We start from the raw sequence: 115,343 nt of genomic DNA on the forward strand, positions 1-115,343 counted from the left end.
GAAAAAAGCTTTTTCGACAGAATGAAAGAATACTTTGAGTAAAACAGCTCAGAATCATTAAATAAAAAAACCGATGCTTTCACATCGGTTTTTTTATTTTCTCATATTGGCTACTAGCCATTTAATTTGGTTAATAAATTATCTTTATCAAATTCGGCAGTAATTTTATTATAACCTTTTATACCTGTTATTTTGTGTCGTTCTACTTTAGTAAAGTAACCTTTCGCTTCAAGATAATACTTTAAAGCAAGTTTATGGTCAACATCAAAATCAGAAATTAACTGAGGGAAAACGCTTAAAATACGTTCGTGTTTATTTTTCGAAATTTTCTCAATAGCATCACTTTTTAAAGTGAAAACCATTGCACCTTTTCCGTAATCGGCAATATAGTAGCCGCTGGCATTCATCATGCCCGAGGCAGTTAAGCCGATTAGGTGTAAATCAATATTAGAAGCTTCGAAGTGATCGATTTTTAAAAAGTCGATATTATTCTCTTCACCATATTTCTTAAGTTTAAAGGCATGTTCTAGAGAATCATTTGCCATTTCTGCCTGTGTATTTGCCCAGGCCCATAACCAGCTTTGCGATGAACGTGAGTAAGAACCTAAAATCTGAAACGGAAAGACTAAATCATCACCAAAATTAATTTCGCAATTAACCATATCAAGACTCCAGCTATTATCGCCAATAATTTGGGCAACATCAAGCTGCTTATCAAAAGCAATCCCTCCAAAACGTTCAATAAGCTCCTGTTCCGATTTACAGAACTGAGGATATTTCATTGAAACAACCTTTGCAGGCTTGGCTTCAACTTCCGGACGTGCGAAAAATTTCCTTAAAAAGTTCATTTTGGCCGGAATTACCTGGTTTACCAAGGCATTGTAGCCAACGCGTAGGTTATCAGTTTCTGTGTAACTCCCTGCTAAACTACTTTGATTAACATTTTTTACTTGTTGCAGCATATCCAATTAAATTAAAACAATGTTGAATATTACGAATCTATTTAAGTGTAATTTTTCCCGTTTAGCGAGCCATAGTTGCCAGTTAAAGGGAAATGAAAATAATTTTTAAATGATAAAATACAAAACCACAAGTATAAAAAGCTGACAAACAGCCTTTTACAAAAGAAAACAAATAATACAATTAACTTATAATCAACAAGTTAACTGTTTTTGAAGATTACTTTTATTACACGAAATATTTGGCTAAAAATTGAAGAATTTAATTTTTTAATATTTTTGCTGCTTCCTAAAGCACTCAAATACAAAAAGTTAAACGCTTCATAACTATAATATCCGAAGTGTGTAATTTGTTTTAAAATTCTCAAAATACCTGTTTTACTAATTCGCATGTAAAATCAGGATAAAATAAATTAATGGGATAAAATCATCTTTATTGTAACCTTTCGCTAATTTTCACGACTAATAAGCAACTAAAACTTTAACTATGCTCAGCGTAAAAAATATCGTAAAGCAATATGCCAATCATCGTGCGCTTGATGAGGTAAGTCTGGAAGTTGAAAAAGGTAAGATTTTTGGACTTTTAGGCCCTAATGGTGCAGGAAAAACATCATTAATCCGGATTATAACCCAAATTACAGCACCAGACAGTGGTGAGGTTACCTTTAACGGACAAAGGCTTAATTCAGAACATATCAATCAGATTGGTTATCTCCCCGAAGAACGTGGTCTGTATAAAAAAATGGAAATTGGCGAGCAGGTTTTGTACCTGTCGAAACTTAAAGGCTTAAGTACTACAGAAGCTACAAAACGCATTAAATTCTGGTTCGAAAAATTAGACATGGGTAGCTGGTGGAATAAGAAAGTTGAAGATTTAAGTAAAGGCATGCAGCAGAAAGTACAGTTTGTAGCAACCGTATTGCATAATCCAGAACTTATAATTCTTGATGAACCCTTCTCCGGCTTTGATCCTGTTAATGCCGACTTAATAAAAAACGAAATACTCGAATTAAATGCTCAAGGCACAACCTTCATTTTTTCCACGCATCGGATGGAAAGTGTTGAAGAACTTTGTGATAACATCGCATTAATTAACAAATCAAAAAAGATTTTAGATGGTGCTGTTGATGATATCAAAGCTTCCTATCGAAATAATACCTATCGCATAGAATATAACGGAAATGAGGATTTTGAAAATAATGCTTTATTCGATGTATTGGAAAAAGGTAAAACCAAAGATGGCCAAAGCCTTAAACTTAAGTTAAAGGAAAATTACACTGCGAATGATGTTTTAAGTTTAATGATACCAAGGGTGAGCATCCTTAATCTGGCTGAAGTAATTCCTAATATGAATGATATTTTTATTGAAAAGGTTAAAAACTAGACTATGAATAAGATTTTACTAATTATCAGAAGGGAATATTTATCACGGGTTAGAAAAAAGTCGTTCATTATCATGACTTTTTTAACCCCCTTGATTATTGCTGGTTTTTATGGCCTTATCATTTACTTTTCAATAAAAGGTATTAATGATAAAACAGATAAGGTTGCCGTTATAAACGATAACAAAACCTTAACAGAAAAACTGGCCTCGAATAAAAATGTAACTTACGAATACGTAGACAAATCATTTGAAACTTTAAAGAAAAACCTGAGCAAAAGCGGCTATGATTACATTTTGTACCTGCCCGATTTTAACATTGAAAACCCAAAGGGGATTGAGCTCATCGGAACTAAACAAGCCGGTTTAACTTTGGATGGCAGAATTTCCGATTCAATTGAAGACTTAATACGTGATTATAAATTGAAGCAATCCGGAATTTCGCAAACCGATTTAGATAACCTGAAGAGTAAAGTAAATATCAATACGAAGAAAATTGGCGACACCGGCGAAGAAGAAAACAGCAGTGCAGGTGCAAGCACAATTATTGCCTTTGTGGCCGGTGTGCTGATGTTCATGTTTATCATGCTTTATGGTGTACAGGTAATGCGGGGTGTAATCGAAGAAAAAACCAGTAGAATTATCGAAATCATGATTTCTTCCGTAAAGCCTTTTCAATTAATGATGGGTAAAATTATTGGTATTGCAATGGTTGGTTTAACACAATTCCTGCTTTGGATTGTGTTAACATTTTCGATATCGGCTTTGGCAGTAAGTGTCTTTATTAACAAAGATGATGCAAAGGAAATAGTTTCATCTAGTACGCAGCTTAAAGCAAAAACAACTGGCACACAACAAATACAGGCAGCAGCTGTTAACGAAAGCCCTATAGGTGATATACAAAAAAGCCTTCAAAACCTTGATTTGGGAAAAATCATTGTGGTATTTATATTCTATTTTTTAAGTGGATATCTTTTTTATAGTGCATTGTATGCTGCAATTGGATCAGCCGTAGATAGCGAAACCGAAACACAACAGTTTATGATGCCTGTAATGATGCCATTACTTTTGGGTTATGCACTTTCGCTAAGTGTGGTTACAAATGATCCTTATGGAAATGTAGCTTTCTGGCTTTCGATGATTCCCTTTACCTCTCCTATTGCCATGGTTGTACGCCTTCCCTATGGGGTACCAGGCTGGGAATTGGCGTTATCAATGGTAATTCTGATAGCCGGATTTATCGGAACCGTATGGTTTGCTGCCAGAATTTATCGGGTTGGTATTTTAATGTATGGCAAAAAAGCCAGTTTTAAAGAAATGGCCAAATGGTTCTGGCATAAAAACTAAGGTGCGACCAGCAAATAAAAACACATAAATCATTAATTATCAAAACGTTATTAAAACTGTTTTTGTAACTTAAATAAATATTTTTCAGCACAAAATTGAAAAAAGTAATTATTATTGGTGCCACCTCAGGTATGGGCAGATCAATGGCCGTTCAAATGTCGGCTAAGGGATATAAGGTTGGCATTACAGGTAAACGCCAGATTCTGATAAATGAAATTGAAAACCAAAATCCTGAGCATATTTTCGGCTCCTGTTTTGATGTTAACGACGAGGAAAACCTTATAGATAATTTAACCTCATTGATTGAACGATTAGGAGGTTATGACATTTTAGTATACAGTGCCGGCTATGGAGAGATTAATGAAAACCTTGATAATCAAATTGAGCAGGACACGATAAATACAAATGTTCGCTCTTTTACCAACGTTATTACCTGGACATTCGATTACTTTAAGAAACAAGGATATGGCCACATTGCCGCAATAACTTCTGTGGCGGGTTTACGCGGAAACGACATTTCTCCTGCCTACAGTGCTTCGAAAGCTTATCAGATTAATTACCTGGAAGGTCTGTCAAGAAAATCAGCAAAAAAGAAGCTTGGAATCAGTATTTTAGACATAAGACCAGGCTTTGTTGACACCTCGATGGCTAAAGGCGACCATTTATTTTGGGTTACACCCGTAAGAAAAGCGGCTAAACAAATTCTAATGGGCATCGAGCGTAATGATGAAGTAATTTACGTGAGTAAAAGATGGCGTTTATTTGCATGGACATCTAAAATTATACCCCGATATTTGCTTAAAAAAATTTAATATGCGCTTTGCCGTTATCGACTTAGGAACAAACACTTTTCACCTCATTATCGCCGAACAAACAGCTAATGATTTAAATATTATTTACAAAACCAATGTACCGGTTAAATTAGGTGAAGGGCGCATAAACGAAAACATTATCATTCCACAGGCTTTTGAAAGGGGAATTAACACCTTAAAAGACTTCAACAAAACAATTGAACAACATCAGGTAGATAAAGTTCGGGCAACTGCTACTTCAGCGGTAAGAAGTGCAGAAAACGGAAACGATTTCGTTTTGGCAGCAAAAGAGCAGGCAAATATCCAAATTGAAATTATATCTGGTGATGAGGAAGCTGAAACCATATATGAAGGTGTTAAGCTTAGTGGTGCTATTAAGGAGCGATCTTTAATTATGGATATTGGTGGAGGAAGTGTTGAATTCATCCTATGTGATCCACAAAAAATCCTTTGGAAGAAAAGCTATAATATTGGAGCAGCCAGATTAATGCAGCAGTTTTTTAAATCAGATCCCATTACAGATGAGGAGAAACAAGCCATTCTGGGTCATATTCAAAATCAGCTTACCGATTTATTCGAAATTTGCGAAAAACACCAACCAACTACATTAATTGGTTCAGCAGGTGCTTTCGAAACTTTTGCAGAATTAATTGTAAGAAAGCAAAACCAATCGGTTGATATTGCTACTGCAAAAACATATCGCTTTGATTATGATGACTATATCGATACTACCTTAAAACTGATTAATGCAAGTCACGACGAAAGGGCACAAATGCCCGGAATGATTCCATTACGGGTTGATATGATTGTTATCGCCGCACTTATTACAAATTATGTTTTGGGGAGATTAAAGATTAATAACCGAACCTTATCTACCTACGATTTAAAAATGGGCGTTTTGGCTGGATTAAGTAAGAAATAAAGTTTATAGGTTGTATCAAAAGAAGTTATAGAAAGCTTAAAAGTTCTTTATAAAGCTTTTCAGTTGGTAAGCCCATTACATTGGTATAGGAGCCATTTATTTTCTCTACAACTACAATTCCCCACCAATCCTGAACACCGTAGCTCCCAGCCTTATCGTAAGGTTTATAATTATCAATATAGAAATCTATTTCTTCATTGGTAACGGGTTTGCAGGTAACTTCAGTTACATCATAAAATGATCTGCTTGTATTGTTTTTCACAATAGTTACCCCGGTATAAACTTCATGTTTACTAGCCGATAGTTTCCTTAACATTTTCTGTGCATGGGTTCTGTCAACAGGTTTACCCAAAATCTCATCTTTTAAAGCAACAATAGTATCAGCTGTTATAATGATTTCGTTTTCGGCATGAAAGGCCTTGGCTTTTTTCTCAGAAATGTAGACCGCAATTTCCGCTGGGCTTAAACCTTCAGGGTAACTTTCATCAACATCTTTTAGTTCTACCTTAAAGTTTAGTCCCATCAGGTTTAAAAGCTCTTGTCGGCGGGGTGATTTCGAAGCAAGTATAATCGGTAAGTTTTGGATCATCTGAGTAATTTTTCGCTAAAATAACAAAAGCGACATAAAGCCGCTTTTGTTATTTTATTTATTTAAAAATGGATGTTATTGACCTCCGCCATTCATGCGGGCTTCCATTGCTTTTTTTCGTTCTTCTAATAAAGTTTTAAAAGCAGGTTTTTGTTCATCAGTTAAAACAGCCTCAATTTTAGTGTTTGTTTCACCCATCATTTTGGTCATTTTTTCTCTCATTCCCGACATGTCATCTCCAGCTGCTTCTCTTGCTTTAGCCATTTCTGCGTTCTGAGCAGTATAAATAGCCAAAACCTTAGTTTTCTGATCTTCAGTTAATTTTAATTTTTCAGCTAACTGATCAGTATTTCTTTTTGCCCGCTCTTCTGGAGTACCGCCCATACGTCCACCGCCTTGTTGCGCATTTGCATAAGTTATTACCGAGAATAACAATGCACAAATCATCATTAATTTTTTCATGTTTTTTGTTTTTAGTTGTTTCGAGCAATTTACTGCTCAATTTTTGGTTAAATTTTCAGTTTTATTTGAATCGTGAGAATCGCAAAAGTTTAAAGCCGATTTGTAACTTAAGTGTTGCAAAACAAAAATAGTTAAACGCTGATAAATTAACGTTAATCTTTCAGCAGTAGTACAGGCACATGTGATTTAATGGTGAGCTTTTGAGAAACACTTTCGTGCAGCAGACTTTGAAAAAAACTATAATTTTTGGGCAATGCAATTATTATATGGGCTTCTTCTTCTTTTGCAAACTTAACAATACCCTTTATCGTATCCGGATGTTCAGAGTAATGATAGGTAGGAGAAAAGTCTTTCAGCATATCATGCAGAAAATGTGCTTCTTTTGAATCAACCGTATGCCCTGAATTAATGTTTAAAACCAGTAGTTCAATAGCGTGTTTACTTAATATATCTTTTAAGGCCTGCATTGGAATCACCTCCCTGACTTTTTTAAAATCGCAGGCTAATACCGCCTTCCTGATCGACTGGTAATCGGCTTTAGGCGGAACAACCAATACCGGAACCGGACTTGCCTTTGAAATAATGATTGCATTTGAGCCAATATCGCTTTCATCTTTCGCTTTTTTACCATTACTGCCTATAATAATTAAATCGATTTCTTCTTTATTAATCCAGTCGATAATCGACCTTAAAACCGTTTCACGTGTTAAAGAAACTTCTATCTCCGCATCAGGATTAATTTCCAAAAGCTTTTCTTTTAATTTCTGCAAAGCAGCCAGTCGTTCCTTAACCTCGTCGGCAACCTGCTTATCTGTAGTAATAATCATGTCGGGTACCGAAAAAATGCTTTCGTAATCGGAAACATAATAGGCATTTAATAGGATTAGCTTAAAATTGCTTCTGGTACGGCTTAATTTTGCAGCGTATTTAGCCGCATGAATAGCTGTTTTAGAAAAATCGATTGGTATAAGGTAAGTGCTCATAAAACTAAATTTAACAAATTCTGTATTAAAATAATTAATCAATCGATTGATTAATTATTAGTTAAATTTCGCGTTTTATCTAGTTTATTGCAAATTTTAAATGTCTTTAAATTATAATCTTATTTACCGGAATCGGCAGCATTTGGGTTTTCATCATACCATTTCCCCTGAACTTTCATCACTTTTTCAATGATATCACGAACAGCAGTTTTCCCGCCCTGGTATGGCGATATGAAATTGGCTATTGCTTTGATTTCCTCAACGGCATCAGCCGGACAGGTAGCTAGACCTACTAGTTGCATTACCTTGAGGTCGGGTATGTCATCCCCCATGTAAAGTACTTCACCGGCGGTAATATTTTTAGCTGAAAGGTAGTTTTTAAAAATTTCCACCTTATCGCCTGCGGCAAGGAAAACATCTTTTATTCCGAGATTAAAAAATCTTTTTCCCATTGCAACACCATCACCACCAGAGATGATGCAAAGATTATAACCACGTTTTACTGCCAGTTGCATAGCATAGCCATCTTTTATGTTGAAGGTTCTAAGCGATTGGCCATTGTCGGTTACCTGAACCGAACCATCCGTTAAAACACCATCAACATCAAATACAAATGTTGTGATATCTTTTAGCTTCTGGAGAAACATAGAGGTTATATTTAGATGGCCTGAATTTTGGTACCTCAGGCCATCGAACAATGTTATATTTATTGATTATCCCGCCATTCGTAAACCCAGGCCGATTGAATTTGCTCTAAATGGCCTTCGTTACTTTCTTCGCGGGTGCCTTTAAAGTTAGGCAACTGTAAAACCCATTCTAATAAATCGGTAAAACGGATACGGTATATTTTAGTTTCCCCAAACTCATCACCAAATTTCTCATACAAAGACATTGCTATATCTTCGTAATCATTCCAGTAAAAGGGTAAAGCAAATTTATCGTTATTCATGTTTTGTTCTTGTTAAAATGTTGATTTGGTAAATTGTTAAATCGGATAAACAGTTTGGGATTTAATTAATGTGCTATATCGTATAGGCCTTAGTTAGAAACTTCAGACAATTTTAATGTCCCATGAAGCCTGATTGGTCAGGAATTGTTACTTCGATATCGCCGTTAATTACCACACACTGGCAGCCTAATCTCGAAGTAATCCTTGGACGAACTGCCCTATCGATAAAATCTTCTTCTTTATCGGAAATTTCTTCGATGTTATCCATGCCTTTGGTTACATACACATGGCATGTACTGCAGCCGCAAACACCACCGCAATTATGTTGTAATTCGATTCCGTTATCCAGACAAACATCTAAAACAGATTCTCCCGCCGCTATAGGTAATTCTATTGGTTCGTGATCTGCTTCTTCAAAATTTATTTTCAGTTTAAAAATGCTCATAATTATTTTGCAAAAGTAATAAGCAAAAGCCGCAATTATACTATTTATGTAGTAATTTAATGCTAGTGCTTAAGGTTTGATAAATTTCCTGCAGTTCAGGCAGGTCTGTCAGCATGGTTAAATGCTTATTTATAGTGCTTTCATCATTTCTTACCGCCGGACCAGTTTGTACGTTTTCAGGCAAATCAGTCATAGCCTTATCGGCAGTTTCAGCAATTAAAGGACGTATAATATCGAAATCCAAGTCATTTTTAGCTAAAATCTGGTTTGATAACGCATATAAATGATTGGTAAAATTACATGCAAAAACGGCCGCAAGGTGCAATACTTTTCTTTTCGCTCCATCTAGCTGATAAACTTTATCGCTTAACTTTTTAGCGAGCCGGCTTAATTGCCCAAGCTGAATAGCATCAGTTGCCTCTAAACAAAGTGGAATGTTTTTAAAATTAACTTCCTTTTGTTTAGAAAATGTTTGAAGCGGATAAAATACCCCCGCATTTTTTATCACTGAAGACAGTACTTTTATGTCTGTTGTACCAGAAGTATGTACAACCAGGCCTTTAACTGCTTTAAGATAATTCACTACATCTGCGATTGCATCATCTTTAACCGCAATAATATATAAATCAGCTTCAGGTGTAATTGCTGATGGATTATTTACCGGCTCTGCATTTACCTTTTCGGCAAGAACAGTTGCATGAGTTAAATCAGGGCTAAAAACCTGCACAATATCTTCGCCTGCAGTTTTTAATGCTAAGGCTAAATGTGTAGCAACATTTCCAGAACCTAATATAACAATATCCATTTCTATGCAGTTTTAGCTTCTTTTCGTCTTCTAAAAATCGACAATAAGAAACCAACAACCATTATAATTGTACCCGACCAGTAAAGGTTTATGTAAGGGAATTCAATAGCTTTAAATACAACCCAGTCTTTTGCTTGCTGTGGTTTTTCGAAAATCTGCAGCTCAACTTTCTTTTCATCAGGCAATACCCTTGAAAAACGGAATTTCAAATCGAGTTCATCTACCTTACGGGCAAAATCGAAAGTGTTATTTCCTTTGATTAAAAAGATTGGTTCTGTATTGTATATTTTACCACTAGCGTTAATTTCCAAAGGTAAACCTACAGCGAAATCGCCATTGGCAAGTGCTAAATCTTTAGCTGTTGGCTTGTTATTTAATGCTTTTACCGTTACAATACCGCTCGATGTATGAATGGTATCGCCAGCAGCAACCTTAATTATACGTGGGGCTTTATAATTCTCATCATCCGAGTGGCCTTCATGGTCGTCGTGAGCAGTTTTTTTAATCGCCGCACTTGTAATGTGTGTGTAAACATCATAAGTTAAGTAATGCTTCGTATCTGGTGAAGCAATTAAACCCATCTTCTCATTATCCTGAACATGCGGATGTAAGTTAAAGTCCTCTTTTAGCTTACCCTCATCGTCATAAACTTTAAAATTGAGTTCGTAAATGGTGTTAGGCAATTCCGTTGTATCGCTTACATAGGTAACCGTATACTTACCCATTTTTTTAGGCTCATTCTTGTATAACATAATGTTTTCACCAGGTTTTTCAGTTTTTTCGAAATCCTTAACCGGGATGAAATTATTTACGTTAATCGAAATTGGGTTATTGGTTGCAGCAGAAATCAATGCACCTAATATTAAGAAAGCGAAACCAATATGTGCAATTGCAGCACCTGCAAGCTTTGCTTTTCCGCCGAATGCCTGATATAAAATAGCTGCATTGGACAAGATAGCGAATAAACAACTGAACGTAATTAGTATGTACATGGTATTGGTATAAATACCTGCTATATATACCAGTCCTCCTGTTAAAACAACTGAAAATAAAATAGCCGAAACCAGGCTGCTGTAAAACTTACGTGGATCGGTCCTTTTGTATTTCAGGTATTGAGAAAAGCCTGAAATAAGCGTAATCAATACGGCAAAAGGTGCCTGCCATTGGTTGTAATACTTTACAGCATCGATAGGCGGCGAAAATTTTGTACCAAAAGCCTTGTTAAATACCGGCACTGAAGTTGAAAATATAACCTGAATACAGGCAATTGTAACCACTAAAGCGCCAATAAACATCCAGAATTCGCGTGAATAAGTTTCCTCATCCTTAGTGGTAATCGGTAACTCTTTCCAACGAACTACAATAAGGACTACCGCTAAAACGGCAAACACAACATTGTAAAGAATCAAGTGACCAAACATGCCCATATCGGTAAATGAGTGTACCGAAGTATCGCCCAGAATACCACTTCTGGTTAAAAATGATGCGTAAAGCACCAACAGGAAACTTAAAAAAACCAATGCAATTGCAGTGAAGTAAGCATGCCCGGTGTTTTTATAGGCAATCATTACGTGTACCGCACCGATAAGCGTTAACCATGGAATTAAAGAAGCATTTTCAACAGGATCCCATGCCCAGAAACCACCAAAATTTAGTGCTTCGTAAGCCCAGAAAGATCCCATGATAATACCTGTTCCCAACACCATCACCGCAAAAAGTGTCCATGGCATAGCAGGCTTAATCCATTCCTTATATCTTTTTTGCCAAAGTGCCGCGATTCCATAAGCAAAAGGAACCACCATACTCGCAAAACCTAAGAATAAGGTTGGTGGGTGAATAACCATCCAATAATTTTGCAATAATGGATTTAAACCTCTGCCATCAGTAATAAATTTCAAATAATTGGCGAAGTTTTCAGGATTTGCGAAAACTACAGGCGCCATCGATTTAAGGTCTAATGAATCTCTTAGCAGAATAAAAGGAGAACTTCCGATTCTTTCCCCGAAAATCTCTACACCGAGCATCATCGAGGTTAGAAATACCTGTGAAAAGGCAATAACGGTCATTACAGGTCTTTCCCAGGTTTTAGCCTTCCAGATTAAAAGCGCACCTAAAAAGGATTGCCAGAAAGCCCAAAGCCAGAAACTTCCCTCTTGTCCTTCCCAAAAAGCAGAAATAATATAGTAAATCGGCAATTCTTTTGATGAATGCCAGTAAACATAACTGTATTCATTATAATGACCTAAAACGAGATAAAAAAGGGTTACACCGATACCGATAATACTTGCCCAGTTTACCAGAAATCCAATCCTACCAAGGTTTCTCCAGGATTTATCTTCTAAATTTTTCTCGCGACTGGCATAAAAATATGCAATTGTTGATAATAACGATGCACTGAATGCCAACACAATAAAAAACTGTCCGATTTTACCCGGTAACAGGTTTTCGCCTACAAATTGAATGTCCATTAAATTGATTATATTTTTTTCTCGCCATATTTGCCAACTTCTTTAACCTTACCATCTTTATTGATTTCAACAAGGTTATCATTATATTTTGAAGGGCATTTCATTAAAATTTTTGAGGCATAGAATTTATCCTTATCCATTTTTCCGATAAGAACCAGTTTTTCGGATTTCTCAAAATCCTGAGGTTTTGTTCCGCTGTAGATTACTTCGCGAATTTCACCTTTTTCATCCTTCATGTGGAAAGAGAAATGATTGGCATCTTTAACTGCATCATAATAAGTGCCCTGAGATTTATCCCAATAACCCATAACATGCTCTTCCTTATTTGAGCTTGCCGCTTCGCTGAAATTAGAATAAGTATCTGTATTAGCATTTAAGCTAAATAAGATTCCAACTGAAATTGCGATGGTGATTAAACCGATTATTGCACTTTTTTTCATTTTATGTATACTTGTAAAAGCTGGCAACAAAGATAAAAAAATAGGCTTAGCGAACATTCATTTACATATTTCTTGTCTTTATACTGACAATTAGCTGATCATTTAAGCACTTTGAAATTGATTCAGCTTACTATTTATATCAGTTCTAAATATTTTCTATAAAATCAGTTACTCTTAGCATTAATTATTAAGTTTGAACATTCGGATCATGGTTTCTTTTCTCTCGTACAGATAATCTAATGTAACTCGCTATGAAGCTTAAACAATTCTACAAGTTTTTACTGTTTATTGCCTTAATTCCTACTTTAAGCTCGTGTTTTGAAGTAATTGAAGAAATTACAATGCGAAATGATGGGACAGGTGATGTTACATTAACCATTAATCTTAGCCAAAGCAAAACTAAAATCGCCTCAGTTATGCTTTTAGATAGCGTTCAGGGGTATAAAGTACCGAGTAAGCAGAAAATCCAGCAGGAATTAGGCGAGGCTGTAGCTTACCTGAAAAAATCAGAGGGGATTTCGAATGTTAAAAGCACTAGTGATTTTAACAATTACATTGCTACCATAAGCTTTAATTTTAAAGATGTTTCTAATATCAATAACATTACCAGGAACATTTTAGCACAACAGAAAATTAAAGCTACCAATACTTCATCATACAGTTTTAATAAAGCCACAAGAACTTTTGTGCGGAAATATCAGCCTGTTAGTACGGCTAAAACCGAATTCAATAAGTTAAAAAGTCAGGATAAGGCAGTATTTAATGGTGCCACCTACACCAGTATTTACCGTTTCGAATCGCTTGTAACAAACACCAGCAATCTGGCATCAAACATCTCAAAATCTAAAAAAGCCGTAATGCTTAAAAGCAGTATTATGGATTTAATCAACGGAAAAATAAACGTCTCCAATCAAATACAACTATCTAAATAAAATGAAAAAACTGCTAATCGTTATTACAATTTTACTGCTCGCCAAACTAAATTACGCTCAGGATTTAGTAAAGAAAATTCCGGCAAATGCCTTCACAGTTGCCACAATTAAAGGTGATAACGTTTTCAAACTAATGTTTGTAAACGATTTTAACGAATCATTTGTAGGAAAAAAGCTTCTTAGTGAAACGTCTAAATCGCTTGATAAAAATTTCACCAGTATTGAAGATTTCGGGATTAATCTGGAGAAAAACATGTACTATTTCAATCAACTAAGTGACAGCATTACTTATCACTGTTTTCTTATTCCGATTAAAGATGCATCGAAGTTTGAAAGTTTAATAAACAACAAAGAAAGTAAGGTGCAAGCGAATGGTGATATCAGAACATTGATTTTGCCCGACAGCACCAGTATTTTAAAATGGAATAACAGCATGATGTACTTTGTTACAGGAAGCATCAAAAGTTCGTTCTTTGCAGATTCTGTAAAATCTGCTAAATACGGTATTAAAGATATCAGATATCAAAACAAATACGAGGATCTTACAGATAGTGCAATGGTAGCTGTTGATTCTACTTACATTACTACTACAGCTCCAGTTATTGAAGAAACTATATCAGCACCAGTTGTAAAAAACACAATTCAGAAGAAAACAACTACGAAAAAAACAACTTCAACAAAAAGCGTCGGTAAAAAGAAATCGTCAAAAAATAAAGCTAAGGCTAAAGTAAAAAACAGAAAAAGCAACCCTAGCCATGAGGTTGAAGAAATTGTAGCTACAACGGTAGCAATTACGGATAGCATGGATGTAGATACGCCACCTCCTCCGGGCTATGAAGATGATCAATACGCGGCATATCAAAAAGAAAAAGCAGAACAAGATGCTAAAGCAAAACAATTGGCCTTTGTTTGGATGACTGAGCAATCCAATAAAATTTTCAATTCATCATACGAATCCATCGAAAAGAATAAGTCGTATACATCTAGCTTAAATGATAAAGCCATCGCCGAACTGTGGATTTCGAGCTTGCAGGATGTTTATAATACTATGGCCCCCGAGTTTGGCGCATATGGAAATGCAGGAGTATTGAAGGGCTATGGCAGTTTAAGTGCCAAACTTTATATGGATAAAAAGAGTTTCCGAATTAGTACTGGTGTTCAATTAGCTAAAGAACAGGCCGATTCGTATAAAAAAATAATGAACCGGAAATTGAATAAAAAATTCAAAAACTATGTAAACAGCGAAAAAGCAATCGGTTTTATGAGTTATTCCATGGATACCAAAGCTTATCTGGAAGAATTTCCAAAATATTTTGAACAAACTTACGGTTCGTTTTTAGGGGGAAATGTAAAAGACGAAATTGAACTGGGAGCTGATTTATTTTCACTTTTACTGGATGAGGAAGCTGTAAGTAACGTAATAAAAGGCGATGCCTTGTTTGTTATTAATGGATTGAAAAGTAAAGAAGTTACTTACACTTCTTATGAGTATGATGATGATTATAACCGTAAAGAAGTTACTAAAACCAAACAGGAAACCCTACCCGATTTTCTATTCATGTTTTCTTCTGAAGATAATCGTTTATTTAACAAACTTATCAAATACGGTGTTAAGAAAAACTACCTGAGTACAAACGATAATATTTATAAAATTGAGGAGAAAAAAAGTCCGGTCGACATTTATTTCATGATAAAGGATGGCATTGTTTTTTTCGGCAACTCCTTAACAGAGCTGCAAAGCATCAGCAATAATACCTTTAACTCGAAAATTAATAAAGCCCATAAAACCCTGCTTACAAAAAACAATTACAGTTTCTTATTTAACGCCAAAAATCTGGCTGGTAAAGTTCCTGTTGAAGAATTTGGCGGACAGGAAACCGCTAAAAAATTCAATGAAACCTTAGGGAAGATGGGTAACATATACATGAAATCTAACCCCATTAAAGGGAATCTCGTATCGGCTGAAATTAGTGCCGAAATACCTAACGGCCATGAAAATGCACTGAAATATTTATTTTCGTTAATTGAAAATGCTGCAAAATAACAAAGCTTGCAACACTCAATTAAAGTTAACCAGTTCATTATTTAAGACAGTTAACCCAATTGCATGAAGAAATTTTTAAAAATAACTGCAGTGATATTTTTATCGCTGCTTATTTTTTTTGTCGGAACCTTTAAATACAGGCAATACAATGCCAATCGGGTTAAACTACCTAAACAGATAACATCGCTTGTAAAAATCAATGTAGATGAGCTTTATAAAAGTTTAGCCGCCAACATCATTTCTAATCCGGCGTTCTATTTCAAATCGGATTTTAGCAAAAGAAAAGATTCAAAATTTTCTGGTTTCGAACATGGCTTAAAAATTCCGGCAAGCATTTATTTATACACGCTTGAAAACCAACCTAAATCGGCAATCTTCACACGACTGGAAATTAAAGACTATAACGATTTTGAAAACTTTTTAAAAACTGTTACCGGGTTGAGAATTGAGAAGAAAGCTGGACAGCTAAAATGTGCTAAATCCAAACCAGGAAATTTTAGTGTTTATTACAACAAACAGGTTGCTGCAATTGTGCTATCAAATGAAATAAATAACTACGATGCTATATTGGCGGATATCCTTATCCAAAAAGACTTTGAAGAAATCAATAAATACAAGTTTGGGAATCTGATTAATGCGCACAAACATATCTGTTACGAAATGGGTACCACCTATGCGGAACTGAACTTTGAAAATGGTAAGGTAAATTTCCTGAATACTTTTAATCAACCAGTTGGAACAATACTTAACAGTGGATTTCCGCATCCTGTAGCTGATAAAAACAGTACGGTAAGTTTTTGGTTAAATGCAGGTTTTGCTAAAGCTGAAAACAAAACCTATAAACTTAAAAATGTACATGTAGAACGCGATAGCCTGGCAAAATACTACAAGAACTCTTTAGCTTTCGAATGGACCAACACCATTCTACAAACCGATTCAATAATTACGTATGATTATAATGATGATTTTGAAAAAGTTGAAAAGGTAGCCCTGCAGAAAAAGGAAATCCCTGATTTCGTTGTCAATATAGCTGCCGATGTAAAGGGCCTGAAAAATTACCTTAGCCATCAAAACATTATTAATCCCGATGGTGGCACACTAAATAAAGCGGCATTTCCATTATACAAAGTGTTGGTTAGCAACACCGATAAAGAGCTTGTTCTAAGCACAAAACAACACCACAAAACAGCTACAAAAACAGCTAAAACCGATGACTTTTTTGCCTTGAATGTAAATTTTATTAAACTAAATAAACAGCTTAATCAACCCTTAACGACCCGCTATTTCAAAAATCTTACGCAATTAACCATGAGTGGAAAAGCAAGTAATACTGGCGAAATTAAAATTGAAGGCAAGTTAAGCATGGTAAATAGAGATATAAACTCATTATTCCAGCTATTAAACAGTTTGTAAATTATACTTAAAAGCTAAATTCGCCGATATATTCGTAAATTAACCGTAAAACATCTTTTAAATGCTGCATGACAATCTGATTCTCATTCTGGTTCTACTTTTGGGCGTAACCCTGCTGGTTATGGTTGGCCAGAAAATAAAAATTTCCTACCCGATTTTCCTGGTACTGGCCGGTTTGCTTATTGGTTTTATCCCCGGAATACCAAATATAAAAATAGACCCTGATATTGTTTTCCTCCTTTTTCTACCTCCCCTGCTTTACGAAGCAGCTTGGTTTACATCCTGGAAAGATTTCTGGGAATATAAAGGCGCCATTTTTTTAATGGCTGTAGGTTTGGTATTCATTACCTCGGTAGCCGTTGCCTATGCTTCTGTTGCCTTTATCCCAGGTTTTACACTGGCATTAGGCTTCTTACTAGGCGGCATTGTTTCTCCTCCCGATGCAGTAGCGGCCGCAGCTGTTTTAAAAGGCATGAAAATACCTAAAGTAGTCAGTTCGCTACTTGAGGGTGAAAGCCTGGTTAACGATGCTTCCAGTTTAATCGTATTTAAATTTGCTTTGGCAACCGTAGTTAGCGGAACATTTGTAATACAGGATGCCGCGGTAAGCTTTGTTACTGTTGCCGGCCTTGGCATTTTAATTGGTTTGGTTATCGGAGGCATTTTCTATCTAATTCACCGCTTTTTGCCTACAACTGATAACATTGATACCGTTTTAACGCTACTCACGCCATATTTCATGTACATAATTGCCGAACATTTTGAGGTTTCCGGTGTTATGGCTGTCGTTTCCGGAGGGTTATTACTCTCGAGCCAGTCTCACATAATTCTCACCTCAAATTCCAGGGTAAAAACAGTTAATGTTTGGTCGTCTTTAATATTTATGCTTAACGGTGTAGTATTTATATTAATTGGTTTGGCTTTACCAGATATTGTAAACGGGCTTGGTCCGGATTACCCTATAGGAAAAGCAATAGGTTATGGTTTTGGGATAAGTGTATTGGCACTTATTGTCCGCTCCCTGTGGTTGGTTTCAACGGCTCAGATTACACTACTCTTTAATAAAAAAACCAGAGTACGCTATCGCGATATGACCTGGCACTCATATGTAGTAATTATTTATGCGGGAATGAGGGGCGTTGTATCTTTAGCCGCAGCACTTTCTATTCCGGTAATGATTTCTGATTCGGTTGCTTTCCCTTTAAGAAACCTGATCTTGTTTATCACCTTTGTGGTCATCTTCATTACCTTGGTTCTACAAGGGCTAACCCTACCATTTGTAATTAAATTACTGAAAATTCCTGAAGCGAAAAGTAAACTGTCAGAACAAGAGCAGACTGATCAGATTAAGCTAAAATTAATCGATCTTTCATTAGACAAACTAAATGCCGATTACCAGCATCAATGCACACACAATGAATTGATGGTTAATTTAAAAGCCGAACTACATCATTCTTTAAAAGAGAAAAAAGATAATATTCAAGCTTTTAAAAGAGGTGAGATAAATAAGGAAGATTTAAAAGCCTATCAGGAAATTGTACTCACGCTAATTAAAATTCAACGTGATGAATTGCACCATTTAAAAAGCAATAAAAATTATGATGACGAAGTAATACGAAAAGAAGAATGGCGGCTTGACTTAGAAGAGCTCAGTGTTACTTCATCGTAATAAAAAATCCTTGCAAGTTAAACATCTGCAAGGATTTTTTGCTTTAAGCTTTAGCCTTTCAGCTTTTTATGGCCAAACACCTAAGTTCATATAAGAAACTGCAATTTTATCAATTGAATTAACGAAAGCAGCGGTTCTTAATGTCTGTGTACCAGGTTTAACCATCAGCGTTTCGCGAATTTCATGATATGAATGGATCATGGTATCTTCTAAACCAGAGTTTACTAGTTCCATTTCTGATGCACCTTTAACAATCATTAAGCGGTGCTCAGGAAGAATAGTTTTTCCTGTTAGGTTTTCTAAAGTAGCAATCAAATTTGCATTTGAGTTAGCAGCATAACGGTTTTCCATACGACCGAAAGCTACGTGAGAAAGGTTTTTCAACCACTCGAAGTATGATACAGTAACACCACCAGCATTGCAATACATATCTGGAATAATGATACCACCCATTTCTTTAAAGATAGCTTCTGCTTCAGGAGTAGTTGGCCCGTTAGCACCCTCAGCGATAATTCTTGCTTTAATGTTACGGATATTTGCTTCAGTAAACTGGTTTTCCAATGCCGCCGGAACGATGATATCGCAATCCTGCTCCAAGCCTTCCATTGAGTTTTTAAAATCGGTAGCACCTGGGAAGCCTAAAATTGAACCTGTATTTTTACGGTGGGCGAAAACTTCATCAACGTTTAAGCCATTCGGATTATAAATAGCGCCTTCAAATTCGCATAAACCAACAATAGTAGCACCAAATTCAGCTAAGAATTTAGCAGAGTGGTAACCAACATTACCCAAACCCTGAACAATTACTCTTTTATCACCCAAACCAGCTTTAAAACCAAGTTTAGCCATATCTTCAGCAACTTCTACACACTCGCGTACTGCATAAGCAACACCACGGCCAGTAGCCTCTTTACGTCCACGGATACCGTGTAATGCAATAGGTTTACCTGTTACACAGCCCAGGGCATCCAGCTGACCTGGATTCATAGTCATATAAGTATCCGCAATCCAGCTCATTTCGCGTTCACCAGATCCGTAATCCGGAGCAGGAACATCGATACCAGGGCCAATAAAATTCTTTTTGATTAATTCTGTGGTATAACGACGGGTAATGGTTTCTAACTCCGCTACACTATATTGTTTCGTATTGATTTTGATACCGCCTTTAGCACCGCCGAAAGGTACGTTTACGATAGCACATTTATAAGTCATCAAGGCTGCAAGTGCCATCACCTCATCTTCGTTAACCATTTCGCTGTAACGAATACCACCTTTTGTCGGGCTCATGTGATGCGAGTGTTCTACACGCCATGCATCGATAACTTCAAAACCGTTTCCTCTGCGAATAGGGAATTGGAAACGATACACACTATTACACGCTTTAATCTGGTTCAATAAACCTTCAGGATGATTGGTGAATTGAGCCGCACTGTCAAAGTTTTTGCATACGTCAGCAAAAAACTTGTTCTCGTCTGCTAGATTAGCCATTTTTTCTTTTTTATGAATTAAGTATGGCGCAAAATTGCCTAAAAAAACCGCATATCTCCAAATGAAAAAACACTTAGTGTAAAGCAAACACCAATTACTTTCGGTTCAAAAAACTGGTTTAAAACGTTTAAACTTAGTTTTTAGGTGAGTTTTCTTTTTCTATTTTTTTTAATCTTTTATCGATTGAGAAAAGATAGGCCAGTAAACCCAGTAAAATAATAACGATACAAGTTACCACAACGTAAATTTTACCGTCGCTACGCAGCTTATCGGCCATTTCCACGCCATTATCCTGAGCAAATAATTGTGCAGTTGCAAGCATTAATATAAGGGAGAATAATATTTTTTTCATTTCTTTTTTAATTTTTTGGTTGTTTAACCAATTGGTGTTGTGAGCGGGCTTTAAGTTCCGACGGTTAATTTTGTTGTTGTTTGGCTTCTATTGATCGGATCCGGAAACGGATGGTATACACCCAGTAACCGATTAAGATCCAACCCAAACATGCCGGATAAAACACCATACGCATTCGGCTATCCAAATCGTAACTGTTAAAGCCCGGGTTGCCTCCATTTCCAGGATGTAATGAGTCTTTTAAACGTGGTAAAACAAATAACAATACCACCATCATCGGGAAAGCGAAAATATTATAAATCGCAGAAATTTTAGCTCTTTTTTGCTCTTCGTCAATCGCGTTGCGAAGAATTAAATAGGCGAAATACAATAGAACAGAAATCGCTGCAAAGTTCTGTTTCGGATCGAAACTCCAGAATTGTCCCCAGGTATATTTTGCCCATACAGCACCGGTTACAAGCCCTAAAATACCGAAAATAATTCCCGCATTCACACTCTCAACAGCTTTCATATCATCGATTTCACTTTTGGTGCTTAATGTTTTAATGCTGTAAAAAACCGATATCGAAAAAAGCACAATCATGGCAAACCACATCGGTACGTGAAAATACAGGTTTCTGATTGATTCATTTAAAATAGCTAATCTAGGTACACCTAATAATAAACCTGCAATTGCAGTATAAACAACCAGTACCGACCCTAAAATTTTCCACCACGTTTTATTCATATATATTTAATTTTTGAATGATTCCATTCTACATCATCCATCTTACGTTTTTAGTCTCTCCAAAGGTAAGGAAATAACAATAAAGAGGTTGCTACCGTAAGCACGTTAACCAACAGCAACATGCCTATTTCATCGTAACTGTTTTCCCAGGGCAAACCATCTACAGCGTTTTTAGCCAGCTTAATCAAAAGTATCAATACGGGTATAATAATCGGAAAGCTTAAAATTGCCATAAGCATACCGCCATTACCTGCTTTACTGGCAATTGCAGAAACCATTGTAAATACCGTAGAAAAGCTAATACTCCCTAATATTACAGCAATATAATAAAGTGCTAAATCGGGTGGTGTAAATGAGTCGAAAACGAGTGTATAAAAGCCTAATGCAATTGTAGTGAGCACAAGCATTAATAAAATATTATAAACTGTTTTTGAGATGAGTACCGCAGCCGGGCTTGCCAAAATGTAGCTGTACAATTGCTGGCCTTTGGTTTCTTGTAAAAAGCTTTTAGAAACGCCATTTATAGAGGCAAAAAGAATAATGATCCAGAATAAGGCGTTCCATGCCAGCTTATCGCTTAAACTGACAAAAGATAGATAACAGGTAAAAATAGTTGAAACCACATATAGTAGTATACCATTAATGGTGTATTTGGAGCGCCACTCTAACAGTACTTCCTTGTGGATTAAGTATTTAACCTCTTTGGCCAGTTGCATAACCGCAAAGATACTTTTATTGTGAAATATTGCCAGCGGAAATTGTAGGTTTGTTGTAATATTGTTTAAAGCAATATCCACAGATTAGGTTACCACGGAAACACAAAAAAATGAACGCTTCTGTTCCGCGGTCTCCGTGTTTCCGTGGCAAAAAAACATGAAATACGCGTCAGTTATAACTTCGCCCATAGGTAATATCATCATCCTTGCTGAGGATGACTTTGTTTATGCTGTTACTTTTGCAGAAAAGGATATTGATGGTTTACCTGAAAATGAATTGACCAAAAATGTAGCCCGGCAGCTGGAAGCTTATTTTAAAGGCGATTTAAAAGAGTTCGATTTCCCCATGAAACAGAAAGGAACTGATTTCCAGCAGGAAGTATGGCGAAACCTACTCAGCATTCCTTACGGAGAAACAACTTCCTATGCAAAGTTTTCGGCACATAAACCACTCGCTATTAGAGCCATCGCCGCAGCAAATGGTAAAAACAACATTGCCATTGTGGTTCCTTGCCACAGAGTAATTGGCAGCAACGGCAAATTAGTGGGCTATGCCGGCGGCTTATGGCGAAAGCAATGGCTTCTACAACATGAACGGGAAATTGCCCAAAAAGGACAAACTACATTAAAATTTTAAGATGAATACCAATCCAGAACAAGCCGGTACACCAGATTATTTAAAAGCGATACGTTTAATTAACATTGAAGCGGATAAATGTGATTTCGAAATAGGAAAGCTCAATATCCGACAACATGTTAATGCCACTCATTTTTTCGCCCAAACAGATACCTCCTTACAATATGCATCGCACCCGGCGCCTCGCAGGCAGTTTGTAATTACACTAAAAGGGAAACTAAAATTTACTGTTACCAGTGGAAAAACGTTTATTCTTGAGCCAGGCATTGTATTAATTGCTAACGATACAAAAGGAACTGGCCATACCTGGGAAATTATTGATGGTACTGAATGGGAAAGGATTTATATTCCTCTGGATGAGGAAACTGAAGATTATTTTATTGCAGACTAATCATTTAAAAACCGATTGCAACTAAATTGCGTAAATAACATTAAATCTTCAATGTTATGAAATTCGTTTGCGCCGTTTTACTCCTGTTATTAAATTTTTCAGCAGCAGAAAAAAATACAGCGATTGATAAGCTGGACCTGAAAAAATATTCAGGAACCTGGTATTCGCTTTATTCCATTCCAACCATATTCGACAGAGGAAGTAGGGAAACCACAACGAAATACACCCTAAATAAAGATGGTTTTTATAATGTTTTAACCACCTATAAAAAGCCTAACGACGAAAAAGTATACTCCAGGAATTCGAAAATGTTTCCATCAGAAGAAGGAAAAGATGGAGCGCTGCAAGCACAATTTGTCTGGCCGATTAAAGTAGATTATTGGATTATAGAACTTGCCGATGATTACTCTTATGTGGTAGTAGGCCACCCCGACCATAAGTTTTTATTCATCATGAGCCGTAATCAGGCTATGCTTAAGAAAACTCATGATGAAATTGTTGCCCGCTGCAAAGCGAAGGGTTATGAAGTTGAAAAACTGACTTCGCAGTTTAAAGATTAGTTTGCGGTGTAAGCTTTTCTCCTCGTTTAGTACTGAAAAGCATAAAAATAACACCAACAAGAAATACAATCCATCCCCATTGAAAATGAACAACTTTTCCGATTAACTTGTTGGCAAAGCCGTATTTTGTGTAGTTGTGCGCTGTAAAATACACAGCTACAACTGCTAAAACATACCAAATGGCCATCACGACACCCATAAACTTAAATGCGCCTACTTTCCGAATAAACAAAAAGAATACCGATAAGGCAATAATGGCAAACGTGATAAAAAATAACCTGGCATCTGATTGATACAAGTTCCAGTTCCCTTTAATAGGAACTTTTAACATCGGGCAAAATGCTGCAATTACACATAATAATATCCCTAGCCAGGCCCTGAATTTATTTAAAACCAACATCGTTCGAAATTTATTAATTGTTTGAATTGGTTAACTGAACATGAAACTATTGCCCTTCGATAATACCCATCTTATCGGCGAAATGCGCACAATAATCACGCAAATCTTCAACAATTAAAGTTTCGTTGGTTGCTTTTAAAAAACTATCACCCATGGTTTGTAAGGTTTCATAGAAGAAACGTTTCATTTCATCAACAGGCATATCTTTAGTCCAAAGATCGATTTTCAAGGTATTTTTATAGTTATGATCCCAAACGGATAAGAACATGGCCTTTGCCGGAACTTTATCTGAGTTTACGGAATCTGAACTTTCCCAAAGAATATTATCAGGGTTATTGCCCTCGTCTAATTCAACTGTTAATTTTATTTCTGCTGTTTTCATTTTAATTTTTTACGGTTGCAAAGATGCTTATTTTAGTAAAGACTTCATGTTTATCTTATGTTACTTTTTGTAATATTACCATCAACACTAGGGTAATAATAATAAAAGCAGATTCCACAATCCAGATCCTTTTTAAATCTTTTAAGGTAAAACGAAAAATCAAATCGGTAATAAAAGTTACCAGAATTAAACAACCCAGAATAAGCAAGTAAAAACCGCTTAAATCAATATGTCCGGGTGTGATAGCTTTAGCAGAAAATAAATTTACGGCTACTAAACCCAAACTAACAGCGCCAACTATATTTAATGGTGTAATCCTTAACTTCATTTATTTCTTCTTATCAAACCGTTTACCTTTTTTGAAAGATTTAACCTGTTTACCAGCTTTTGCTTTAGCCTTATCTCTTGCCTTTTGCTCAATCACTTTTGCATTTTTCTTCTCATGGAAAGCACCTTTAAAGTCAGGATCTTCTTTCCGTTTCTGCATATCAATTTCACGGGCAATATGCTGGCGCTCTTCATAAGGAGTTTCATCGATGTAAACACCCTCAGGAATTTCAGCTACCGGAATATACTGCCGAATGAGCTTCTCAATCTTCCGGATATAATATTTCTCGGCGTCTGTTGCAAAAGTTATGGCATCACCTTTTGCAAAAGCCCTTCCCGTACGTCCGATTCTGTGTACGTAATCTTCGATAATAATCGGCACGTCGAAATTAATAACATGGCTTACATCACTCACGTCAATTCCTCGGCTTGCCACATCAGTGGCTACCAACACGCGAATGTTTCCTTCTTTAAAACTGTTAATGGAATTTATTCGAGTGTTCTGTCCTTTATTAGCATGAATTACCCGAACATTTTCGGCACCGTACCTGCGTTCAATAAAGCTAAAAATATTATCGGCTACCGTTTTTGTTTTACAGAAAATAATCAGACGGGTAAAAGCCTCATCATTCTTTAAAAGATGCTGTAAGAGATTGATTTTAGTCTTAAAATTCGGAACGTAATACAAAGTCTGTGCTACATTGGCGGCAGGCGTTGCCTGTTCAGAAGTTTCGATGATGGTTGGATTCTTCAGGAAATCACCGGCGATTTTTTGTACCAGTTCACTCATCGTTGCCGAAAACAGCAAATTTTGTCGCTTGCGGGGCACAATCTCCAAAATACGGTGTATTGAGCCAATAAAGCCCATGTCCATCATTTTATCTGCCTCATCAAGTACCAGAAATTTCAGGCTTTGGGTATTAATGTCACCCGACAAGTATAAATCAAGGAAACGCCCAGGCGTAGCAATTAAAATATCTACTCCTTTTGCAATTTGCTCCTTCTGCGCTTTCGGACCTATACCGCCAAATACCACTACTGATCTTAAATCTGTATAGGTTGAAAACAATTTCACTTGCTCTGCAATTTGCATGGCCAGTTCTCGCGTTGGCGACAAAATTAAAGCCCTTGGATTTTCGCCTTGTGCATATTTCAACTGCATTAAAATGGGCAACACAAAAGCCGCCGTTTTACCTGTCCCCGTTTCAGCAATACCAAAAATATCCTGCCCTGATAAAACCGGAGCAATTGCTTTTTCCTGTATTGGCGTAGCAACGGTGTAGCCTGCATCGGCAATTGCATTTAAAATCTGCCTGTTTAACTTAAATTCTTCGAACGATTTTGCCATAGCGCACAAAGATAGTGATTAAGGTTGATGGTTTGAAGGTGGATGGTTAAAACCTAATCCTGAACTTAATACAAATTACCACCTTTCATCCACCCAATCTTGATACCCGATACTTTCTACTTGATACTAATTTACTACCTTTGAAACCATGAATACTTACCTGATAAAAGCTGCTACCATTGTAAATGAAGGGCAAAAAATTGTTGCTGATGTATTAGTTAAAGATGGATTTATTGCCAAAATAGGCCAGAATCTATCTGCTCCGGAAGCGCAGGAAATTAATGCCGAAGGAAAATATCTTTTACCAGGAATGATTGATGATCAGGTGCATTTCCGTGAACCGGGTTTAACGCATAAAGCCGATATTTTTACTGAAAGTATGGCGGCTGTAGCCGGTGGAATCACTTCCTTTATGGAAATGCCGAATACTGTACCGAATACCTTAACACAGGAACTACTTGCAGATAAGTATAACATTGCCGCTGAAACTTCTTTAGCCAACTATTCGTTTTACATGGGCGCCAGCAATGATAATATTGAAGAAGTTTTAAAAACCGACCCTAGGAATGTATGCGGCATCAAGGTTTTCATGGGTTCATCAACCGGAAATATGCTGGTTGATAATGAAAAAACCTTAGAAAATATTTTTAGTAAAGCACCCATATTAGTGGCAACGCATTGCGAAGATGAAGCAACGATACGCCATAACCTGGCAGAATTTAAGGCTAAATATGATGATCACTTAACCATAGATATGCACCCTTTGATTCGTAGTGCAGAAGCTTGTTATAAATCATCATCACTGGCAGTTGAGTTGGCAAAACAATACCAAACCCGTTTACACATACTCCACATATCAACAGCAAAAGAAATTGCCTTATTTGATAATACCATTCCTTTAAAAGATAAAAAAATCACTGCAGAGGCTTGCGTTCATCATCTGTGGTTTAATGATCAGGACTATGCAACAAAAGGAAATTTCATTAAATGGAACCCTGCTGTTAAAACTGTAGAAGACCAGCAAGGAATTTTAGCAGGCGTTTTAAATGACAACATCGATGTTATTGCGACCGACCATGCTCCCCATACATTGGAAGAAAAGCAACAACCCTATGCGCAGGCTCCTTCTGGTGGACCATTGGTTCAACATGCTTTGCCGGCACTATTGGAAATGCATTTACAGGGTAAAATATCATTAGAAAAGATTGTTGAGAAAACAGCTCATAACCTGGCTATTTGTTTTGATATTGAAAAACGTGGCTTTATCCGCGAAGGTTACTGGGCCGATTTAGTTTTGGTCGACTTAAACGATTCCTGGACAGTAACCAAACTCAATAACTTCTATAAATGCGGATGGAGCCCTTTCGATGGCGACACTTTCCAGGCCAGCATTACACATACTTTTGTTTCTGGGAATCTTGCTTATGTAAAAGGCAGGTTCACTACCGATCAGATTGGCAAGCGGCTAAGTTTTACAAGATAGATTTGTTATATTTGATAAAGTAAAATGATTAAAAATGTCTGATTTTGAATTATATTCCGAAATATCTTCACTTCCTTCTGATTTGAAAAAGGAAGTATCAGACTTTGTTGCATTTTTGAAACAGAAAGAAAAAAAGAAAAAAAAATCACAGGAAAAGTTGAATCAGTTAAAAGAACCTTTAGTTCATTACGGCGCTAAATTTTCAGAATTTCTTTTAAAAGGCCCTGTTTTTTCAGACGCACAAATTCAAAAAATTGATGAGACAAGAAAATCAATTAATGAATGGCGGACGAGATAATAATGATCGACACTTCAATCCTAATAGATTATTTTCGAAAAAAAGACAAATCGAAAACCAGGCTATTCAAGCTTTCACAACAATTTCAGAAGCTATGCATCTCCACCATTACCGAATTTGAAATATATACCGGAGCTACAGGTAATCAGCTTGATTTCTGGAAAACAATGTTATCAAGCTTTATCATTTTCCCTTTTGATAGTAATGCTGCTATCATTGCCGTGGAAATTAAGAGCAAATTAAAAAAATTAAGACATTCTATTGATACGGCTGATTTATTTATTGCAGCAACTGCAATTTCAAACAAATTAATGTTCGACACACTGAATCAAAAACATTTCAGCGCTATTGAAGATATAGAACTGCTAAATAGTATTTAGTTATGTTCTCAATAAATTTAATCGGCAAAAGATTTTTTATAACATTTGGCTTATTTGCCTTAATCTACATTTTTGGTCTTTTTCCTAACCTTGTCCAAAAATGTTACTCAACAGGCATCTATCCTTACATTTCTTCAGTATTAAGATTCATTTCTTCGATATTTCCTTTCGCCATTGGCGATATCGTTTATTCCTTATTAATTGGCTTTGTACTTTACAGGATTTTCAGATTTTACAAAAGAAGGAAAACACTAAAAAAAACCGATCGGATTCGGGTTCCCTTACAGGTTTTAAACTTCTTTTTGTTACTCTATATTCTTTTCAAAATAGTTTGGGGGCTGAATTACAGTCGCCCGAGCGTTAGCGAGGCTTTAGGGATAGGAAATGAAAAATATAGCGTGAAGGAATTAATTACACTGGGAGATTACTTTATAAAAAAGACTAACAACTTAAAACAGCTCAAAACCCCTGTTTATAAAATCGATGAGCTTGAAACTAGCTCAGCAAAGGCTTACGATTTAATGGCAAAGAAAAACAATGTATTTCAGTATACCAATCCCTGCCTCAAATCGGTCTTAAATTCATGGCTGATTAGTAAAGTTGGGATTGAGGGCTATTACGCTCCATTAACCGGCGAGGCCAATATGAATATGAACCTGCCCGATTTTGTAAAACCTTACGTTTCATGCCACGAAATAGCCCATCAATTAGGTATAGCCTACGAAGATGAAGCTAATCTTTTAGGCTATTTAACCGCTTCAAACAGCCCCGATATTTATTACCAATATTCAGCTAACTATGAAATGTTGAGGTACATTTTATTTGAAATCAGGATGAAATCGCCCGAAGATTATAAGAAACTATATACTGAACTATCACCAGGCGTTTTGGCCGATTTCAAAGCCGAGAAAGAATTCTGGCGTAAATATAACGGTGAGATGTTCGGTTACATGGATGCTGCTTTCGATAGCTTTTTAAAGCTCAACAACCAACCCAAAGGCATCGATAGTTACCAGGATATTGTAATTTGGTTATGGAATATACATAAGTCTGAAATTAAGGAATAACTAATTCTCATCCATCTTACATCTTACATCATCCATCTTACATCTCACATCACACATCATCCACCTTACATCTCCCATCTTACATCATACATCTCCCCTCATTTATCCGTGTATCGCTTCTTTAGTTCCGAAACTTTGAATCAGTTCTCCTTCAAACTCCAGCCATTCTTTCCAGCGTTTTTCAACATCAACATCTGTACTGTATTTCCGGGCGAAGTTTAAAAAAGTAGTGTAATGACCAGCTTCTGATACCATTAGTTCATGGTAAAATTTAGCCAATGCTTCGTCTTTAATGTTTTGGGAAAGCACGCGGAAACGCTCACAGCTTCTGGCTTCAATCATTGCGGCAAATAAAAGTCTGTCGATAAAAGCCTGGTTACGGCTACCATCTTTTTTACTGAATTTTACCAGGCGCCCTACATAATCATCTTTGCGCTCACGACTCAAAGTATAACCACGTTCTTTGATAATATCGATTACCATTTTAAAATGCTGCATTTCCTCAATGGCAATGGCAGTAAGCTCATCCACTAAATCCTGGTGTTCTGAATTTTGCGTGATTAAGGTAATTGCATTCGATGCTGCTTTTTGTTCGCACCAGGCATGGTCAGATAAAATTTCTTCTAAATTCGATTCCGCAATATTCGCCCAACGTGGGTCTGTCAACAACTTTAATCCAAGCATCTGGTATAACTAATTAAGCTGCAAAATTAAGAATATTTAACATACGATTAATAAGTCCTGCATATTTAGAAGATCTGGCAAAATATAATTTTAATCTGCTTAAATTACATTTATCTGCGGGAGACAAAAAAAAGCACTTATTTTGTAGTTTAACGAATATGAACGAAAAAAAATTATTGATCATTGGATTAGTCTGGCCTGAACCTACCTCCTCTGCGGCAGGAACCAGAATGATTCAACTCGTCGATTTATTTCTTCGCAAAGGTTATGCGATTACTTTTGCATCAGCTGCCTCAAAAAGTGATTTTAGTTATGATTTCACTCATACAATCGTTAACGAGCAGCAAATAAAACTCAACGATGCAAGCTTCAACTCATTTTTAAAGCAATTAAGTCCTGATATCGTCATGTTCGACAGGTTTATGGTGGAGGAACAATACGGCTGGCGGGTACAACAGGAATGCCCGGATGCTTTACGAATATTAGATACCGAAGATTTACATTTTTTAAGAAGTGCCAGGCAGCAAAGCGATAAAAAGCAAAACCAGGTTGATTTATTTTCTGATACAGCTAAAAGAGAAATTGCGGCGATTTTACGTTGCGATTTATCCTTAATTATTTCGGAAGTGGAAATGGATATGCTGCAGGAAACATTTAAACTTGATCCCTCATTACTTTATTACCTGCCGTTTCTGGAAAATAAAATAACAACTGAAATTTCGCAAAACTGGATACCTTATGAAGAAAGGGCCGATTTTATGTTTATCGGGAATTTTCTTCATGAACCCAACTGGAACACCGTTCAGGTATTAAAAACTAAAATATGGCCAACCTTAAGAAAGAAATTGCCGGGAGTAAACCTGAATATATATGGTGCCTACCCTTCGCAAAAGGTTTTACAACTGGAGAATAAGAGCGAAAAGTTTTTTATTCGCGGAAGAGCAAATCATGCACAGGAAACGATAGCAGCACACAGAATCCTATTGGCTCCCATTCAGTTTGGAGCCGGTGTAAAAGGCAAATTCATAGATGCCATGCAGGTTGGCACACCATCGGTAACAACTTCAATAGGTGCTGAGGCCATGAAAGGCGAATTAAAATGGAACGGTTTTATTGAAGATGATTTAACGTTTTTTATTGATAAAGCTGTTGAATTATATCAGGATAAGTCAGCTTGGCTGGAAGCTCAGCAAAACGGAATCGAAATTATTAATAAGCGGTATTCATTTTCACATTTTGCTGATGATTTCATTAACACAATTAAAGAAATAGATTTAACAAAGCATCGTCAACAGAACTTCATGGGCCAGATTTTAAATCATCATACTACCCAAAGCACAAAATACATGTCGCTGTGGATTGAGGAGAAAAACAAAAAATAGTCAGGATTTTCTTCCGTTTCGGAGGATGTGACGTGTTTAGAACACTTTACCAAAAGCAGCTCCTTTTTTTATAAACCTGATAGCAACGGAAATACTTTTAAATAGCAAGAGTGCTGAATAAACTGTCATGCTGAGGAACGAAGCACCTGCAAGCTATAAAAACAGATGCTTCGTGCCTCAGCATGACAGCATTTTCTAAACGATTTGGGTAAATAGCAGTTTTGTATTCTGCAAAGAATTACCAGATTCAACTTTTCAAATCACCAATCTTTACAACATTAAAACATTTCGACCTTAAAACATTGCAACAATCTCTGTAAATTCGCCCCATGGCAAAAATATCAATTAACCTTGCTACAGGTTCGTTTCAAAAGGAAGAAATTATCGTCGGTATTGACTTGGGCACAACCAATAGTCTGGTTGCTTTCATCAATCCCGATAAAAATCCACAGGTAATTAACGATGCCGGTAAAGGTTTATTAGTGCCATCTGTTGTTTATTTCAACAATCAGAATGAAGCTATTGTAGGTAATGAGGCCAAAGAATTTTTAACGAGTGACCCTGCAAATACCATTTTTTCGGTAAAACGCTTATTGGGCCGTTCATACAAGGATGTGGCTGAACATGCAGCTATTTTTTCTTACAAAATTATCGATGATGATAGTGATGCTTTGGTAAAAATCCAGGCAGGAAACCGCTTCTATACCCCGATTGAGTTATCGGCAGAGATTTTAAAAGAATTAAAAGCCAGAGCAGAACATGCTTTAAAAACGCCGGTAAACCGGGCAGTAATTACCGTACCGGCATATTTTAACGACAGCCAACGCCAGGCCACACGCGATGCGGGTAAACTTGCAGGTTTAGATGTGATGCGCATTGTAAACGAACCAACTGCTGCAAGTTTAGCATACGGAATCGGTTTAAATCCTACAGAGCAGAAAACCATTGCAGTTTATGACCTGGGTGGTGGTACTTTCGATGTGTCCATCCTTCAGATTCAAAATGGTATTTTCGAAGTGCTGGCTACAAATGGTAATACGTATTTAGGTGGCGATGATTTCGATAACGCTATTTTAAACTACTGGCTGGAGAAAAACAACCTTGATTTAGTTACTGTTGCGCAGGATAACATTTTGATGCAAACCCTTCGCTTACAAGCCGAAGCTGCAAAAAAAGCCTTATCTTCTCAAAACTTATATAATGAAAAGGTTGGTGATATTTGGTGTACATTAGATAAACAAACTTTTGAGCAGCTGATTGCAGCGAAAGTTGATGAAACCATTACGGCCTGTAAAAATGCATTGAAAGATGCTGATTTAGTGGCTTCGGATATTGATGAGGTGATTTTAGTTGGCGGTTCTACCCGTACACCTTTTGTAAAACAAGCCGTTGAGAATTTCTTTGGCAAAAGACCGCAGGATAATATAAATCCCGATGAGGTTGTTGCGCTAGGCGCAGCCATTCAAGCTGATGTTTTAGCAGGAAACCGTTCAGATATTTTATTGCTTGATGTTACGCCACTATCCCTAGGAATAGAAACCATGGGTGGTTTAATGGATGTAATTATTGCACGAAACAGCAAAGTTCCAACGAAAGCCGGCCGTCAATATACCACTTCAGTTGATGGACAGATAAACATGAAAATTTCTGTTTTTCAGGGCGAACGCGATTTGGTTAAAGAGAACCGCAAACTTGCTGAATTTGATTTAAAAGGAATTCCGGCCATGCCTGCAGGCTTACCAAAAGTGGATATTAACTTCTTGCTGAATGCTGATGGCATTTTAACTGTGCAAGCCATTGAATTACGCTCAGGTGTAAAACAAGAAGTTGAAATTACACCAAGTTATGGTTTAAGTGATGATACCGTTGAAAAAATGTTACTAGACAGTATCGAACATGCGCAAAGCGACGTACAGCAACGTATGCTAATCGAAGCCCGCAGCGAAGGCGAACAACTGCTTTATACTGCAGAACGTTTCATCGAAAAACATACTGAACATTTAACTGAAGTAGAAATTACGGAAACAAAAACTCACATTGAAGCTTTAAGAAACGCTCTTACTTCTCAGGATAAGGATACAATTTTGAAGAAAGCCGACGATCTAAATGAGTTTACACGTCCCTTTGCTGAGCGTGTAATGGATGCCGCCATTTCTACCGCAATGAAAGGTAAAAAGATAGAGTAATATTAACAATTCGTCATTCTGACATTGTTTCAGAACCTGTTACAAAAATCTCCATATAAGAAATTTAAGAATGTAAGACAATACACCTATATGAACTTCAATTTCTTATATGGTTAACAATCTTTTCTTACCATACATCAAAAATTCTCTGCGCCTAACCTGTTAAATTTGCTTCATAAATTATAGCAATTATGGAATTAGGTATCGGTATGTTTGGCGATTTGCAGTTCAGTGCAAATGGAGAAATTCAACCTGCGCAGCAAAGGCTTCAGGAAATTATTGAAGAAATTAAATTAATGGACGAAGTAGGACTTGATTTCTACGGCATTGGCGAACACCATCGTCCGGATTATGCCGTTTCGAGCCCTGAAATTATATTAGCCGCTGCCGCTACGGTTACCAAAAACATTAAGTTAAGCAGTGCCGTTTCTGTTTTAAGTTCTTCCGATCCGGTAAAGCTATATCAAAACTTCGCGACGGTTGATTTAATTTCCAATGGCCGTGCCGAATTAATGGCTGGTCGAGGAAGCTTTATTGAGTCTTTTCCTTTATTTGGCTATAACCTTCAGGACTACGACGAACTTTACGAAGAAAAATTAGACCTCCTTTTAAAAATCAATAAAGAGCCAAAAATAACCTGGAAAGGCAAGTTTCGTCCAGAACTTAAAGATCAGGAAGTTTTACCACGTGCGGTAAATAATAATTTAAAAATCTGGGTTGCCGTTGGCGGAACACCTGAATCAGTTGAAAGAGCGGGCAGATTGGGTTTACCGGTGATGTTTGCAATTATAGGCGGACAGCCGGCACAATTTAAACCACTCTTCGATTATTATAAAAAAGTTTATCAGGCATACGGGCACGACATGGATAAATTCCAGGTCGGTGTTCACATGCATTCGTTATTTGGAGAAAACAGTCAGGATATCTCTGATTATTATTTCCCACTTTATTCAGCACAAATGAACAGGATTGGTCGTACACGAGGCTGGGCACCATTTCAAAGAAACCAGTTCGAAGCCGGAAGAAGTGCTAATGGGGCATTAATTATCGGTGATGCAAATGAATCTGTTGATAAAATTCTGGCAATGGAAGAAACATTTGACCTGACCCGTTTCTCCGCTCACATGGATGTTGGTGGCCCATCTCACGCTGCAATGATGAAGTCGATAGAAATTTTCGGAACTAAGATCGCTCCACAGGTTAGAGATGCACTGAAAAAGTAATTTATTTCCCGCAGATTAAAAGCCTCGCGTTAAAATCGGCGTCAATCTGCGGGAAAACATTATGCAATTGACAACAATCATAGCACATCTTCGGGCAAAATTGTAAATCTAAAAACACACTATCCTTTACCCTTCAACATACTCAAAAGCGTATAAACATAACACCCCACGCAAATCCCCATCAAACTTTCCAGCAATGCAAAAACAATCATTACTGAAGTAAGTACCAACGATGCGGTAAGAAAATTAAATAGAAATGTTGCGGTAATCAGCAGGCAAAAAGCAAAGCCCATGGTTGCCGCAAACTTTTTTGGAGCCAAATCTGTCATTTTTATTGGCAGATTAAAAGCAATATTAAGCTTAAAGGAAAAAGACCTCAAAATACTCCATTTGCCAGAAGTGAAAGCACGCAGGCCAAAATCGAATATCAAAAACAATATCGCCCAGTAATTTTCTGTAAAAACACATGTAATTGCAATAGCTGCAACAATAAGAGCAACAACTCGAACTACATTTTCGTTAACTCTTTCGGCCGATATCGGGCATGATAATTCCATTATTTTACTGTTCTTATTGGTAAATGTATCTATTTAAAAAAGAAATATCCCGCTCAAATAATATTATGACATCAAAAATGCATAATCACATCTCTTAAATATATTGGCACTACTCATTTCAAAACGTAACATTTTCAAAAATCTTGTAAATTCATTACCTATATTAGTTCTTCAGACTGCGCCATCTTTTCTAATAACAGATAAAAAAGAATTCGAAAAAGAGAAAATTCGTTTAATTGATTACCTGAATAAAACTCAGGGGTTTGGTGAGCATTATTTCGATGGAAAAGAATCGCATTCTTTTGGTAAATTAACTAAAAAAGAATGGAACAACATGTTTTATAAACACTTAGATCATCACTTAAATCAATTTGGTGTTTAAACTACGATATCCTTAAATTAATATGAAAAGATTAACGATAATCACAGCGTTAATCATCCCACTATTTCTTTGTACATCCTGGGGATTTTTTGCCCACCAGCGGATAAACAACCTCGCAGTTTTTACCCTTCCCACCAGTATGATTGGTTTTTATAAGAAGAACATCAAATACATTACTGAACATGCTGTAGATCCTGATAAACGCAGATATGCCGATACTCTGGAAGCACCAAGACACTACCTCGACGTTGAAAATTTCGAAAAATGCATTGACAGTATACCCCAAAAGTGGAACGATGCCTTAACAAAATACGGGCTTAAACATTTAAATGAGAATGGTATCGTTCCATGGCAAATTCAAAGAACTTATTACAGTTTAGTTAAGGCCTTTAAAACAAGAGATTCGATAAAAATCCTAAAATACTCGGCAGATTTAGGGCATTACATCGGTGATGCTCATGTTCCCTTGCATACCACGAGCAATCACAACGGACAATTAACCAATCAGGTTGGCATACATGCTTTTTGGGAAAGCCGATTGCCAGAATTATTTTCTTCCAATTATAATTTTGTAGTAGGTAGAGCTATCTATATCGAAAACCCACTAAAAGAAGCGTGGAGAATACTTAAACATACTCACAGTCTTGTTGATACCGTTTTAACTTTTGAGTCGCAGCTGGCAGCGTCTTATCCTTCTGATAAAAAGTATAGTTTTAGCGAACGGAACAATATCGTTTTAAAACAATATTCCTTAGCTTATTCAAAAGCATACAGCGATAAAATGAATGGTATGGTTGAAAAACAAATGCGGTCGGCAATTTTAGCGATTGGTTCTTTTTGGTTTTCGGCATGGGTAGATGCAGGACAACCAGAACTAAAAAACCTAATTAAAATTGATCTGGATGAAGAAGAACAGAAAGCCGAAAAAGATGCGGAGAAAAAATACCAACGCGGAGTTCCGATTGGAAGAGAAATTTAGCTTACCATCATTTGTTACTTCTTCCAATTTGGTAGCACACCATGAAGTAAAAGGTCTTTCCCTGGTTGGTGAGGCACCAACCAGTAGGGAATGGAAATTTTTAATATTATTTCGAATCTTCTCCTTCGATAATTTCTTCTATTTTCTTAGGTTGCATCCTGCTTTTTATCGCGGCCCATATTGCTGGAACAAATGTTACAACCGCAATGGATAGAATAACAATTTCAAAGTTATTTTTAATCACTGGAATCTGTCCTAACAGATAACCACCAATTAGCAGTGCAAAAATCCAGGTTACACCACCGATAATATTGTAATAAGTAAAACGGCCGAACGGCATTTTTGCTATTCCGGCTACAAATGGCGCAATTGTTCTGAAAATAGGCAGAAATCTGCTCAGCATTATGGCTTTACCACCATGTTTTTCAAAAAACTCGTGCGACTGGTGATAGTATTTAAGCTTTAGTATTTTATTTTCTTCTTTAAAAACGCCTGCTCCTAAAACTGTACCAAGCTTATAATTAAGGGTATTACCGGCAATTGCAGCAACAATTAAGATAAGCAGCATTAACCATACGTTTAAGCCAGTGTTTCCGCCTGCTATTAGAGCACCCGCAGCAAAAAGTAACGAATCGCCTGGTAAAAAAGGTGTAACAACAAAGCCTGTTTCAGCAAAAATAATTAAGAATAAAATAAGATAGGTCCAGGTCTGATAATCGCGGATTATTTCCGCTAAGTGAACATCTATGTGGGCAATAAAATCCCAGAGTTGCTGTAGTAATTCCAATTTTTCTGATTTTAGGCAAAAGTAGGAATATCAAATTTATTAAAAGATAAATCTGAACTTATTAATTGAATTTTACTTAATTATTTGAAATTAACCTTTCTCTAAGCTTCCCTTTACTCGCACCTTTATTTACGCCATCAATAAGAATAGTATAGGTTTTACCTTTATAAAAGTTGGTATAGGAAATCGTATCTACAACATTAGTTGAATCTGCCAGGTTAAAAGATAATCTTGAATTTGTATCAATAGGTAGAAAAAAGTAATCTGATTTTTCATTTGGGCCTATGGAAAGTGTAACTGTAGAATTTCTATTTTTGATATTGACTTTAGAACCTAAAGTGTAACCCAAGTTTATAACCTGAACCTTGGCCATGTCAGCATTTGGTGTTAAGTCATCCTCATACACTACTAAAACGGAATCAGCCGCTGAAGTTTTGTAATAATAAACAGAATAATTTTTACCAATGGCAAATGTTGTTTTTATAGAATCACTTATTAATGTTGTTCCCGTATTTCTGGCAAAAACATTATAGCTTTTATCACCCGCAGCTACAATGTAATCGCTATTAGAGCCATAACCAATACTTGTAGATAATTTCACGCCGTTTAAATAAAAGTCTTGCGAGGCTTCATTAATAACATTATAAAACTTCACTTTAGTATCATAGTCGACATTATCGCTCTTTGCGCATGATAGCATTAAACACATCGCTCCGGTTAAAAAAGAAAGTTTGAGCAATAACGCTGGTTTAACTTGCATAGAAATATGAATAGGTACTGGCAAAGATAATCTTTGTATTCCAATTGATAAACGAAAATAAGAATAACTAATTATCCTGTATTAAATGTGCCTCAACAGTTGCGGCAGTAAGCCCGCTGAACCAGATGGTGTAAATCTTTCCGGGAAGTAAATCAGCTGCAGCTATTGTTTTAATTGTACCAGAACCAACTACATTGTAACGAAGTGCTGCTCCTGCCTCGAGATTAAAATAATTAGATGCTTCTTTATAAAGTATTGCATTAACAAAAGGAGAACCCGTTTGAATACTGACATTAATCCCTGTGTTAAAATATGGGGTTAAATTAATTACCCGAAATTTCGCCGTGGCCATATCGGTATTGCTTAAATTATCTTCGAAACTTAATATCTCACGGTTTCCATTTCTATCAGACACTAAAAAAGTGCTGTAAGTTATAGATGGGGTAAAATTTACACTTGCATCAGTATTTAAATTATTACTGCCAACGTAACTTATATTCCTGTTTCCAGAGGGGATTTTAACATAATCGCTTGCTTCACCAAAAGCCAGCGCTGATGTCGTTAGTTTTTCATTATCAATAAAAACGTCCTGTTTTGTTTCAGTTTGTACCGCATTGATAACTTTAAGTTTTGCCTGACCGTTAACAATTACATCAGGGTTCTTTTTGCTGCAAGAACTAAGAGCTATTAAACAGATAAATGGTGTTAAGAGCGATGATAAGGAGACACGTTTTGTATAGATTTTCATAGGTAGTTGTATTTGGCTTAAACAATAATGGCTCGGTCAAAAACCAAGCCATTATTTATAATAAAACTAAAAATCTAGTAGATTAATAACTATTGTTAAGCATAACAGGCATAACAAGCATTAAGACATCTTCATTCTCATCGTTTGTTTGCGGAATTAATAACCCTGCCCTGTTCGGTGTAGAAAGTTCTAAAGTAACTTCATCACCACTTAAATTACTAAGCATTTCGATTAAAAAACGTGCATTAAAGCCTATTTCCAGGTCTTCACCATCATACTGACAGCTTAAACGCTCGTGTGCTTCATTCGCAAAATCTAAATCTTCTGATGAAATATTTAATTCGCTACCGTTAATTTTTAAACGAACCTGGTGTGTAGTTTTATTTGCAAAAATTACTACCCGGCGTAGTGTATTTAAAAATAAACTTCTGTCAATAACTAATTTATTTGGATTGTTTTGCGGAATAACTGCCTCATAATCAGGATAACGCTCGTCTATTAAACGACACACTAAATTGATGTTCTCAAATTTGAAAAAAGCGCTTGTTGCATTATAATCAACAGATACATTAATATCATTTGAAGGTAAAGCAGCTTTTAATAATGTTAAGGCTTTTTTAGGCAAAATAAATGAGGTTGCCTTATCAGCTTTGCTGTCCATACGACGATAGCGTACCAATTTATGGGCATCAGTTGCTACAAAAGTAATATGCTGTGGCGATAACTGACAGAAAACACCTGTCATAGCCGGGCGCAATTCATCATTACTTACTGCGAAAATAGTTTTTGTAATGGCTTCTGTTAATACCGAAGCAGGTAAATTTACCGAAGAAGCATTTTCAACCACCGGAATTTTAGGAAAATCATCGCCGTTCTCACCGCTGAGTTTATATTTACCATCGCCTGCACTAATTTCTATTGCAAAAGTACTATCGTCAATATTGAACGCTATTGGCTGATCAGGAAGTGTTTTAAGTGTATCTAATAAAATTTTAGATGGTACAGCTACTTTACCTTCTTCTTTTGATTCTACAGCCAAAGCAGTAGTCATACTGGTTTGTAAATCAGTAGCAGAGATGGTTAAGTTACTATCTTTAATTTCGAAAAGAAAATTTTCTAATATAGGTAAAACAGTACTGCTGCTAGATGCACCATTAACCGTTTGCAGGTGTTTTAATAAAGTTGATGTGGATACTATAAATCTCATGATATCAATTAGTCTTCTTCAAAAATATAAAAATTATTTAGCGTACTTGTACTTGCGGTAATAATGTTGAAAAATTGCAAAGAATATTAACAATAATAAAGGAAAAACGATATTAATAAACTGCCATTTTATTTTCTCGAGCTTAACCTTTGCCTTATCCAGCAGCCGAATTTTTAAATCTTTATTACGTAAAGCAATCAAATTATCATCATCGGTAAAATAATCGGCAATATTTAACAACAGGGCCCTGTTTCCATAGGTACGCTGGGTGTAACGATCGAAACCTAATGGTAAAGGCGAGTTATCTTTGGCAACAACCTGATTTTTAAAAACATCACCATCTCCGATAACGACCATTTTTGCTGGCTTACTAACAGCAAGATTTGTGTAAGGCGATTGAATTCCTGAAGGTAATGGCCGCCCAGCAAAAACCGATGGAAAATTTCCTTCAAGTAAAACACCTCCACTTTGCAAAGGATTTTGAAATGTCTTTGGGTCTGGTTGCTCGGCCACCATTTGCAGGGAGAATAACTTCGGCACATTAAATACCTTGTTGAAATTTGAGCTTGTCAAAATATAAGTTTTCTTAACCCCTTTTGATCCAATGGTATCAACTGTACTTGGAAATTCGGCCTTAATTCCATCTAAATTTTTAACCAGTGCGGCCGCCGTATCAGGTAATAATATCGGATAGTAAATCCACGGAACCAGCTGAAGCTGAGGCTGCCCGCCAACCGTGCCCGTTGAAACCGGAATTTCGGCAGAGTTTTTATCTGCAATAATATTATAATTAATCCTTGCGCCGTACATGAAGAGCATGTCATCAAGATTAAGTTCTTTGTTAAAAACCATCTGACTGCCCTTTCCCCGTAAACTATCCAGCTCTGCCGAAACCTGATCAATGCTCCAGAGTACACGTCCGCCGTTCATCACAAAATAATTTATCTTGTATTTCTCAGTTTCAGAAAAAGCAGTTTGCGGCTTTACAACAATCAGCATTTTCAGTTTATCCAATCCTGCTTTATCAATTGTATTCAAATCGACCCTACCAACTTCATAACTACTAGCCAGTGTATGCATGGCATCGTAAAGTTGCAAATCTCCTGGTTCGCCGTTCGATTCGGTAAACCCAATCCTCGGATTATTTCCGGCAATTACCTTTTTTATGCTGGAAGTAAAGGTATATTCAAGATTCTCAATAGAGCGGTTGATGTTATCTTCATAGCTTCCGCCGGCATCGAGATTTTGCAAAAGCTTTACAGGCATTTGCTTACCATCGCTTTCAATCATCGCCATTGGATAAACCAGTTTTTGCGTTAAACCACGCTCCGTTTTCACACTTAAATTGGTTGCTTCAATTCCTTGCTGATACAAATTGTTAATTACGGTATCCTGGTCGGCTGCATTTAAACCTACCAGTGGATCGACAAAAACAATTTTTAAATCAGCTTTAGCATAAGCTTTGTAATCGCTCAACAGATCTTTAACCGATGCCTGTAACCTTTTGAAAGCAGCCGGCAATTCACCATCTAAAAAAACCGTAATTACAATTGGTTTCTGTGTGTTGCTTAAAAGTTTCTTCGTTTTATCATTCAAGGTAAACCGCTTATCCGCAGTAAAATCAAAACGATGAAAAATATATTTACCACCAAAATTTAACACTATAAGCGCTAGCAAAACCAGCAAAAAGTTCATCCATTTATTCTTCATTATCGCTTCCCTCCCGTTGCAAGTTTGGTTAACAATAAAAACAATGTAGAAAAACTGATAAAGTAAATTAAATCGCGTGTATCTAATACACCCCGACTAATGGACTGATAATGTTGATTTATACCGAGTGAAGAAATAGTAGTTTCGAAATCAGACATGGCAAAAATCTGACTGGTATAATCAAAACCTAAAAATGCAAAAGCGCATATTGCCGCCGAAATTGCAAAAGCGATAACCTGATTTTTGGTTAGTGCAGATGCAAAAATACCAATAGCAGTAAAGGCCGAACCTAAAAGAAATAAACCAACATAAGAGCCAATTACCGCTCCCGAATCAATATTTCCTTCTGGAAAGCCCAATTTTGATATTGAATAATAGTAAACAAGCGTTGGAATAAGCGAAAATAAAACCAATACTAAACAGGCTAAGTACTTTGCTGATATAATTTGCCAAAGCGTTATCGGCCGTGTAATCAGCAATTCATAAGTACCTTCCCGCTGTTCTTCTGCAAATGAACGCATGGTTATCGCGGGAATTAAAAACATGAAAAGATAAGGTACCAGGCTAAAAAAACCACTGAGTTCTGCATAACCGTAATCTAAGACAGATGTATCCGGAAAAAACCAAAGTAAAAGACCAGAAACCAAAAGAAAAACCCCGATGGTAATATAAGCAACCATCGAATTCAGAAAGCTAAATAATTCGCGTTTAAATACTGCGTACATACGATTTTAAATGCCGAAGATAATTAAATATTCGTGCAAATTTAAATGTAGATGCAGCTTCTTACAGCTTAAGAATTAATTTCAGGCGATATACGATTACCAGGTGACACGCAATCTTGATTAGCGAACAACTAAAAGCAAAACCTACACTAACTGGCAAAACCCTCTTGTTTAATTTTGTATCGTTAAGTTATCCATATCGATGCTTGATAAACCTAAGCCGTAACAGTATGAAGATTAATACCAGTGTTTAACTAATATCTACCCTGAAAAATTGCTGTTATCAGTTTATTTTTTTTAAAGCATAACATAAAAAAAGCCCCCTTTAGAAGGAGGCTTAAAATATTTTTTGTTAAATGTTACAAACCGAATGCCCAGGCCGCACGCAAGCCAACAAAACCTGTAGAACCGCCATTTCCTGATAAATTTTCGTAACGTAAACCAAAATCCAGGTTAGATTTTTCTGAAACAGAGAACGAAGCACCCAAAGTTGGCGCTACAGTAAATAATGTTGTAGAACCTGTTTCAGTGCCAAATACTGCTCCTAACTCAGCTGCACCATAGAAATTACCACCAAAATAATATTTAGCACCTGCCTTTACAGGAATTAAACCGATGCTTGGAAAAGATCCCTGGCCTGTATAGGTTAAGGAAAGGTAACCTGCAGAACCCGTTAAGTTCAAATCTTTAGCTACGGGATGTTCATATTGAAGTGAACCACCAAGGTAAAGAAAATCTTTAGCACCTTTTTCCGTAGGTAAACCAAATTCGGCGCCTACACTTAATTTTTGAACGGCACCTTCTGTTTGAGCTGATGCTGCAAAGCCTAAACCTGCAACCATTAATAGAGATAATAATACTTTTTTCATGTGATTTCTGTTAATTATTGATAGTTAAATTATTTACCGAACAACAATCACTATGCCGATAACAGATACATCATCAAGCAATTAACACTAAACAGCTGATTATTAAGCACTAAAAAAACATTCTCAAACGTTTTGATTAGTTAATTTTAACTAACCAGCTGTTCCTGCTGTTGTTTTAAGCCTACAATGAATAAGAAATATAATTATAACCCAAAAACATATGCAAACCTGACACTTGCAAAGCCCTTTGTATTTGAGGTATTTAAAAATGACAGGCTTTCATTCTTTCCTGTCCAGCCTTCGTACCTGATACTTAAATCAAGTGCACTCTTTCCCGGCAGGTTAAAAAAATTACCTAATCCTGGCGACCAGGCAAAAAGTGTTTTCTGCCCGTTATTTAAAGGTAAGGCCGCTCCCAATTGTCCTTCTGCATAAAAAGTTTCACTCAGTTGGTATTTCAAACCACCTTTTACGGGTATATAAGTGAAATCCTGGATGTTTACCAATTGACTATGTCGCCCGAAAAAATTCATAAAACCACCAGTTGCTGTGAGTGAAAATGCCGAAGCTATTTGGAATTCGACTTTTAAAGATGCTCCTGTACCAATTGCAGAAATACCGGAAAAATTGCCTGATGGAAAGCCTGCTTCAACCCCGACACCAATTTTTGTTTGTTGTGCCTTTGCACCAATTGTTAAAAATATTACCGCTGTAAATAAAATTGATTGAAGTTTCGAGCTTAACATATTATGCCGTGAGTTTTCTAAAAATATCTTCCAATGAGCTTTGGTTATTCGCGTTCTTAAGGCCTTCAAGTGTATCGTTTGCCACAATTTTTCCTTTGTTGATAATGATGATATCATCACAGATTGCCTCAACTTCCTGCATAATGTGCGTAGAAATAACAACCGTTTTATTCCTCCCCAGGTTCTTAATTAGTGCCCTGATATCTACCAACTGATTTGGATCTAAGCCCGAAGTCGGTTCATCCAGTATTAAAACTTCAGGATTGTGGATAATGGCCTGTGCCAATCCTACCCGTTGCCGGTACCCTTTAGATAACATACCTATCTTTTTATGTTGCTCCGGCGTTAAACCAACCATCTTAATTACCTCTTCTACCCGCTGTGTTAGGTTTTGCAGTCCATATGTCTGACCAACAAAGCTGAGAAACTCTTTTACATACATATCTGTATACAATGGCGTGTTCTCGGGCAGGTAACCGATATGTTTTTTAGCTGCGATGGTTTGAGTTAAAATATCCTTCGCTGCAATTTCAGCGCTTCCCGATGTAGGTTCCAGGTAACCGGTAAGCATGCGCATTGTTGTCGATTTTCCTGCTCCGTTTGGACCAAGAAAGCCCAGGATACGACCGGCTTTTGCTTCAAAACTTATTGAATCAACTGCCTTTTGCTTATCGTAATGTTTAGAAAGATTTTTTACAGAAATACTCATTTTGCTTCTTTATAACTCAGTCGTCATTGCGGGGCACAAAGCAATGACGGTAATTAATTAATATTTGCCGAACTCAATTTCTTGTTATACCTGAACTTATCCAGCTCTTCTGAGGCCTGAGGCAAATTATCTCCCGATAAAATATCAGCCCCGTTGTTTATTAAATGGTAATAAACATTTTTTGCAGGACTCGCAATGGCACTTTTATCAATATTACCCATTGTACCTAAAATGGTGGTAATGCCTTTATTATGCAAAAACTTGTATAATTCTTTATCAGGTGCTGATACCCCTACAAAAGCGACTAGCCTGTTATCAGGAATACCTAAGCTGTTAAGCCTTTTCAATTCCGATTTCTTTTGTATCGAAGCAGAAATCATTAAATCTGGTGCCAGCTGGTGCACTTCCTGCGCCTGATTTGCGGTATAAGTAATTATAATGGAATTGCTTTCTACCTTGTACTGCCTTACTTTTTCAATCACTTTCGCATAAGAAACGCCCTTTTTTAAATCGATGGTTAACAAAACTTTGCCCTTACTCCAGCTTAAAACACTATCAAGCGTCGGAATTTTAAAGTTGGTTTCCTTGCCTTCATCATCTTTAAGATTGAAAGCTTTCAGCTCTTCATAAGTATAATCGCCAATATCTCCTTTTCCGGTTGAGGTTCGGTCTAGTTTATCATCATGCATAATCACCATTACCGAATCCTTGCTGTAGGCAATATCAAATTCAATAATTACCGGATTATAGGTTGTAGCATTATCAAAAGTTTCAATGCAGTTTTCAGGAAAGCCTGGCATTGGGCCACCGCGATGCGCACTGATTAAAGGAAAACGGTTTTCGGGCGTCCACTTTAAGAACTGATATAATTCTTCCGTTTTATCGAATTTAATATAGTGATGAACTTTTTCTTCCTGCTTACACGAAACAAAAATCGTTACAAACGCAACAAGAAGTAAATGATGAAATTTCATGGCTCAAAAATAGAAAAAAATGGAAGATGTAAGATGTGATAAGGAATTCTTAGCGGTATTCGTATAAAATATAAATAAATTGATGTTTTTCGACACTAAACCCAGGTGCAGCGTAAATACCTTTAAATAAAAACAGCAATAAATAAACTATCATCCTGAAGAACGAAGGATCTGTTTATCACCTGCAAATCCTTCGTTCCTCAGGAGAACAGATTTTTTTGAAAATCCTGATCAAAAACCTTTTACCTTTTACCTATTACCTTTTACCTTATTTATTATCTTTGCCTCCATTATGGCTCAAAAGAATAACGACGAACAATTTAAAAATGTAATCTCACATGCTAAAGAATATGGTTTTGTATTCCAAAGCAGCGAAATATATGATGGCTTAAGTGCCGTTTACGATTATGGCCAGTTAGGTGCCGAGTTAAAAAACAACATTAAATCGTACTGGTGGAAAGCCATGGTACAAATGCATGAAAACATTGTGGGGATTGACTCTGCAATTTTTATGCACCCTAAAGTTTGGAAAGCCAGCGGACACGTTGATGGTTTTAACGACCCGATGATTGACAATAAAGATTCGAAAAAACGTTATCGTGCCGATCAGTTACTCGAAAATAAAATTGATGAGTTATATGCTGAATTAGCCAATTTCAGCGTGGATAACAAGGCAAAATTTGAAGCCTTCCAGCAAGAAATATTAGGTTTAAGTGATGAAGGACAAGCTGCCTGGGTACCTGGTTTTAAAGATGAAGCAACCATTTTAGATAATGCACAATACCCTTTTGTTGATGAAGCCAGCTGGAGGTTTGTAAAAAAGGGACTGGCACTTGAGGTTGAAATGAACCTTGCCCTTAAATCGGAAAATTTAGCACAGCTGAAAGATTTGATTATTGACTATAAGGTAATTTGCCCGATTTCGAAAACTTCTAACTGGACAGATGTTCGTCAGTTTAACCTGATGTTCAGCACGCAGTTTGGTGCCATGGCAGAAGGCAGTGATGAAGTTTATCTTCGTCCGGAAACGGCACAAGGTATTTTCGTAAATTTCTTAAACGTTCAGAAATCGGGAAGGATGAAAATTCCTTTCGGAATTGCACAAATTGGTAAAGCTTTCCGTAATGAGGTAATTGCCCGCCAGTTCATTATGCGTATGCGTGAGTTCGAACAAATGGAAATGCAATTTTTTGTTCGCCCTGGCGAAGATAAAAAATGGTTCGAATACTGGAAAGAAGCTCGCTTAAAATGGCACAGGGCTTTAGGAACAAACCCGGAAAAATACCGTTACCACGACCACGTTAAATTAGCACACTACGCAAATGCTGCTACCGATATCGAATTTGAATTCCCATTTGGCTTCAAAGAAGTTGAGGGTATCCACAGCCGCACCGACTTCGATTTAACACAGCATCAGGAATACTCAGGCAAAAAAATGCAGTATTTTGATAACGATTTAAATGAAGAAGGCAAGCCTTACGGAAATTACGTTCCATATGTAATTGAAACTTCAATCGGTTTAGACCGTATGTTCCTGTTAACGATGATCAACGCCTTTGAAGAGCAGGATTTAAGTACTGAAGATAAACAGGATAGCCGTACTTTATTACGTTTACACCCTGCTTTGGCCCCTTATAAAGTAGCAGTTTTCCCTTTGACTAAAAAAGATGGTTTACCAGAAAAAGCACGTGAAATTATGGATACATTGAAATTTGATTTCAACTGTATTTATGAAGAAAAAGATGCTATTGGTAAGCGTTATCGTCGTCAGGATGCCGTGGGCACTCCATTCTGCTTAACTGTTGATCACCAGAGTCTGGAAGATAATACCGTGACGATTCGTCATCGCGACAGCATGGAGCAAGAGCGTGTAGCGATTGCAGATTTAGCTGATATTATTGGAAAAGCAGTAAGCTGGAAAACACTTTTAGCTTAATTTTATTAGCTTAGCTAATTAAGAATTTATATAAGCCGCAGGTTTGAAACCTGCGGCTTTTTTATTAAAAAAATCAATCTGTGCTTTATCAAATTATTTTATCTTCGCAACTGATTAATCATTAAAATTTTACGCTCGTGAAACTATCTTTCAAAACATTCCTTTTGGCGGTATTCTGCCTTGTTATCTACTCATCTTGTAAAAAGGAAATCGACTATCATCCTGAATGGAATATTTCATCGATGAGTGCAAAAGTTGATGGTATTTTATTAGAATGTCCAATTGCTTCTGCCCAAACTTATCCGAATGGAACAAAAACAACCATTCAGATTTCTGGTAATAAAGGTCAAACTGGTTTCAGCCTGATTATTGATGATTTTAAAGGTGTTGGCACTTATAAAACAACTGATAACAATATTGCTATCTACCTGTCGAACACATCAGGAACTGGCAGTTTTATGAGTACAGCTAACGGAACGATAAAAATAACCAGTTACACCGCAGATAAAATTATAACCGGTACTTTTGAATTTGAGAGTGCTAATATTTCTAATTCAGAAACCAAAAACATTACCGAAGGTAAATTCAGCATCAGTTTGGTACCCGTTAAACTCCCGGAAACGAACAGCAGCACCAATAATTTAAATGCAAAGATTGATGGTGTATCGATGGGTTTTACAGGACAGGCAACAATTGTTAATATACCAACTGGGGGTAATGCTCTAACGGTTATATCAGCAAACGGAGAAAAGCGTATTGTGTTAGGACTTTTTGAATACAAAGGTATTGGCACTTACGATTTAGCTACTGATGGTTTAGGCTCATACATGAAAGACCAAACACCTACCGGCTCATTCACATCAGATAGTGGAACTTTAAAAATTACCAGCGAAGCCAATGGCAGATTAAAAGGTACATTCTCATTCAAGGCACCCAACGAAGATAGCTCGATTAAAACATCGGTAAATGTTACTGAAGGTTCATTTGATTTACCATTGGGCAGAAAGTAAAATACAAAATCCACAAAAAAGCCGCTGGTTTGAAACCCGCGGCTTTTTTTTATATAAATTATCAATCGTTTGAAATATCATTTAACCCATAAATATTAAGTTTTAGAGGGTAACTATCTCACAGGTATTGTTGATTTAATTAATTTTAAACAAAATACCCTAACCAAATGAACAGAAGATTTTTATTGCTTTCGCTATTGCTTTTTTGTGCAACTACATCTTTCGCCCAATCCAAACACCCAAAGTTCAAAGTGATTGCATTTTACACTGGTAAAAATGACCTGGCACATGTAAGTTTTGTACACGAAGCCAACAAACGCTTTCCTGAAATGGCTGAGAAAAATAATTTCAGCTACGACTCCACCTCGAACTGGGAAAATCTTAATCCTGAATTCCTGTCGAAATACCAGGTAGTTTTATTTTTAGATACACGTCCTGAAAAACCTGAACAGCGGGCTGCTTTCCAAAAATACATGGAAAATGGTGGAGGCTGGATGGGCTTCCACTTTTCCGCATTTGCGTTAGAAAAATCGGCATTTGACATGAACTGGAGCTGGTACCACAATACATTTCTGGGCTCCGGAGGTTATGGAAGCAATACCTGGCGACCAACATCGGCAATACTAAGGGTTGAAAACAAGAAGCACCCGGTAGTTAAAAAATTACCGGAGACCTTTAAAGCGCAACCTAATGAATGGTATCGCTGGCAAAATGATTTGAGAAAAAATCCTGATATCAGTATTTTACTGGCAATCGACTCAACAAGTTTTCCCTTAGGTACCGGACCAAAAGCACACGAAATATGGCACGAAGGTTATTATCCGGTAGTATGGAGTAATAAAAACTATAAAATGGTTTATGTTAATATGGGCCATAATGATATGGATTATGAACACAAATTTGATAATACCAATAAAACCTTGTCTTTTACCTTCGATAATGAAATACAGAATAAAATGATTTTAAACAGTTTAATTTGGTTAGGTACAGGTAAAAAAGTTAGGTAAGCGATAGAATTTGGATTATGGCACATTATATTTGAAATACATAAACGTAATTGAAGATGAAAATCCCTCAGAAATTCTTTGCCCGCCAACATGAAATCGCAGCCGATTATTTAATTGAATTAGATAAACATCTGGCAGATATTGTATCCGGACGTGCTACTGAAATGTTTGAAGTAAGGGATTTTGCCGAATTGCTACACGTACATCCTACACATTTTAGCAATACCATTAAATCGGCTACCGGATACTCACCCTGCTTCTTTTTTGAAGAACGTTTAATGGAGATTTCCAAATCAATGTTGCAGAACGTGAGTACCCCAATTTCCGAAATAGCAAGGATATTAACTTACGACCCATCAAATTTCACCAAGTTTTTCAAACATTTTTCAGGGCAAACACCAAAACAATATCGCGAAGCTTATTTTCAGTCGCTCGCCGAAAAAAAGGAAATTATCACCATATAAAACTTAATTGCTCACCATTTTTCCTTAACGTATCACCATTTTTGTATCCATTTTGAATTTAACTTTGTTTATCAAATTAAAAGAAAATGGAAACACAAAATAAAATTGTACTGGTAACTGGCGGAAGCCGTGGTTTAGGTAAAAATGCAGCGGTACATATCGCAAAGAAAGGCTTAAATGTCATCCTTACTTATCAATCAAAGAAAGAAGATGCAGAAGCTACAGTGAAGGAGCTTGAGCGTATCGGCGTAAAAGCTGCAGCAATACAACTTGATGTTGCCGATATTAAATCTTTCGACAGCTTTTTTGGTGAAGTTAAATCAGTTTTAAAATCAGCATTTAATGCAGAAAAGTTTGATTATCTGGTTAACAACGCGGGTATTGGTATTCATGTTCCTTTCGCTGAAACTACGGAAGAACAGTTCGATACTTTAGTGAACATTCAGTTTAAAGGCGCTTTCTTCTTAACACAAAAAGCACTTCCGTTTTTGAATGACGGTGGCGGTATCATTAACGTATCAACCGGACTTGCACGTTTCGCCTTGCCAGGATTTGCAGCTTATGCTTCGATGAAAGGTGCAATGGAAACCTTAACAAAGTACCAGGCTAAAGAACTTGGTTCAAGAGGTATAAACGTTAACATTGTTGCTCCGGGAGCTATTGAAACCGACTTTGGTGGTGGCGTGGTACGCGATAATGAACAAATGAACAAAGGCATTGCATCGCAAACGGCATTAGGCAGGGTTGGTTTACCAGATGATATTGGTCCTGTTGTAGCCTTTCTGTGTACTGAAGATGCAAAATGGATTAATGCGCAGCGCATAGAAGCCTCTGGCGGTATGTTCTTGTAGGCGATCAAACTTCTAAAACAGGAAGCAATCTTATGTATAATAGATTGCTTCCTGCTTCGTCATCAAATAAAAACCTAAAGTTTATTTTCCATACCATTCATGCTCATCAACTCTTGTAATTTCTGGCTTACCAATTTCTGTTAAAAATCTTCGGGCACTTACCAGGGTTTTACTCTGGTGCTCATCGTAATTTGTTGCTGTTGGTACCAGACTGCTTATTTTTACCATTCCTGCCGATTGAATAAACTCGCCATTCCCCATATATAGTGCCGTATGCGAAACCCTTCCCCCATTAATACCCCTTCTTTTCGCTGCCGAAAAAAATAGTAAATCGCCTGGCTGAAGATTTTTCAGGCATTTTTCAACACTTATCGAATCCGCATCAAGTACATCAACCGCTGAGCCGACCAATGCCTGCTGCGAAGCATCTCTTGGGATTACTATACCATTTAAAAAATAACTGGTTTTGGTAAAACCACTGCAATCTACTCCTTTAACAGATGTTCCACCCCATAAATAAGGTACGCCTATTAATGTTTTGGCTGTTTCCAAAATGGCACTGGCATTAGGATTTGGTTTTTTCTCCCATTCTGAAAAGATTTTTGCATCAGTTTTTTTCACATATCCCATTCGCTTATCCGGGAAAACTACTTTATAAAAATCTTTACTCTGTGTTTCTATTTGCAATATATTGCCTTTAACCAAATCAGAAACACGCAAAGAATTTACATCAGCTTTGCTAAATGCATGACCAAAATCGGTCATATAAATTATCCGATTTGATTTCTTCCAGGTTTCGAAATCTTTAGCATTCATTAAACTAACCGCTGTGCCATCAGTATAAGAAAGATAACCATCAGGGGTTTTAACCAGATAATATCCTCCCTGCTTTTTCAAAACCTGTACCGGTGTTCCCAGAATCATTTGTGTCAGCATTTCAGCCGCATTTTGTGGTGCAGCCCTGTTGTTACAAACCGATAAGTTTGCCAGTCCAAAGGTCATTCCATTCAGGTTTTTCGCCGGCAGCAAAGCATTGGCTAAAACAAAGCCTTTAACTTCTTTAACCTGATTAGCTAGTGCCGCAAGCGCTTCCTGCGACGTACTTTCAACTAAAATGCTATCACCTTTAATCTGTGTATTGAAATAAACTGAGCGTTTATCGGGTGCAAATTCTTTTTTAATCTGGTTAGCAATCGTTCTGAAAGCTGCCGTATCAATCTGCGCTTTTAAGGAGGCAGAAGCCACTAACAGACAACATATTATGATTAGTTTTTTCATTATCAATAAAATTACGAATTATAAGTCCTCATCATTATTGAAAAGCTGTAACTAATTACTTACTGAAGCTAATTCAGGTTAAATTTTCAGGTTCGAGAAATAAATAATTTTCCTTCACGTTATTCAAGAAAAACCAGGCATGAAGAAACCTTACTATCTTTTAATATTCCTTGTACTGCTTGGAGCAAAAAGTTTTGGCCAAACCTGGACAGATGCTGAGTTTAATAGAGCTAATACCGCTGCCAACGCCGATTATTTAACAGATGAGGAGAAAAACGTTATTCTGTACATGAACTTAATCCGTATTGACGGCGAAAAATTCTACTATACGTTTCTGGAAGATTACATCAACAATTACAATGCAAAGGTTCGTAAATACAGAAATTACAACGAATTAAAAATTGCTAGAAACAACAGCTATTACTTATCGTTACTGAAACATATTAAGGTAAAAAACCTGCAAATGTTTTATCCGGATGAGAAATTAAGCACTTTAAGTCGTGGACATGCCAACGACTTAAATAAGAATAACCTGGAGAGTCATGATAGCAGCAATGGCGATAAGTTCAGTAAGCGCCTCTCTAAATATTTCCCCAACAAATCGATGAGTGAAAATATCGATTTTGGTTACTCTAATAGTCTCGATATTGTTTGTCATTTACTACTCGATTGTGGTGTACCTTCGCTCGGTCACCGTTTTAATTTATTAGATCAGAAGTACAAACTGAATACTGTTGGTATTAGCATCCAGCCACACCCCTCCTATACCTGGTGTGCTGTTATCGATTTTGTTGCGCAACCTACTTTTTACACCAACAACCAGTAAAAATTAGTAAATTTAGTTTATTCAGGTTTTATAAAACATATCAATAATATCTATGTTCAGATAGATAATAACAGTTTGATATAGCCGTTAAATTACCTCAATTTTATCATCGCAAAACATAATAAAACATAAACTATGAGCGAAAAGAAAAAACTAACAAGTGCTTCCGGTATTCCATACGCGAATAACGAAGACAGCATGACTGCAGGTCCTCGTGGTCCGATATTACTTCAGGATTTCATATTACACGAAAAAATGGCTCATTTTAACCGTGAGCGTATCCCTGAACGTGTTGTACATGCCAAAGGATCGGGTGCTTACGGCACTTTTACAGTAACACACGATATTACAAAATATACAAAAGCAAAAGTTTTCTCGGAAATCGGTAAGAAAACCAGAACTTTTTTACGTTTTTCTACCGTAGGCGGCGAGAAAGGTTCGGCTGATAGTGAACGCGATCCACGTGGCTTTGCCGTAAAATTTTACACTGAAGATGGTAACTGGGATTTAGTTGGTAATAATACACCGGTTTTCTTTGTTAAAGACCCTAAAAAATTCGGGGATTTTATTCACACACAGAAACGCGACCCGCAAACCAATACGAAAAGCCCTACGATGATCTGGGATTTCTGGAGCTTGAATCCGGAAAGTTTACACCAGGTTTTGATTTTAATGAGCGACCGTGGTACGCCATTTTCATATCGCCACATGGATGGATTTGGTAGTCATACCTTTTCATTTTATAATGATAAAAATGAGCGTTTCTATGTGAAATTCCATTTCAAAACCAAACAAGGTATTCAGAATTTCACCAATGACGAGGCTGTTGACATGAAAGCGCAGGACCCTGATCATGCTCAACGCGATTTATTTGAGGCAATTGAAAGAGGTGAATTCCCTAAATGGACTTTATCGGTTCAGATTATGCCTTTTGAAGAAGCTAAAACATACCATTTAAATCCTTTCGATTTAACAAAAGTATGGCCGCATGGCGATTATCCATTGATTGAAGTTGGTGAGCTTGAGCTAAATGAAAACCCTGACAACTATTTTGCACATGTAGAGCAGGCAGCTTTTGCACCTGCACATGTTGTTGACGGCATTTATTATTCGCCCGATAAAATGTTGCAAGGTAGAATTTTATCTTATCCTGATGCACAAAGGTATCGCCTTGGTGGAAATTACGAACAAATCCCGGTTAACCGCTGCCCGTTCATGGTTAATAACTATCAGCGTGATGGATTAATGACGGTAAATGGCAACGGAGGTTCAAACCCTAATTATTTCCCAAATAGTTTTGATGACATTGAAGCAGATGAAAGCTATAAACAACCGGCATGGCCTTTAGAATCACTGATGGCTGATCATTATGACAGAAATGCGGAAGGAGAAAACGACCACTATACACAGCCAGGCAATTTATTCCGTTTAATGGACCCTGAAGCTAAAAAGAATACCATTGCCAACATTGTGGGTGCAATGGGCGGTATTAATGGTAAAAAGAAAGACGAAATAATTAACCGCCAGTTATGTCACTGGTTCAGGGCTGATATGAATTTAGGCTTGGCCATTGCTAAAGGCCTTGATTTAAACCTCGATAAAGCCATGGAAAGTATGGTACATCCCGACCCAAGCCATAAGGCAACAAATAATTAAAGCCTTAAATTAAAGTCCCGGCAATTAGCCGGGACTTTTTATTTTCCAATTTTTAAAGAAACAGGTTAAAAAAATTACCTTTGCGCACACAACTTAAAATTATTTAGAGGCTAAATTATTGCCAATTAAAAATTTAACAATTGATACTAACATGCGAAGATTAATTCTGGCCTTTATAGATTTCTTTTATCCACCCTTTAAGGGCTTTATTTCCCAGCATAATTTCAGATATCTGGCTACAGGAGGCAGCACTTGGCTTTTGGGCAATATTGTTTATTATTTAGCCTTTCATTATTTATTTCATACCGAAGATATTGATTGCATATTATTTACGCTTAAAAGAGAAACTGCCGCGTTGGTAGTTGATTTTTTGGTTGTAATTCCTTACAGCTTTTTATTAAACAGATATGTTATTTTCACCCATAGTGAAGTAAAAGGCCATATACAGCTAATCAGATTTTTAAATCTTAATCTCGTTAATATCCTTTTAACTTTTGCACTTCAAAAATTTTTCATCGAAATATTAGGCATTTATCCAACAATTTCAAAAGTTGCTGTTTCTGTACTCATAGCAGGTTTCAGTTATCTATATCAACATTACTTCACTTTTAGTGTAAAAAAAGTTGGTGATAAAAAGAGTAAAAGAAAACACTGATTCTGTCGTAACTCTCAACAAATATAATTCCAACTGTTCTTATCGCCCTTTTTCCATTGCACAAGCCTGAATTAATAAACGGGATGGCAGCGATATCCTTTTGAGCTTTTTTGCGAAAAAGATTTAGCGAACAGCCCGGCTATCTGCACAAATGAAATGCGGAAACTGCTTTTCAAAGGATTATAAATCCACTTCTAGTAGCAAGAACTTTATTTACCGTCAGCTGTTAATTTAAATGATGGCTTTCTTGCTTTGGTTAAAACAAGAACCTAATTTAGCCAGTACTAACTTATATAATACTTAATGAGCGATTTTAATGATTTTAATAATGCGCAGGTAGCAAAATTGCCTAAGCATTTGAAGCAGTTTATTGTTGCCCAGCATTACGAAAAGTACACTCCAGTAGACCAGGCAGTATGGCGGTACGTGATGCGCCAGAATTATAGCTACCTTAAAAATGTTGCCTATTATCCTTACATAAAAGGCTTGCAAAGGGCGGGACTTAGTATCGAACACATCCCCGATTTGCAAACCATGAATGATAATTTAGGGAAAATCGGCTGGGGTGCAGTTACTGTTGATGGATTTATTCCACCTGCGGCATTTATGGAATACCAGGCTTACCGGGTATTGGTTATTGCTGCTGATATCCGCCAGATTAACCATATCGAATATACGCCGGCACCAGATATTATACATGAAAGTGCAGGCCATGCTCCCATCATTGCCGATACGGATTATAATAATTACCTGAGTTATTTTGGGTCGATTGGTGCAAAGGCCATGTTCTCGGCTAAAGATTTTGAGCTTTACGAGGCCATACGAAAATTATCTATCTTAAAAGAGGCTGTTGATACCGATGAGCACGAAATAGCAAAAGCAGAAAAAGCCCTGAGCTTCATTAGCGAAAACATGGGAGAACCATCGGAAATGGCACTATTGGGCCGTTTACACTGGTGGACGGTTGAGTATGGCCTTATCGGCACTCTGGAAAATCCAAAAATTTATGGTGCGGGTTTACTTTCTTCAATTGGTGAAAGCGCTTCCTGTATGCAAAAAGATGTAGAAAAACTTTGGTATAATATTGCCACAATAAACTACCAGTACGACATTACAAAAACACAACCGCAGCTTTTTGTTACCGAAACATTCCAGAATTTGATTGATGTACTGGAACAGTTCGCGGATACAATGGCTTTTAGAAAAGGCGGAATGGAAAGTTTAATGAAAGCCATTGCCTGTAAAAATGTGGCAACCGCGGTATATAGTTCAGGCTTACAGGTTAGTGGTATTTTTACCGACATAGGCATTAGTGCAAACGATGAGCCAACATTTATTAAAACAACGGGAGCTTCTGCCCTGGCATTTAATGGCAAACAGCTACCCAACCACGGAAAAGATTACCATGCTGAAGGTTTTTCATCGCCCGTTGGCCGATTGAAGGGAGCCGCCAAACCTTTAGAAGATTATACTTCTTCGGAATTTAGAGCACTTGATATTTTTCCTGGTACAAGAGTAACCTTAAACTTTGAAAGCGGAATTAAGGTTGAAGGAAGGATAAAAAATATTACATCAGAAAACAATAAAACCATATTAATTGCCTTTACTGATTGTACCGTTACGGAAAACAATGGAAATATCCTATTCAGGCCCGAATGGGGTACGTACGACATGGCCGTAGGTGAAAAAATTATCTCAGTTTTTAATGGCGCAGCAGATAAAGATGCTTTTGAGGAAATTACCCTAATCAGCACTGCTAAAACACATAAAATTAATTACGATGATAAAACTTTGCAATTGCATGTATACTACGATCAGGTACGAAAAATAAGAGAAAGTGGTGAAGGTTTAGCAAAACTGCAGCCCATTTTTGATGAATTAAAAACCAAACACCGGACTGACTGGCTTTGCGCTATGGAGATTTTAGAATTGGTATATCATAAAAAAGCCTACCATCACTTAGAGAAAGAAATAACTGTATATCTTGAAATTAAAGCAGGAAGAGAACCTGAACATAAGAAATTAATAAGTGATGGCTTGCATGTAATTAAAAACCCGGTTAGCCAGTTAATTGAGGAATAGTTAAGTTTGCAAAAATAAGATAGCATGAACATTATAATTACCGGCGCAAGTAGCGGCATAGGATTTGAAACCGCATTAGAATTTAGTTTACAAAAGGAAAATAAAATTGTAGCCATTGCCCGCTCTGCCGATAAACTCAGAAAGCTTTTAGAAATTGCAAAAGGTATTAATCCTGATTGTACACTTTTACCAGTAGAATTTGATATTGTTAATGACGATTATGCTGCGCTCATCCTCTTTTTAAAAGAACGGCTTGGCAGCATTGATATTTTAATTAACAATGCCGGGGCATTAGTAAATAAACCTTTTGCTGAAACTACAGAAGAAGATTTAGGAGAAATGCTTCAAAGCAATGTTATTGCTCACTTCAGGATGATACAAAATACCTTGCCCTTGATGCAGCATGGCAGCCACATTGTAAATATTGGCAGTATGGGTGGTTTTCAGGGAAGTGTTAAATTCCCCGGACTTTCTGCCTATTCAGCAAGTAAAGCGGCCTTACACACTTTAACCGAATGCCTGGCATTTGAACTGGCCGAAACAGGAATAAAAATTAACTGCCTTGCTTTAGGTTCGGCGCAAACGGAAATGCTGGAAGCTGCGTTTCCGGGTTATCAAAGTCCGGTTATGGCATTTGAAATGGGTAAGTACGTTGCTGATTTTGCTAAAACAGCTCACAAATTTTTTAATGGAAAAATACTGCCTGTCGCCGTCACAACTCCTTAAAAAAGAACAATTTGTGAATAAAAATATTTTCTACTCTTGATTATTTTTCCTTATTTAGTAGAGGCTCCCGTATTTTCATAGCGAAAAACTAAATCTAAATATATGGAAACAAACAACAACTTTGCTACAACCGATAATGGCAAAACTGCCGGTATCCTCAGTTATTTTACAATCGTTGGCTGGTTAATTGCCTATTTTGCGATGCATAAGGATAACAAAACCGAGTTAGGAAGTTATCAATTAAGACAAACACTATTATTCGCAATCGCCTCGACTGTACTTTGGTGGGCTTTAAGCTTTTTACTTGGCATTATAGTGCTGTCAACAGGAATTGGCGCATTGGTTTACATTGTTTACCTGGTACAGATTGCGCTTTTTATTATCTGGTTGATAGGCTTAATTGGTGCAATTAATGGCGAAAAAAAACCAATGCCTATTATAGGCGAAAAGGCACAGACTATGTTTCCTGGTATATAAAAACATAAAAAAATTAAGCCTCTGGTAAACCAGGGGCTTTTTAATTGAAGCTCATTTTCAACACTTTAAACTGGTTTAATAAATTTTTATATCTTTGCAGCCAACATATGAAGAAAATATTAATCCCGATTTTGTTTTTCATTTTGTCTGCAAACGCAGTTAAAGCCCAAACAACCTTACCTGTACAATACCAGGAATTGGTGAAAAAGCTTTCTGAAAACCTCAAAAATAAATCCGAACAAACGCCTAAAGAAACGAATCAGACAAGCTCAACAAGTTTAATTGATTTTGCAAAAAGTATGCTGGGTATTCCCTACCGTTATGCAACAAGCAACCCTAAAATTGGTTTCGATTGCTCTGGTTTTGTAAGTTATGTTTTCAGTAATTTTGGCTTCAAAGTTCCGCGTTCTTCAAGAGAATTTAGTGCTACCGGAAAAGAAACCAGCATTGAAAACGCTAAAGTGGGTGATGTTTTAATCTTTACGGGAAGTAATTCCAGAATCAGGAGAATTGGGCACGTAGGCATTGTGTATTCAATAGATGAATCCGGAATAAAATTTATTCACGCTTCATCCGGGAAAGCCCGTGGCGTTACCATTACCGAGTTTAACGGCCATTACAAAAGCCGTTTCATGAAAATAATAAGTATTTTATAACTTTACTTTTTATACTTCCACATCCTCGTTTTACCCTCAGCAATCCATTCTACAGCAGTTTCCAGTCGCTTTAAGCGAGTTGCTTCTGTTTTGGCTTCGATTAACCACTGCACATATTCTTTTTTATTCGAATTACTAAAGTTTTGAAAAACAGCCAGTGCTGCCGGATCTTCCTGTAAAGCATCAATAAAATATTCTGGCACTATAAGTTCCTTTGGGGCAACTTTAGGTTTTGGAGGGAGGTTTATTCCATCTTCATTTAATTTTATAGCCTGTTGAATGTATGCAATTAATACATCGTCGTCAGGTAAATCGCTAAAAGATTTGATTTGCCCTAGCCATCCCATGGCCTCTGAACGGTCTTTAAATATCTTATAGTCATCATTCATTAAGGATGCTTTCCAGAAGCCAAAAGCACAGTGATTTTTAAAGGCAGCCATATGGCAAACTGTTCCCTTAAAATCAAAAAAAGGCATACTCCATTTTATTTTTTCTTCAATCCTTGCATCGGCACGATGAACAAGTTTTCTCAAATGTTCTAAAATGGGAATTGCAAATTCAGCCGAGTTTGCAATGTACTGGTCAACTCCTACAATTGTATGCATAATGGATTTTTGGTTTACTAAAATTAAAGTAAAACAATCTTTAAAGCAAGCGATACATTTCCCTGCCTTAAAAAACTTTGTGCCAGTTCATGGAGCTCACGTTCTCTGTTGGTACTATCGCCTATGGTGGCATCTAAAACTTCTTTAACCTCAGGCAACTGGATAATTAAATCAATTTCTTCTTCTGTTGGCAAGGTTTCAACATTTCCAAGCATCCCGAGATCGTTTCCTGTTAATACTTTTGATAACCTTACTGATTTAGGCAAACTATCGACACCAAGCCCCAGTGTAGCCAATGGTTTAGCAACTTTAAACAGGTTTTCGCTTGTCACCCTGCAATACCAATCGCCACCTAAGCGGGCCACCAAATCTATTTTTTGCTGGTCGATTTTCCCCTTTTCATCCAGTATAGCTTCATTAATATGGATTCGTTTTATTTCTGCCAAAACCAGATTACCAGCGCCATGATTATCGCCCAGTGCAATTACATCGTTTATAACACATTCAAACTGAACGGGTGCTTCTGCTACACGCGGAGGACGAACAATGTCTGACTCCAACATCGTAAAACCTGCCTTTTCAAACTCATTAATCCCCTTTCCATACTCTGTACTAGCCAGACTCATCTGTTGTACCATATTGTAATCAACAATATTGATCACACACTCTTTAACCTGCATTACGTTTTCCAAAGTGTGTTTCGTTGTGTTATCGCGTACTCGCCTTGCTGGTGAAAAAATACAGATTGGTGGTTTTGTACTGAACATATTAAAAAAGCTGAAAGGGCTTAAATTAATATTTCCTTCCCCATCAATTGTTGAAGCAAAGCAAATTGGCCGTGGCGCTATTGCATATTGCAGGTAATCCTGCAACTGAACGGCCGATAAATCTTCTGTATTAAGAGATAACAATTTAAAAGAGTTTGTCGTTAAAAGTTAATCGTCAATTTTTCTGTCTTTAATTGTCGTCACACTGAATTTATGTCAGGGTCTTAGTGCAAGAGAGATGCTGAAATAAATTCAGCATGACGACAGCCCAAAACTATTTTTTCAAGGCCAATATCGAAAAGTCGGTTTCTACTTTAGTAATTGTATTGGTTAAGGCTCCCAAACCTGTAATTTCCATTTCAACAACATCGCCAGGTTGTAGCCATTGGGTTTTATAATCTGGATTGCTTAGCAAACCTGTTCCGTTTAACTCCAGGAAGCATCCTGTTCCAACAGTTCCGGAACCAATAACATCACCAGGCAAAACATCAACACCATAAGCGCAGCGCTCAATAATTTCGGCAAATGTCCAGTCCATATCCGCAGCATTTCCATTTGAAACCTCAGTTCCGTTAACTCTGCAAGTCATTTTTAAATTATAGGCATTACCGGTATGCCCTTCTTTCGGTGCAACCTTATATTGTTCCAGTTCATCAGGTGTTACCAACCAGGGACCAATAACGGTAGAAAAGTCTTTTCCTTTTGCCGGGCCCAGGTTTAACAACATTTCTTCCATCTGTAACGTCCTGGCACTCATATCGTTCATAATCATATAACCAGCAATGTATTCATCCGCTTCTGCAGCTTTAATATTTCTACCTTTCTTACCGATTACAATCGCCAGTTCCAGCTCAAAATCCAGTTTTTCAAAATGATCAGGCATACATTCTATTTCACCCGTACCCTGAATGGCGTTATGATTCGTAAAGTAAAAAATAGGGTATTCATCAAACTGAGGTATCATATCTACTTTACGGTTTCTACGGGCCGCTGCTACGTGTTGCCTAAAAGCATAACCGTCCCTGCAACTTGTAGGGTGAGGAACAGGAGCCAGAAGCTCATAAAATATTTCTTCTTTGGCTTGAATTGTATTACTCTTTATTTCCGAATCTACCTTTTTTGCCCTTTCCATCAGTACTTCGCCACCTTCCAGAAACTCTTTCATATTATCAGGAATCAGCTTGTCGCAACTATTAAGATTATAAATATGTCCGTTATTGAAAATGCCAAGATGCTCTTGGTCTTCGGTTTTGTAGGATACAAATTTCATATACGATTTGGTTAAAATACGAGGTAAAGCTAATGATTAGCGTTATAATTAAAACTACAAATTAATTTTTATTGGAGCTTCATAATTTTGTGTTCAAAATAAAATCTGTATTTTAGCTCCATCAAAACCATGATTTTAAAAGCATTACATATCAATCTTGTAAACGATGCCATTGCTGCACGTCGTTACAAAATGCTATCTAAATTAATCATGGCTCAATATTCTCTGTAATATCCACTTCTTTTCTATTTAATTGAAACGCATCTCCGTTTTAATTGTTTATTTCTTAAAGATTTTTTTCTAACCAAAACATAAATCAATATGCCTGTTTATCATAAATTGGGGCAAATTCCTGCAAAGCGACATACGGTTTTCCGTAAACCTGATGGTAATTTATACGCTGAAGAATTGGTATCGACAGAAGGCTTTTCGAGCCTTTATTCGCTGGTTTACCATTGTCACCCGCCAACCATTGTAAAACATTTAGGTGAGCCCTATAGTGTTGAGCCAAAAATTGCACGCGAAAAGCACCTTAAACACACCAGCTTAATTGGTTTTAAAATTAAGCCTGAAGACGATTTTTTAAAGAGCCGCAAACCGGTTCTGGTTAACAACGATTTGCATATCGTTCTCGCTGCGCCACGAAAATCGATGACAGACTACTTTTATAAGAACAGTCAGGCTGATGAAATGATTTTTATACATGAAGGATCGGGAAAGCTTAAAACCGGATTTGGTGAAATTAAATTTGCTTATGGCGATTACCTGATTATTCCACGAGGAACCATTTACCAGATGGAATTCGATAATGAAGAAAACAGGTTGTTCATTGTTGAAAGCTTTAGTCCGTTAAGGCCGCCAAAGCGTTACCTGAATCAGTATGGTCAGTTAATGGAACATTCGCCCTATTGTGAACGGGATTTGCGATTACCCGAAAACCTGCAAACCCATGATGAATATGGGGATTTCAAGGTACTCATCAAAAAGCAAGGTTTAATTTATCCCTACACTTATGGCACCCAACCTTTCGATTATATTGGCTGGGATGGTTACCATTACCCTTATGCATTTTCTATTCACGATTTCGAACCGATAACGGGCCGTTTACACCAGCCGCCTCCGGTGCATCAAACTTTTGAAGGACATAACTTTGTGGTGTGCTCCTTTGTTCCACGCAAATACGATTACCATCCTGATTCAATTCCAGCGCCTTATAACCATAGCAATGTAGATAGCGATGAAGTGCTTTATTACGTTGATGGTGATTTTATGAGCCGGAAAAGTGTGGTTAAAGGACAGATTACCCTACACCCGGGAGGGATCCCTCACGGACCGCATCCCGGAACAGTGGAAAAATCAATAGGTAAAGAAAAAACCGATGAACTCGCTGTAATGATTGACCCATTTAAACCTTTAATGCTAACGCAGGATGCTTTGGATATTGAAGATGAAAATTATTTCAAAAGCTGGAAAGAACAAGATTAGCCTGGTTAAAGAACTTCAGTTTAGGCTGCCCTTTATTCCTTTTATAAACGTATAACAACACAAACAAAAAATGGAAACACTAACATTTGCGGAAAAGATTTCTAAAGCACAAGATTTTCTGCCAATTAACGGAACTGATTATATCGAATTTTATGTGGGCAATGCCAAACAGGCTGCTCATTATTATAAAACAGCCTTTGGCTTTCAAAGCCTCGCTTATGCAGGCCCTGAAACCGGGGTTCGCGACAGGGCATCTTATGTATTACAGCAAGGTAAAATCAGGTTAATTTTAACTACCGCTTTAAAATCCGATCATCCTGTTTCAGAGCATGTAAAAAAACATGGCGATGGTGTAAAAGTTTTAGCGCTTTGGGTTGATGATGCTTACAGTGCCTACGAAGAAACAACTAAACGTGGCGCTAAATCTTATATGGAGCCAAAAACATTGAGTGATGAGTTTGGAGAAGTTAAGATGAGTGGTATTTACACTTATGGCGAAACGGTTCATATGTTCATTGAACGTAAAAACTATAATGGTACTTTTTTACCTGGTTATCGCGTATGGGAAAGTGATTATCAGCCAACCGAAACCGGATTGCTATATATTGACCATTGTGTGGGTAATGTAGGCTGGAACCGCATGAATGAGGCTGTGAAATGGTATGAGGATGTTATGGGCTTTGTAAACATTTTATCTTTTGATGATAAACAAATAAATACTGAATACTCAGCTTTGATGAGTAAAGTGATGAGTAACGGTAATGGTTATTCTAAATTCCCGATCAACGAACCTGCAGAGGGAAAAAAGAAATCGCAGATTGAAGAATATTTAGAATATTATGAAGGTGAAGGTGTGCAGCATATTGCCGTAGCCACAAAGGATATTGTTAAAACAGTAACAGAACTAAAATCGCGTGGCGTTGAATTTTTGAGTGCACCGCCAGAGGCTTACTACGATATGATGCCTAACAGGGTTGGTAAAATAGATGAAGAAATTGCGATACTTGAACGTTTGGGTATACTGGTTGATTGTGATGAGGAAGGTTATTTATTACAAATCTTTACAAAACCAATTGAAGACAGGCCAACCTTATTTTTCGAAATCATTCAAAGAAAAGGTGCTCAAAGCTTTGGGGCCGGTAATTTTAAGGCATTGTTCGAATCATTGGAACGTGAACAGGAACTACGTGGAAACTTATAATTAATTAGTTAAGAAGTGAAAATGAATTTTCTTCACTAAAACTTCATAATTGAAATGCACCTTTGAATTAACGAAACACCAGAAGCGATTTCCGTTTTGTTAAATTCTAAAAACTCATAATTAGTTTTTTAGTTTTCCGGTTACCCTTATCTGATACCTCATGTATTGCAAAATACATGAGGTTTTTTATTATTCAGCGCTTTCCTTCAGCATTTGAAATAAATCCATCACACCACCATCGAACTTCGTTCCATTGATATAGAATGATGGAGTTCCGTTTACACCACTTCTTATACCACTTTCAAAGTCTGATTCAACCTTTTGCTGTGTTTCATCAGCCTCAACATCCGCTTTGAATTTTTCTAAATCCAATCCGATGGTTTTCGCCAATTCGTCGAAAAGCTCATTTCCAATACGGCTTTGATTTTCATATATCGCATCGTGCATTTCCCAGAATTTACCTTGCAGTGCAGCTGCCTCCGCCGCTAATGCGGCAGAAAACGCAAATTGATGTGCTTCCTGTAAAGGAAAATTACGAAAAACAAATTTTATCTGGTTACCAAAAACCTGCTGTATTTCTTTAATAACAGGATAAGCATTTCCACAGTGTGGACATTCATAATCGCCATATTCAACAATTTCTATAGGGGCCGATGCATTACCTTCAAAGTGGTCTGTGGCCGAAACTTCGGGTTTTAATGTGCTCATATATTATTTTTTGGTTAAAGTTTCCAATGCATCTAAAATTCCATCGGCACCCGGATTAACTGCTGTTGGCGATAAATAACTCCAGGCTATCTTTCCTTCAGCATCAATTACGAATAAGGCTCTTTTACTTTCGCCTGTTTCTTCATCATAAACCCCGTAAGCTTTAGAAATTTTACCTTTAGGTTCAAAATCAGCCAATAAAGGAAAGTGAAGTTTACGGTCGCCTGAAAATGCTAAATGGCACCATACACTATCAACTGAAATTCCGAAAATCTGTGCGTCGTACTTGTTAAAATACTTAAGCATTTCATTATACAGTGCCATCTGGTCGCTGCAAACCGGGCTCCAATCGGCGGGATAGAAAGCGAGAATTACATTTTTTCCTTTAAAATCTTTGAGTTTTATTTTTTGGTCGGGAGTAGCATTCAATTCAAAATCTGGTGCTGTAGCGCCTTTTTCTAACATATTTTAGCTTTTAAAATTACATCATTAGTAACAGCTTAATGCCCCAGTTGTTTGTCATCGGTTTAAAAGACTTAACCTAACTTTTGTCTTTTAATTAAATACGACTGGAGTATTGGGTAAAAACCTTCATTTATGTCTGCATCGATGAGGTCGATTTTATATTGAGCACATTTTAAAGCAACCTGCCGGCGATAATCTGAAACTGCTGCAGTATAGTTTTCCTTAACCTGATTGGTGTGTACCTTAATGGTATCGCCGGTCTCCATGTCGATAAACTGATATGGGCGATTCTCAAACTCGAAGTCTACTTCCCTGGCTTTATCAATTACATTAAAAACAACAATTTCGTGTTTGTTAAACTTAAGGTGTTGTAAAGCGTCAAAAAATTCATCGGTTTTCTCGGCACTGGTATAGGTATTAAATAAATCGCTGAAAATAATTACCAGAGAGCGTTTATGAATTAATTCTGCAACCTGATGTAATGCTTCGCTTAAATTGGTTTGGGCATTTATTTTAGGCTTTTGCAGCAAATCTTCAAGCCTCGAAAACAGATACTTCTGATGTACCGTTGTAGATTTTGCTGGTGAATTAAGTAAAATTTCATCGGTAAAGAGGCTCAATCCGAAAGCATCACGTTGTTTCTTCAAGAGATACATTAATGAAGCTGTAGCCTCAATCGAAAAACTGAGCTTATTGTTTTTAGGTGCAGGAAAATACATCGATGAAGAAACATCAATTACAAACTGGCAACGCAGATTTGTTTCTTCCTCAAACCGCTTACTGTAAAGCTTATCGGTTTTGGCATATAATTTCCAATCGATGTTTTTAACGTTATCGCCATTATTATACTGGCGGTGCTCTGCAAACTCTACCGAAAAACCATGAAAAGGACTTTTATGCAAACCTGTTATGAAACCTTCTACAACCTGCTTTGCCAGCAGTTCAAGATTACCATAACCCGATTCGTTTTCATAATTAAGTTCCTGCATATCGTAAAGCTAAAAATTATCCTGTCAATCTTCATGCATAAAATGCTTTTTATATCTTAGTTACAAAAATTAGCACTCATGAATAAAAAAGCACATTTTTTTATTGACGATATAAAATCATATAAATGGAAGAAATTAATTGTCAAATATTTTTTTGTTATCCTACTGACGTTTCCCTTTATAACATTTGCGCAAAAGTCGTCAAAAAACAAATTTTCTCAGAAAGCTATTGAACTACAGAAAAAAGCTGTGATGTATCAATTTAGCACAGAAGAGAATCAGGATAAAAAATTTAAAAATATGTTAAAATTCCTTGATAGTGCCACTACAATAGAACCTACATATGCTTTGGCTTACCGAACGAAAGTTTTCCCATTAGTACGACTCAAAAGATACAAAGAGGCATTACTTGTCCTGTCTAAAGTTAGAATTATTGAACCTTTAAATTTTAAAAACATTATTAAGCAAGGTGTTATTTATGAATTTTATCTCAAGGAACCTAAAAATGCTAAACTCTATTATAAAGAAGCTTATGATAGTGTGATAAAAAACAAGGATATAAAGAAGGCTAAAAATCCAAATTATGATGAATCAGTGACCTTCTGTTTATTGTTTCACAAGGGCAAAGAGCAAGCATTACTATATTTATCAGAATGCATTAAAAATTACACTGATCATAAATCAATAATTGAATTGAAAAAATTTGATAACCTAGTACGGTCTACATCTGATGCGGATAAGATAGGCATGCTTGACGGAAATAATTAAAAAATCCCGAAATCACTTTGTGAAATCGGGATTAATATATCCATTATAGCTTTTACTTCTTTGCTATCTTGTATAACTTTCCGTTATCGGTTACACTGTATATTGCGCCACCTTTTTCTACCATATCACGGAAACGTTCGCCCATTCCTTCCAGTAATCTTTCTTCACCAACAATTTTATTGTCTTTAATAACCAAGCGGATAATATGCGAACCGCCTAAGCCGCCAACAAAAAGATTACCTTTCCATTCAGGAATTGTAGAAGCATTGTAAAAAGCAATACAGCCTGGAGAAATACTTGGATTCCAGAAATAAACCGGTTGCTCCATACCTTCTTTTTGCTGAATACCATCACCAACTTTTTGTCCACTGTATTCCGTACCATAGGTAATTATTGGCCAACCATAGTTCTTACCAGGTTTAATAATATTCACCTCATCGCCACCTTTTGGACCAAATTCGGCTTCCCATAAATCGCCTGTTTGTGGGTTTATGGCCAAACCATCGGGATTACGTAATCCGAGTGCATAAATTTCCGGCCTTGCATCTGCCTTACCAGCAAATGGTCCGTTAGGCACGGCTTTTCCATCTTTGGTAAGGTGTAAAATTTTCCCTAAAGAAGAATTCAGGTATTGTGCCTGGATTCTGATATCATTTCCGGAACGTTCGCCTGTACTTACAAATAAATTTCCATCTTTATCGAATACGATACGTGAACCATACTGTAGTTTACCTGTATAAGCAGGTGTTGCACGATAAATTACGGTTTGATTTTCCAAAGCTGTTTCACTAGCCGATAATTTACCTTTTGCAATGGCCAGTAAAACACCTTTATCCTGAGGTTCTGAGTAAGCATAATAAACCATTCTGTTTTTAGCAAAATCAGGGTCTAAAGTTACATCAAGCAAACCACCTTGTCCGGATGGGTCTACTTTCGGCAAACCAGTAATTGTTTTGCTTAATTTACCATCAGCACCAAGGATAACCATTGTACCTCTCTTTTGGGTAATTAAAAATCCACCATTAGGCAATACAGAAATTGCCCACGGGTTTTCGAGTTTATCATTTAATACAGAAACATCAATGGCTGTACTTGTTTTTACGCCTGCAATTCGGGTTTGTCCTTCAAAGGCAGGTTTATAATCGGCAGAAGGTTTATTCGTTTCTACAGGATTTTGAGCAAAAGCCGGGCTCGTTAAGGCCAAACCTGCTGATAATGCTGTTAAAACTACACCTAAAGTTTTGTTAGTTACTAGGTTCATAGAAATGATTGAGTTTTACGATAAAGGAACAAAATTATTCTGGCATAAAAAAACCCGAATCAAACAATTGAATCCGGGTTTTAAATATGTTACAAGCCTGATGGCTTTCATCTTTATGCTTTAAGCGTAGACTAGGCTAACTGCTTGTTTAATTTATCGGCTAAGATAGATTTTGGAACTGCACCTACTTGTTTATCAACAACCTGTCCGTCTTTGAAATACAACAAAGCAGGGATGTTACGAATACCAAATTGCATCGAAATTTGAGGGTTATTATCTACGTTAACTTTACCAACGATTGCTTTACCATCATACTCTTTTGCGATTTCTTCTACTACAGGACCTACCATGCGACAAGGGCCACACCACTCTGCCCAAAAATCTACTAATACTGGTTTATCTGATTTTAATACAAGCTCCTCGAAGTTTGCATCTGTGATTTCTAATGCCATAATTAATTTTTTTTATGTTCAAATATATGTATTCAATTGTAATGCCACTCACTCTGTAATGTCAATTTGACATTAGCTTTATAAAGTTAAAAATCATCCTTGTTGTTGGGTATGATAAACCTTTATGCTAACAAATTACTTTGTACTTCGTATTGAATTAACAAACCTAGTTTAACTTGTAATTTACAACATTCAATCCGGTTAATTGTTCGAGGAACTTATTGTTTGGATTGATCTTTAAATTTTTGGAAGGCAAATCGAGCATTATCTGCTTCTCGCTATCAAAAACGGCAAAATTAAGCTGACAGTTTTGCTGCTCGGAATTTGCCTTATTGTCTGCTAAAATCTCCTCAATCTGGCGCATTAAATCTTCGTTTACCCTTTCGATAGGCACCTGAATGGTAAGGCTTTTAGCCAGCTTATCCCTTAACTCTGACATCAGATTTATCGAAGTGATTTTAAACTCCCAATCACCCGCTTTCCCAAAACGTTCGCCCACTCTTCCTCGTATCTGAAGGAAATAACCTTCAGTTAAAAATGATTTGAACTTAAGGAAATCTTCGCCGAATAAGGCCATTTCACAGGCATCATCATAATCTTCAAAAACAAATGTGCCGAAAGGTTTACCTGTTTTAGTTATTCTTTGGGATGCGGTAACAACCAGACCACCAACACACAGTTCACGGTTCTGTAGCTTCGTAAACTCTGCAAGTACCTCCTCATTTGTATCGCCCATCCTAACTTTGTTAATTATGCTTAATTGGCGTACACCGTGTGTACAGAATCTATCCAGTTCGAGTTTATAATTATCCAAAGGATGGCCTGAAAGAAAAATTCCGATGGCATCTTTTTCATACTTAAGCCGATCCATTAAAGCCCATTCCGGAGAAACCGGTAAACTTGGTTCCAAAATCATATCAGCCTTTGAACCGCCAAACAATGAGGCCTGAGAAGTACTTTCATTGTTTTGGAAATCGTTGGCGTATTTGATAATCTTCTCGATGCCGTTCATTTTATCGTTAGGGCCGATGTAAAAATATTGGGCCCGATGTCCGCCAAATGCATCAAAAGCACCGCTATAAACAAAGCTCTCGTAAGCCTTCTTATTTACAATCCGCGTATTCGAGCGTTTCGCAAAATCATAAACTGTAGCATAAGGTCCCTTTTCGGTACGTTCCTCAATAATACTTTCAACAGCTTTTTCACCAACTCCCTTAACGGCTGACATGCCAAAACGAACCTCACCTTTGGTATTAACGGAGAATTTAAGGTCAGACTCGTTAACATCAGGTCCTAGAACCACAACACCCATCTGACGGCACTCTTCCATAAAGAAAGCCACCTGTTTAATGTCGCTCATGTTATTGGAAAGTACCGCAGCCATATATTCTGCAGGGTAATGTGCTTTTAAATAGGCTGTTTGATATGCAATCCAGGCATAACAGGTAGAGTGCGACTTATTGAAAGCATAAGATGCAAAGGCCTCCCAGTCTTTCCATATTTTCTCTAAAACCTCTGCTGAATGCCCTTTTTCTGAAGCTTGTTTTACAAATTTTGGCTTCATTTTATCAAGTACATCTTTCTGTTTCTTACCCATCGCTTTACGCAAAACGTCGGCCTCACCTTTGGTAAAACCAGCCAGCTTTTGCGATAAAAGCATTACCTGTTCCTGGTAAACGGTGATACCATAAGTTTCTTTAAGGTATTCTTCGCATGCATCAAGATCGTATTTGATTTCTTCCTCTCCGTTTTTTCGACGAACGAAACTCGGAATATACTCCATTGGCCCCGGACGGTATAAAGCGTTCATGGCAATTAAATCGTCGAAAACAGTTGGCTTAAGCTCCTTCATGTATTTCTGCATACCCGGACTCTCGTACTGGAAAATCCCAATGGTTTCGCCACGCTGGAAAAGCTCGTAGGTCATTACATCATCAATCGGAAAATTATCCGGATTAAGGTCGATGCCATGCCTTTTCTTCACCAGCTTTACCGTATCCTTTATCAGGGTGAGGGTTTTTAAACCCAGGAAGTCCATTTTCAGTAATCCGGCACTTTCTACCACCGAGTTATCGAACTGGGTAACGTATAAATCAGAATCTTTGGCAACCGATACCGGAACGAAGTTGGTAATGTCGCTCGGCGTAATGATTACCCCGCAGGCATGGATACCGGTATTCCTTAAAGAACCTTCCAATACCTGTGCCTGCTGTATGGTTTCGGCACTTAAATCTTTCTGATTACCCAGATTTTTAAGCTCTACTACCTTCTCGTATTCATCAGGACGTAAGGCATCTTTCAAACTCTTTTCATCGAGATTAAAGATTTTGGCCAGCTTCATATTGGGAATCAGCTTGGCAATCTTATCAGCCTCGAACAATGGCAGATCAAGTACCCTTGCTGTATCCCGTATAGAAGATTTGGCCGCCATGGTACCATAGGTAATGATTTGCGCTACCTGATTAGCACCGTATTTATTGATTACGTAATCCATTACCCTGCCACGGCCCTCATCATCGAAATCGATATCGATATCGGGCATGGAAACCCTGTCGGGATTCAGGAAACGCTCAAAAAGGAGATCATATTTAATCGGGTCGATATTGGTAATCCCCAAACAGTAAGCCACGGCTGATCCTGCTGCCGAGCCCCTACCTGGCCCTACCGATACATCGAGATTACGTGCCTCGGCAATAAAATCTTGTACAATAAGAAAATAACCCGGATAACCTGTTTTTTCGATAGTAGCTAACTCAAAATCCAAACGCTCGGTTATATCCTCAGTTAAGGTTCCGTAACGGCGTTTTGCACCCTCGTAAGTTAAATGGGCTAAAAATTTATTCTCCCCGCGTTTACCGCCATCGGTTTCATCTTCAGCAACCTGAAACTCTTCAGGAATATCGAATTTAGGTAATAATACTTCACGTGCAAGTTTATAGGTTTCTACCTTATCTAATATTTCCTGAATATTCAGGATGGCATCGGGCAGATCAGCAAAAAGCGATTTCATTTCATCGCCCGATTTAAAGTAGTATTCCTGGTTTGGCAATCCGTAGCGGTAACCACGGCCACGGCCAATTGGCGTTGCCTGCTTTTCACCATCCTTTACACACAATAGGATATCATGTGCATTGGCATCCTTTTTATTTATATAGTAAGTATTATTTGTTGCAATAAGCTTTACATCATGCCTTTTAGCCAGCGAAATGAGGGATGCATTCACCCTATCCTCATCTTCCTGGTTATGCCGCATTACCTCGATGTAAAAATCATCACCAAATTGTGCTTTCCACCAAAGCAAAGCTTCCTCTGCTTGGTTCTCACCTATATTTAAAATTTTATTGGAAATCTCGCCCGATAAGTTTCCCGACAATACGATAATATCTTCTTTATATTGCTCGATAACCTGTCTGTCGATACGCGGCACGTAATAAAAACCTTTAGTATAGGCAATTGACGACATTTTCGCCAGGTTATGATAACCGTTCTTATTCTTCGCCAGCAACACAATCTGGTAACCATTATCTTTAGCAGTTCTGTCTAAGTGGTTTTCGCAAACAAAAAACTCGACACCCACAATCGGAGTCATTACGACCTCCGTTGGTCTTTCACCTGCTTCTATCGCAGCTGCATTTTTTGCCTCAGCAGCTTTGTTATGGTTTAAAACATTATTTACAAAATGGAAAGCCCCCATCATGTTGGCATGATCGGTCATTGCCACGGCAGGCATTTTCTGTGCCGCAGTAGCTTTTACCAGATCAGAGATACTTATGGTACTTTGCAGTACTGAAAACTGTGTATGGTTATGTAAATGAACAAAAGTTGCGGCCGCCAGCTCTTGTTTATTTTCAGCAAGTTCTTGTTTAGAAACACCTCCGCCTTCTGCTTTTTGTAACCTTTTACGGATTTCATCGGAAGCCGATTTAAGGTTTACATGAGCAATTCCAAAACTTGGAATCTCGCCGGGATTTACTTCCCTGAAACGGGGAAAATATTCTGCATCTACAAGAAGTTCTTCTTTTTTAAAAACCTCTTTCTTAATCAATGCTAAAAAACAACGGGTTGTTGCTTCAACGTCGGCGGTTGCATTGTGCGCTTCGTTAAAAGGAACACCAAAAAGATAAGAATGTAACTCGGTTAGCGTTGGTAACTTAAATTTACCACCTCTACCACCCGGAAGTTTCAGTAAATCGGCTGTTACTTCGGTACAGGTATCAAGAATAGGCATTTCAGCCATGCGGTTTTCTACACCAAAACGGTAGAACTCGCAACCCATAATATTCACGTCGAAGCCAACATTTTGCCCGACAATGAATTTAGCTTTTGATAAGGCAATATTGAATTTTTCAAGAACCTCGGCAAGTGTTATTCCCTGCTCAGCCGCAAGCTCGGTAGAAATACCATGAATACGTTCAGCATCATACGGGATATTAAATCCTTCAGGTTTAACCAGATAATCCTGATGCTCAACCATCCTTCCCATCTCATCATGTAATTGCCAGGCAATTTGTATACAACGCGGCCAATTATCGGTATCGGTAATCGGAGCATTGTAGTTACGAGGCAAACCAGTAGTTTCCGTATCAAAAATCAAGTACATATGTTGCTTTAAAAGATTAACCGCAGGATATTAACGGTTCTTCAAAAATAACAATTTCGCGGGTTGATGTTGTCAGGATTTTATCAACAAAAGATAGGGATTGAATGAATGAATGTTGAATTAGGAAATTGATTTAAGTTCGTCATTAAACCGAATATGGCTAGGACTAAACTGCGAAATCAACTTCTGTAATAAGATCGCCGGGCAGATAAAAAATCGGCTTCGAAATGATGAATGCATTTACAAACATCCTAAAAATGTTCCTGGCTTACCAAATCGCTTACTTCATAGCCTTTTTGTCTGCAACGTTCAATAATATGTACCAGTAAATCTGCTTCCATTCGTGGTTCCCTTGCCATAATAAAAAGGTATTTTTCTTCAGGATGCCCCACCACCACATAACTGTAATCATCGGCCAGTTCAATAACCCAGTAGCCAATTTTAAAAGGCCATAAAAACTGTGCTTTCATATCCCCGTCTGGCTTTTCCACGTTAAAGAATAATTTCGATTTTATCGATTTTTCTTCTGTTTTGCCTTCTTTATGATAGCTCGTATAAACATCAAAATGCTCGTCATCAACAAGGGTGTACGTTTCAGTAGTTTGCTTCCAGTGTTTATCCATTAAAGTCGGAATCGAATACAAAGAATACCACTTACCTTCAAAAGCCTTGTAATCAATTGTTTTTACGGGTTTATTTTCCATAATATAAAAATGCTTTAAGCCTTAACCTCTCTACATTAAGCCTGATCAGTAAACCATCATGAAATTATAAAGTTTTGAAAAGGATTTTTTAACCTTATATTTATTTATACCTTCGATTGGTAATTAACAGCAAACCATAAAATTTAGATATATGAAAGTAACGGTTGTAGGAGCAGGCGCTGTAGGCGCAACTTGTGCAGATAACATTGCACGGAAAGAACTGGCGAACGAGCTTGTATTATTAGATATTAAAGAAGGATTTGCAGAGGGCAAAGCCATTGATATGATGCAAACTGCAACTCTTCTGGGGTTTGACACCAAAATTACCGGTGTAACCAACGATTACAGTAAAACCGCAGGCTCGCAGGTTGTGGTAATTACCTCAGGACTGCCACGTAAACCAGGAATGACCCGTGAGGAACTGATTGGAATTAATGCGGGTATTGTTAAAGGCGTTGCGGAAAACATACTAAAATTTTCGCCTGAGGCTATCATCATTGTGATCAGTAATCCAATGGATACCATGACCTACCTTGCTTTGAAATCGTTAGGACTACCTAAAAACCGTATTATTGGAATGGGTGGAACTTTAGACAGTTCTCGCTTTAAATTTTATTTATCGCAGGCTTTAAATTGCAATCCGGGCGATTTACAGGGTTTTGTAATTGGTGGACATGGCGATACAACAATGATTCCTTTGACGAGGTTAGCTACTTACCAAAGTTTACCCGTAAGCAATTTATTAGATAAAGATACGCTTGACAAAGTGGCGGCCGATACCATGGTTGGCGGAGCAACTTTAACTGGTTTGATTGGCACATCTGCCTGGTATGCTCCGGGTGCTGCCGGTGCTGCACTCGTAGAGGCAATTCTTCGCGATGAGAAAAAACTGTTCACCTGCTGTGTTTCCTTAGAAGGCGAATACGGCCAGAGCGATATCTGCCTGGGTGTTCCGGTTATTATTGGCCGCAGCGGCTGGGAAAAAATTATCGATTTTAAATTAAACGATGAAGAGCAGGCTGCTTTTAACAAAAGTGCCGACGCCGTTAGAAACATGAACAGCGTTTTAGCTGAAATGAAACTTGTGTAACGAAAGGATTAACCACCTTTGATAACCTAAGTCACTTATGCTTATATGTACTAAGGTGTCTTAGGTGGTGAACAACAACTTAAAACCTAAGTTGGCAATATATAATAAATTAACCACCTTAGGCACCTAAGATAACCTAAGTCATTTATACTTATGTGTTAAGGTATCTTAAGTGGTGAACAACATTTAAAACCCAGGCTAAAAAATGAAAGAGCCTCAGGTATTATAAAAAAATGAAATCGATTTCGATCCCTTTAAAACTTATTAATTTACAAGACGACGGTTTCCATCTTTTGGTGGAAATTGTTGTTTTTAAACAAAAACACTACGCAGTTTTAGATACCGGCGCCTCACGAAGTGTTTTTGATAAAGGACTTATTGAGCAGCACCTTGCTGAAACACTGCAGGTTTCTGATGAAATTAATGCCGCAACGCTTTTTACAACCACCACTACCATTCAGGCCACTATTCCTGAACTTAAAATCGGTTCGCTTAAAATTAAAGGCTATGAAACTGTTGCTTTTGATTTGCAATCGGTAAGTGAAACGTATCAGCAGTTTGGTCATCCACCAATTATGAGCATAATCGGTGGAGATATTTTAATGAAGTATAAAGCCACCATCAATTACAATAAATTAAAACTTAAGTTATACAAATAACTTTATTCCTTGACTCCTATCATTTTTTACCTTTAATTTAAGCTCATATTTGTAAAGAAATGAGAAAGAACATAATCATCTTCTGTACAATTTTCTGGGCCGGATTAATTGCGGGTATTAGTTTTCTGGAAGCTCCGCTTAAATTTCAGGCACCCGGAATAACGATAAAGCTTGGTCTGGGAATCGGACAACTGGTTTTTCAAGCCTTGAATAAAATAGAAGTCGGCTTACTGGTAATTATATTATTTTGTGCTTCGAAATTTGTCTTGAAAAACTTTAAAGGCGCTCTTTTATTCATAATTACCATAATATTGATTACCGATACCTTTTGGTTGCTGCCTTTATTAGATGCCAGGGCAAAATTGGTTTTAAGTGGTTCAAACCCGACACCCGACTATCACCATGTTCTTTATATCATTTTAGAATGCTTTAAATTCTTGTCGCTTACCGTATTTGCTTTCTTAAACTTAAAAGATCTGAAATATGAAAAATGATATTCTAAACCGCAACGACATCATTTTATTGGTTGATACCTTTTATGGAAAAGTTCAGGAGGATAAGCTAATTGGCCCGATATTTACCGATATAGCAAAAGTCGACTGGTCTCATCACTTGCCAAAAATGTACGATTTCTGGGAAAGTATATTATTTGGAAAAGCAATTTATAAAGGCAATCCAATGATTTCGCATTTTATGCTTAGCGAAAAAGCATCGCTAAAGGAAAAAGAATTTGTTGCATGGAAAGGCATTTTCTTTGAAACAGTAGACAATTTATTTGAAGGAGAAAATTCTGAAACCATTAAACAGAAAGCACAATCAATTGCCGACCTGATGCATTTTAAACTGAATTCGCCAAAACCAAGGTTCAATATCCATTAAAATTATGATTTTGATTTAGCTCGCTTTCTTTTTAAATTTAAGTAACTAAACAATTCAAATTATGAAATTCTTAAAAGTTTTACTCAGCATTATCGTTGTGCTGATTGTAATTATTGTAGTTGGTGGGCTGTTTCTGCCGAAAACCTATTCGGTAAACAGAAGTACCGTAATCAACGCTCCCGATAGTGTGATTTACAAAAATGTTGCAGATTTCAACGAATTCTACAAATGGAATCCCTGGGCAAAAATGGAACCAACAGCAAAAACAACATTTTCAGGAACGCCACAACAACCAGGACATGTGTATGCCTGGGTAGGAAAAGAGATGGGCTCGGGTGAAATGAAAATTTTAAAAGTTGATCCTTACAAACATGTTGATGTGGATTTGTTTTTCAAAGAACCATTTGAAAGCCATGCTGACACAAAATTCGATATTCAGCCTGAAGGCACCGGAAACAAAGTTACCTGGACCATGAGTGGCGAGAATAATTTAATCAGCAAATGGATGTGTGTGGTAATGGGTGGAATGGACAAAATGATTGGTAAAGATTTTGAAAGTGGCCTTGCAAGCCTGAAAGAAAAATCTGAAAAAGGAAATTAATTAAAGAAAAAACTATATTAAGCGCCCTCCAATCATGGAGGGCTTTTTTGTTCACGCTATAGGCAAATCAAACAAAATGTGTCGCATTTACGTTAAAAAAGCTTTTACGAGCGATTTTAATTAATTAAGATTTTGAATTTCACCATTTTTTAGATTATTTGCCAAAGATGAATTTATTACTTGTAGAAGATGAGCCAAGCGTTGTCTCGGTTATTTCGCGAGGTTTAACCGAGGAGGGTTTTACCGTTAGCATTGCACCCGATGGCTTAATTGGCAAACAAATGGCACTGGAAAATCAATTCGATTTGATAATCCTCGATATCATGCTACCCGGAATAAATGGACTGGAACTCTGCAAAATCATCAAAGAACAAAAACCTACTACACCAATCATTATGCTAACGGCTTTGGGAACCACTGAAAACGTAGTGAATGGTCTCGATAATGGTGCCGACGATTACCTGATTAAGCCGTTTAAATTTGCAGAACTTTTCGCCAGGATAAGAACATTGTTAAGAAGATACAGTGGAACAGTTTCTTTAGACCAGATTATTTCTATTGCCGATTTACAAATTAACCTGAGTGCAAAAACGGTTAAAAGAAATCAGGAAGATATTACCCTTACCGCTACCGAGTACCGTTTACTTGAATACATGGCGAAAAATAAATCGAAAATCTTGTCGCGTATTGATATCCTGGAAAGTGTTTGGGACATCGATTTTAACCTCGGTACAAATGTGGTTGACGTTTATGTAAATTACCTGCGAAAAAAAATAGATAAAAACGCTAACCAGAAACTCATCCATACCGCAGTAGGATTAGGTTATGTGTTGAAAGAAAAATAATGGAAATCGCTAAAAAAATAACGCTTCTTTTTGCAATCCTTTCAGCAGTGATTATCTCGCTGCTAAGCGGTTTTGTTTGGTATTTCTCTAATGAATTTGCTTTCGAAGATTTCTACAAGCGACTGGAGGCGAGGGTAAATATCGCGGCACAGATTAAACTTTACAATGATGACAACAACCAGGTATACGCCAAAATGCGTAACCAGTACCTGGAAAGGCTTTCATCTGAAAAAGAATATATCCTGGGAGCAGGAAAACCTGAAATAAAAGCCGATATCGTTCTTCCTAAAAGTTTCTACAACAGAATTAACGCCGGTTTTATGGCCAGGTACAGGGTAGATAATCATTTCTATGCCGGCAAGTTTTTTAAGAAGGGCAATAATGGTTATATCGTTGTGGTTTCCGCTAACGACCCTTTTGGTTTTAGGGAATTGAAAGACCTCCAAAAAATCCTCATTATCGGTTTCTTCTTATCGGTAATATTATCCTTTGTAGTTGGCTGGCGGTTTTCGAACTACATGTTGATGCCTTTGAGAAACGTAATTAAAAGTGTAAAAAAAATTAAGGCCGAAAATCTCCATTTACGGTTAGATGTAAAAAAAGGCAGCGATGAAATGTCGCAGCTGGCAGAAACTTTTAACAATATGCTTAATCGTCTGGAAACTGCTTTCGAAACACAAAACAACTTCATTAGTAATGCTTCGCACGAATTAAGAACACCTTTAACCATCATTAGCGGAGAAGTGGAACTGGCCATAAAAGCTAAGGATGATGCTGAAAAACAGCATAAGGCCTTAACTAAAATCAAAGATGAATCCGAAAGGCTTGAGCATATTTTAACCAGCCTGCTTGGTTTGGCGCAATCAGGTTTCAACGGCAAAAACCAGCCTCGTGAAGAGGTAAGGATGGATGAATTGTTGTGGGAGATTAAAGATTCGGTTCATCAGGTTCATCCCGATAGTAAAATAGAAATCGACCTCAGTGCTTTACCGGAAGATGAGGAACAACTTACTTTAAAGGTTAACAAAAACCTCATTAAACTGGCAATTACAAACATTGTAAGTAACGCCTGTAAATATTCCAACAACAAACCGGTGTCAGTAGTGCTCGAAAGTAAGTCAAACATCCTGTCAATTGCAGTAACCGATCAGGGCATTGGTATTCCGGCATCTGATGTTCAGCATATCTTCGAACCTTTTTACAGGGCATCAAATACAAACCAGTTTAAAGGATATGGTGTTGGCCTGCCGCTATCTTTAAATATCATCCGTTTACACCGTGGCAGCATTGCCATTAAATCGCAGGAAGGTATTGGAACAGAAATAAAGGTGATATTACCGATCATTGCTTAGTTCGTCAGTTATTTAACTTAAACGTCATAGCAATTAAACAGCTAAACCTTTAATCGGTTAAACTCAACTAAATTCTAATCTCGTTTTAATCTTGCTCTTATCCCGCTGTAATACCATCAGCTTAAACTTGTATTAAATAATTAATCAATTCATTTAAAACAAGTACATTATGAAAACAGTATTAATTCCTACAGACTTTAACTTAGAGAGCACCAAAATAATAGAATCATTAGTTTTAAACACAACAGAGAAATTAAACATCATCTTTTTGCATGCTTTTAAATTATCTGATTCCATTACCGACATGCTAATGCTAAGCCGCCGAAGCCGCGATTACGAGAATGTTAGCGACGATTTTTATCAAAAGATAAATCAATACAAAAGCCAGTTTCCGGAACAAATAAATACGATTGGTATTGAGTATTTTTACGGGAGTACCGTTGTGGCATTCAAGAATTTCATTGAAGCCTTCGATGTAAACTACATCGCCTATTTGAAAAATTACGACTTTAAGCCGATTAACAAATATAGTATCAATCCTAAATTTTTAACAGAACGTTCTGGATGTGAAGTGCTTTACTTAAATGCTTTAACTGTTCATTCTTCTGAAAACTTAATTGATACTAAAATTCAGGAAGCTCAGCCGCAAGTGCTGAATGCTTAATTTAATATCAATTTTAAATTTTATATATCATGCTGCTACGAAATAATATTCCGGTCACATATATATTCGGAAAAATCAAAAAAGAGCTACTCTTCGTTATCGCTTATTCGATTGGGATTGTAGTATTATATCAAAACTTTCACGTTACACGTATTTCTATTCCGGTTGCAGTTCCTGCATTGCTGGGAACCATAATATCACTACTATTGGCATTTCGTTCTAACCAGGCGTACGATAGATGGTGGGAAGCAAGAACACTTTGGGGTGCAATTGTTAACGATTCCAGATCTATATCCCGCCAGATATTGTCGTTTGTAGAAAACCCATATGGTCTTGATGAAATAGAAGCCTTTAAAGCAGGTTTCATTAAGAGACAAATTGCCTGGTGTTATGCCTTAAGTCAGGCACTAAGGGGCTTTAACCCGCGTAAAGGTTTAGAACAATACCTTTCGGCCGATGAAATGGCCTTTATTAAAAAACGTAAAAACGTAACGACTTCCTTGCTTGAGTTACATGGCATGGATCTAAAAAAGGCCCTACAGGAAGGCTGGATCAATAAATACCAGCAAATAGAGATAGATAAGATTATTTGCGGCTTGTGTAATCACATGGGTGGTTCTGAAAGAATTAAAAATACCGTTTTCCCGGTAACCTACAGTAAATACATCAGCATGTCTATCCACTTATTCATCGTTTTATTACCATTTGGTTTAATAGAGTACTTTGGTTACATGGAAGTTCCTTTAGTTGTTGCCATTGCGGCGTTCTTTCTTTTAGTAGAGAAAATGGCTGTTCATCTTCAGGATCCATTTGAGAATAAACCTACAGATACGCCCACAACAACCATCTGCCGAACGATTGAAAGGGATTTGTGTCAGATGCTTGATGACAATAAAATATATGAGGATAAACCTCAAACCGAATTAGCGCCTGTTGGCTCTTATTACATTCTATAATTCTTATAGATTTTTAGTTGAAGTCCATGTTTGGGCTGGTTAGTTAATCAACAAGCCGTTTCTGGATGGAAACGGCTTAAGATAAGTTTGATAATTGACTTAATAATTATCGATTCTAAACAACAAAACCTCTGCAAGTATTACTTGTCAGAGGTTTTTTATTTTTTGCTTTTGAGTAATTTAAAGCTTTAGCTCAATTAAGCATCAATTTTAGCATATTTTGCGTTACGTTCAATAAATTCTCTACGAGGAGCAACTTCATCGCCCATTAGCATAGAAAAAGTATGATCGCATTCTGCTGCACTTTCAATAGTAGCTTGCATTAAGGTACGTGTAGCAGGGTTTAAAGTGGTTTCCCAAAGCTGTTCAGCATTCATCTCACCTAAACCTTTATAACGTTGTACGTGTACGCTATCTTCTTTACCAGCACCTTTTAAACGTTGTACAGCGGCATCACGTTGCACATCAGTCCAGCAGTATTCGAAATCTTTACCCTTTTTCACCTGATAAAGTGGTGGCGAAGCAATATAAACATAACCCGCTTCGATTAACGCCCTCATATAACGATAGAAGAATGTTAAAATCAAAGTAGTAATGTGCGAACCATCAATATCAGCATCCGTCATGATTACGATTTTGTGGTAACGTAACTTTGTCAGGTTTAATGCTTTATCGTCTTCAGGCGTGCCAATACTAACGCCGATAGCGGTAAACATATTTTTAATCTCGTCGTTCTCGTAGATTTTATGCTCCATGGCTTTTTCAACGTTCAGAATTTTACCTTTCAAAGGAAGAATGGCCTGAATGTTCCTGTCGCGACCTTGTTTGGCAGTACCACCTGCCGAATCTCCCTCTACCAGGAAGATTTCGCATCTTTCCGGATCACTATCAGAACAATCGGCAAGTTTACCTGGCAAGCCTGAACCTCCCATAACACTCTTACGTTGCACCATTTCGCGGGCCTTACGGGCAGCGGCACGGGCTGTGGCAGCCAAAATCACTTTATTGATAATCAATTTAGCTTCTTTCGGGTTTTCTTCAAGATAATTACCCAAAGCTTCACCTACAGCAACATCCACTGACCCCATCACCTCACTGTTACCCAGCTTAGTTTTCGTTTGTCCCTCAAATTGAGGCTCAGCAACTTTTACTGAAACTACAGCAGTTAAACCTTCTCTAAAGTCATCACCTGTAATTTCCATCTTTACGTTCTTTAACAAACCTTCCTTATCGGCATAGTTTTTTAACGTACGCGTTAAGCCCCTGCGGAAACCCGCAATATGTGTACCGCCCTCATGCGTATTAATGTTGTTTACATAAGAGTGAACGTTTTCCGAGTAGCTGTCGTTATACTGAAAAGCAAGCTCAACCGGAACACCATTTTTAATGCCCTCGATATAAATCGGCTCCACTAATAATGAAGTACGTGTACCATCTAAAAAGGCAACAAATTCTTTTAAACCACCTTCCGAATGGAAAGTTTCTGATAAAAATGAACCATCTTCCAATTTCTCACGCTCGTCAGTTAAGGTAAGCTTAATTCCTTTATTTAAGAATGCAAGCTCACGCAAACGACCTGCAAGTGTATCGTATTTATACTCTAAAGTTTGGGTGAAAATTTCCGCGTCAGGCTGAAACGTCTGGATAGTTCCTGTACGATCTGATGTACCGATTTCTTTTACATCAAACAAAGGTTTACCACGTTCGTATTCCTGTGTAAAAATTTTACCTTCACGGTGTACAACGGTTTTTACATGTGTAGACAAGGCGTTAACGCAACTTACCCCTACACCATGCAAACCACCTGATACCTTATAGGTGTCTTTATCAAATTTACCCCCCGCATGTAGAACCGTCATAACGATTTCCAATGCAGATTTTCCTTCTTTAGTGTTGATTCCTGTCGGAATACCACGTCCATTATCTTCTACGGTAATTGAATTACCTTCGTGGATAGTTACCAGAATATCAGTACAATAACCGGCAAGTGCCTCATCGATAGAGTTATCCACAACCTCGTAAACCAGGTGGTGTAAACCCTTAACACCGGTATCGCCTATATACATTGAAGGGCGCTTACGCACCGCTTCTAAACCTTCTAAAACCTGTATATTATCTGCCGAATAATTTGACTTTAAATCTTGTTCTTCGCTCATATTTTAATTAAAAACTATAAGTATCAAAAATACGGAAATTTCGGCATTTAAACTAATATGTGGATAAGTTTTAGCCGTTTAAAATCACCGCTTTAATTCTGACAGGCAGCATATAAAAATACCTGAAAGCCCCTCTATCCCCCCTATTTTTCTTCAGGATTTTGCAGCAATAATTTCCATTTCACAACCATGAGATTGCGAACAGCAACGACCTTAAAACTTATAAAAAATAAATTAACAAGTTATTCTTTTCAACAATAAGCCTTGCTTAACCTGCGTTGAATCTGGTTGTAAACAATTACTATATAAAAGCTTATGCTTTAAAAAGTATTTATTGCATAAATAATTATCATTTTTATCTTTGCTAAAATTTATTAAACAATAATGGAAAGAAGAACCTTGAAAACCTTTGGTTTATTTGCAACCGCAGCATTAATTACTGCATTTTCAGCATGCCAGAACAAAGACGCTAAAACAACTGAAACAAAAAAAACAGGTAGTACTGCAGCTGTTTCTGCTGGGGAGAAAATTGTATTTGTAAACTCTGATTCGTTATTAACCAAATACGATTACTATAAAGATCTCAAAGTAAAATTTGAAGGTAAATCTAAAAGCGCACAGGCGGATATGCAAGCTAAAACACAGGCTTTTCAGAGAGAAGTTGCACAGTACCAACAAACTGCTGGTAGTTTAGCTGCTGATGTACGTAAAGCTACTGAAGAGCGTTTAGGTCGTAAACAACAAGAGTTGCAAACTTATCAGCAAAATGCTGGTGGTGCTTTACAAAATGAGCAGGCTGCGGAAAATGAAAAATTATACGATAAAGTTGCTGGTTACTTAAAAGGCTACGCTAAAGAAAAAGGTTATAAAATGGTATTAACTTATTCTAAAGGTAACAGTGCTATTTTATTTGCTGATGAGAGCTTAGATGTTACTTCTGAAGTAATTAAAGGCTTAAACGCTGAATACGCAAAAAAATAATCATTAAAAAATACTTATTTTAAATGCCCTGCATAGTCAGGGCATTTTTTTTACCCTATAATGTTTGATAAGAAAACGGACAAGCTTGAAGATTTTATGAAATTAAAAGGACCTGCACTATTGAATAATAACAAAAATGCCCGGTTAAAACCGGGCATTTTTGTTATTTACTAGCTTCTTTTGTGGTGAGCAGACCAATCATAGAATCAATCTCTTTAACTACACCATCGTCCGAACCCGAGAAACCAACTGCTTTAAACCTGATATTTCCTTCACCATCAATAATGAATTTAGTTGGGATACCATCAACTTTATAAGCACTTATAACATCAAATTTAGATGGATCTTTAGCATTTTTTGTATCATATAAAACATTGAAGTTTAATTTTTTCTCAGCAATGAAATCAGTAACCACTTTCTCTCTGTTCTCTTCTGTTTGCCATGTATTCACAAACAGGAACACTACATTAGGATTGCCAGAATATTTTGCCATTGCTTTCTGCATACCCGGGAAAGACGCCACACAAGGCCCACACCAGGTTGCCCAGTAATCTAATACAACAATTTTTCCCTTTAAATCTGCCAGGCTTACTTTTTCCCCTTTTAAATTTGCCAGCGTAAATGAGGGAGCAGGAATATTAATCATTTTTTTAGTCCACTCGGCACGTGCTTTTGCATTAGCATCCTTTTCCAGGTTAGCCATATATGCTTCGTAGGTTCCTTGTTTTTTTAAACCAGCATATAATCTTTTAAAATCATTTTTTAATGAATCAGATCCTTTTCCTTCTCTGATTAGTTTTTCAGCTTCAGTAAATGCTTTTTCATTTTGTCCATCTTTTATCAGATAAGTAACATAACGTGTTGTCACATCAGGAGAAACTGATGTTCCGTACATAGGAATAGCTTTCTCTTGTACTGATAATGCTTCCTTAAAATTTCCCTGATGGTAAAGCAATAAAGCATAAGTATCGGCATACATACCATAAGTTTGGTTGAGATTTTTTAAATACTCCTCTTTAGTTGAAAAATATGCCGGCATTTCTTCACCTTTCGCTTGTTCAACCAACTCCAGCGATTGTTTTGAAATCTTCGCTGCAAAGGCAAGATTTTCCTTCTTTTCGGCTAAAGGCCAGGCAAATTGATTGTAAATACTTGCTCTGCTTAATTTGTTACTGATTTTATCTGCATAGAATTCAAACTTCTCGTTATTAGTGGTTTTTGCAAATGCATTAGCTACAATACTATAAATAGATGTCAACCTGGCAGCATCGGCTTTTTTAGCCGGATCAAGCTTGAATTTGGAAATTAAGGACGTAGCCTTTTGCTCAATAACTGCTGCATCTTTTTCCGAATAAAGGGCGTTCATGTCTTGGCCATAAGCATAATTTCCAATCGGATACTTTTTCAGCAACACTGCCTTAACAGAATCAGCCTGCTCTTTTTTCTTAATTATGCTAAAAGCATTTAACATAAAAATTAAGTCACTCTCTGGAGCTTCTTTAATTTTAGCTACTTTAGCAATATTTTCCTCTACTAATTTGGTACCGGTTTCTTTATTTGACTTGTATGCTAAAGAAAGGTAGCTATAACGGTACTTTTCAAAAAGCGCTGGTTTTTCAGTAAAAGCTTTTTTATAAAGCTCAGCCCCTTTTTCACTGTTCAGCGTTAGTCCGAGGTAATAATTACCCGCTGAACCATACATAAATGCCTCATGGATGTAGGTTTCAGGCAACACTTTTCCTCCTTTGGTAAACTCTAGTAGGTATCCTGCCGGTGTTTCATCTTTTTGCTCGTCAACATTAAAGGATAATCCAACAAGTGTAACACTATCCGAGGCGGCAATTTCACCTTTATATAATTCACCATCTTTTATTAAATCTATCCGCTTACTTTTTGGCCCGGTAGAAGTATAAAAAGAATATGAGGTACATTTTACATCGGCAAGATTTTGCAAATTTGTACCCTTGGGGTCGTACGTAAATTTAACTGTTGTACCTGCTTCAGGTTTATCAGCTGAAAATTTCACCCCTTGTGCCTTAGCCGCTCCAGCAGCTGCAAGCAACACCAACAATAATTTAAACAATTTCATAATGAGTAGGTTAAAGATTTTATAAAGTAACTAAATATATAGTTTATAAATATTTTTTACAAGCTATTTTTAGTTAAATTTTGAGGAATAATTATTGCAGTTAAAAAGGATGACCTACGATCAAAAAATTACAAGCGAAATGGAATTCTGGAAGTTTAAAATTTTACAGAAACCTTCATTATTTAATAAGGTTACGGATAAAGTACAGAAAAAAATCAATAGCTATATCCCTGATAAAGTTCATGATGCCATAACGCTTGCAATAAAACAAATGGTTAAAGCGGTGCTGTTTGGGTCGGCATTTACCACATCAAAGCCTGTTACCGATTTAACCCTGATGCATCGGGAGGCCTTGATTAAGCAAAAGATTAATAATTATAAAAAAACCGGTGCAGCAGAGGGCGGTATTACAGGTGCCGGAGGTTTTCTGATGAGCCTGGCTGATTTCCCTTTATTATTAAGCATTAAAATGAAAATGCTTTTTGATATCGCAGCCGTTTATGGTTATGATGTAAAAGATTACCGTGAGCGATTATTTATTCTTCATATTTTTCAACTGGCCTTTTCCAGTAAAGAAGAAAGTAAAAACGTGTACCTGAAAATGGAGCATTGGGACAATAAAGCGCACCTGCTTCCGACAAATATTGATGAATTTGACTGGTTAACTTTTCAGCAACAATATCGCGATTATATTGATTTGGCTAAACTGGCGCAAATGCTACCTTTTGTTGGCGCAGCAGTAGGTGCTGTTGCAAATTATAAACTAATTGAAAAACTGGGTAAAACAGCAATAATGAGTTACCGGATGAGGTATTTCAGTTTGCAATATGCGGTTAACGGTACGCATGAAGAAAACTCAAAACTGGCAACTAAAAACTGATTACTCTTCTTCAAATATCCCTTCCAGCAAATCGTCGGTTTCCCGCCTGTCTTTTTTGGTTGGACGGCCTGTTCCCCGATCGCGTTTAAGCGTTGGCGCATGGAAAGCTGATTTAAACGCATGTGTTTCCTCAACAGGTGTTAGATCTTTATACTTGGTTAATGCTGTTGGCGAATCAGTACGGTTGTATGAAAAATCTACCACTTCAATAATTTTCTTTTCAATTCCTTTCGATACCTGGTAAACATCACCGATTTTCACTACCGCCGAGGCTTTTATGTTCTGACCATTAAGCTTCACTCTTCCTGCCTTACAGGCATCCGTAGCCAGACTTCGGGTTTTGAACAACCTTATCGCCCATAAATATTTATCAATCCTGAGTTTTTCTGTTTCTGCCATAAAGCTACAAAAGTACGCAATTAGGTTAAATGTATAAACTGGTTAATCGCTATATTGGTTAATTGTATCGAGCGTAATCAGGCAGTTTACCTATTTAAACAATTAGCCAGTTAACCAAAGAACAAACAATTTGAACAATTAACCCTTTAATAAGTAAAAATTGATTTATTTTGCGTAAAATTTAAAAACATCATGTATTCAGATTTAAAGAAACTTATTGAAGCCGCCTGGGAAGACAGAAGCCTTTTAAAATATAGCAACTATTGCGAAGCCATCGAAACCGTAATTCAGGGCTTAGATAAAGGTGAAATTCGTGTTGCTGAACCTGTTTTAAACTCATGGGGCATTAATGAATGGGTAAAGAAAGCTGTTATTTTATATTTCCCAATCCGCGAGATGAAGGAAATTAAGAACAGTCCATTTGTTTACCACGATAAAATGGAATTAAAAACCGATTATAAAGCAACAGGAGTTCGTGTTGTACCAATGGCCAGTGCCCGTTATGGTGCATATTTGGCTAAAGGGGTTATCATGATGCCATCTTATGTAAATATTGGTGCATATGTAGATGAAGGTACCATGGTTGATACCTGGGCAACTGTTGGTTCTTGTGCCCAGATTGGCAAACGTGTTCACTTGAGTGGTGGTGTTGGCATTGGCGGTGTTTTAGAACCTGTTCAGGCTGCACCGGTTATTATTGAAGACGATGCATTTTTAGGCTCAAGAGCAATTGTAGTTGAAGGCGTTAAAGTTGAAAGGGAAGCTGTTTTAGGCGCTAATGTTGTTTTAACAGCATCAACTAAAATCATTGATGTAACAGGCCCTTCACCAGTGGAGTATAAAGGTATAGTTCCTGCCCGTTCAGTAGTTATTCCTGGCAGTTACACCAAGAAATTCCCTGCAGGCGAATACCAGGTTCCTTGTGCTTTAATTATTGGAAAACGTAAAGAAAGTACCGACAAGAAAACTTCACTTAACGATGCGTTAAGAGAAAATAACGTAGCCGTATAAATGGCTTGAGGTATAAGGTTTAGGGTGTAAGGCACATCCAAAACCTTAAACCTTTTACCTTAAACCTTTCACCTCTATGAAAATTGGTTACGATGGCAAGCGTGCTGCAAATAACTTAACGGGTTTAGGCAATTATAGTAGATCCTTAATTGAATCGCTGGCGACACAATTTCCGGAAAACCAATACCTTGTTTATACGCCGAAAGTAAAAACGGCTAAACAAATCGATTCTTTTTTCAGTAAAGATAATATCCTCCTAAAGCTACCGAAAAGTGGCCCCTTTCTTTGGAGAAGTCTTAATATCCTAAAAGATTTAGTTAAAGATGATGTTCAGCTTTTTCATGGATTAAGCCACGAAATCCCTCTGGCTATACAACATACCCGGATTAAATCTGTAGTAACCATTCATGATTTAATTTTCCTTCGCTTCCCTTCCTACTACAAATTTATCGATCGGAAATTATATGAATGGAAAAGTAAATCGGCATGTAAGAGGGCAAACAGAATTATTGCCATAAGTGAAAAAACCAAGGCAGATATTATCGAATTTTATGGGATAGATCCTGATAAAATAGATGTTATTTACCAGAGTTGCGATGATAGTTTTAAATGTAATCTCGATGCAGATACGCTAAATCGAATTAATCTGACTTACAAACTACCAGAGAGATACATTCTTAATGTTGGCACAATTGAAGCGCGTAAAAACCTCAAACTACTTGTTCAGGCATTAAAAAATGTTGACGAAGCCTATAAACTTGTTGTAATAGGAAAGCAGACTGCTTATTTTAAAACCGTAGAAAAAGAAATACAGCAACTTGGATTAAACGGGCGGATAATCTTTCTACAGAACATCCCATTCTCAGATTTACCAGGCATTTATCAGCTCGCAAAACTTTTTGTTTATCCTTCATTTTACGAAGGTTTTGGCATCCCGATTATCGAAGCATTATACAGCGGCATTCCAACTATTGCAGCCACAGGCTCTTGCCTCGAAGAAGCAGGTGGTCCGGATAGCATCTACATTTCGCCAGATAATGCCGATGAGCTTTCAGCTGCCATAAATCACGTTCTTTCATCAACCGCTTTGCAGGAACATATGAAAAGAAAAGGGCTGGAATTTGTTCAGAAATTCAACAGCCCTGTAGTGACGGAGCAATTAATAAATTGCTATAAAAATATTTTGAGTTAAACCTTATTTGGCTGCAATTGCATTTGGAGGGTATTGCGCCAGAATTTCTTTAACCCCTGTATACAAACGTTGCTCTCGTTTACTGAAATTATCCAGGTTAAAACCAGCCCCCTGGCCGTGCCAGAATAAAATCTTTTTAGCCGGGTCTAAGAAATCGATAATAATGGTTCCTTCGATGTACTGGTTAACGTAATTGGAGCCCCATCCGCCCCAACCTCCCCATCCGCCGCGCCAGCCCCAACCCCATCCCCAGCCACCATAGTAAGCAGGGCCATAGAAATCAGTTTTCTCTCTGGCAACAACAACAAGGTTCACCAATAAATCAGGTCGGTCTGATTTGGTAAATCCTTTCGCATTCATTTCAGCTTCAACAGCCGCCATCAATCTTCTTTTATCAAGGTTGTTCAGTTTTACCCGGGCAATACCTTTATCGTAAAAATTGTAAGTTTTATAAGCGTTAAAATCTACGCTTTTATCATAATCTGAGGCAGTCCGGAGCGACGAACATCCGGAAAATGCGATCACAACGGCAATCAGCATTAATAATTTTGGGAAAATTTTCATTTGTTCTCGTGTTTATGTTTATTAAATAACCTGTACTAAATATAACAATTTTAAACTGAAAAGGTTACAGTTGATCTAAATTTTACAAAGAGATTTAATTTATGGAGAATGCTAATAAAAAATAACACGTATTTGCTTATTTTACCATCGCTCAATATAATTCCTGAATTGGTGCTACTTCATGTTTAATATTCGATGTACCAATTAGTGTATAGGTAATCTTATCATTATCTTTTTCAACATCTTTTTTAACATCTTTCCATTTCGCGATAAAATCCTTCTGACTAATCATGATATCATCATTATATAGCGCTGGTAATTGTAAGTCAACGGGAAAACTATCTACAAAATCATATCCGGTTAAAAGGTAAGTAAAAAGCTCTTCCGAATCTTTTACTTCATAAATTATACCAGGCAAGCCTCCAAATTTCCACGGACCAACTTGCAGAGCATTGTCTTTCTTAAACCATGCCGTGTATTTACGACCTCTGAAATTCGTTTCTGCTTTAGTACAAACTACACCACCAATACTTTTAGTTTCATTAAAAATATTCCATTTAAAATTATTCAGCGTATCCACAACCAATATCGCTGGCTGTATCCATAGTCGCTGGGCAAAGATAAGGCTATTGCTGGCCGGAGATTTTAATACAAAAGGAGGTTTCTTATCATTTTCTCTTATAACCCTCCTCATAACAACGTTTGCCCCCTCGTAGGTTGTTGTATTTTTCAGCGTATCATTTATTTTAGGTAATTCCAGTGAGTTCCCGTTTTGGTAATACAATTCAAGTTCACTGCCACCAGTTATTCCTTTAATATTCTGTACAAATTTATAATGGAAAATAATTTTTTGCTGGGCAAACAATCCTGAAGTAAACCCTAAAAGAAATAAGAATGTGACTATTTTTTTCATTTTTAAAAGCGTTTTAGGTAAAGCTAGCAAATAGTAATGTTAAAAATCTGTCCTTAACATTATTTAACTTCAGCTAATAATAAATACTTTTGTGTTATGCTTAAAGAAGAAATTAACAAGGCTTTAGAAGTGTTGAAGGCTGGTGGAGTAATTTTATATCCTACAGATACAATTTGGGGCTTAGGCTGCGATGCAACCAATCCTGAGGCAGTTGATAAAGTATTGAAAATTAAAAACCGTCCTGCTGAGAAAAGCCTGATTGTTCTTTTGGATGTTGACAGCAAAATCCAAAGTTATATTGAAGACGTTCCTAAAGTAGCTTATGACTTAATTGAATATGCTGAAAACCCACTAACAGTTATTTTCTCAGGGGCAAAAAATTTGGCAAAAAATGTTATCAATGAAGATGGAAGCGTTGGGATAAGAATCGTAAAACATGACTTTTGCACCCCCCTTATTCAGCGCTTTCGCAAACCGATTGTTTCTACATCAGCCAACTTAAGTGGTGAACCATCACCAAAAAATTTCGACGACATCAGTCCTGAAATTATTGATGCTGTTGATTACATCGTAGACTTTGAGCAGGAAAACAGAACATCGAAAAAACCATCAACAATAATGAAACTTTCGCCGGGAGGCCAGTTTCAGTTTATTCGTAAGTAATTTTATTACTTTTGCAATTCTTATTGCCATTCTGTAGTACGGAGTTCCTGTTTCAGGGGTTTTTCAGGCATCAGCTACTGAAATAAATTCAGTAGGGCAAGAATACTATTATGCAGGAACATCTACAAAATCCCGTTTTCAAAACTTTATCAGCCATAGCCGATAAAAACCAGGTGCAAGCCTATGTTATTGGCGGCTTTGTTCGCGATTTATTCTTAAAACGCCCTTCAAAAGATATTGATGTGGTGGTAGTCGGTAGCGGAATAAATTATGCAGAGGCTGTAGGCAAAAAACTAAATACAAAAGTCGCTGTTTTTAAAAACTTTGGCACCGCCAACATTAAAATACAAGATTTAGAAATCGAGTTTGTTGGTGCCCGAAAAGAATCATACCGTTCTGATTCGAGAAAGCCTATAGTTGAAGATGGAACTTTGGAAGATGACCAGCTTCGCCGCGATTTTACGATTAATGCTTTAGCCATCAACCTAAATAAAGATAACTTTGGCGAATTACTCGACCCTTTCAACGGTGTTCAGGATTTGGAAAACAGGTTGATACGTACGCCATTAAACCCCGAAATAACCTTTTCTGATGATCCTTTGCGCATGATGAGGGCAATCAGGTTTGCAACACAGTTAGATTTTAAAATTGATGATGAAGCACTAACTGCAATAAAAACACAAAAGGAGCGCATCAGTATTGTTTCAAAAGAGCGGATTACCGACGAACTGAATAAGATCATTTTAGCGAAAAAACCTTCAATAGGTTTTAAACTCCTTTTTGATACAGGATTGCTCCACCTCATTTTCCCGCAAATGGCTCAGCTTTATGGCGTAGATATTATAAAAGGGAAAGGACATAAGGATAATTTCTACCATACCTTAGAGGTTCTGGATAACATTTGCGCTGACACAGATGATTTATGGCTTCGTTGGGCTGCAATATTGCACGACATTGCCAAGCCTGCTACCAAGCGTTTTGAAGAAGGTCATGGCTGGACCTTTCATGGACATGAAGACAAAGGTGCCCGAATGGTTCCTAAAATCTTCAACCAGCTAAAGTTACCTTTGAATGAAAAAATGAAATTTGTTCAAAAACTTGTTCAGTTACATTTACGGCCAATTGTTTTAGCCCAGGATACCGTAACCGATTCGGCTGTTCGCAGGTTGCTTTTTGATGCAAGTGAAGAAATTGAAAGCTTAATGATGCTTTGCAATGCCGATGTAACAACCAAAAACGAATACAAAAAGACCAAATACCGTAACAATTTCGAACTCGTTAAACAAAAGCTAAAAGACGTTGAAGAGCGTGACAAGTTAAGAAACTGGCAACCGCCGATAACAGGCAACGATATTATGGAAACATTTGCACTCGATGCCGGAAAAGAAGTGGGTATAATTAAAAATGCTATCCGGGAGGCAATTTTAGAAGGTGAGATAACAAACGACTACACTGAAGCGTTTAACTTTATGCTTAATCTGGCAAAACAAATGGGATTAAATCCTGTTAATAAATAATTTAATCGACAACTCAACCCTATTGGTTACATTTTCTCGCAATTGCTGTTTTGCGATAAAACAAATTAACTTTATTTTTACAGCTCCAAGAAACAACAATGGCTATTTATAAATTTAAAATTACTTTCGAAGATTTTGATGATGTTGTAAGAGAAATCGACATTAAATCTAACCAGACATTCGAAGATTTACATAAAGCAATCCATAAATCTACTGATTACAATGCCGAAAAACCTTCATCTTTTTACGTAAGTACCGATAACTGGCTAAAAGGCGATGAAATTGCTTACTTACCCAGCGAACGTAAAAAAGACAGAGTTGTTTTGATGGAAAATTCGAAGCTTAGCGGCTTTATTGAAGATCCGCACCAGAAATTTTATTATACCTATAACTTCGATCGTCCATACGATTTCCACGTAGAGCTGGTTAAGATTATTTTAGATGCCGACCCGCATATTGAATATCCTTTTTTAGCTAAAAGTTCAGGCGAAGCGCCTAAAATTCTGGAAAGAAATAGCCCACAGGCTGTTGATCCGCGTGGCTCAAGTGCTTCAGCAAGCGAATTTGATTTCCTTAATGAAATGAATTTCGTTCCTGAAGATACCGATGAACTTGAAGCTATGGGCGAAATGGGCATTAATGAAGAGGAGCGTGATGAAGATGATGAAAATGATGAAAATGAAGACGAGTTCGGTAACGAGTTTTCTGATAATGAAGGCTACGATGATGACGGCCATAAAGACGACTACTAGAAATTTCAAGCTTAGTTTTTAAAATATTTTAACTGTCGGATAAACCCCATCCGGCAGTTTTTTTATACCTTAACCTTATGCCGCATAATAAGAACAAAAAAACTTTATTGGTTATTGTTGGCCCTACAGCCATTGGCAAAACGGCTTTGGCTATAAAAGTTGCTACACATTATAAAACAGAAATACTATCGGCCGATTCAAGACAGTTTTATAAAGAAATGGAAATTGGCACAGCTAAACCCGACGCGGCTGAGTTAGCTGCTGCAAAACACCATTTCATCAATTCCCATTCAGTAGATGAATTATTCAGTACTGGCGATTTTGAAGTACAGGCACTAAAAACGATAGAAACTATCTTCCAAAACCACGATTTGGCCGTAATGGTTGGTGGCAGTGGTTTATATATTAACGCTGTTGTAAATGGCCTGGATGAAATGCCGGAAATAGATCTCGCAATCCGTGCAAAATTAAATAAGCAGTTTGAGGAAGAAGGTTTACAGGTAATCCAGGATCAGCTTAAGCAGTACGACCCTGAATATTTTGAGAAAGTAGATCAAAATAACCCTCAGCGTATGATCAGAGGTTTGGAAGTATTCCTTTCAACCGGGCAGAAACTTTCCTCAATGCTTTCTGCTACAAAAAAACAAAGACCTTTTAACATCATTAAAATAGGTTTGAACACCGATAGGGCTCAATTATATAGTAGCATTAATCTTCGGGTAGATAAAATGATTGAAAACGGGCTTTTAAATGAAGTCAAATCTTTAGCCCATTATAAAGATTACAATGCCTTAAATACAGTGGGATATAGTGAGTTTTTTGATTACCTGGATAACAAAACAACTCTTGATGATGCTATTGCTGCTGTAAAGCAAAACACTCGCCGGTTTGCAAAAAGGCAACTAACCTGGTTTAGGAGAGATGATGAGATTAATTGGTTTGAACCTCACGATATCGATAAGGTGATAAAACTTATCGATATGAAGTTGCTCGATAGCCAATAAAAAAGGGCTCCTGATCGGAACCCCTTTTTCTTAGCATTTAATTTATTTAATTAGGAAACTTCACGCCTCTGTATTGTGTAATATCAATAGTAGGAATATTTGATCCATATTTACCATTGATGGCATCAACAAAAACATTGGCTATAACAGCATTTCCACGAGGCGTTAAGTGAACTCCATCAAGTGAAAACGCACCACCAGTGATAAATGAAGCGTTAATGCCTATGCCTTGAATCATAAGTCCGGTTTTAACCTGGTTAAGATAAGTATAGGTATCAGCAACAGCAAGTCCTTTACTATCGGCCAAAGATTTAATGCTGCTATTGTAGCTGGTTACATAATCTTTAACTTTTACAATTTCATCTTTATCAAGTACCCAGTTATTTGCAATAGGGTTTAAAGGATGTAAACCGTAAGGTATACCCGCTGAATTTACTACACCAAATAAACCAGCAGATTGAAATGGCAAGCGGATTAAATCCTCTGCGGTTGCAGCCCGAACTGCACCTGTTCCGGTTTGAATATAAATTGCAGCTGCAGCCGGATTGATCGCCTTAGCGGCATTTAAAAGTGCAGCAACGGTAACCGTATTGAAATATGGTATCGCTGTTACATCTGGAATTGTACCTACAACACCTTTTTGTCCTCCGGCAGTCAATGCATTCACTAAATTTGAATACAATAATGCAAAAGTAGATTTATCCGTTAAAACGTTCGTAGCATCGGTAGTTACACCACCATTGGTTGCCCAGCCCAACGCGTCATTATTCCCTAACCATAAAGAAAAGAAGGTATGATTTCTACCTTGAATAAATTGAAAATAAGTGGTTGTACCAACCTGCGTATCGGTCAATAAACGCTCAAGGTAAGGATTGGCGGCACCATAAGCAGCAGCAAAGGCTAAATCGACACGCATACCAGGAATACCCAAATTCTGTACCTCACCAGAATACTTGGTTAAATGAGTTGCATCACGATAGGCAAGGTTAGTTGTAACACTGCTAATGGTTGGTGTGCCATTAACCAATGCAGTAAGTGCTAAATACCCGGAGCCATTAGCCTGTGCATCGGTAAAAAAGGGTGAAGTAAAACTTCCACCACCAACAGTTGCCATTTGTGCTGCAATTAAATTTGGATACGCAACTTTCTGCCCTTCAAGGTAAAGTCCGCCATCGGCAAAGCCCGAGGTTAGGGAATTACCTACGGCAATGTATTTACTAAAGTTCGCCTGACCAGCAGTAGTACCTGCTGTAGTATCAATTTCAGGTTTACAAGCTGCAGCAAAAAGAATAACAGCAGCTAAAAAACTATTTAATATATATTTTTTCATTTGTGATTCTCCTACCATTTATAAGTTAATGAAATACCCGGCGCATAAACTAATGTTTTAAATGTACCATCCAATCCGGTTTCTAAGTTCTTTTGTTTACGCGATTTAACATCTTCAAAAAAGAATGATGCATTAACTTCAAAATGACTCGTAGGCATATAACCGATACCTGCACTCAGGATATAACGGTCAGCATCCGGAGCTTCTGGCGTTACATAGCCATCTTGTACCGGACTAAAAGCATAACCTACACCGGCTCTTAAAGCAAGTTTATCTGATGCCTTATGATTCACACCTAGTTTAAATGAAGAACCATCACGGTAATTACGGGCAGATTTAGTATCAGCCAGTGCCGATGTATTAATTGCATAATCGAAAGCTAATTCTTTATAAACTCTCCATTGTACCCAACTGGCATCAAAAGCCAAAGTAGTGCTTTGAGAAAGTGGTATACCAATACCTAATGTTGTTGTAGATGGTAATGGTAGTTCTGCGTTAAATGTATTTCCGGCAGGGAATGATGTTCTTAAAGAGTTAGGCACATCAAATTCTGCTGTTCCGCCATCTAACTTGGTTACAACCTTTGATTTATGAACTACAGCAAAAGTGATATTACTTAAGGTATTGATATAAATACCAGCATTCCAGCCATAACCTTTTCCTGTACCTTCTAATGTAGCATGTCCAGATCTTCCATCAGGAAAATTAACCGGTAAGGCCCGCTGAAGATTTACTTCACCATGGTTATAAACAAATCCTGCACCGATACCGATTCGATCTGTAATTTTAACGCTTAAAGTAGGTTGGAAATAAATTGCTTTTAGGTTTAAGGAAGTTAAGGCATATTTTCCAGACCAGTCGTTGCCCCAATCTACCATCCCACCAAATGGCGTGTAAACACCTAATCCTAATTTCCATTTATTCGATTTCGGTCCCCAAACAGCATAAGCCTCAAAAGGTGGCGCTATTTTATTTTTTACATTTTCAGTTATATTCGAACCACTTCTTTGGAAAGCTGATTTAAACAATAATGGGTTAACGCCTGCTGAAACTGAGTTTTTCTCTAAGAAACTAACTGCACCAGGGTTATAAAATACAGAAGCTTCATCCAATGCCAACGCCGAACCTGCTCCGGCCATACCTATTTGCTTTTGCCCTTGTAAATTAACCTGGAAACCCTGCCCCAAAACCCATAATGGGGCGGATAGTAATACGCTCAATAAAATTTTTTTCATTTATATATGGTTATAGCACAAATGTATACTATGCTAACATAGTAATCAAGTATTTGTTTGAGAATGTTAAAAGAAAATTATGCTTGGGCAGTAGGTCCGCCAAATCCCATTGGAAACGGAGGCTCTTCCTGTGTTTTAATCCGGCCGTTAACGTGTTCAAATTTTTGGATATTATCTTCCAGCGCCGTTAACAATCGTTTTGCGTGTTCTGGTGTTAAAATAATCCTCGATTTCACTTTAGCCTTTGGTAAACCCGGCATTACGCGGATAAAATCAAGAACAAACTCTGTATTGCTGTGTGTGATGATGGCTAGATTTGAAAAAATTCCTTCGGCAACTTCTTCTGATAGCTCTATGTTTAACTGGTTTTCGTTCTGCTGTTCTTCCATGGGTAAGTTTATAATTAATTGATATACTATTAAAATAAGTGCTTTTAAAGTTAGTACTAAAGTACGAGGGTTTAAAATTATTTAAACAAAAAAGGGTTGTTCCTTTACGAAACAACCCTTATTAAGATTATGGAATATTTATTAAGCCTCTACTTCTTCTTGTTTTGAAGCTAATAATTTATCGTACTCTTCCTGAGAACCAACGATGATTCTTTCGTAACCACGTACACCAGTTCCTGAAGGAATTAAGTGACCAACGATTACGTTTTCTTTCAAGCCTAACATGTTATCACGTTTACCTGCAATTGCTGCCTCATTCAATACTTTCGTAGTTTCCTGGAACGAAGCCGCAGAAATGAACGATTTAGTACCTAATGATGCACGTGTAATACCTTGTAAGATAGAACTTGCGGTAGCTGGTCTTGCATCACGAACCTGGATTTGTTTTAAATCCTTACGTTTCAGCTGAGAGTTTTCATCTCTTAATCTACGTAAAGAAACAATTTGTCCTGGTTTGAATTCTGTAGAATCACCTGCGTCTTCAACAACTTTCTTGTCGTACATCGCATCGTTTTCTTCAGAGAAATCCCAACGGTCAACAGCATTATTTTCTAAGAAAATAGTATCTCCCGGATCCTCAATGTGAACTTTCTGCATCATCTGGTGAACAATCACCTCGAAGTGTTTATCATTAATTTTCACACCTTGTAAACGGTAAACCTCTTGGATACCATTTACTAAGTATTCCTGAACTGCTGCAGGTCCTTTAATAGCAAGGATATCAGCAGGAGAAATTGAACCATCAGATAATGGCATACCCGCTTTCACAAAGTCGTTATCCTGTACAAGGATGTGTTTCGACAATGGAACAAGGTATTTTTTAACTTCACCATCTTTCGATTCGATTGTAATCTCACGGTTACCACGTTTAACGCCACCTAAAGTTACCACACCATCAATTTCAGTTACTACAGCTGGGTTAGATGGGTTACGCGCTTCAAATAACTCTGTTACACGAGGTAAACCACCCGTAATATCTCGGGTTTTACCAGTTGCACGAGGGATTTTCGCGATAATCTGACCGGTTTGAATTGCTTCACCTTCATCAACTGAAACGTGGGCACCTACCGGAATGTTATATCCTTTAATTAATTCGCCTTTTTTATCAACGATTTGAACTGAAGGGTTTTTAGTTTTATCACGTGTATCGATAATTACTTTCTCACGGTGACCAGTTTGCTCATCCGATTCTTCACGATAAGTTACCCCATCGATAATTGCATCAAACTGAGCTTTACCCGCAAACTCTGAAAGAATTACGGCGTTATATGGATCCCACGAACAAATCTTATCACCTTTGGTAACTTTGTCTCCTTCTTTAACAAATAAGAATGCACCATAAGGAATGTTGTTGGTAACGATAACTCTACCGCTTCCTGGCTCAACAATTCTAAATTCACCTGAACGGCCTAATACAACTTGTACAGTTCCGTCTTCAGTTTGTGTATCTACAGTACGAATATTCTCGAACTCAACAACACCATCAAATTTAGCTACGATATTAGATTCAGCAGCAATGTTCGATGCAGTACCACCCACGTGGAAAGTACGTAATGTTAACTGTGTACCCGGCTCACCGATTGACTGTGCAGCAATTACACCAACAGCCTCACCTCTTTGAACACGCTTACCAGACGCTAAGTTACGGCCATAACATAATGCACAAACACCACGTTTAGATTCGCAGGTTAATACCGAACGGATTTCGATACCTTCCAATGGCGACTCATCGATTGCTTTCGCTAAATCCTCGTCAATATCCTGACCAGCAGATATTAAAAGCTCACCATTTAATGGATTATATACATCGTGTAATGAAGTACGACCTAAAATTCTGTCATATAATGGCTCAACGATATCTTCGTTATCTTTTAATGCAGTTGTATACATACCTCTTAATGTACCACAATCTTCATCGTTAACGATCATATCTTGTGCAACGTCATGTAAACGACGGGTTAAGTAACCCGCATCCGCCGTTTTTAACGCCGTATCCGCCAAACCTTTACGGGCACCGTGGGTAGAGATAAAGTACTCTAATACAGATAAACCTTCTTTAAAGTTTGATAAGATCGGGTTTTCGATGATATCGCCACCTGAACCTGATTTTTGAGGTTTCGCCATCAAACCACGCATTCCGCAAAGCTGACGAATCTGCTCTTTAGAACCACGTGCTCCCGAATCAAGCATCATATACACCGAGTTGAAACCTTGGTTATCAGATGATAACTGGTTCATAACGAAAGTGGTTAACCTGTTGTTGATACGGGTCCAGATATCGATAATCTGGTTGTAACGCTCGTTGTTGGTAATGAAACCCATGTTATAGTTGTTTCTTACCTCTTCAACTTCGTTTGCAGCCTGCTCTAATAATGTATGTTTTTCAACCGGAATGTTTACGTCTTGTAAGTTGAACGATAAACCTCCCTGGAATGCCATTTTAAATCCTAATTCTTTGATATCATCTAAGAATTGAGAAGCACGTGCCATACCTGTCATTTTAACTACTTCACCGATAATATCTCTTAACGATTTTTTAGTTAATAATTCGTTGATATAACCTACTTCTTCAGGAACCAATTGGTTGAATAATACTCTACCAACAGTAGTTTCTGTTAACTTATTAACGATAGAACCATCAGCTTGTTTAACATTTACTCTTACTTTGATAAATGCGTGTAAGTCTAATTCTTTTTCGTTATAAGCGATGATAACTTCCTCTGGAGAGTAGAAGCTAGAATCCTGTCCTTTTACAACTCTTGTTTCATCAGTTCTGCGGCCTTTAGTAATATAATAAAGACCTAAAACCATATCCTGAGAAGGTACTGTAATAGGTGTACCGTTTGCAGGGTTTAAGATGTTGTGTGCAGCTAACATTAATACCTGGGCTTCCAAAATTGCTGCGTTACCTAAAGGTAAGTGAACAGCCATCTGGTCACCGTCGAAATCGGCGTTGAATGCGGTACAAACTAATGGGTGTAACTGGATTGCTTTTCCTTCAATTAGTTTTGGCTGGAAAGCCTGAATACCTAATCTGTGTAACGTAGGTGCACGGTTTAACAATACCGGGTGACCTTTTAATACGTTCTCCAGGATATCCCAAACTAAAGGATCTTTTCTGTCAACAATTTTCTTAGCAGATTTAACTGTTTTTACAACACCACGCTCAATCATCTTACGGATGATGAATGGTTTGTAAAGCTCAGCAGCCATATCTTTAGGAATACCGCATTCGTGTAATTTAAGGCTTGGACCTACAACAATTACCGAACGTGCCGAGTAATCCACACGTTTACCTAATAAGTTTTGACGGAAACGACCTTGTTTACCTTTCAGAATATCTGAAAGTGATTTTAAGGCACGGTTACCTTCAGTTTTTACCGCGTTAACTTTACGTGAGTTATCGAATAACGAATCTACAGCTTCCTGTAACATACGTTTCTCGTTACGTAAAATTACCTCTGGTGCTTTAATCTCGATCAAACGTTTTAAACGGTTGTTACGGATAATTACACGACGGTATAAATCATTTAAATCTGAAGTAGCGAAACGACCACCTTCTAATGGCACCAACGGACGTAATTCTGGTGGAATAACCGGAACGATTTTAACAATCATCCACTCAGGGCGATTCTCGATACGTGTATTGGCGCTACGGAAAGCTTCAACAACCTGAAGACGTTTTAAAGCCTCATTTTTACGCTGCTGAGAAGTTTCGTTTGCTGCCTGGTGACGTAAGTCGTAAGATAAAGTATCTAAATCAATACGTTTTAATAAATCTTCTAATGCTTCAGCACCCATTTTGGCGATGAATTTATTAGGATCTTTATCATCTAAATATTGGTTTTCTTTAGGTAATTTATCTAAGATATCTAAATATTCTTCTTCAGTTAAGAAGTCCATATAGTTGATACCCTCCTCGGCCATTAAGCCCGATTGGATAACTACGTAACGCTCGTAATAGATAATTAAATCTAATTTTTTAGTAGGTAAACCTAATAAATAACCGATTTTGTTTGGTAAAGAACGGAAATACCAGATGTGCGCAACAGGAACCACCAAAGCGATGTGTCCCATACGCTCTCTACGTACTTTCTTTTCAGTTACTTCAACACCACAACGATCACAAACAATACCTTTATAACGGATACGTTTATATTTACCGCAATGACATTCGTAATCTTTTACCGGACCAAAAATACGCTCACAGAACAAACCATCACGCTCAGGTTTGTAAGTACGGTAGTTAATGGTTTCTGGTTTCAACACCTCACCACTTGAACGCTCCAGAATAGTTTCAGGAGACGATAAGCTAATCGTGATTGATGTGAAATTGCTTTTTAATTTATTATCCTTTTTGTAAGACATATCTTTTTGTTTTTAGTAGCAAGTACCTGGTATCAAGTATCAAGATTGGATTACCCGTCTTGATACTCAATACTTTATACTTAATACTTAGTCTAACGTAATATCTAAACCTAAACCGCGTAACTCATGTACCAATACGTTAAACGATTCTGGTACACCTGGAGTTGGTAGGTTCTCACCTTTAACAATGGCTTCGTAAGTTTTAGCTCTTCCGATAACATCATCCGACTTAACGGTTAAGATTTCCTGAAGAATATTAGCCGCACCGAATGCTTCTAATGCCCAAACCTCCATCTCACCAAAACGCTGACCACCGAACTGGGCTTTACCACCCAATGGTTGTTGTGTAATTAATGAGTATGGTCCGATTGAACGGGCGTGCATCTTATCATCAACCATGTGACCTAATTTCAACATGTATATAATACCTACAGTTGTAGTCTGATCGAAACGCTCACCTGTTAAACCATTGTATAAGTAAGTTTTTCCTGATGCAGGAACGTTGGCTTTAGCAATCCACTCTTCAACCTCATCATGCGTAGCACCATCAAAAATCGGAGTAGCGAATTTCACACCCAATTCTTTACCGGCCCATGCCAATACGGTTTCGTAGATCTGACCAAGGTTCATACGTGAAGGTACACCCAGTGGGTTCAACACGATATCAACCGGGCTACCATCAGCTAAGAAAGGCATATCTTCATCACGTACAATACGTGCAACAATACCTTTGTTACCATGGCGACCTGCCATTTTATCACCAACTTTTAATTTACGTTTTTTAGCAACATAAACTTTCGCCATCTGTACAATACCTGATGGAAGCTCATCACCTACACTGATCGCGAATTTATCGCGTTTGTAAGCACCAAGTTCCTCATTAACACGGATGCCATAGTTATGCAACAACATTTTAATCAGCTCGTTTTTATCATCATCAGTAGTCCATTTGTTAGGGCTAATGTGGTTATAATCAAGATCTGCTAAAATTTTCTGCGTAAATTTAGCGCCTTTGGCAACTAATAATTCTTTGTAAATATTAAATACACCTTGCGATGTTTTTCCATTTACAATAGTGAATAATTTGTCAACCAATTCTGCTTTTAACTTATCGCTTGCGTTGTTATAGCCTTTATCTAACTTCTCAATTGCCGATTTCTCTTCAGCTTTTGTAGTTTTCTTAGCACGGCTGAATAATTTAGTATCAATTACCACACCCTGGATTGAAGGAGGAGTTTTTAAAGACGCATCTTTAACATCACCTGCTTTATCACCAAAGATTGCACGTAGTAATTTCTCTTCAGGCGAAGGATCAGACTCACCTTTAGGTGTTATCTTACCAATTAAAATATCACCTTCTTTTACATCAGCACCAATACGGATAATACCATTTTCATCAAGGTCTTTAGTAGCCTCTTCTGAAACGTTAGGGATATCTGGTGTTAATTCCTCTTCTCCACGTTTTGTATCACGTACTTCTAACTCAAACTCTTCAATATGCAATGAAGTGAAAACGTCATCACGAACAATACGTTCGTTGATTACAATCGCATCCTCAAAGTTAAAACCTTGCCAAGGCATGAATGCCACTTTAAGGTTTCTACCCAATGCCAATTCACCGTTTTCAGTTGCATAACCTTCGCAAAGAACTTGTCCTTTGGTAACTTTCTGGCCTTTTTTAACAATTGGCTTTAAGTTGATACAAGTATTCTGGTTGGTTTTCTTGAATTTAATTAAACGGTAAGTTTTGCTATCACCTTCAAATGAAACTAAACGATCATCTTCGTTACGCTCGTATTTAATAGTGATCTCGTTAGCATCTACATATTCTACAACACCATCACCTTCTGCATTGATCAAAGTTCTTGAATCGCGTGCAACACGACCTTCCAAACCTGTACCTACAATTGGTGCTTCAGGACGTAACAACGGTACGGCCTGACGTTGCATGTTCGATCCCATCAACGCCCTGTTCGCATCATCATGTTCTAAGAACGGAATCAACGAAGCAGCAATTGAAGTGATCTGGTTAGGTGCTACGTCCATCAAGTCTAATTTCTCAGGCTCAATAATCGGGAAGTCACCCTCATAACGTGCTTTAACACGTGGTGTAACGAAAACTCCTTTATCATCATATTCAGCATTAGCCTGAGCGATGGTTTTACCATCTTCATCTTCAGCTGATAAATAGATAACGTCTGAATCTACTACTACTTTACCATCTTCAACACGTTTGTAAGGTGTTTCAATGAAACCTAAATTGTTGATTTTTGCATGCACACAAAGTGATGAAATCAAACCAATGTTTGGTCCCTCAGGTGTTTCAATAGTACATAAACGACCATAGTGCGTATAGTGAACGTCACGAACCTCGAAACCAGCACGCTCACGTGATAAACCACCTGGACCTAAAGCTGACAAACGACGTTTGTGTGTAATCTCTGCCAGTGGATTCGTTTGATCCATGAACTGAGATAACTGGTTCGTACCAAAGAAAGAGTTGATTACTGATGATAACGTACGGGCGTTAATCAAATCAGTTGGTGTAAACACCTCGTTATCGCGAATGTTCATACGCTCACGGATAGTTCTTGCCATACGGGCTAAACCTACACCGAATTGTGCATATAATTGCTCACCTACCGTACGTACACGACGGTTTGATAAGTGGTCAATATCATCCACCTCTTCTTTAGAGTTGATCAATTTGATCAGGTATTTAACAATTGCAATAATATCTGCTTTCGTTAATACTTTTACATCATCCGGAGTATCCATTTTCAATTTACGGTTGATGCGGTAACGACCTACATCCCCTAAATCGTAACGTTTATCTGAGAAGAATAAACGATCGATGATACCACGGGCAGTTTCCTCATCAGGTGGTTCTGCGTTACGCAAAGCACGGTAGATGTTTTCAACAGCCTCTTTCTCAGAGTTTGATGTATCTTTTTGTAATGTATTATAAATAATGGTATAATCAGCCTGACTAGCACCGTCTTCTTTTGATAAGATGATACTTTTTACACCAGCTTCAATTACCAAATCGATATGTTCGTCTTCTAAAATAGTTTCCCTTTCAAGAACTACCTCATTACGCGGGATCGAAACTACCTCACCAGTATCCTCATCAACAAAATCCTCAATCCAGGTACGTAATACCCTTGCTGCTAACTTACGGCCGATATATTTCTTTAATCCTGATTTACTAACTTTTACTTCGTCAGCAAGATCAAATAATTCAAGAATGTCTTTATCCGAATCGTAACCGATAGCACGTAATAAAGTGGTAACCGGGAATTTTTTCTTACGATCGATGTAAGCATACATTACGTTGTTAACGTCTGTAGCAAACTCGATCCATGAACCTTTGAAAGGAATAACACGTGCAGAATACAATTTGGTTCCGTTAGTGTGACGGCTCTGGCCGAAGAACACACCCGGAGAACGGTGTAATTGCGAAACGATAACACGCTCCGCACCGTTGATAACAAATGTACCTTTTGGTGTCATATAAGGAATAGTACCTAGGTACACATCCTGAATAATGGTTTCAAAATCTTCATGTTCAACATCGTTACAAGAAAGCTTAAGCTTTGCTTTTAATGGAACATTGTAGGTTAAACCACGCTCGATACACTCGTGAATGTCGTAACGCGGCGGATCAACAAAATAATCAAGAAACTCTAATACGAAGATATTTCTCGAATCTGTTATTGGAAAGTTTTCAGCAAACACTTTAAACAAACCTTCGCTCGAGCGATCGTCTGATGTGGTATCTATCTGGAAAAATTCTCTGAATGATTGCAATTGCACATCCAGAAAATCCGGATAGTCTATAATGTGCTTACTAGTTGCAAAATTTACTCTTTGTTCGACTGTCTTTGCCAATGGACTAAAAGATTTTAGTTTAAGAATAAACTATTTGTTTGGTTCGGGTTTGAAACTTTCTCATCAACCAAGCAAAATGAGAAGTTTATAAACAGGTAAAGACACCGACATTTTCAGTCGGTGTCTAATACATTTTTAGCTTAGCTAAATTAAGTGATTACTTAATTTCAACTACTGCTCCAGCTTCTTCTAATTGTTTTTTAAGAGCTTCTGCTTCGTCTTTAGCAACACCAGCTTTTAATTCTTTTGGTGCACCGTCAACTAAGTCTTTAGCTTCTTTTAAACCTAAACCAGTTAAGTCTTTAACAAGTTTTACAACTGCTAATTTCTGACCACCAGCTTCTTTTAAGATTACATCAAAAGATGTTTTTTCTGCAGCAGCAGCAGGTGCATCACCACCAGCAGCAGGACCAGCAACTACAGCAGCAGCTGCAGGCTCAATACCATACTCATCTTTTAAGATTTGAGCTAATTCATTAACTTCTTTTACTGTTAAGTTTACTAATTGCTCAGCAAACGCTTTTAAATCTGCCATTTTATTAAGATTTTAAAAATTTACGTGTAATAATTTTGTTTAATTTGCGAACTTAAGGTGTTCGTTAACCTTCTCTCTCTTGTAGAGTTTTAACAATTCCTGCAATTTTGCCACCGCTTGATTTAAGGGCAGAAACAACATTTTTAGCTGGCGATTGTAATAATCCAATGATATCTCCAATAAGCTCTTCTCTTGATTTTAAGCTTACTAAGTTATTCAATTGATCATCACCAACGTATACTGATGAATCTATGTATGCCGCTTTAAGCACTGGTTTATCAGATGTTTTTCTCAAAGCTTTAATCAACTTTGCCGGAGCATTAGCTGTTTTTGAGAATAATAAAGATGATGAACCTTTAAGGGCTTCATATATCTCTGAAGAATCGCCTTCTAAACCTTCAATCGCTTTACGGATTAAAGAGTTTTTAGCAACTTTCATTACGATATCACCTTCGAAACATTTACGACGGATATTATTAACCTGCTCAACAGAAAGGCTAGATGTATCAGCAATATAAAAATTGCCATACTCTTGCATTTGTCCTTGTAGTTCTAAAACTACTTCGTTTTTTTCTTCTCTGTTCATGATTAAATCCCCGCTACTGATTTGGTTTCAATTGCAATCCCAGGACTCATTGTAGAAGACACGTGAATGCTTTTAAAATAAGTTCCTTTTGCAGCAGATGGTTTTAATTTAGAAATTACCTGAATTACTTCTAAAGCATTTTCATAAATTTTCTCTGCCGGGAATGATACTTTTCCTATCGAGGCGTGTATGATACCTGTTTTGTCTACTTTAAAATCAATCTTACCACCTTTTACGTCAGTTACAGCTTTACCAACTTCGTTAGTTACTGTACCTGATTTTGGATTTGGCATTAAGTTACGAGGTCCTAAAACACGTCCTAACTTACCTACCTTAGCCATACAAGCTGGTGTTGTGATAATAATGTCTACATCGGTCCAACCACCTTCAATTTTAGCCACATATTCGTCTAAACCTACGAAGTCTGCGCCAGCTGCTTTTGCTTCTTCTTCCTTATCAGGAGTTACTAAAGCTAAAACACGTACAGTTTTACCTGTACCGTGTGGTAAAGTAGCAATCCCACGAACCATTTGATTGGCTTTACGTGGATCTACACCTAAAGAAACATCAATATCAACTGATGCATCGAATTTAGTGGTAGTGATTTCTTTTACCAAAGCAGCAGCAGCTTGTAAAGTATAAGCTTTACCAGCTTCTATTTTAGCATGTGCCTTTTTTTGATTTTTAGTTAATTTCGCCACTGTTGTAAACTTTTTTTAATTAATTTTTCCAGGGTGCGTCACCAGAAACGGTGATTCCCATACTGCGTGCTGTTCCGGCAACCATACTCATTGCTGATTCGATTGTAAATGCATTTAAATCAGGCATTTTATCTTCAGCAATAACTTTAATCTGGTCCCAGGTCACCGACCCAACTTTTTTACGGTTAGGCTCAGCAGAACCACTCTGTAATTTAGTAGCATCTTTTAACTGGATAGCTACAGGAGGGGTTTTGATGATGAAATCGAATGACTTATCAGCATAAACAGTGATTACAACCGGCAATACTTTACCTGCTTTATCTTGGGTACGAGCGTTGTACTGTTTGCAAAACTCCATAATGTTCACCCCTTTAGCACCTAATGCAGGTCCTACTGGTGGCGATGGATTTGCAGCTCCGCCTTTGATCTGTAATTTGATCATCGCACTGATTTCTTTTGCCATTTTGTGTTTTTTATTTATTTAAAACTCAATGTTAAATAGTGGAAGCATGTAACATTTTATTTCCCTTCAATTCCTATAAAACTAAAAGGACTGCAAAGATATGAATAATCCTGCAGTCCCACAATATATTTTGTAAAATAAATTTTACTCTTTTTCTACTTGCATATAGTTAAGCTCAAGTGGCGTTTTACGACCGAAAATCTTAACCATAACTTTTAATTTTTTCTTCTCTTCGTTTACCTCTTCGATAACACCAGTGAAACCATTGAACGGCCCATCCATTACTTTAACGTTTTCGCCAACGTAATAAGGAACATTCATCATTTCGCCCTGCTCGCTCATTTCATCAACCACACCTAAAATACGGTTAACTTCTGCCTGGCGCATTGGGATTGGATTACCGGCTTTATCGCCTAAAAATCCAATTACACTATTTATTCCTTTAATAATATGTTCTAACTCACCATCTAATGTTGCTTCGATTAAAACATAACCAGGATAAAAATTACGTTCTTTGGCTATTTTCTTGCCATCTTTCATCTGGTAATATTTTTCCATTGGTATCAATACCTGTGGAACCAGATGAGAAAAGCCTAAACGACTAATCTCAGCATCAATATACTGTTTTACCTTTTTCTCCTTACCGCTTACAGCTCTTACAACATACCACTTTAAAAGATCGCTCATTAGTATATTAATTAGAAAGTGATTTGTAAAAAGTATCTAACACGAAAACAGAACCTTTATCCATTGCAAAAATAATTAATGCAATAATTAAAGAGGCTACCAAAACAAGAACCGCTGAGTTCTGAAGCTCTCCCCAGGTAGGCCATGTAACCTTCTGAGTCATCTCATCGTACGATTCTTTTATAAACTGAACTACTTTAGCCATATCGATTATAATGATTAAATGATTGAGCTAGTGAGCGAAAGAAAAGTAACATCCAATCCTTTAAACATCCACTAATTCAATCATTATTTTGGCACGGGAACAAGGATTCGAACCCTGATCAAAGGTTTTGGAGACCTCTATTCTACCGTTGAACTATTCCCGTGTGTATAAAAAAGAGCTAGCCTAAACTAGCTCTTTTTATATTATTGTTAGCTTAAAATTAAGCTAAGATTTCAGTTACCTGACCAGCACCTACTGTTCTACCACCTTCACGGATAGCGAAACGTAGACCTTTTTCCATTGCAATCGCGTTAATTAATTTAACTGTGATTGTAACGTTATCACCTGGCATTACCATTTCAGTACCTTCAGCTAGTGAGATCTCACCAGTTACGTCTGTAGTACGGAAATAGAACTGAGGACGATATTTGTTGAAGAATGGAGTGTGACGACCACCTTCTGCTTTTGATAATACATAGATCTCAGCTTTGAAATCTGTGTGAGGAGTTACTGAACCTGGTTTACAGATTACCATACCACGACGGATATCAGTTTTCTCAATACCACGTAATAATAAACCTACGTTATCACCAGCTTCACCGTAATCTAAGATTTTACGGAACATCTCAACACCAGTTACTGTAGATTTTAAGTTCTCAGCACCCATACCTAAGATTTCAACTGGATCTCCTGAGTTGATTACACCACGCTCAATACGACCTGTAGCAACAGTACCACGACCAGTGATTGAGAATACGTCCTCAACAGGCATTAAGAATGGAAGATCAGTTAAACGTGGAGGAATTGGAATGTAGCTATCAACAGCTGCCATTAAGTCCATAATTTTTCCAACCCATTTTGGATCACCGTTTAATCCACCTAATGCTGAACCTTGGATTACAGGAATATCATCACCTGGGAATTCATAGAATGATAATAATTCACGAACTTCCATTTCTACTAATTCTAATAACTCAGGGTCATCAACCATATCCACTTTATTCATGAATACAACTAATGAAGGTACACCTACCTGACGAGCCAATAGGATGTGCTCACGAGTTTGTGGCATTGGACCATCTGTAGCAGCAACAACGATAATTGCACCGTCCATTTGAGCAGCACCAGTTACCATGTTCTTCACGTAATCCGCGTGACCTGGACAGTCAACGTGTGCATAGTGACGGTTAGCTGTTGAATACTCAACGTGAGCTGTATTGATTGTAATACCTCTTTCTTTTTCCTCTGGAGCAGAGTCAATAGATTCGAATGAACGTGCCTCAGATAAACCTGCATCAGCTAAACATTTTGTAATAGCTGCTGTTAAAGTTGTTTTACCGTGATCGACGTGACCGATTGTACCGATGTTTAAGTGCGGTTTACTGCGGTCAAATTTTTCTTTTGCCATTTTATTTATAACTAATTAGTAGGTTAACTTTTTTATTATTTTTATTTATTGTTTTGATGCAATGCAACACAAAAAACCTTGTCTACTCTGTTTAATTTAACAGATTTAACAAAGCTTCTTTTACCTGAGCCAAAGATGGGACTTGAACCCACGACCTCTTCCTTACCAAGGAAGTGCTCTACCGCTGAGCTACTTCGGCTTTTCCAGTTTTCAGTTCCCAGCCCTCAGTTTTCAGTAAACTGTCAACTGTAAATTGCCAACTGCTCAACTTTATTATGGAGCGGAAGACGAGGTTCGAACTCGCGACCTATAGCTTGGAAGGCTATCGCTCTACCAACTGAGCTACTTCCGCTTCTAGATTTACGATTTTCAAAATTATGATTGACGATTTGCATCGTCAACCTAAAATCTTAAATCTAAAATCATTTGTGGGGAGAGAAGGATTCGAACCTTCGAAGTCTTACGACAACAGAGTTACAGTCTGTCCCATTTGGCCGCTCTGGTATCTCCCCATCTTTTTACTTTCAATTTCAACCTATCAAATCTCAATTAAACTTTCGCTTAATCTAACATCATAAATCTACAATCTTAAATAAAAATGAGCCTCCTATCGGAATCGAACCAATGACCTACTGATTACAAGTCAGTTGCTCTACCAGCTGAGCTAAGGAGGCTTTTATTTTTTATGCTATGTTTAAAAAAACTCGTTTCTCAAACAATTGAATGCATTTTTTATAAAATATTATACTTTCACAGAACTACCCATTTCTTCTTTGGGGTAACCCCCTTTCCGAATTGGAATGCAAATCTACACATTTATATTTCTATTCAAAATAAATTTCAAAAAAAATTAGCGAGCCTTTTAACCCGCTAATTTTTTATCTAAATTTTAAAAAAATATTTACTTAATAATCAGATATTTCGCTATCAATTAAAACAGCTTTCTGCTCACTATTTTTTTTTCTTGTTTTTTCTTTGTGTTTGGTAATTTGCTTCCTTAACGACTCAATTGCCAGGTCCGTGGCTTCCTCAAATGATTTACATTGTTCTTTAGCGAATAAAGTTCCACCCGGCACAATCAGCTTAATCTCGCTGATTTTATTGGCTTCGTCTTCTACGTTCTCTAATTTTAAATACACTTCACCACTAATGATCTGGTCAAAAAACAGATCCAGCTTATTCGCCTTCTTCTGTATAAAGTCTAACAACTTACTGTCTGCATTGAAGTGGATTGATTGAACTCCGATTTTCATTTTTCCTCCTTTTTTATGCCTTTGGATGGGCTTGTTTATAAATTGTTTTTAATCTTTCGATTGAATTGTGTGTGTAAACCTGCGTTGCAGCCAAACTGGCGTGGCCCAGCAACTCTTTAATAGCATTTAAATCTGCACCGCCATTAAGTAAACTTGTTGCATAACTATGCCGAAGCACATGCGGACTTTTTTTATCGTTAGTGGAAACCAGACTCAGGTAAGAATGCACAATACGATATATTAATTTCGGATAAGCCGCAGCACCCGTATTGGTAACGATCAAGTTAAGCAAATTGTTATTAAACTTTTGCAACTTTTTTAACTCAATATAGCTATTTAACTGATTAATAAGCGGTTTATTTACCGGAACAATCCGTTCCTTATTTCGTTTACCAATAACCTTTATAGTGCCGGCATACAAATCAAAATCAGTTTCCTTTAAACCGATCAGCTCAGCTAAACGAATCCCTGTACCAAAAAGCAATTCAATAACCAGATGATCCCGTTTCGAATTAAAATCATCAGCAAAAAAACCAGCTCCATCTAATAAATGATCCAGCTTTTGCGCTTCCACAAAAACAGGTAAACGTTTCGGTATTTTAGGTGCCTTAATTAATTGCATTGGATTTTGCACAAGCTTATCCTCCCGCAATAGAAATTTATAAAAACTCCTTAAAGCCGATATCTTCCTGTTAACTGTATTTTCTGATGATTTTTGCTCCATTAAATCAACCATGAAGCTCCTGATATGGTTATGCGTGGCCTCTGTTAAACCCAGGCCGAATGTTTCACGGATATAGTTTTCAAACTGACTCAAATCAGCCTGATAAGAGGTAATGGTATGCTGAGAATACCTTTTCTCGTGTAATAGATATGTTAGAAAACTGTTCAGCAACATTAAATATATATTAGTACCTCACTAGAATTGAAGTTACTAATTGTTTTAACATTAAGAAATTATTAACAGAAAATTTTACATAAAAAAAATGCCCTTAGAAAATTCTAAAGGCATTTAGTATTATTATATAGTGTAACAACTATGCAGTTGTATCCTGGTTCATGTTTTGAATATAAACAGCATGTTTAATTTCAGTACGACGAGCTACAGATTTTTTCTCGTATGCCTGACGGCTACGTAGTTCTCTTAATACACCAGTTTTTTCGAATTTCTTCTTGAAACGTTTAAGGGCTTTATCTAATGATTCGCCGTCTTTAATATTGATAATGATCATAACGCTGAAATACCTCCTCTCGTGGTTTTTAAAATTTCCTTTATTGTAAGGGCTGCAAATGTAAGTAAAATTCTAACAACTAGAAAATGTTTCAGTAAAAAAATCACTATACAATTTACTGTTCATTAAGCAATTAAAGAAAAAAAGAAAATGCGCTGAAAAATTCAGCGCATTTTCTTCTAAACGGAATACGGGTTTAGTTATCTGTCATCAACCTGTTGTACAAAAGTTCAGACTGTGAGATGGGGAAAATGTACCTTCTGTCGCTTGGTGGAACGGCAGAAACTGTTCCTTTTGCAGGTAAATCCAGGCCCAACCTCAGCAAATCCGGACTCCTTAAACCTTCACCCAGGAATTCAATATTTCTTTCTTTCAGAAATGCATCAAACAAAGCCTGAGGATTGGCAAAGTTTGCAGCCGTGAAAGTTGTACTCGCATCCGATCGTTGCCTTACCGCGTTTAGTAAACTTATTGCCCTGGTATCAACTGAGTTGGTACTTCTGGCAATTGCCTCACCCAAACTTAATAACACTTCGGCATAACGGATTACCGGTACGTAATCGCTGTATGGTGAACTTGGAAATTTAGCCATTAACTGACTAGGCACATTAGCTACCGTAGCTGAAGTAATCAGCCCCCTTCTAGCATCAGTTGTTTTCCAGCCAGCATCAGCTACAATACCTGCATCGTTTAACTTATATTCCCTTACCGAATAAAAATAAGAACCTAAAGCAGTTTGTCCGCCAACAATGTCTGCGCCAACAACCATTGGCGATGAAAGTATAGACTCGGTTGTTGTGTATGGGGTTTTGTAAACATTGGCCACTGTAGCCTGCAAAGCATTAGCAACACCGGTTGTAGCCGTATACGGTGCATTTGCACTCACAATTTTATTGGCTTCGGTAATTACATCAGCGTAGCGCTGCATACTTAAATAAACCCTGGTTTTAAACGCAATAGCCGTATTACGATGACCACGCACTGTATTATCGTAAGCGCTTGTATAACTCAAAGGCAAAGCCGTTTCAGCATCATTTAAATCCGTAAGGATTTGTGCATAAACCTGCCCTACCGTACTTCTTGCAAGATCATAATCACCCGCTCCGGAGTTACCTTTTAACCTTAAAGGA

General features: G+C 37.3%; 115 protein-coding genes and 5 tRNA genes (2 of these 120 running past the window's edge). 53 read left to right on the forward strand and 67 right to left on the reverse strand.

All coding sequences use genetic code 11. The features are described 5' to 3' along the window. Positions 1–42: the 3' portion of a molecular chaperone DnaJ gene (gene dnaJ, locus R2R71_RS15245; RefSeq protein ID WP_316832140.1), read on the forward strand. It extends 1,116 nt beyond the left edge of the window; only the last 42 of its 1,158 coding nucleotides appear in the window; its start codon lies beyond the left edge, outside the window; the stop codon is at positions 40–42. Positions 43–113: 71 nt separating this feature from the next. On the opposite strand, the gene R2R71_RS15250 is transcribed toward dnaJ, so the two are convergent. Next, positions 114–962, reverse strand: coding sequence for a DUF6882 domain-containing protein (locus R2R71_RS15250; RefSeq protein WP_316832141.1), 849 nt, complete (start codon positions 960–962; stop codon positions 114–116). A gap of 484 nt (positions 963–1,446) precedes the next feature. Here R2R71_RS15250 and R2R71_RS15255 point away from each other — a divergent pair, with 484 nt between their 5' ends. From R2R71_RS15255 to R2R71_RS15270, 4 genes are all read left to right on the forward strand, one after another. Continuing rightward, complete coding sequence (locus R2R71_RS15255) at positions 1,447–2,343, forward strand: ATP-binding cassette domain-containing protein (RefSeq protein WP_316832142.1); 897 nt, start codon at positions 1,447–1,449, stop codon at positions 2,341–2,343. 3 nt (positions 2,344–2,346) lie between these two features. Beyond that, complete coding sequence (locus tag R2R71_RS15260) at positions 2,347–3,687, forward strand: ABC transporter permease (RefSeq protein WP_316832143.1); 1,341 nt, start codon at positions 2,347–2,349, stop codon at positions 3,685–3,687. 95 nt (positions 3,688–3,782) lie between these two features. Continuing rightward, positions 3,783–4,499, forward strand: coding sequence for an SDR family NAD(P)-dependent oxidoreductase (locus R2R71_RS15265; protein WP_316832144.1), 717 nt, complete (start codon positions 3,783–3,785; stop codon positions 4,497–4,499). A gap of 1 nt (position 4,500) precedes the next feature. Beyond that, positions 4,501–5,421, forward strand: coding sequence for an exopolyphosphatase (locus R2R71_RS15270; RefSeq protein WP_316832145.1), 921 nt, complete (start codon positions 4,501–4,503; stop codon positions 5,419–5,421). Between the two features lie 25 nt (positions 5,422–5,446). Here R2R71_RS15270 and R2R71_RS15275 read toward each other — a convergent pair whose 3' ends face one another. The 9 genes from R2R71_RS15275 to R2R71_RS15315 all read right to left on the reverse strand — a co-directional run bounded on the left by R2R71_RS15275 (position 5,447) and on the right by R2R71_RS15315 (position 12,562). Continuing rightward, positions 5,447–6,010, reverse strand: coding sequence for a Maf family protein (locus tag R2R71_RS15275; protein ID WP_316832146.1), 564 nt, complete (start codon positions 6,008–6,010; stop codon positions 5,447–5,449). Between the two features lie 75 nt (positions 6,011–6,085). Continuing rightward, positions 6,086–6,472 (reverse strand): Spy/CpxP family protein refolding chaperone, encoded by a 387-nt coding sequence (locus R2R71_RS15280; RefSeq protein ID WP_316832147.1) that lies wholly within the window; start codon positions 6,470–6,472, stop codon positions 6,086–6,088. A gap of 152 nt (positions 6,473–6,624) precedes the next feature. After that, the gene (locus R2R71_RS15285; protein ID WP_316832148.1) at positions 6,625–7,455 is read right to left on the reverse strand and encodes a universal stress protein; all 831 of its coding nucleotides are present in this window, start codon (positions 7,453–7,455) and stop codon (positions 6,625–6,627) included. 119 nt (positions 7,456–7,574) lie between these two features. Next, on the reverse strand, positions 7,575–8,102 hold the full coding sequence (locus R2R71_RS15290) for an HAD-IIIA family hydrolase (protein WP_316832149.1): 528 nt from the start codon (positions 8,100–8,102) through the stop codon (positions 7,575–7,577). 59 nt (positions 8,103–8,161) lie between these two features. Next, positions 8,162–8,404 carry a Fe-S cluster assembly protein IscX gene (iscX, locus tag R2R71_RS15295; protein ID WP_316832150.1) on the reverse strand — a complete coding sequence of 81 codons (243 nt, stop codon included), beginning with the start codon at positions 8,402–8,404 and terminating at the stop codon, positions 8,162–8,164. A 112-nt stretch (positions 8,405–8,516) separates the two neighbouring features. Beyond that, positions 8,517–8,849, reverse strand: a complete 333-nt coding sequence (locus tag R2R71_RS15300; protein WP_316832151.1) for a 2Fe-2S iron-sulfur cluster-binding protein — start codon at positions 8,847–8,849, stop codon at positions 8,517–8,519. Positions 8,850–8,889: 40 nt separating this feature from the next. Further along, entirely contained in the window at positions 8,890–9,654 is a 765-nt protein-coding gene (locus R2R71_RS15305; RefSeq protein WP_316832152.1) for a Rossmann-like and DUF2520 domain-containing protein, read from the reverse strand. A 2-nt stretch (positions 9,655–9,656) separates the two neighbouring features. Further along, positions 9,657–12,122, reverse strand: coding sequence for a cytochrome c biogenesis protein CcsA (gene ccsA, locus R2R71_RS15310; protein WP_316832153.1), 2,466 nt, complete (start codon positions 12,120–12,122; stop codon positions 9,657–9,659). Between the two features lie 8 nt (positions 12,123–12,130). Further along, positions 12,131–12,562 (reverse strand): cytochrome c maturation protein CcmE, encoded by a 432-nt coding sequence (locus R2R71_RS15315; RefSeq protein WP_316832154.1) that lies wholly within the window; start codon positions 12,560–12,562, stop codon positions 12,131–12,133. 251 nt (positions 12,563–12,813) lie between these two features. Here R2R71_RS15315 and R2R71_RS15320 point away from each other — a divergent pair, with 251 nt between their 5' ends. The 4 genes from R2R71_RS15320 to R2R71_RS15335 all read left to right on the forward strand — a co-directional run bounded on the left by R2R71_RS15320 (position 12,814) and on the right by R2R71_RS15335 (position 18,620). After that, the gene (locus tag R2R71_RS15320) at positions 12,814–13,494 is read left to right on the forward strand and encodes a hypothetical protein (protein WP_316832155.1); all 681 of its coding nucleotides are present in this window, start codon (positions 12,814–12,816) and stop codon (positions 13,492–13,494) included. Position 13,495: 1 nt separating this feature from the next. Further along, positions 13,496–15,538, forward strand: coding sequence for a hypothetical protein (locus R2R71_RS15325; RefSeq protein WP_316832156.1), 2,043 nt, complete (start codon positions 13,496–13,498; stop codon positions 15,536–15,538). Between the two features lie 63 nt (positions 15,539–15,601). Beyond that, complete coding sequence (locus tag R2R71_RS15330; protein ID WP_316832157.1) at positions 15,602–16,951, forward strand: hypothetical protein; 1,350 nt, start codon at positions 15,602–15,604, stop codon at positions 16,949–16,951. Between the two features lie 61 nt (positions 16,952–17,012). Then, positions 17,013–18,620, forward strand: coding sequence for a Na+/H+ antiporter (locus R2R71_RS15335; RefSeq protein ID WP_316832158.1), 1,608 nt, complete (start codon positions 17,013–17,015; stop codon positions 18,618–18,620). 66 nt (positions 18,621–18,686) lie between these two features. On the opposite strand, the gene R2R71_RS15340 is transcribed toward R2R71_RS15335, so the two are convergent. The 4 genes from R2R71_RS15340 to R2R71_RS15355 form a co-directional block, all read right to left on the reverse strand. Beyond that, the gene (locus R2R71_RS15340; protein ID WP_316832159.1) at positions 18,687–20,108 is read right to left on the reverse strand and encodes a Glu/Leu/Phe/Val dehydrogenase; all 1,422 of its coding nucleotides are present in this window, start codon (positions 20,106–20,108) and stop codon (positions 18,687–18,689) included. Between the two features lie 133 nt (positions 20,109–20,241). Then, on the reverse strand, positions 20,242–20,460 hold the full coding sequence (locus tag R2R71_RS15345) for a CcmD family protein (RefSeq protein ID WP_316832160.1): 219 nt from the start codon (positions 20,458–20,460) through the stop codon (positions 20,242–20,244). Positions 20,461–20,524: 64 nt separating this feature from the next. Further along, positions 20,525–21,187: a cytochrome c biogenesis protein CcsA gene (gene ccsA, locus R2R71_RS15350; RefSeq protein ID WP_316832161.1), complete on the reverse strand. Its 663-nt coding sequence runs from the start codon at positions 21,185–21,187 to the stop codon at positions 20,525–20,527. Between the two features lie 50 nt (positions 21,188–21,237). Further along, complete coding sequence (locus tag R2R71_RS15355) at positions 21,238–21,903, reverse strand: heme exporter protein CcmB (protein ID WP_316832162.1); 666 nt, start codon at positions 21,901–21,903, stop codon at positions 21,238–21,240. A gap of 157 nt (positions 21,904–22,060) precedes the next feature. Between R2R71_RS15355 and R2R71_RS15360 the strand changes: the two genes are divergently transcribed. From R2R71_RS15360 to R2R71_RS15370, 3 genes are read left to right on the forward strand one after another with little or no spacing between them, the layout of a single operon-like run. Continuing rightward, positions 22,061–22,540 carry a methylated-DNA--[protein]-cysteine S-methyltransferase gene (locus tag R2R71_RS15360; protein ID WP_316832163.1) on the forward strand — a complete coding sequence of 160 codons (480 nt, stop codon included), beginning with the start codon at positions 22,061–22,063 and terminating at the stop codon, positions 22,538–22,540. A gap of 1 nt (position 22,541) precedes the next feature. Beyond that, the gene (locus tag R2R71_RS15365; RefSeq protein ID WP_316832164.1) at positions 22,542–22,931 is read left to right on the forward strand and encodes a hypothetical protein; all 390 of its coding nucleotides are present in this window, start codon (positions 22,542–22,544) and stop codon (positions 22,929–22,931) included. A 56-nt stretch (positions 22,932–22,987) separates the two neighbouring features. Then, a complete protein-coding gene (locus tag R2R71_RS15370) occupies positions 22,988–23,491 on the forward strand; it encodes a lipocalin family protein (protein WP_316832165.1) in 504 nt (167 codons plus the stop codon). Here the strand turns inward: R2R71_RS15370 and R2R71_RS15375 are convergent. The 4 genes from R2R71_RS15375 to R2R71_RS15390 are packed head-to-tail and all read right to left on the reverse strand — an operon-like array spanning position 23,481 to position 25,948. Further along, positions 23,481–23,891, reverse strand: a complete 411-nt coding sequence (locus tag R2R71_RS15375) for a hypothetical protein (protein WP_316832166.1) — start codon at positions 23,889–23,891, stop codon at positions 23,481–23,483. The genes R2R71_RS15370 and R2R71_RS15375 overlap by 11 nt on opposite strands. A gap of 46 nt (positions 23,892–23,937) precedes the next feature. Continuing rightward, positions 23,938–24,273, reverse strand: coding sequence for a gliding motility protein GldC (gldC, locus tag R2R71_RS15380; protein ID WP_316832167.1), 336 nt, complete (start codon positions 24,271–24,273; stop codon positions 23,938–23,940). A gap of 55 nt (positions 24,274–24,328) precedes the next feature. Further along, positions 24,329–24,601, reverse strand: a complete 273-nt coding sequence (locus tag R2R71_RS15385) for a hypothetical protein (RefSeq protein ID WP_316832168.1) — start codon at positions 24,599–24,601, stop codon at positions 24,329–24,331. Next, on the reverse strand, positions 24,602–25,948 hold the full coding sequence (locus R2R71_RS15390) for a DEAD/DEAH box helicase (RefSeq protein WP_316832169.1): 1,347 nt from the start codon (positions 25,946–25,948) through the stop codon (positions 24,602–24,604). A gap of 148 nt (positions 25,949–26,096) precedes the next feature. Here R2R71_RS15390 and R2R71_RS15395 point away from each other — a divergent pair, with 148 nt between their 5' ends. The 4 genes from R2R71_RS15395 to R2R71_RS15410 are packed head-to-tail and all read left to right on the forward strand — an operon-like array spanning position 26,097 to position 29,176. After that, the gene (locus R2R71_RS15395) at positions 26,097–27,431 is read left to right on the forward strand and encodes a dihydroorotase (protein WP_316832170.1); all 1,335 of its coding nucleotides are present in this window, start codon (positions 26,097–26,099) and stop codon (positions 27,429–27,431) included. A gap of 34 nt (positions 27,432–27,465) precedes the next feature. Beyond that, entirely contained in the window at positions 27,466–27,729 is a 264-nt protein-coding gene (locus tag R2R71_RS15400) for a DUF2281 domain-containing protein (protein ID WP_316832171.1), read from the forward strand. Next, a complete protein-coding gene (locus tag R2R71_RS15405) occupies positions 27,714–28,109 on the forward strand; it encodes a type II toxin-antitoxin system VapC family toxin (RefSeq protein ID WP_316832172.1) in 396 nt (131 codons plus the stop codon). The genes R2R71_RS15400 and R2R71_RS15405 overlap by 16 nt, the downstream gene beginning before the upstream one ends. A gap of 2 nt (positions 28,110–28,111) precedes the next feature. Beyond that, entirely contained in the window at positions 28,112–29,176 is a 1,065-nt protein-coding gene (locus tag R2R71_RS15410; RefSeq protein ID WP_316832173.1) for a DUF3810 domain-containing protein, read from the forward strand. 102 nt (positions 29,177–29,278) lie between these two features. On the opposite strand, the gene R2R71_RS15415 is transcribed toward R2R71_RS15410, so the two are convergent. Next, positions 29,279–29,860, reverse strand: coding sequence for a tRNA-(ms[2]io[6]A)-hydroxylase (locus tag R2R71_RS15415; protein WP_316832174.1), 582 nt, complete (start codon positions 29,858–29,860; stop codon positions 29,279–29,281). Positions 29,861–30,018: 158 nt separating this feature from the next. Here R2R71_RS15415 and R2R71_RS15420 point away from each other — a divergent pair, with 158 nt between their 5' ends. The 3 genes from R2R71_RS15420 to R2R71_RS15430 all read left to right on the forward strand — a co-directional run bounded on the left by R2R71_RS15420 (position 30,019) and on the right by R2R71_RS15430 (position 34,651). Next, on the forward strand, positions 30,019–31,242 hold the full coding sequence (locus tag R2R71_RS15420; RefSeq protein WP_316832175.1) for a glycosyltransferase: 1,224 nt from the start codon (positions 30,019–30,021) through the stop codon (positions 31,240–31,242). Positions 31,243–31,571: 329 nt separating this feature from the next. Further along, positions 31,572–33,428: a molecular chaperone DnaK gene (dnaK, locus tag R2R71_RS15425; protein WP_316832176.1), complete on the forward strand. Its 1,857-nt coding sequence runs from the start codon at positions 31,572–31,574 to the stop codon at positions 33,426–33,428. 191 nt (positions 33,429–33,619) lie between these two features. Continuing rightward, positions 33,620–34,651, forward strand: coding sequence for an LLM class flavin-dependent oxidoreductase (locus tag R2R71_RS15430; RefSeq protein ID WP_316832177.1), 1,032 nt, complete (start codon positions 33,620–33,622; stop codon positions 34,649–34,651). 119 nt (positions 34,652–34,770) lie between these two features. Here the strand turns inward: R2R71_RS15430 and R2R71_RS15435 are convergent, their stop codons facing one another. After that, positions 34,771–35,208, reverse strand: coding sequence for a DUF4395 domain-containing protein (locus R2R71_RS15435; RefSeq protein ID WP_316832178.1), 438 nt, complete (start codon positions 35,206–35,208; stop codon positions 34,771–34,773). A gap of 103 nt (positions 35,209–35,311) precedes the next feature. Between R2R71_RS15435 and R2R71_RS15440 the strand changes: the two genes are divergently transcribed. Together R2R71_RS15440 and R2R71_RS15445 are read left to right on the forward strand one after the other, a co-directional pair. Beyond that, entirely contained in the window at positions 35,312–35,590 is a 279-nt protein-coding gene (locus R2R71_RS15440; protein ID WP_316832179.1) for a hypothetical protein, read from the forward strand. 22 nt (positions 35,591–35,612) lie between these two features. Continuing rightward, on the forward strand, positions 35,613–36,569 hold the full coding sequence (locus tag R2R71_RS15445) for a zinc dependent phospholipase C family protein (RefSeq protein ID WP_316832180.1): 957 nt from the start codon (positions 35,613–35,615) through the stop codon (positions 36,567–36,569). A gap of 106 nt (positions 36,570–36,675) precedes the next feature. Here the strand turns inward: R2R71_RS15445 and R2R71_RS15450 are convergent, their stop codons facing one another. The 10 genes from R2R71_RS15450 to R2R71_RS15495 all read right to left on the reverse strand — a co-directional run bounded on the left by R2R71_RS15450 (position 36,676) and on the right by R2R71_RS15495 (position 45,804). Next, positions 36,676–37,356, reverse strand: coding sequence for a DedA family protein (locus R2R71_RS15450; RefSeq protein WP_316832181.1), 681 nt, complete (start codon positions 37,354–37,356; stop codon positions 36,676–36,678). Between the two features lie 76 nt (positions 37,357–37,432). Beyond that, entirely contained in the window at positions 37,433–38,116 is a 684-nt protein-coding gene (locus R2R71_RS15455) for a DUF4397 domain-containing protein (RefSeq protein ID WP_316832182.1), read from the reverse strand. A 67-nt stretch (positions 38,117–38,183) separates the two neighbouring features. Further along, entirely contained in the window at positions 38,184–38,864 is a 681-nt protein-coding gene (locus R2R71_RS15460) for a DUF4397 domain-containing protein (RefSeq protein ID WP_316832183.1), read from the reverse strand. An 82-nt stretch (positions 38,865–38,946) separates the two neighbouring features. Then, on the reverse strand, positions 38,947–40,071 hold the full coding sequence (gene dnaN, locus R2R71_RS15465; protein WP_316832184.1) for a DNA polymerase III subunit beta: 1,125 nt from the start codon (positions 40,069–40,071) through the stop codon (positions 38,947–38,949). Positions 40,072–40,104: 33 nt separating this feature from the next. Beyond that, a complete protein-coding gene (gene gldG, locus R2R71_RS15470; RefSeq protein ID WP_316832185.1) occupies positions 40,105–41,781 on the reverse strand; it encodes a gliding motility-associated ABC transporter substrate-binding protein GldG in 1,677 nt (558 codons plus the stop codon). Next, positions 41,781–42,506, reverse strand: coding sequence for a gliding motility-associated ABC transporter permease subunit GldF (gene gldF, locus R2R71_RS15475; protein WP_316832186.1), 726 nt, complete (start codon positions 42,504–42,506; stop codon positions 41,781–41,783). The genes gldG and gldF overlap by 1 nt, the downstream gene beginning before the upstream one ends. A 359-nt stretch (positions 42,507–42,865) precedes the next feature. Next, positions 42,866–43,375 carry a hypothetical protein gene (locus R2R71_RS15480; protein ID WP_316832187.1) on the reverse strand — a complete coding sequence of 170 codons (510 nt, stop codon included), beginning with the start codon at positions 43,373–43,375 and terminating at the stop codon, positions 42,866–42,868. Between the two features lie 203 nt (positions 43,376–43,578). Next, positions 43,579–44,121 carry a hypothetical protein gene (locus tag R2R71_RS15485; protein ID WP_316832188.1) on the reverse strand — a complete coding sequence of 181 codons (543 nt, stop codon included), beginning with the start codon at positions 44,119–44,121 and terminating at the stop codon, positions 43,579–43,581. Position 44,122: 1 nt separating this feature from the next. Further along, positions 44,123–44,830 (reverse strand): ATP-binding cassette domain-containing protein, encoded by a 708-nt coding sequence (locus tag R2R71_RS15490; protein ID WP_316832190.1) that lies wholly within the window; start codon positions 44,828–44,830, stop codon positions 44,123–44,125. Positions 44,831–44,883: 53 nt separating this feature from the next. After that, positions 44,884–45,804, reverse strand: coding sequence for a glycerophosphodiester phosphodiesterase family protein (locus tag R2R71_RS15495; RefSeq protein ID WP_316832191.1), 921 nt, complete (start codon positions 45,802–45,804; stop codon positions 44,884–44,886). Between the two features lie 292 nt (positions 45,805–46,096). Between R2R71_RS15495 and R2R71_RS15500 the strand changes: the two genes are divergently transcribed. The 5 genes from R2R71_RS15500 (at position 46,097) to R2R71_RS15520 (ending at position 51,072) form a co-directional block, all read left to right on the forward strand. Further along, a complete protein-coding gene (locus R2R71_RS15500) occupies positions 46,097–47,740 on the forward strand; it encodes a glycine--tRNA ligase (RefSeq protein WP_316832192.1) in 1,644 nt (547 codons plus the stop codon). A gap of 137 nt (positions 47,741–47,877) precedes the next feature. Beyond that, complete coding sequence (locus R2R71_RS15505) at positions 47,878–48,750, forward strand: DUF6252 family protein (protein WP_316832193.1); 873 nt, start codon at positions 47,878–47,880, stop codon at positions 48,748–48,750. A 167-nt stretch (positions 48,751–48,917) separates the two neighbouring features. Next, positions 48,918–49,757: a ThuA domain-containing protein gene (locus R2R71_RS15510; RefSeq protein WP_316832194.1), complete on the forward strand. Its 840-nt coding sequence runs from the start codon at positions 48,918–48,920 to the stop codon at positions 49,755–49,757. Positions 49,758–49,813: 56 nt separating this feature from the next. Then, the gene (locus tag R2R71_RS15515) at positions 49,814–50,221 is read left to right on the forward strand and encodes an AraC family transcriptional regulator (protein WP_316832195.1); all 408 of its coding nucleotides are present in this window, start codon (positions 49,814–49,816) and stop codon (positions 50,219–50,221) included. Positions 50,222–50,307: 86 nt separating this feature from the next. Then, the gene (locus tag R2R71_RS15520) at positions 50,308–51,072 is read left to right on the forward strand and encodes an SDR family NAD(P)-dependent oxidoreductase (RefSeq protein ID WP_316832196.1); all 765 of its coding nucleotides are present in this window, start codon (positions 50,308–50,310) and stop codon (positions 51,070–51,072) included. Positions 51,073–51,153: 81 nt separating this feature from the next. On the opposite strand, the gene R2R71_RS15525 is transcribed toward R2R71_RS15520, so the two are convergent. Continuing rightward, positions 51,154–52,350 (reverse strand): SH3 domain-containing C40 family peptidase, encoded by a 1,197-nt coding sequence (locus R2R71_RS15525; protein ID WP_316832197.1) that lies wholly within the window; start codon positions 52,348–52,350, stop codon positions 51,154–51,156. 139 nt (positions 52,351–52,489) lie between these two features. Between R2R71_RS15525 and R2R71_RS15530 the strand changes: the two genes are divergently transcribed. The 7 genes from R2R71_RS15530 to R2R71_RS15560 all read left to right on the forward strand — a co-directional run bounded on the left by R2R71_RS15530 (position 52,490) and on the right by R2R71_RS15560 (position 59,428). Continuing rightward, positions 52,490–53,176 carry a CAP domain-containing protein gene (locus R2R71_RS15530; protein ID WP_316832198.1) on the forward strand — a complete coding sequence of 229 codons (687 nt, stop codon included), beginning with the start codon at positions 52,490–52,492 and terminating at the stop codon, positions 53,174–53,176. Positions 53,177–53,311: 135 nt separating this feature from the next. Then, positions 53,312–54,832, forward strand: coding sequence for a catalase (locus R2R71_RS15535; protein WP_316832199.1), 1,521 nt, complete (start codon positions 53,312–53,314; stop codon positions 54,830–54,832). A 151-nt stretch (positions 54,833–54,983) separates the two neighbouring features. Next, on the forward strand, positions 54,984–55,487 hold the full coding sequence (locus R2R71_RS15540; protein WP_316832200.1) for a GtrA family protein: 504 nt from the start codon (positions 54,984–54,986) through the stop codon (positions 55,485–55,487). A 303-nt stretch (positions 55,488–55,790) separates the two neighbouring features. Further along, positions 55,791–57,569, forward strand: a complete 1,779-nt coding sequence (locus R2R71_RS15545) for an aromatic amino acid hydroxylase (protein ID WP_316832201.1) — start codon at positions 55,791–55,793, stop codon at positions 57,567–57,569. A gap of 24 nt (positions 57,570–57,593) precedes the next feature. Continuing rightward, positions 57,594–58,295 carry an SDR family oxidoreductase gene (locus R2R71_RS15550; protein WP_316832202.1) on the forward strand — a complete coding sequence of 234 codons (702 nt, stop codon included), beginning with the start codon at positions 57,594–57,596 and terminating at the stop codon, positions 58,293–58,295. Positions 58,296–58,397: 102 nt separating this feature from the next. Further along, entirely contained in the window at positions 58,398–58,772 is a 375-nt protein-coding gene (locus R2R71_RS15555) for a DUF4870 domain-containing protein (protein ID WP_316832203.1), read from the forward strand. A gap of 107 nt (positions 58,773–58,879) precedes the next feature. Beyond that, positions 58,880–59,428, forward strand: a complete 549-nt coding sequence (locus R2R71_RS15560; RefSeq protein ID WP_316832204.1) for a C40 family peptidase — start codon at positions 58,880–58,882, stop codon at positions 59,426–59,428. A gap of 2 nt (positions 59,429–59,430) precedes the next feature. Here R2R71_RS15560 and R2R71_RS15565 read toward each other — a convergent pair whose 3' ends face one another. From R2R71_RS15565 to R2R71_RS15575, 3 genes are all read right to left on the reverse strand, one after another. Continuing rightward, positions 59,431–60,033, reverse strand: a complete 603-nt coding sequence (locus tag R2R71_RS15565) for a YdeI/OmpD-associated family protein (protein WP_316832205.1) — start codon at positions 60,031–60,033, stop codon at positions 59,431–59,433. A gap of 23 nt (positions 60,034–60,056) precedes the next feature. Continuing rightward, positions 60,057–60,944, reverse strand: a complete 888-nt coding sequence (locus R2R71_RS15570) for a flavin reductase family protein (RefSeq protein ID WP_316832206.1) — start codon at positions 60,942–60,944, stop codon at positions 60,057–60,059. Positions 60,945–61,074: 130 nt separating this feature from the next. Next, positions 61,075–62,070, reverse strand: coding sequence for a fumarylacetoacetate hydrolase family protein (locus R2R71_RS15575; protein WP_316832207.1), 996 nt, complete (start codon positions 62,068–62,070; stop codon positions 61,075–61,077). A gap of 321 nt (positions 62,071–62,391) precedes the next feature. Here R2R71_RS15575 and R2R71_RS15580 point away from each other — a divergent pair, with 321 nt between their 5' ends. Then, positions 62,392–63,555, forward strand: coding sequence for a homogentisate 1,2-dioxygenase (locus tag R2R71_RS15580; RefSeq protein WP_316832208.1), 1,164 nt, complete (start codon positions 62,392–62,394; stop codon positions 63,553–63,555). A 70-nt stretch (positions 63,556–63,625) separates the two neighbouring features. After that, positions 63,626–64,756 carry a 4-hydroxyphenylpyruvate dioxygenase gene (gene hppD / locus R2R71_RS15585; protein WP_316832209.1) on the forward strand — a complete coding sequence of 377 codons (1,131 nt, stop codon included), beginning with the start codon at positions 63,626–63,628 and terminating at the stop codon, positions 64,754–64,756. Positions 64,757–64,945: 189 nt separating this feature from the next. Here the strand turns inward: hppD and R2R71_RS15590 are convergent, their stop codons facing one another. From R2R71_RS15590 to R2R71_RS15600, 3 genes are all read right to left on the reverse strand, one after another. Then, on the reverse strand, positions 64,946–65,464 hold the full coding sequence (locus R2R71_RS15590) for a DsbA family protein (protein ID WP_316832210.1): 519 nt from the start codon (positions 65,462–65,464) through the stop codon (positions 64,946–64,948). Between the two features lie 3 nt (positions 65,465–65,467). Further along, positions 65,468–65,929, reverse strand: a complete 462-nt coding sequence (locus R2R71_RS15595; protein WP_316832211.1) for a redoxin domain-containing protein — start codon at positions 65,927–65,929, stop codon at positions 65,468–65,470. A 71-nt stretch (positions 65,930–66,000) separates the two neighbouring features. Beyond that, positions 66,001–66,918: a DUF58 domain-containing protein gene (locus R2R71_RS15600; protein ID WP_316832212.1), complete on the reverse strand. Its 918-nt coding sequence runs from the start codon at positions 66,916–66,918 to the stop codon at positions 66,001–66,003. Positions 66,919–66,996: 78 nt separating this feature from the next. Here R2R71_RS15600 and R2R71_RS15605 point away from each other — a divergent pair, with 78 nt between their 5' ends. Continuing rightward, on the forward strand, positions 66,997–67,686 hold the full coding sequence (locus tag R2R71_RS15605; RefSeq protein ID WP_316832213.1) for a hypothetical protein: 690 nt from the start codon (positions 66,997–66,999) through the stop codon (positions 67,684–67,686). A gap of 52 nt (positions 67,687–67,738) precedes the next feature. On the opposite strand, the gene R2R71_RS15610 is transcribed toward R2R71_RS15605, so the two are convergent. The 4 genes from R2R71_RS15610 to R2R71_RS15625 all read right to left on the reverse strand — a co-directional run bounded on the left by R2R71_RS15610 (position 67,739) and on the right by R2R71_RS15625 (position 74,703). After that, positions 67,739–68,947: a PQQ-dependent sugar dehydrogenase gene (locus R2R71_RS15610; protein WP_316832214.1), complete on the reverse strand. Its 1,209-nt coding sequence runs from the start codon at positions 68,945–68,947 to the stop codon at positions 67,739–67,741. A gap of 131 nt (positions 68,948–69,078) precedes the next feature. Then, positions 69,079–69,399, reverse strand: coding sequence for a thioredoxin (gene trxA / locus R2R71_RS15615; protein ID WP_316832215.1), 321 nt, complete (start codon positions 69,397–69,399; stop codon positions 69,079–69,081). A gap of 166 nt (positions 69,400–69,565) precedes the next feature. Beyond that, on the reverse strand, positions 69,566–73,999 hold the full coding sequence (dnaE, locus tag R2R71_RS15620; protein WP_316832216.1) for a DNA polymerase III subunit alpha: 4,434 nt from the start codon (positions 73,997–73,999) through the stop codon (positions 69,566–69,568). A 251-nt stretch (positions 74,000–74,250) separates the two neighbouring features. Continuing rightward, positions 74,251–74,703 carry a lipocalin family protein gene (locus R2R71_RS15625; protein WP_316832217.1) on the reverse strand — a complete coding sequence of 151 codons (453 nt, stop codon included), beginning with the start codon at positions 74,701–74,703 and terminating at the stop codon, positions 74,251–74,253. Between the two features lie 151 nt (positions 74,704–74,854). On the opposite strand from R2R71_RS15625, the gene mdh reads away from it, so the two are divergent. The 9 genes from mdh (at position 74,855) to R2R71_RS15670 (ending at position 81,749) form a co-directional block, all read left to right on the forward strand. Next, positions 74,855–75,793, forward strand: coding sequence for a malate dehydrogenase (gene mdh, locus R2R71_RS15630; RefSeq protein ID WP_316832218.1), 939 nt, complete (start codon positions 74,855–74,857; stop codon positions 75,791–75,793). Positions 75,794–76,026: 233 nt separating this feature from the next. After that, positions 76,027–76,452: an aspartyl protease family protein gene (locus R2R71_RS15635; RefSeq protein WP_316832219.1), complete on the forward strand. Its 426-nt coding sequence runs from the start codon at positions 76,027–76,029 to the stop codon at positions 76,450–76,452. A 59-nt stretch (positions 76,453–76,511) separates the two neighbouring features. After that, on the forward strand, positions 76,512–76,946 hold the full coding sequence (locus R2R71_RS15640) for a hypothetical protein (RefSeq protein WP_316832220.1): 435 nt from the start codon (positions 76,512–76,514) through the stop codon (positions 76,944–76,946). Continuing rightward, a complete protein-coding gene (locus tag R2R71_RS15645) occupies positions 76,936–77,331 on the forward strand; it encodes a group III truncated hemoglobin (RefSeq protein ID WP_316832221.1) in 396 nt (131 codons plus the stop codon). Before R2R71_RS15640 ends, R2R71_RS15645 begins: the two co-directional genes overlap by 11 nt. 61 nt (positions 77,332–77,392) lie before the next feature. Then, positions 77,393–77,932, forward strand: a complete 540-nt coding sequence (locus R2R71_RS15650; RefSeq protein WP_316832222.1) for an SRPBCC family protein — start codon at positions 77,393–77,395, stop codon at positions 77,930–77,932. 167 nt (positions 77,933–78,099) lie between these two features. Continuing rightward, the gene (locus R2R71_RS15655; protein ID WP_316832223.1) at positions 78,100–78,777 is read left to right on the forward strand and encodes a response regulator transcription factor; all 678 of its coding nucleotides are present in this window, start codon (positions 78,100–78,102) and stop codon (positions 78,775–78,777) included. Beyond that, positions 78,777–80,129: a HAMP domain-containing sensor histidine kinase gene (locus R2R71_RS15660; RefSeq protein ID WP_316832224.1), complete on the forward strand. Its 1,353-nt coding sequence runs from the start codon at positions 78,777–78,779 to the stop codon at positions 80,127–80,129. Before R2R71_RS15655 ends, R2R71_RS15660 begins: the two co-directional genes overlap by 1 nt. 169 nt (positions 80,130–80,298) lie before the next feature. Further along, complete coding sequence (locus R2R71_RS15665; RefSeq protein ID WP_316832225.1) at positions 80,299–80,793, forward strand: hypothetical protein; 495 nt, start codon at positions 80,299–80,301, stop codon at positions 80,791–80,793. Positions 80,794–80,822: 29 nt separating this feature from the next. Continuing rightward, entirely contained in the window at positions 80,823–81,749 is a 927-nt protein-coding gene (locus R2R71_RS15670) for a bestrophin family protein (protein ID WP_316832226.1), read from the forward strand. A gap of 197 nt (positions 81,750–81,946) precedes the next feature. Here the strand turns inward: R2R71_RS15670 and gyrB are convergent, their stop codons facing one another. Further along, complete coding sequence (gene gyrB / locus R2R71_RS15675; protein ID WP_316832227.1) at positions 81,947–83,905, reverse strand: DNA topoisomerase (ATP-hydrolyzing) subunit B; 1,959 nt, start codon at positions 83,903–83,905, stop codon at positions 81,947–81,949. Positions 83,906–84,289: 384 nt separating this feature from the next. Between gyrB and R2R71_RS15680 the strand changes: the two genes are divergently transcribed. Beyond that, the gene (locus R2R71_RS15680; RefSeq protein WP_316832228.1) at positions 84,290–84,886 is read left to right on the forward strand and encodes an OmpH family outer membrane protein; all 597 of its coding nucleotides are present in this window, start codon (positions 84,290–84,292) and stop codon (positions 84,884–84,886) included. A gap of 163 nt (positions 84,887–85,049) precedes the next feature. Here the strand turns inward: R2R71_RS15680 and R2R71_RS15685 are convergent, their stop codons facing one another. After that, positions 85,050–86,975, reverse strand: a complete 1,926-nt coding sequence (locus tag R2R71_RS15685; protein ID WP_316832229.1) for a TlpA disulfide reductase family protein — start codon at positions 86,973–86,975, stop codon at positions 85,050–85,052. Between the two features lie 109 nt (positions 86,976–87,084). On the opposite strand from R2R71_RS15685, the gene R2R71_RS15690 reads away from it, so the two are divergent. Next, positions 87,085–87,855 carry an EcsC family protein gene (locus R2R71_RS15690; RefSeq protein WP_316832230.1) on the forward strand — a complete coding sequence of 257 codons (771 nt, stop codon included), beginning with the start codon at positions 87,085–87,087 and terminating at the stop codon, positions 87,853–87,855. Here the strand turns inward: R2R71_RS15690 and R2R71_RS15695 are convergent, their stop codons facing one another. Then, positions 87,856–88,254, reverse strand: a complete 399-nt coding sequence (locus R2R71_RS15695; protein WP_316832231.1) for an RNA-binding S4 domain-containing protein — start codon at positions 88,252–88,254, stop codon at positions 87,856–87,858. It lies immediately after the preceding gene. A gap of 192 nt (positions 88,255–88,446) precedes the next feature. On the opposite strand from R2R71_RS15695, the gene R2R71_RS15700 reads away from it, so the two are divergent. Both R2R71_RS15700 and R2R71_RS15705 read left to right on the forward strand, forming a co-directional pair. Continuing rightward, on the forward strand, positions 88,447–89,265 hold the full coding sequence (locus R2R71_RS15700) for a 2,3,4,5-tetrahydropyridine-2,6-dicarboxylate N-succinyltransferase (protein WP_316832232.1): 819 nt from the start codon (positions 88,447–88,449) through the stop codon (positions 89,263–89,265). A 76-nt stretch (positions 89,266–89,341) separates the two neighbouring features. Next, entirely contained in the window at positions 89,342–90,457 is a 1,116-nt protein-coding gene (locus R2R71_RS15705; protein WP_316832233.1) for a glycosyltransferase family 1 protein, read from the forward strand. Positions 90,458–90,460: 3 nt separating this feature from the next. Here the strand turns inward: R2R71_RS15705 and R2R71_RS15710 are convergent, their stop codons facing one another. Both R2R71_RS15710 and R2R71_RS15715 read right to left on the reverse strand, forming a co-directional pair. Continuing rightward, positions 90,461–91,021, reverse strand: a complete 561-nt coding sequence (locus R2R71_RS15710; protein WP_316832234.1) for a DUF4136 domain-containing protein — start codon at positions 91,019–91,021, stop codon at positions 90,461–90,463. Positions 91,022–91,172: 151 nt separating this feature from the next. Then, a complete protein-coding gene (locus tag R2R71_RS15715) occupies positions 91,173–91,934 on the reverse strand; it encodes a GLPGLI family protein (protein WP_316832235.1) in 762 nt (253 codons plus the stop codon). Between the two features lie 96 nt (positions 91,935–92,030). Between R2R71_RS15715 and R2R71_RS15720 the strand changes: the two genes are divergently transcribed. The 4 genes from R2R71_RS15720 (at position 92,031) to miaA (ending at position 95,870) form a co-directional block, all read left to right on the forward strand. After that, the gene (locus R2R71_RS15720; RefSeq protein WP_316832236.1) at positions 92,031–92,597 is read left to right on the forward strand and encodes an L-threonylcarbamoyladenylate synthase; all 567 of its coding nucleotides are present in this window, start codon (positions 92,031–92,033) and stop codon (positions 92,595–92,597) included. A gap of 110 nt (positions 92,598–92,707) precedes the next feature. Beyond that, entirely contained in the window at positions 92,708–94,114 is a 1,407-nt protein-coding gene (locus R2R71_RS15725) for a CCA tRNA nucleotidyltransferase (RefSeq protein WP_316832237.1), read from the forward strand. Between the two features lie 98 nt (positions 94,115–94,212). Continuing rightward, on the forward strand, positions 94,213–94,866 hold the full coding sequence (locus R2R71_RS15730; protein WP_316832238.1) for an IS1096 element passenger TnpR family protein: 654 nt from the start codon (positions 94,213–94,215) through the stop codon (positions 94,864–94,866). Between the two features lie 77 nt (positions 94,867–94,943). Continuing rightward, positions 94,944–95,870, forward strand: coding sequence for a tRNA (adenosine(37)-N6)-dimethylallyltransferase MiaA (gene miaA / locus R2R71_RS15735; RefSeq protein WP_316832239.1), 927 nt, complete (start codon positions 94,944–94,946; stop codon positions 95,868–95,870). A 46-nt stretch (positions 95,871–95,916) separates the two neighbouring features. On the opposite strand, the gene R2R71_RS15740 is transcribed toward miaA, so the two are convergent. The 21 genes from R2R71_RS15740 to R2R71_RS15840 form a co-directional block, all read right to left on the reverse strand. After that, positions 95,917–97,200, reverse strand: coding sequence for a G-D-S-L family lipolytic protein (locus tag R2R71_RS15740; protein ID WP_316832240.1), 1,284 nt, complete (start codon positions 97,198–97,200; stop codon positions 95,917–95,919). 11 nt (positions 97,201–97,211) lie between these two features. Beyond that, positions 97,212–98,435, reverse strand: a complete 1,224-nt coding sequence (locus R2R71_RS15745; protein ID WP_316832241.1) for an OmpP1/FadL family transporter — start codon at positions 98,433–98,435, stop codon at positions 97,212–97,214. A gap of 77 nt (positions 98,436–98,512) precedes the next feature. After that, entirely contained in the window at positions 98,513–98,824 is a 312-nt protein-coding gene (locus R2R71_RS15750; protein ID WP_316832242.1) for a DUF3467 domain-containing protein, read from the reverse strand. A 141-nt stretch (positions 98,825–98,965) separates the two neighbouring features. After that, positions 98,966–103,252 carry a DNA-directed RNA polymerase subunit beta' gene (gene rpoC, locus R2R71_RS15755; protein ID WP_316832243.1) on the reverse strand — a complete coding sequence of 1,429 codons (4,287 nt, stop codon included), beginning with the start codon at positions 103,250–103,252 and terminating at the stop codon, positions 98,966–98,968. 87 nt (positions 103,253–103,339) lie between these two features. Further along, positions 103,340–107,143, reverse strand: a complete 3,804-nt coding sequence (rpoB, locus tag R2R71_RS15760) for a DNA-directed RNA polymerase subunit beta (RefSeq protein ID WP_316832244.1) — start codon at positions 107,141–107,143, stop codon at positions 103,340–103,342. A gap of 157 nt (positions 107,144–107,300) precedes the next feature. Further along, a complete protein-coding gene (rplL, locus tag R2R71_RS15765; protein ID WP_010601097.1) occupies positions 107,301–107,678 on the reverse strand; it encodes a 50S ribosomal protein L7/L12 in 378 nt (125 codons plus the stop codon). Between the two features lie 64 nt (positions 107,679–107,742). Next, entirely contained in the window at positions 107,743–108,264 is a 522-nt protein-coding gene (gene rplJ, locus R2R71_RS15770) for a 50S ribosomal protein L10 (RefSeq protein WP_316832245.1), read from the reverse strand. Positions 108,265–108,266: 2 nt separating this feature from the next. Then, positions 108,267–108,965 (reverse strand): 50S ribosomal protein L1, encoded by a 699-nt coding sequence (gene rplA / locus R2R71_RS15775; RefSeq protein WP_316832246.1) that lies wholly within the window; start codon positions 108,963–108,965, stop codon positions 108,267–108,269. Positions 108,966–108,984: 19 nt separating this feature from the next. Beyond that, positions 108,985–109,428 (reverse strand): 50S ribosomal protein L11, encoded by a 444-nt coding sequence (gene rplK / locus R2R71_RS15780; RefSeq protein ID WP_090773375.1) that lies wholly within the window; start codon positions 109,426–109,428, stop codon positions 108,985–108,987. A gap of 144 nt (positions 109,429–109,572) precedes the next feature. Next, the gene (nusG, locus tag R2R71_RS15785; RefSeq protein ID WP_316832247.1) at positions 109,573–110,115 is read right to left on the reverse strand and encodes a transcription termination/antitermination protein NusG; all 543 of its coding nucleotides are present in this window, start codon (positions 110,113–110,115) and stop codon (positions 109,573–109,575) included. Positions 110,116–110,122: 7 nt separating this feature from the next. Further along, a complete protein-coding gene (gene secE / locus R2R71_RS15790; RefSeq protein ID WP_056092816.1) occupies positions 110,123–110,320 on the reverse strand; it encodes a preprotein translocase subunit SecE in 198 nt (65 codons plus the stop codon). An 89-nt stretch (positions 110,321–110,409) separates the two neighbouring features. Further along, a tRNA-Trp gene (locus R2R71_RS15795) sits at positions 110,410–110,483 on the reverse strand. 57 nt (positions 110,484–110,540) lie between these two features. Then, entirely contained in the window at positions 110,541–111,728 is a 1,188-nt protein-coding gene (gene tuf / locus R2R71_RS15800) for an elongation factor Tu (protein ID WP_316832248.1), read from the reverse strand. Between the two features lie 127 nt (positions 111,729–111,855). Further along, a tRNA-Thr gene (locus R2R71_RS15805) sits at positions 111,856–111,927 on the reverse strand. A gap of 77 nt (positions 111,928–112,004) precedes the next feature. Then, positions 112,005–112,080 (reverse strand) — tRNA-Gly (locus R2R71_RS15810). 77 nt (positions 112,081–112,157) lie between these two features. Then, positions 112,158–112,240 (reverse strand) — tRNA-Tyr (locus tag R2R71_RS15815). Positions 112,241–112,329: 89 nt separating this feature from the next. Further along, a tRNA-Thr gene (locus R2R71_RS15820) sits at positions 112,330–112,402 on the reverse strand. A gap of 231 nt (positions 112,403–112,633) precedes the next feature. After that, positions 112,634–112,981 carry a ribosome hibernation-promoting factor, HPF/YfiA family gene (gene hpf, locus R2R71_RS15825; RefSeq protein WP_316832249.1) on the reverse strand — a complete coding sequence of 116 codons (348 nt, stop codon included), beginning with the start codon at positions 112,979–112,981 and terminating at the stop codon, positions 112,634–112,636. A gap of 13 nt (positions 112,982–112,994) precedes the next feature. Next, positions 112,995–113,879, reverse strand: coding sequence for a tyrosine-type recombinase/integrase (locus tag R2R71_RS15830; RefSeq protein WP_316832250.1), 885 nt, complete (start codon positions 113,877–113,879; stop codon positions 112,995–112,997). A gap of 139 nt (positions 113,880–114,018) precedes the next feature. After that, complete coding sequence (gene rpsU / locus R2R71_RS15835; protein ID WP_086549247.1) at positions 114,019–114,213, reverse strand: 30S ribosomal protein S21; 195 nt, start codon at positions 114,211–114,213, stop codon at positions 114,019–114,021. A gap of 196 nt (positions 114,214–114,409) precedes the next feature. After that, positions 114,410–115,343 carry the 3' portion of a RagB/SusD family nutrient uptake outer membrane protein gene (locus R2R71_RS15840; protein ID WP_316832251.1) on the reverse strand. It continues 515 nt past the right edge of the window, so only the last 934 of its 1,449 coding nucleotides appear in the window; the start codon falls outside the window, past its right edge; the stop codon is at positions 114,410–114,412.

The sequence above is a fragment of the Pedobacter aquatilis genome, assembly GCF_032678405.1.
Lineage (GTDB): Bacteria > Bacteroidota > Bacteroidia > Sphingobacteriales > Sphingobacteriaceae > Pedobacter > Pedobacter aquatilis_A.

Excerpts from the sequence above, each read along its gene's own strand:
- R2R71_RS15600 (WP_316832212.1), bottom strand. The coding sequence starts at position 66,918 with ATGCAGGAACTTAATTATGAAAACGAATCGGGTTATGGTAATCTTGAA.
- R2R71_RS15395 (WP_316832170.1), top strand. The coding sequence starts at position 26,097 with ATGAATACTTACCTGATAAAAGCTGCTACCATTGTAAATGAAGGGCAA.
- R2R71_RS15595 (WP_316832211.1), bottom strand. The coding sequence starts at position 65,929 with ATGTTAGAAAAAGGCGCTACAGCACCAGATTTTGAATTGAATGCTACT.
- R2R71_RS15460 (WP_316832183.1), bottom strand. The coding sequence starts at position 38,864 with ATGAAAATCTATACAAAACGTGTCTCCTTATCATCGCTCTTAACACCA.
- R2R71_RS15670 (WP_316832226.1), top strand. The coding sequence starts at position 80,823 with ATGCTGCTACGAAATAATATTCCGGTCACATATATATTCGGAAAAATC.
- nusG (WP_316832247.1), bottom strand. The coding sequence starts at position 110,115 with ATGAGCGATCTTTTAAAGTGGTATGTTGTAAGAGCTGTAAGCGGTAAG.
- R2R71_RS15480 (WP_316832187.1), bottom strand. The coding sequence starts at position 43,375 with ATGAAAAAAGTATTATTATCTCTATTAATGGTTGCAGGTTTAGGCTTT.
- mdh (WP_316832218.1), top strand. The coding sequence starts at position 74,855 with ATGAAAGTAACGGTTGTAGGAGCAGGCGCTGTAGGCGCAACTTGTGCA.
- R2R71_RS15325 (WP_316832156.1), top strand. The coding sequence starts at position 13,496 with ATGAAAAAACTGCTAATCGTTATTACAATTTTACTGCTCGCCAAACTA.
- R2R71_RS15275 (WP_316832146.1), bottom strand. The coding sequence starts at position 6,010 with ATGATCCAAAACTTACCGATTATACTTGCTTCGAAATCACCCCGCCGA.
- R2R71_RS15420 (WP_316832175.1), top strand. The coding sequence starts at position 30,019 with ATGAACGAAAAAAAATTATTGATCATTGGATTAGTCTGGCCTGAACCT.
- dnaK (WP_316832176.1), top strand. The coding sequence starts at position 31,572 with ATGGCAAAAATATCAATTAACCTTGCTACAGGTTCGTTTCAAAAGGAA.
- R2R71_RS15695 (WP_316832231.1), bottom strand. The coding sequence starts at position 88,254 with ATGGCAGAAACAGAAAAACTCAGGATTGATAAATATTTATGGGCGATA.
- R2R71_RS15635 (WP_316832219.1), top strand. The coding sequence starts at position 76,027 with ATGAAATCGATTTCGATCCCTTTAAAACTTATTAATTTACAAGACGAC.
- R2R71_RS15625 (WP_316832217.1), bottom strand. The coding sequence starts at position 74,703 with ATGGAAAATAAACCCGTAAAAACAATTGATTACAAGGCTTTTGAAGGT.
- ccsA (WP_316832153.1), bottom strand. The coding sequence starts at position 12,122 with ATGGACATTCAATTTGTAGGCGAAAACCTGTTACCGGGTAAAATCGGA.
- R2R71_RS15750 (WP_316832242.1), bottom strand. The coding sequence starts at position 98,824 with ATGGAAGAACAGCAGAACGAAAACCAGTTAAACATAGAGCTATCAGAA.
- R2R71_RS15360 (WP_316832163.1), top strand. The coding sequence starts at position 22,061 with ATGAAATACGCGTCAGTTATAACTTCGCCCATAGGTAATATCATCATC.
- ccsA (WP_316832161.1), bottom strand. The coding sequence starts at position 21,187 with ATGAATAAAACGTGGTGGAAAATTTTAGGGTCGGTACTGGTTGTTTAT.
- R2R71_RS15700 (WP_316832232.1), top strand. The coding sequence starts at position 88,447 with ATGTATTCAGATTTAAAGAAACTTATTGAAGCCGCCTGGGAAGACAGA.
- R2R71_RS15405 (WP_316832172.1), top strand. The coding sequence starts at position 27,714 with ATGGCGGACGAGATAATAATGATCGACACTTCAATCCTAATAGATTAT.
- R2R71_RS15640 (WP_316832220.1), top strand. The coding sequence starts at position 76,512 with ATGAGAAAGAACATAATCATCTTCTGTACAATTTTCTGGGCCGGATTA.
- R2R71_RS15515 (WP_316832195.1), top strand. The coding sequence starts at position 49,814 with ATGAAAATCCCTCAGAAATTCTTTGCCCGCCAACATGAAATCGCAGCC.
- rplK (WP_090773375.1), bottom strand. The coding sequence starts at position 109,428 with ATGGCAAAAGAAATCAGTGCGATGATCAAATTACAGATCAAAGGCGGA.
- R2R71_RS15375 (WP_316832166.1), bottom strand. The coding sequence starts at position 23,891 with ATGTTGGTTTTAAATAAATTCAGGGCCTGGCTAGGGATATTATTATGT.
- R2R71_RS15680 (WP_316832228.1), top strand. The coding sequence starts at position 84,290 with ATGGAAAGAAGAACCTTGAAAACCTTTGGTTTATTTGCAACCGCAGCA.
- R2R71_RS15430 (WP_316832177.1), top strand. The coding sequence starts at position 33,620 with ATGGAATTAGGTATCGGTATGTTTGGCGATTTGCAGTTCAGTGCAAAT.
- secE (WP_056092816.1), bottom strand. The coding sequence starts at position 110,320 with ATGGCTAAAGTAGTTCAGTTTATAAAAGAATCGTACGATGAGATGACT.
- R2R71_RS15645 (WP_316832221.1), top strand. The coding sequence starts at position 76,936 with ATGAAAAATGATATTCTAAACCGCAACGACATCATTTTATTGGTTGAT.
- R2R71_RS15730 (WP_316832238.1), top strand. The coding sequence starts at position 94,213 with ATGGCTATTTATAAATTTAAAATTACTTTCGAAGATTTTGATGATGTT.
- R2R71_RS15455 (WP_316832182.1), bottom strand. The coding sequence starts at position 38,116 with ATGCAAGTTAAACCAGCGTTATTGCTCAAACTTTCTTTTTTAACCGGA.
- iscX (WP_316832150.1), bottom strand. The coding sequence starts at position 8,404 with ATGAATAACGATAAATTTGCTTTACCCTTTTACTGGAATGATTACGAA.
- R2R71_RS15655 (WP_316832223.1), top strand. The coding sequence starts at position 78,100 with ATGAATTTATTACTTGTAGAAGATGAGCCAAGCGTTGTCTCGGTTATT.
- R2R71_RS15355 (WP_316832162.1), bottom strand. The coding sequence starts at position 21,903 with ATGCAACTGGCCAAAGAGGTTAAATACTTAATCCACAAGGAAGTACTG.
- R2R71_RS15740 (WP_316832240.1), bottom strand. The coding sequence starts at position 97,200 with ATGAAAAAATATATATTAAATAGTTTTTTAGCTGCTGTTATTCTTTTT.
- R2R71_RS15335 (WP_316832158.1), top strand. The coding sequence starts at position 17,013 with ATGCTGCATGACAATCTGATTCTCATTCTGGTTCTACTTTTGGGCGTA.
- R2R71_RS15660 (WP_316832224.1), top strand. The coding sequence starts at position 78,777 with ATGGAAATCGCTAAAAAAATAACGCTTCTTTTTGCAATCCTTTCAGCA.
- rplL (WP_010601097.1), bottom strand. The coding sequence starts at position 107,678 with ATGGCAGATTTAAAAGCGTTTGCTGAGCAATTAGTAAACTTAACAGTA.
- R2R71_RS15830 (WP_316832250.1), bottom strand. The coding sequence starts at position 113,879 with ATGTTGCTGAACAGTTTTCTAACATATCTATTACACGAGAAAAGGTAT.
- R2R71_RS15290 (WP_316832149.1), bottom strand. The coding sequence starts at position 8,102 with ATGTTTCTCCAGAAGCTAAAAGATATCACAACATTTGTATTTGATGTT.
- R2R71_RS15530 (WP_316832198.1), top strand. The coding sequence starts at position 52,490 with ATGAAGAAACCTTACTATCTTTTAATATTCCTTGTACTGCTTGGAGCA.
- R2R71_RS15720 (WP_316832236.1), top strand. The coding sequence starts at position 92,031 with ATGCTTAAAGAAGAAATTAACAAGGCTTTAGAAGTGTTGAAGGCTGGT.
- R2R71_RS15725 (WP_316832237.1), top strand. The coding sequence starts at position 92,708 with ATGCAGGAACATCTACAAAATCCCGTTTTCAAAACTTTATCAGCCATA.
- R2R71_RS15385 (WP_316832168.1), bottom strand. The coding sequence starts at position 24,601 with ATGAAGTTAAGGATTACACCATTAAATATAGTTGGCGCTGTTAGTTTG.
- R2R71_RS15590 (WP_316832210.1), bottom strand. The coding sequence starts at position 65,464 with ATGAGCACATTAAAACCCGAAGTTTCGGCCACAGACCACTTTGAAGGT.
- R2R71_RS15545 (WP_316832201.1), top strand. The coding sequence starts at position 55,791 with ATGAGCGATTTTAATGATTTTAATAATGCGCAGGTAGCAAAATTGCCT.
- R2R71_RS15280 (WP_316832147.1), bottom strand. The coding sequence starts at position 6,472 with ATGAAAAAATTAATGATGATTTGTGCATTGTTATTCTCGGTAATAACT.
- R2R71_RS15665 (WP_316832225.1), top strand. The coding sequence starts at position 80,299 with ATGAAAACAGTATTAATTCCTACAGACTTTAACTTAGAGAGCACCAAA.
- R2R71_RS15490 (WP_316832190.1), bottom strand. The coding sequence starts at position 44,830 with ATGAGTATTTCTGTAAAAAATCTTTCTAAACATTACGATAAGCAAAAG.
- R2R71_RS15300 (WP_316832151.1), bottom strand. The coding sequence starts at position 8,849 with ATGAGCATTTTTAAACTGAAAATAAATTTTGAAGAAGCAGATCACGAA.
- R2R71_RS15370 (WP_316832165.1), top strand. The coding sequence starts at position 22,988 with ATGAAATTCGTTTGCGCCGTTTTACTCCTGTTATTAAATTTTTCAGCA.
- miaA (WP_316832239.1), top strand. The coding sequence starts at position 94,944 with ATGCCGCATAATAAGAACAAAAAAACTTTATTGGTTATTGTTGGCCCT.
- R2R71_RS15250 (WP_316832141.1), bottom strand. The coding sequence starts at position 962 with ATGCTGCAACAAGTAAAAAATGTTAATCAAAGTAGTTTAGCAGGGAGT.
- R2R71_RS15320 (WP_316832155.1), top strand. The coding sequence starts at position 12,814 with ATGAAGCTTAAACAATTCTACAAGTTTTTACTGTTTATTGCCTTAATT.
- R2R71_RS15410 (WP_316832173.1), top strand. The coding sequence starts at position 28,112 with ATGTTCTCAATAAATTTAATCGGCAAAAGATTTTTTATAACATTTGGC.
- R2R71_RS15555 (WP_316832203.1), top strand. The coding sequence starts at position 58,398 with ATGGAAACAAACAACAACTTTGCTACAACCGATAATGGCAAAACTGCC.
- R2R71_RS15565 (WP_316832205.1), bottom strand. The coding sequence starts at position 60,033 with ATGCATACAATTGTAGGAGTTGACCAGTACATTGCAAACTCGGCTGAA.
- tuf (WP_316832248.1), bottom strand. The coding sequence starts at position 111,728 with ATGGCAAAAGAAAAATTTGACCGCAGTAAACCGCACTTAAACATCGGT.
- R2R71_RS15305 (WP_316832152.1), bottom strand. The coding sequence starts at position 9,654 with ATGGATATTGTTATATTAGGTTCTGGAAATGTTGCTACACATTTAGCC.
- R2R71_RS15260 (WP_316832143.1), top strand. The coding sequence starts at position 2,347 with ATGAATAAGATTTTACTAATTATCAGAAGGGAATATTTATCACGGGTT.
- gldC (WP_316832167.1), bottom strand. The coding sequence starts at position 24,273 with ATGAAAACAGCAGAAATAAAATTAACAGTTGAATTAGACGAGGGCAAT.
- R2R71_RS15575 (WP_316832207.1), bottom strand. The coding sequence starts at position 62,070 with ATGAAATTTGTATCCTACAAAACCGAAGACCAAGAGCATCTTGGCATT.
- R2R71_RS15710 (WP_316832234.1), bottom strand. The coding sequence starts at position 91,021 with ATGAAAATTTTCCCAAAATTATTAATGCTGATTGCCGTTGTGATCGCA.
- R2R71_RS15315 (WP_316832154.1), bottom strand. The coding sequence starts at position 12,562 with ATGAAAAAAAGTGCAATAATCGGTTTAATCACCATCGCAATTTCAGTT.
- R2R71_RS15605 (WP_316832213.1), top strand. The coding sequence starts at position 66,997 with ATGAATAAAAAAGCACATTTTTTTATTGACGATATAAAATCATATAAA.
- hppD (WP_316832209.1), top strand. The coding sequence starts at position 63,626 with ATGGAAACACTAACATTTGCGGAAAAGATTTCTAAAGCACAAGATTTT.
- R2R71_RS15390 (WP_316832169.1), bottom strand. The coding sequence starts at position 25,948 with ATGGCAAAATCGTTCGAAGAATTTAAGTTAAACAGGCAGATTTTAAAT.
- R2R71_RS15525 (WP_316832197.1), bottom strand. The coding sequence starts at position 52,350 with ATGAAAAAACTAATCATAATATGTTGTCTGTTAGTGGCTTCTGCCTCC.
- R2R71_RS15715 (WP_316832235.1), bottom strand. The coding sequence starts at position 91,934 with ATGAAAAAAATAGTCACATTCTTATTTCTTTTAGGGTTTACTTCAGGA.
- R2R71_RS15580 (WP_316832208.1), top strand. The coding sequence starts at position 62,392 with ATGCCTGTTTATCATAAATTGGGGCAAATTCCTGCAAAGCGACATACG.
- R2R71_RS15500 (WP_316832192.1), top strand. The coding sequence starts at position 46,097 with ATGGCTCAAAAGAATAACGACGAACAATTTAAAAATGTAATCTCACAT.
- R2R71_RS15435 (WP_316832178.1), bottom strand. The coding sequence starts at position 35,208 with ATGGAATTATCATGCCCGATATCGGCCGAAAGAGTTAACGAAAATGTA.
- R2R71_RS15270 (WP_316832145.1), top strand. The coding sequence starts at position 4,501 with ATGCGCTTTGCCGTTATCGACTTAGGAACAAACACTTTTCACCTCATT.
- R2R71_RS15445 (WP_316832180.1), top strand. The coding sequence starts at position 35,613 with ATGAAAAGATTAACGATAATCACAGCGTTAATCATCCCACTATTTCTT.
- rpsU (WP_086549247.1), bottom strand. The coding sequence starts at position 114,213 with ATGATCATTATCAATATTAAAGACGGCGAATCATTAGATAAAGCCCTT.
- dnaE (WP_316832216.1), bottom strand. The coding sequence starts at position 73,999 with ATGTACTTGATTTTTGATACGGAAACTACTGGTTTGCCTCGTAACTAC.
- gldF (WP_316832186.1), bottom strand. The coding sequence starts at position 42,506 with ATGTACGCAGTATTTAAACGCGAATTATTTAGCTTTCTGAATTCGATG.
- R2R71_RS15550 (WP_316832202.1), top strand. The coding sequence starts at position 57,594 with ATGAACATTATAATTACCGGCGCAAGTAGCGGCATAGGATTTGAAACC.
- R2R71_RS15535 (WP_316832199.1), top strand. The coding sequence starts at position 53,312 with ATGAGCGAAAAGAAAAAACTAACAAGTGCTTCCGGTATTCCATACGCG.
- R2R71_RS15330 (WP_316832157.1), top strand. The coding sequence starts at position 15,602 with ATGAAGAAATTTTTAAAAATAACTGCAGTGATATTTTTATCGCTGCTT.
- rplJ (WP_316832245.1), bottom strand. The coding sequence starts at position 108,264 with ATGAACAGAGAAGAAAAAAACGAAGTAGTTTTAGAACTACAAGGACAA.
- R2R71_RS15485 (WP_316832188.1), bottom strand. The coding sequence starts at position 44,121 with ATGTTAAGCTCGAAACTTCAATCAATTTTATTTACAGCGGTAATATTT.
- rpoC (WP_316832243.1), bottom strand. The coding sequence starts at position 103,252 with ATGTCTTACAAAAAGGATAATAAATTAAAAAGCAATTTCACATCAATC.
- R2R71_RS15705 (WP_316832233.1), top strand. The coding sequence starts at position 89,342 with ATGAAAATTGGTTACGATGGCAAGCGTGCTGCAAATAACTTAACGGGT.
- R2R71_RS15540 (WP_316832200.1), top strand. The coding sequence starts at position 54,984 with ATGCGAAGATTAATTCTGGCCTTTATAGATTTCTTTTATCCACCCTTT.
- R2R71_RS15345 (WP_316832160.1), bottom strand. The coding sequence starts at position 20,460 with ATGAAAAAAATATTATTCTCCCTTATATTAATGCTTGCAACTGCACAA.
- R2R71_RS15510 (WP_316832194.1), top strand. The coding sequence starts at position 48,918 with ATGAACAGAAGATTTTTATTGCTTTCGCTATTGCTTTTTTGTGCAACT.
- R2R71_RS15610 (WP_316832214.1), bottom strand. The coding sequence starts at position 68,947 with ATGAACCTAGTAACTAACAAAACTTTAGGTGTAGTTTTAACAGCATTA.
- R2R71_RS15745 (WP_316832241.1), bottom strand. The coding sequence starts at position 98,435 with ATGAAAAAAATTTTATTGAGCGTATTACTATCCGCCCCATTATGGGTT.
- R2R71_RS15340 (WP_316832159.1), bottom strand. The coding sequence starts at position 20,108 with ATGGCTAATCTAGCAGACGAGAACAAGTTTTTTGCTGACGTATGCAAA.
- R2R71_RS15415 (WP_316832174.1), bottom strand. The coding sequence starts at position 29,860 with ATGCTTGGATTAAAGTTGTTGACAGACCCACGTTGGGCGAATATTGCG.
- R2R71_RS15495 (WP_316832191.1), bottom strand. The coding sequence starts at position 45,804 with ATGAAATTTCATCATTTACTTCTTGTTGCGTTTGTAACGATTTTTGTT.
- hpf (WP_316832249.1), bottom strand. The coding sequence starts at position 112,981 with ATGAAAATCGGAGTTCAATCAATCCACTTCAATGCAGACAGTAAGTTG.
- R2R71_RS15685 (WP_316832229.1), bottom strand. The coding sequence starts at position 86,975 with ATGAAATTGTTTAAATTATTGTTGGTGTTGCTTGCAGCTGCTGGAGCG.
- gldG (WP_316832185.1), bottom strand. The coding sequence starts at position 41,781 with ATGAAGAATAAATGGATGAACTTTTTGCTGGTTTTGCTAGCGCTTATA.
- R2R71_RS15255 (WP_316832142.1), top strand. The coding sequence starts at position 1,447 with ATGCTCAGCGTAAAAAATATCGTAAAGCAATATGCCAATCATCGTGCG.
- R2R71_RS15650 (WP_316832222.1), top strand. The coding sequence starts at position 77,393 with ATGAAATTCTTAAAAGTTTTACTCAGCATTATCGTTGTGCTGATTGTA.
- R2R71_RS15690 (WP_316832230.1), top strand. The coding sequence starts at position 87,085 with ATGACCTACGATCAAAAAATTACAAGCGAAATGGAATTCTGGAAGTTT.
- R2R71_RS15560 (WP_316832204.1), top strand. The coding sequence starts at position 58,880 with ATGAAGAAAATATTAATCCCGATTTTGTTTTTCATTTTGTCTGCAAAC.
- R2R71_RS15285 (WP_316832148.1), bottom strand. The coding sequence starts at position 7,455 with ATGAGCACTTACCTTATACCAATCGATTTTTCTAAAACAGCTATTCAT.
- dnaN (WP_316832184.1), bottom strand. The coding sequence starts at position 40,071 with ATGAGATTTATAGTATCCACATCAACTTTATTAAAACACCTGCAAACG.
- R2R71_RS15365 (WP_316832164.1), top strand. The coding sequence starts at position 22,542 with ATGAATACCAATCCAGAACAAGCCGGTACACCAGATTATTTAAAAGCG.
- gyrB (WP_316832227.1), bottom strand. The coding sequence starts at position 83,905 with ATGAGCGAAGAACAAGATTTAAAGTCAAATTATTCGGCAGATAATATA.
- R2R71_RS15520 (WP_316832196.1), top strand. The coding sequence starts at position 50,308 with ATGGAAACACAAAATAAAATTGTACTGGTAACTGGCGGAAGCCGTGGT.
- R2R71_RS15400 (WP_316832171.1), top strand. The coding sequence starts at position 27,466 with ATGTCTGATTTTGAATTATATTCCGAAATATCTTCACTTCCTTCTGAT.
- trxA (WP_316832215.1), bottom strand. The coding sequence starts at position 69,399 with ATGGCATTAGAAATCACAGATGCAAACTTCGAGGAGCTTGTATTAAAA.